A 115,343-nucleotide genomic window follows, 5' to 3' on the forward strand; every position below is an offset into this window, starting at 1 on the left:
CGGCACCAGCCCCATCAGGGCGCGGAGCAACGTGGTCTTGCCCATCCCGTTACGGCCGATCAGCGCGACCTGCTCGCCGCGCGCGACCGACAGATCGATGCCGTGCAGGATCTGGCTCACGCCGTAGAACGCCTCGAGCCGCTCGGCCTGCAGCAGCGCAGTCATGCCGCGTCTCCGTGATTGCCGAGATAGGCCGCGCGCACCGCCGGATGCCGGCGGACATCCTCCGGCAGACCGGACGCGATCACCTGGCCGTCCTGCATCACCGTGAGCTTGTCGGCGAGTTCGAACACCGCATCCATGTCGTGCTCGACGATCAGCACCGCATGATGCGCTCGCAACGACGCGATCAGCGCGATGATGCCGCGCGCCTCGGCCTGGCCCATGCCGGCGAGCGGCTCGTCGAGCAGGATGATCGAGGGCCCCGTCGCCAGCACCATCGCGATTTCGAGCTGACGCTGTTCGCCATGGCTGAGCACATTGGCGACGATCGCCTCGCGCCCGGCGAGTCCGGCCTTGCCGATCGCCTCGATCGTGCGACTCTGCACCTCGGGATCGGCCGATGCGCCGCCGAACATCCTGAGCGGCGCGCGTGACCGCGCCTGCGCGGCGAGCCGGACGTTTTCATGCACGGTGAAGCGCGGGAAGATCGTGGTCTTCTGGAACGCGCGGCCGATGCCGGCACGGGCGCGCTTGTCCGGCGCAAGCCCGGTGATCTCGGCGTCGCCGAGCCGGATCTCGCCGGCGCTGGCGGCGAGTTCGCCCGACAGCAGATTGATCAGCGTCGACTTGCCGGCGCCGTTGGGACCGATCACCGCATGAATTTCGCCGCGCTTGATCTCGATCGACAGGTCGGCGACGGCGCGGACGCCGCCGAAGTTCTTGCCGAGACGCTCGGCGCGCAAGGCGAGCTCAGGCATGACCGGTCTCCGGCGCGGGTGTCGGAGCCGGCGTCGCCCGCTTGCCGCGCGCGGGTTTCGGTTCGGCGTCGCCAAACAGCATCGGCCAGAGCTGCCGGACGCCGTTCGGCAACAGCAGCACGATGGCGATGACGATCAGCCCCTCGGCCAGCTTCCATTGCTCCAGCGTCGCTTTCAGCACCTCCTCGAGCCCGAGCAGCGCCAGCGCGCCGATCAGGGGGCCGGTGACGGTGCTGAGACCGCCGATCAGCACCATCACCAGCACCGTCGCCGATTGGTGCCAGCCGAGCATCTGCGGCGCGACGAAGCCGAATTGCACCGCGGCGAGATAGCCGGCGACGCCGGCGAGCGCGCCGGACAGCACGAAGGCGATCAGGCGGATGCGGAAGATCGGAAAGCCGAGCGCGCGGGCGCGGCGCTCATTGTCGCGCGCCGCGGCGAGCGCGTGGCCGAACGGCGAGCGCACCACGGTCACCAGCAGCGCGATCGCCGCGACCGTGACAGCGAGCACCACGAAGTAGAACGTCAGCGGCTTGTCGAGATCGAGCAGGCGGACGCCCGCGATGGTCAGCTCCGGCTTGACGTTGATGAACGCGCCATCGGAGCCGCCGGCGAAATCGGCATCGTGGAATAGATAAAACAGCATTTCGCCGAAGGCGAGCGTCACCATGATGAAGTAGACGCCGCGGGTGCGCAGCGCCAGCGCGCCGATCACCAGCGCGGCGAAGCTCGCGGCCAGCACCGCTGCCGGCAGCGTCAGCAGCAGCGAGGCGGCGTCGTATTTTGGCGACATCAGCGCCAGCACGTAACCGGACAGCCCGAAGAATGCGGCGTGACACAGCGACACCAGCCCGCCCTGCCCGACCACCAGATTCAACGCCATCGCCAGCACGCCGAGGATCAGCACCTTGCTGGCGAACTGCACGTAGTACACCGGCACGACGAACGGCAGCGCGATCGCAGCCGCGAGGCAGAGCACGGGCAGCAGCCACGCCGGCAGTCGGGAGATTTTCTTTTGGGGCAGCGCAGCCATCAGACGTCCCGCCGGCCGAGGATGCCGTTCGGCCGCCACAGCAGCACCGCCGCCATCAGCAGATAGATCAGCATCCCGGAGACGCTCGGGAAGAACACCTTTCCGAAGGTGTCGGTGAGGCCGATCAGCAGCGCGCCGATCGCGGCGCCCGCCACCGAGCCGATGCCGCCCAGCACGACGACGACGAAGGACAGGATCAACATGCCGTCGCCCATGCCCGGATACACCGTCGAGATCGGCGCGGTGACGATGCCGCCGAGCGCGGCGAGCGCGATGCCGGTGGCGAACACGAGGCGATTGACCTTGTCGTAATCGATCCCGAGCACCCGCGTCATTTCGCGGTTCTCGGCGCCGGCGCGCACGATCATGCCGATCTTGGTGCGGGTGATGACGATGAAGATCAGCGCCGCGACGGCGAGACAGAACACGCAGATCGCCAGCCGGTACACCGGATAGGACAGATTGGAGGTCAACTGGATCGAGCCCGACAGCCAGTCCGGCGGCGCCACCGAATGCACGTCCTTGCCGAACAGCAATTGACGCACCTCGTCGATCACCAGGATCAGCCCGAACGACAGCAGCACCTGCGCCAGATGATCGCGGCCGTACAGCCAGCGGATGAACACGCTCTCCAGCGCCAGCCCGAGCACGAAGGCGATCGCGACGCCGCCGACCAGCGCGATCAGAAAATTGCCGGTGTAGGCGGCGATCCAATAAGCGAGGTATGCGCCCAGCATGTAGAACGCGCCGTGCGCGAGGTTGATCACGCCGAGGATGCCGAACACCAGCGTCAGCCCGCTGGCGACCAGAAACAGCACCATCCCGTATTGCACGGCATTCAAGAACTGGACGCCGAAAGTGATCAGATCCATGGATTACGACCTAACTGCACGATCGCTCCCCTCGCGTCCGTCATTCCGGGGCGCGAGCGAAAGCTCGCGAACCCGGAATCCATAACCACCGCCAGGGGATATGGAGTCCGGGTCTGCGCCCAAGGGGCGCATCCCGGAATGACGTTGCTTGTTTGGTGCCGGATGGCTCACTGGCTCACCGCGCCGCAGCGGCACGCTACGTCATCCGACAGCCGCGCGCCGGGTCATCGACCTCGGCCTGGGCGACCGACACCATCTCGTTGCGGCCGTTCCGGACCTCGCGGAGATAGATGTTCTGGATCGGGTTGTGCGCCTTGTTGAACGACAGCGGCCCGCGCGGGCTGTCGATCCTGGCCGCCGCCATCGCCTTGATCATCGCGTCGCGCGCCGCGGCGTCGCCCTTCACCGAAGTCAGGCCGATATCGAGCAGCGCCGCGGCGTCGTAGCCCTGCACCGCGTAGATGTCGCCGTCTTTGCTGGTCTTGGCCTTGAACGCCTTGAGGAAGGCGACGTTTGCGGGATTGTCCAGATTGTCCGCGTAATGCAGCGTGGTCTTGATGCCGTTGGCCGCCTCGCCCTGCGCCTCGATGGTGCCGTCAGTGAGGAAGCCCGCGCCGTAGAGCGGGATCGACTTGTTGAGACCGGCGGCCGCGTAGTCCTTGACGAACTTCACCGCGCCACCGCCGGCGAAGAAGCTGAACACAGCGTCCGGCTTGAGCTGCGCGATCCGGGTGATCAGCGCCTGGAACTCGACCTGCGGAAACGGCAGAGTGAGATCCTCGACGATCTTGCCGCCGTTCTTGGTGAAGTTCTCGGCGAAGGCGCCGACCATTTCGGCGCCGGCGGTGTATTTCCAGGTGATGGTGACGACGTTCTTGATGCCGGCATCGGCCATCACCTTGCCCATCGGGAAGGTCGTCTGCCAGTTCGAGAACGAGGTGCGGAAGATGTTCGGCGCGCAGGCCGGTCCGGTCGCATCATTGGCGCCGGCATTGGGAATGATCAGCAGCGTTCCGCTGTCGCGCGCGACCTTGACCATCGCCATCGCCACGCCGGAATGCACCGTGCCGATCACCACGTCGACTTTCTCGCGGCCGACCAGCCGGTTCATGTTGTCGGTCGCGGCCTCGGGCTTTGACTCGTCGTCGACCTGCACGAAGGTGACCTCGCGGCCGCCGAGCTTGCCGCCGAGCTGCTCGATGCGCAGCCGGAAGCCGTCATCGATGAACTGACCGAGCTTCGCAAACGTGCCGGTGTAGGGCAGCATCAACCCGACCTTGAGCGGCGCGGCCTGCGCGATCGCAGGAGTCGCGAAGCGCGGCGCCACCGCAAAAGTAGCGGCGCCCGCAGCGCCGGTCAGCAGCGCGCGGCGGGATATCGGCGGCAATCGTCGAAGCTCGGACATGGCGGTTCTTCCCCTGGCGTTTTCGTTGGTTCTTTTTATCGTGTCGGGTGTTTCTTGTCCGGACACGTCATCGACGCCTCCGGCCGGGCTGCTTGGTCCCTCACCTTGGCGGCAGCATAATTCAGGAGCCGACGGAGTCAACGAACTATAATGCAGGTTAGTAGCGGCGGCGGCGGCGAGCCCGCCGCTAGACCGGCCTTTCCCGCAAGCGGAAGATGCTGCGCCGCGCCGTTTGGCACGCCGCGCCAACGATCAAAGGCGCATGTCGCTAGTCGCGCGTTATCGGCGCCCGGCCGGCGCGAGGAGGCCTCTGCGACGATGCGACGCTAGCGCCGGATCACTCATCCTCGAATTGTCATCTGCTCCAGCTTGTTGTTGAGCATGATCTTTTCCGGAAACCGGTCCCTGTTCGGGATCATGCTCTAACTTTCGAACGCCACGCCGATCCTGTTCCGCTTGATCCAGACCAACCGACAATTGAGCACCTTGCCGAGGGTGGTCACCAGCCGAAACCGTTCGGGGATGTAGGCTGCATTCGCGACGTCGATCGCCGCACCTTCAGCGGAGATGTTGCGCACCAGGCAACTCAGGCTGGTGCCGTTGAAGGATACATGGGCCGGTTCCTCGACGTCGCTTCGCGGATGTCTTCGCTTCTCGTCCACCGAATCTTCCATCTGTTTGACGCCAGCTACGGCGGTCGCCGATCGCGGTTTCAGCGAAGGAGCAACACACAGGACAGAGAAATCCGGCGCAACCCGCCCAGCGCACGCGTTGGCCGGATCGCGCTCATGGCTGCGTCCGTTCGAACTGGCGCAGCAACTTGTTGCCGCGCTCGACCGCGGAATTCATCGCGGCCTGCGCGGGTTTCTTGCCCCTGAATGCCTGTTCGAGCTCGTCGTCGATGACGTCGCGGATAAGAACGAAGGAACCGAGCCGGAGCCCGCGGGAGTTTTCGGTGGGCGGCTTCGAGGTGATCTGCTCGATCGAGATCGCGGTGCCCGGATTGCGGTCGTAAAAGCCCTGCGCACGGGTCAGCTGATAGGCGGCCCGTGTCACCGGCAGATAGCCCGTGTTCTGGTGCCAGGCGGCCTGCACTTCGGGCCGCGACAGATAGGTGAAGAACTTGGCGACGCCGTGATAGTCCGTCGCCGGCCGGCCGCGCAGCACCCACAGCGTCGCCCCGCCGATGATCGTATTCTGCGGCGCCCCGGCAACCTCCGGCCAATACGGCAGCCTGCCGTAGCCGACCTCGAAATTGGAATTGGCGATGATATCGGCACGGGTGGCGGACGAGCCGATGAAGATGCCGCAGTCGCCCTGCTGAAAGCGCGGCTCTGCGGCGGTGGCGCGGCCGGCATAGTCGAAGACCTTGGTTTTCTGCCATTCCGCGAGCGTGGCGACGTGCCTGATCACCAGCGGATTGTTGAACACCAGCACCGCGTCCAGCCCGCCGAGGCCGTTGGCCCGGGTCGCGAGCGGAAGATTGTGATAGGCGGAGAAATTCTCGACATTGACCCAGGAGGGCCAGGAGGTGGTGAATCCGCAGGGCGCGCCCGCGTCGATCAGCCGCTTCGCCGCGGCGCCGACGTCCGGCCAAGTGCCCGGCGGCGTCTCCGGATCGAGCCCCGCCTTTTTGAACAGAGTCTTGTTGTAGTACAGAATCGGCGTCGAGGCGTTGAACGGAAACGACAGCATATTGCCGGCAAGGTCGACATAGTAGCCGGCGACCGCGGGCAGATAGTCGGACGGCGAGAACGCCTCCTTCTCGTCGCGCATCAGCTCGTAGACCGGATAGACCGCGCCCTTGGCGGCCATCATTGTTGCGGTGGCGATCTCGTTGACCTGAACGATCGCCGGCTGAGTCGACGAGCGGAACGCGAAGATCGACGCAGTGACCGTCTCGGTGTAGTTGCCTTTGTAGGTCGGCACCACACGGTAGTCGGATTGCGACGCATTGAAATCGGCTGCGAGCTTTTCGAGACGGCGGCCGAGTTCTCCGGACATCGCGTGCCACCACGCGATCTCCGTCGCGGCCCGCGCGGGCGCTGCGCCGGCGACGACTAGCAACACAAGGGCGAATATCAGCGGGATCCTGGCCATCGCCCCCGCCGCCGATCACTCCCGATAGCCATTTCCTGTGCCAGTCTGCTAGATTGGCAGGACTTCTCCGGTCCCGGTCACGGGGTACAACCTTATGGGAACGAACTTGCTGCTGTCCAGTCGAGCCGCGATGCCCGGCGCAGCCGCCGCCGTGATCGGACCGGCGCTCAGCGTCGTCTCCCCGGTCGTTCTCTTGCTGCGCAACGCAGCGATCCTCTTGCTGCGCAACACAGCGATCACGATCCGCGAAGCCGAATGAGTTGGCCCCGATGAACCCGCGCGAGGACGACAGCAGCGACGCGCAGGCGAGCCTGGCGAGCCGTTCCGGCATCGTCGGGCTGGTCCGCGCAGTCCCGATCCGCTGGCGCATCCTGTCGATCGCAGCGCTGAATTCGCTGGTTGTGCTGATCCTCGCCAGCATGATCTGGAGCGGCGCGCGGGTGCTGAGTTCGGCCTGGGACGACGTCCGCCAGGTCCGCGAATCCGACAAGATCCTGGCGGTGCTGGAGAGCGAGACCAGCCGGCTGCAGAACCTGATTCACCGCTACATCAATCAGCCGAGCCCCGACCTGTTCGCGGAAATTCTGCTGCTGCGCGAAGCGGTGCTGGGCACGCTCACAACCCGCGCCTCGACCGATCCGATCCTGTCGGGCTCGGTCGCCGAACTCGAGCGGGTGACGGAGCGTTTTCTCAACGGTTTCGGCGACCTGCGCGCACTGCAAAGCAAGATCAGGGACACTTACGAGAACCAGGTGCAGGGGCCGGCGCGCGACATCGCAGGGCTCTACTCCATAATCGAGGGCGCAACCGGGCGGCGCGACGCGCAAATCTGGCCGCCGCTCGGCCGGTCGCGCGAAGCGTTCACCGCGATGCTGGTGGCGGCGAACTCTTATTATCTGTCGCTGTCGAAGGAAGCCGCCGAGGACGCCAGGCGCAATACCGAGACGATCGAGCGCACCGTTCCGGTGATGATCGATTTCGCCGACAACGATCTGCAGAGAATGGCGCTGCAGCGGCTGAAGCAGCGTACCGCTGCGCTGCGCGATGGCCTGCAGGATCTGTCGGAACAGCTCGCCAGCCGCAGCGACCTGCTGCGCAATGCGATCGACGCCAGCCAGGCCTCGACCATCGGGGCGATCGACGCCCTCTCGGTGAAGATGCGTCAGCGCGAGCAGAAGGCGCAGGAGACGTTCGACCGGACGCTCGCCAGCATCTCGCGCAAGGTACTTTGGATCGCGGTGATCTTCATCGGCGTGATCATGGTCGCCGGCACCGTGATCGCGCTCAGTATCCGGTTGCCGCTGCAGCAGATCCTGGCGGCGATGCACGCCATCACCTCGGGCGACTACGGCCGTCGCGTCGCCGGCACCGACGCCCGCGACGAGGTCGGCGCAATGGCCCGCGCGGTGGAGGTGTTCCGCGAAAATGCGATCGACAAGCGGAAGGCCGAGGATGATTTGCGGGCCTCCAAGGAGAAGGCCGAGAGCGCGCTGCTTGAACTCAATGCCGCGCAGCAGAATCTGATCGACGCGGAGCGGCTGGCCGCGCTCGGCGGGCTGGTCGCGGGTGTTGCGCACGAGGTCAACAACCCGATCGGCATCAGCCTGACGGTGGCGTCGAGCTTCGCCCGCAAGGCGACGATGTTCGAGGCCGAGCTGAAAGGCGACAGTCCGCTACGACGGTCGCAGCTCGACGAGTTCGTCCGCTCGTCCCGCGACGCGGCCCAGCAGCTCGTCGCCAATCTGCAGCGCGCTGCGGAGCTGATCCAGTCGTTCAAGCAGGTCGCGGTCGACCGGTCCCATGCCGAGCGCCGACGATTCAATCTGCACGAGGCGACCGACCAGATCGTGGCCAGCCTCAAACCGGTGCTGAAACGGGCACCGATCGAACTCGCCATCGACGTGCCCGAGGGGCTGGTGATCGACGGCTATCCAGGCTCCTATGGCCAGATCCTGACCAACCTGTTCCTCAACGCCGCCAACCACGCCTTTCCGGGCGGCCGCGCCGGCACGATCACGATAACCGCGCGGCAGCGCGCCGATGACATCGAGATCGTCTTCGCCGACAACGGCGCCGGCATGACCCCGGACGTGCAGCGCCAGGCGTTCGACCCGTTCTTCACCACCCGCCGCAACGAGGGCGGCACCGGGCTCGGGCTGCACATTGTTTACAATCTGGTCACCCAGCAGCTCGGCGGCCGGATGATGCTGGAATCAAGGCTGGGACAAGGCACAACTTTTCGCATTATCATGCCCCGCGCCGCCACCGGCGGCTCGACCGGCGCCGACACGCGCATCGACGGAAATCTGCAATGGCCGACCAGGACGATATCCTCCAGCTGATCGAAGATAGCGAGCCGGGGCCCGAGCCGTCGAACGCGAAGCGATGGAAGATCGCCGTGATCGACGACGATCCAGCCGTTCACGAGGGGACACGGTTCGCGCTCAGCGACTACAGCCTCAACGGCCAGACCCTGGAAATCCTCTCGGCCTATTCGGGCGCCGAGGGCCGCGAATTGATGCGGGCCAACCCCGACATCGCCGCGGTGCTGCTCGACGTCATCATGGAGACCGACGCCGCAGGACTCGATCTGGTCGAGTACATCCGCAACGAGATCCACAACGAGACGGTCCGTATCATCCTGCGCACCGGCCAGCCCGGCCAGGCGCCGGAACGCCGGGTGATCGTCGACTACGACATCAACGACTACAAGGCCAAGACCGAACTCACCGCCGACAAGCTGTTCACCTCGCTGACCGCCGCGCTGCGCAGTTACCAGCAGCTCGAGCGGATGGTGCAGACACGACGCGGGCTCGAGATCATCATCGACGCCGCCTCGACGCTGTACGATTTCAAATCGATGCAGCGGCTGGCCGAAGGCGTGCTGACGCAGATCGCCTCGCTGCTCAACGTCGATTGCGCCGGCATTCTCGTGCTGCGCGACAGTGGCGACGACTTTTCGGTGCTGGCCGGTTCGGGCTGCTACAGCCGCTTCATCGGCGTGACCGGGATCAATCCGCTCGATGCCGATCTGCAATCGATGGTCGAGGAGGCGTTCCGCCGCTGCAAGCATGAGTTCGCCGATCAGCGCACCGTGCTCTATGTCCGCACCGGCAGCGGCCGCGAAGTGGTGGTTCTGCTGCAGGCGGCGCGCGAATTGTCCGACACCGACCGCTCGCTGGTCGAGATCTTCGGCAGCCGGCTGTCGATCGCGTTCGACAACGTGATCCTGTATCAGCAGCTTCACGAGGCCAACACCCAGCTCGAAGACCGGGTCGCGCAGCGTACCCGGGCGCTGACCCAGGCCAATCGCAGGCTGTCGACGCAATGGATGCGGCTGCAGCGCGCCAACGCCTTCAAGAACGAGATCCTCGGCACCGTCGCGCACGACCTGAAGAATCCGCTCGGCGTCATCCTCGGCCGCACCGAAATGCTGACCGAATTGATCAGCGCCGCCTCCTCGAAGGAGAACGTCATCGCCCAGGTCGATCACATTCGCGAGGCGACGCGGCGGCTGACCTCGATGGTCGACCATCTGATCTCGGACGCGATGGCCGACGCCTTCGACATCTCGATCCGGCGTGAGGCGGTCGACCTCGCCGCGCTGGTCGCCGAGGTCGCCGAGGCCAATCGTCCGATGGCGCAGAACAAGCAGCAGATGATCTCGGTGTCGATCCCCGCGGCCCGGATCACGATGTGCGACTCCGACCGGGTGCGAGAGGCGATCGACAATCTGGTCAGCAACGCCATCAAATACAGCCCGATCGGCGGCAGGATCGCGCTGCAGGTCGACGGCGACGACGACAACACCATCATCCGCGTCACCGACGAGGGCGCCGGGCTGTCGCCGGAAGATCTCAGCCGGTTGTTCGGACGCTTCCAGCGCCTGTCCGCCAAGCCGACCGCCGGCGAAAGCTCGACCGGCCTCGGCCTGTCGATCGTCAAGAAGATCATCGACATGCATGGCGGCCTTGTCAGCGCCCGGAGCGAGGGCCCCGGCCAGGGCTCGACCTTCATCATTTCCCTGCCCGCAACACCCGCCGCATCATGAGCCAGAACCCACATATCATCGTTGTCGACGACGAGGCGCCGGCCCGCGAGATGGTCGGCGATTATTTGCGGATGCACGGCTTCGCCGTGACCCTGTGCGACGGCGGCAAGAGCCTGCGCGCAGAGATCGAGAGCAAGGTCCCCGACCTCGTGGTGCTCGACCTCAACATGCCCGAAGAAGACGGCCTGTCGATCATCCGCGACCTCAAGGCCAAAACCAACGTGCCGGTGATCATGCTGACCGCGACCGCGAGCCCGATCGACCGCGTCGTCGGTCTCGAACTCGGCGCGGACGACTACGTCGCCAAACCCTGCGAGCTGCGCGAGTTGATGGCGCGAATCCGGTCGGTGCTGCGCCGCTCGGCGCCGAGGCCGACCGCCGCTCCCGCGCCGGCCGCCACGTCGACAAAGCCCCCCAACGAACAGCTGGTGCGGTTCGGCACCAAATGGCTCGATCTCGAAGCCCAGGCGCTGCGCGACGACGACGGCAACGAGCACCCGCTGACGGCGTCGGAATTCGGCCTGCTGAAAGTGTTCGCGGCCAATCCCAAGCGGGTGCTGTCGCGCGAGCGGCTGCTGGAGCTCGCCAACGCCCGCGACGCCGAGGCGTTCGATCGCGCCGTGGACCTGCGGATCATGCGGATTCGGCGCAAGATCGAGCCCGATCCGACCAAACCGGCGGTGATCCGGACCATTCGCGGCGGCGGCTATTTGTTCTCTCCGGCCTCAGACCGACCCTGATCGCTGTCGCGGGCCGTCCCGGGACAAGTCATCCTGCTCTCGGACTCGTCATCCGTCGAGGCCGCCGCTGCGCCGCGGCAGCTCGGCATGACGGTCGCGTTGTGGCGGCGAATGGCAGCATCCCAGTTTTGAAATCACAACTGTTTTTGTCCGAATGTTTCGTCGGCGGCGCCGCGACGAAACAATTCTTGCCTTCACGAAACCATTTTCGAGCGATCGCGCAGACGTCTTGAAATGCTGGCTGACTAGTAAAGCTCCCAAGACGTCGCGGGGGAGCGCGGCGGATAATGGGAGCCAGTCATGCAGAACGTCATTGCCCTTAACGACGCGGGCCGCCAGGGCATCCTCGCCGCACGGGCCACAACAGATGAAATGCTGTTGGCCAGCATTGCCGCCGGAGACCGGACCGCGATGCACACGCTGTATTCGCGGCACAACGTTCGGGTCTATCGCTTCATCCTGCGGATGCTGCGGGACGCCGCGACGGCGGAAGATCTGGTCAGCCAGGTGTTCCTCGACGTCTGGCGCACGGCGCGTCAGTTCGAGGGCCGCGCCCAGGTCTCGACATGGCTGCTGTCGATCGCGCGCTTCAAGGCGCTGACCGCGCTGCGCCAGCGCCAGCACGAGAACATCGACCAGGACGACGTGCTCGAAATTCCCGACGGCGCGGATTCGCCCGAAGCGGCGCTCGAGCGCAGCCGGACCAGCGACATCCTGCGCGCCTGCATCGCCAAGCTGTCACCGGCGCATCGCGAGATCATCAACCTGGTCTACTACCATGAGAAGTCGGTAGAGGAAGTCGGCCGCATCGTCGGGATTCCGCAGAGCACGGTGAAGACCCGGATGTTCTACGCACGCAAGCAGCTCGCGGCGCTGCTGAAGAGCCACGGCGTCGAAACCATGGCCGCCTGACGCGGGATGCACGGCGCCGAGCCGCGCCGGCGTTTCCGCGAGCCCGCGAAAGCGGCTTGTTTAGAGAGGATCTTTTGTGACGGAATTCCCGCTCGCGGGCCGCAATGGTATCTTCGGCCCTCCGCAGCGGCGACCGGTAACGAAACAATTGAAACAATCCACGACATTGGCCGGAAAGATATCGCTGCTAGATTGATCTTATCGGCGCCGGACAACGACCGACGCGAATTTTCTCCAAGCCTTCGCACCATCGCAGGCCTCCAGCGACCCGGACGGTATGCCCCACCGTCCGGGTTTTGCTGTTTTGCGCGCGGCGATAAAGATCGGCCCCCTGCGCAGGCCATCAGGCTCACCAGAACACCGCCACTGGGACAAAATGGCCAAGCGCTTCGCGGTCTTGTCATCGACTAACAGCTAGGCATCATCCTGTCGCGGCGATAGGATCAATTCGGATAGCCTTGCGTTGTCCGTTCATCACGGTCGCGGGGGTCAATCACATGTTCGAATCGCTGGATCCGGTTGTTCTGGCGCGCGTGCAATTCGCCTTCACGGTTTCGTTTCACATCATCTTCCCCGCGTTCTCGATCGGGCTGGCCAGCTACCTCGCGGTGCTGGAGGCGCTGTGGCTGTGGACCGGACGCGAGGTCTTCATCAACCTGTTCAATTACTGGCTGAAGATCTTCGCCATCGCCTTCGGCATGGGCGTCGTGTCCGGCATCGTAATGTCGTACCAATTCGGCACCAACTGGGCGGTATTCTCCGACAAGACCGGACCGGTGCTCGGGCCGCTGATGGCCTATGAGGTGCTCACCGCATTCTTCCTCGAGGCGGGCTTTCTCGGCGTGATGCTGTTCGGCCTGAAGCGGGTCGGGCCCCGGTTGCATTTCGTCGCGACGCTGATGGTGGCGATCGGAACGCTGATGTCGGCGTTCTGGATCCTGTCGGCCAATTCCTGGATGCAGACACCGGCCGGCCACGCCGTGAATGCGGAAGGGCAGTTCATTCCAGTCGACTGGTGGGCGCTGATCTTCAACCCGTCGTTTCCCTATCGCCTCGTCCATATGGTGCTTGCGGCCTACCTCACCACATCGCTGGTGATCGGCGCGGTCGGCGCCTATCATTTGCTGAAAAACCCGCAGCAGTCGGGCGCACGGATGATGTTCTCAATGGCGATGTGGTTGCTGACGATCGTCGCACCGATCCAGATTTTCGCCGGCGACGTCCATGGCCTGAACACGCTGGAGCACCAGCCGGCCAAGGTGATGGCGATGGAAGGGCACTTTCAGAGCCATCCCGACGGCGCGCCATTCATTCTGTTCGGCCTGCCGGACCAGGACGCCGCGGTGGTGCGCTATGCGCTGGAAATCCCGAAATTGTCGTCGCTGATCCTGAAGCACTCGCTCGACGCGCCGCTCGCCGGCCTCGACAGCGTGCCCCGCGAAAACTGGCCGCCGGTGCCGATCACCTTCTGGTCGTTCCGGATCATGGTCGGGCTCGGCCTGCTGATGGCGGCGCTGGGGCTCCTCAGCCTGTGGACGCGCTGGCGCGGGCGGCTCTACGATTCGCGGCCGACGCACTTGTTCGCGCTGATGATGGGCCCCGCGGGCTTCATCGCGGTGCTGGCCGGCTGGGTCACCACCGAAACCGGGCGACAGCCCTTCACCGTGTTCGGATTGCTGCGCACCACCGACTCGGTCTCGCCGCTCGCCGCGCCCGCGGTGGCGTCGTCGCTGATCGCCTTCATCATCGTGTATTTCGCCGTGTTCATCGCAGGCGTGGTCTATATCCTGCGACTGATGGCGCATCCGCCGCATCACGGCGAGCAAGGTCCGCCCGGCGAAACGCCCGCGCGCGCCGCCGGCATCACGCCGGCCCCGGCGATCGCCACCCGCAGGTTCAGCTGATCATGGAATACGATCTCGCAACGATCTGGGCCTTCATCATCGCATTCGCGGTGTTCGTCTATGTGGTGATGGACGGCTTCGACCTCGGCCTCGGCATCCTGTTTCCGCTGTTTCCGGCGAAGCGCGACCGTGACGTCATCATGAACAGCGTCGCCCCGGTGTGGGACGGCAACGAAACCTGGCTGGTGCTCGGCGGCGGCGGATTGTTCGCGGCGTTCCCGCTCGCCTATGCGGTGCTGATGCCGGCGCTTTACACGCCGATCATCGCGATGCTGCTCGGGCTGGTGTTTCGCGGCGTCGCCTTCGAATTCCGCTGGCGGACGCTGCGCGAGCGCAACCGCTGGGACATCGCCTTTTTCGGCGGCTCGTTGATCGCCACCCTGGCGCAGGGCGTCGCGCTCGGCGCGCTGCTGCAGGGCGTGCAGGTCGAGGGCCGTGCCTATGCGGGCGGCTGGTGGGACTGGCTGACCCCGTTCAGCGTGCTCACCGGCGTCGCGCTGGTGGTCGGCTACGCGCTGCTCGGCGCCACCTGGCTGGTGATGAAGACCACCGGCGAACTGCGCGACGAGGCCTATCGCCTGAGCCGCTGGCTGCTGATCGCGATGCTGATCGCGATCGTGGCCGTCAGCGCGGCGACGCCGTTCCTCAGCTACGACTATTCGCAGCGCTGGTTCGCCTGGCCGCACGTGCTCGCCACCGCGCCGGTGCCGATCGCCGTCGCCGGCGTCACCTTCCTGCTGCTGCGGGCGCTAACGCAGCGGCGGGACTATCAGCCGTTCCTGCTGACGCTGTGCCTGTTCGCATTGTCCTATGCGGGCCTCGGGATCAGCATGTGGCCCTATGTCGTGCCGCGCAGCATCAGCATCTGGCAAGCCGCCGCCCCCGAGAGCAGTCAGCTGTTCATGCTGGTCGGCGTCGCGATCCTGGTGCCGATCATCCTGATTTACACCGCGTGGGCCTATTGGGTGTTTCGCGGCAAGGTCGACCCCGAGAGCGGCTACCATTGATGCCCAATTCTGAACCTTCCAGCCCGCTGTCGCGGCGGTTGTTGTGGTTCGTGGCGCTCTGGCTGGTCGGCGTCGGCGCGGTCACGCTGCTGTCGCTGGTGCTGCGGTTGTGGATCGCGCCGGGCTGACATGGTACACAGCCCGACGCAGTATGGCTCGGGAGGCTATCGATGTTCGGGATTCCAGGTCTGTTCGGTCGGCTCGCCTTCGCCGCGGCATTGCTGGTCGCCGCCGTACCGAGCCATGCCCAGCAGCACGACCCCGGCGACGAGCCCGGGCTGATCGCCAATGACGACTACGAACTGCCGCCGGAATTGCGCAAACAGATGGTGTTCTTCCGCAGCAACGAGCCGCCGGGCACGATCGTGGTGCAGACCTCCGAGCGCTACCTCTACCTTGTCCAGGGCAATAATCGAGCACTGCGTTACGGTATCGGAGTTGGCCGCGAAGGCTTCCAATGGCAGGGCCTGTTGAAGATCGCCAGGAAGGCGGAATGGCCGGATTGGGTGCCGCCGCCGGAGATGATCCAGCGCCAGCCTTATTTGCCGCGCTTCATGGCCGGCGGACCGGGCAATCCGCTCGGCGCGCGCGCGATGTATCTCGGCTCCACAGTGTATCGCATCCACGGCACCAACCGCCCGGATACGATCGGCACCGCGATCTCGTCGGGCTGTTTCCGGCTGGTCAACGCCGATGTCGCCGACCTCTACGACCGCGTGCCGGTCGGCACCAAGGTGGTGGTGCGGCAGCGCCCCGAGCTGTGAGCGCAGCCCGCCGATCTGTTTCTTTCCCGATCTGCTTCTTCATTGTCATCTGAATCAGAAAGACGTTCTCGATGTCATTTCGAAAGGGCCTGCTGATCGGCCTCGGCTTTGCCGCCGTGATTGCCGCCGCCGCCGTGACCTATGAGCGCTACGACACCAAGACGCTGAAGCGCACGATCCGGCGCGACGCCGTGCTGTGCGGCGTCAACAAGGGCCTGCCCGGCTTCTCGACGCCGGACGACAAGGGCAATTGGAGCGGCTTCGACGTCGACTTCTGTCGCGCTGTGGCGGCTGCAATCTTCAACGATCCGAACAAGGTCAAGTTCGTGCCGCTCGACGCCAACGAGCGCTTCAAGGAATTGCAGAGCCGCAAGGTCGACATCCTGTCGCGCAACTCGACCTGGAGCATGTCGCGCGAGACCGGTTACGAACTCTATTTCCCGGCGGTCGCCTATTACGACGGTCAAGGCTTCATGGCGCCGGCGTCGCGCAAGGTCGAGACCGCGCTCGAACTCGACGGCAGCAAGGTCTGCGTCCAGGAAGGCACCACCACGCTGCTCAACCTCGCCGACTTCTTCCGCACCAACAACATGAAGTATCAGGAGGTCAAGTTCGGCAAGCTCGACGAGGTGGTGAGCGCCTACAAGAACGGCCAGTGCGACACCTTCACCGCCGACGCCTCCCAGCTCTATGCGCTGCGGCAGACGCTCGGCAAACCGGGCGATCACGTCATCCTGCCGGACCTGATCTCCAAGGAGCCGCTCGCGCCGGTGGTCCGCCAGCGCGACGACGACTGGATGATGATCGTGAAATGGACGCTGTACGCGATGATCAACGCGGAAGAGCTCGGCATCACCTCGATCAACATCGACGAGGCGCTGAAGTCCAAGAAACCCGACGTGATGCGGCTGGTCGGCACCGAGGGCGCCTATGGCGAAGAACTCGGTCTGCCCAAAGACTGGGCGGCGCGGATCATCCGCCACGTCGGCAATTACGGCGAGATCTACGACCGCAATGTCGGCAAGCTCGGCATCCCGCGCGGCCTGAACCAGCTCTGGAACGCCGGCGGCATTCAATACGCGCCGCCGATCAGGTAAGCGCGTCACGCGCTCCAACTGTACTGATTCATTTTGCGGCGTCGCTTCTGTATTGACGCGCCGCCCCCACTCCGCCGTCATCGCCCGCGAAAGCGGGCGACCCAGTATTCCAGAGCGCAGGCGATCAGCAACCAAGTCTCTGGGATACGGGATTCCCGCTTTCGCGGGGATGACGACCCATGCTGTGGACACGCCAGCGGCAACTAACAAAGTCTTTGTCGTCATTCCGGGGCGCGCGGAGCGCGAACCCAGAATGACGGCCGAGGCAAGCGGCGCCGTGGCCCCCGCCCCTCAATACTTCTTCCACTCCGCCAGCATTTCGGCGTGGTAGTTGGCGTCGCCGAACAGCTCCTGGCAGACGCGGGCGCGCTTCATGAACAGGCCGACATCGAACTGGTCGGTCATGCCCATGCCGCCGTGCATCTGCACGCCCTCCTGCACCGCGAGCGTCGTCACCGTGCCGGCCTTGGCCTTGGCGACCGCGACCGCGACGCCGGCATGGTCCGGATCGGAGTCGAGCGCCTGCAGCGCCTTCAGCACTGCAGCGCGCGTGATCTCGATCTCGGTGTAGAGGTGCGCGGCGCGATGCTGCAGCGCCTGGAATTCGCCGATCAGCTTTCCGAACTGTTTGCGCTCTTTCAGATAGGTGACGGTGCGGCCGAACGCTGCCTCGGCGACGCCGAGCATTTCCGCCGCGACCGCGGCGCGGCCGAAGTTCAGCACGCCCTCGAGCAGGGCCCCGCCGTGATCGACCTCGCCGAGCACGCTGTCGGCATCGACCTCGACATTGTCGAAACCGATCCGTGCGGAATTGTGCGCGTCGACCATCATAGTGCGTTCGATCGAGACGCCCTTGGCCTTCGGATCGACCAGGAACAGCGTCAGGCCGGAGGCATCGCCGGGTTTGCCGGCGCTGCGCGCAGCGACAATCACCAGATCGGCGACATGGCCGTCGATCACCATCGCCTTGTTGCCGTTGAGTTTGAAACCATTGCCGGCGCGCGCCGCGACCAGTGCGGTCTTCAGCGGCCGGTGCTTGGCGCCTTCATCGACCGCGAGCGTCGCGATCAGAGAGCCGTCGGCGATCTTCGGCAGATAGGCTTTCTTCTGCGCGGCCGAGCCGCCGCGGTTGAGCGCCGAGGCTGCGAGCACGCTGGTCGCGAGAAACGGCGACGGCGTCAAATTACGGCCGATTTCCTCCATCACCACGCCGGCCTCGACGCAGCCGAGCCCGGAGCCGCCGAATTCTTCCGGCGCCAGCAGGCCGGCGAAACCCATCTCGGCGAAGCTCTTCCACACATCGCGGGAAAACCCGGTGGCGTCGCGCTCGTCGCGCAGTTTGCGCAGATGCGCGATCGGCGCCTTGTCGGCGATCAGCCCGCGCGCCGAGTCGCGCAGCATGTTTTGTTCTTCGGTGAGGACGAGAGCCATGGGATGGGTTTCCGAATGAGATGAAGAGCGATGAACTTTGCGTTCGTCATTCCGGGATGCGCCCCTCGGGGCGCAGACCCGGAATCCATACTCACGGCGGTGGTGATGGATTCCGGTTTCGCGAGCTACGCTCGCGCCCGGAATGACGTGGAGAGGGTGTACTTACGCCCCCGGCAGATCCAGGATGCGCTTGGCGACGATGCCGAGCATGACTTCGCTGGTGCCACCTTCGATCGAATTGGCCTTGGTACGAAGCCAGGCACGGGCGCGGGCGCCTTCGTGGCTGCGCTCGCTCTCCCACTCCAGCGCGTCGATGCCGCCGGCAGACATCAGGATTTCGTGGCGGCGCTTGTTCAACTCGGTGCCGTAATACTTCATCGCCGAGGAGAACGCCGGATGTAACTGCCCGGCTTTCGCCAGATCGACCGCGCGCTCCGCGGCGCAGGCGAGCGCCGCTTCATCGACATCGAACGACGCGATCTGGCCGCGCAGGATCGGATCGTCGAGCCGGCCCTGGTCATCGATGCCGAGCGAACCCGCCGCGACCTGGCCGAGCGGCCGGCCGCCGTCGCGCCCGCCCATGCCGGAGATCATCGCCCGCTCGTGCTGCAGCAGATATTTGGCGACGTCCCAGCCGCGGTTGACGGTGCCGACGACGTGCGACTTCGGCACCCGGACGTTGTCGAAGAAGGTCTCGCAGAACGGCGACTTGCCGGAGATCAGCAGGATCGGCTTGGTCGATACGCCGGGCGACGTCATGTCGAACAGGATGAAGCTGATGCCGTCGTGCTTCTTCGCCGTGGCGTCGGTCCGCACCAGGCAGAAGATCCAGTCCGCGTAGTTGGCGTAGGAGGTCCAGATCTTCGAGCCGTTGATGATGAAGTCGTCGCCGTCGCTGGTCGCGCGGGTCTGCAGCGAGGCGAGATCGGAGCCGGCGTTCGGCTCGGAATAGCCCTGGCACCAGCGGATTTCGCCGCGCGCAATTTTCGGCAGATACTCGGCCTTCTGCTGCTCGTTGCCGTATTTCAACAGCGCCGGCCCGAGCATCCAGATCCCGAAGGACGACAGCGGCGAGCGCGCGCCGATTGCGGCCATCTCCTCGCGCAGCACCTTCGCCTGCGCCGGATCGAGTCCGCCGCCGCCATATTGCGTCGGCCAATCCGGCACGGTCCAGCCCTTGTCGCGCATCCGCTCGAACCAGACCTTCTGGGCTTCGGAGGCGAATTTGGCATTGCGGCCGCCCCAGAAATTGTCCTCGTCGCCCTGCATCGGCTTGCGCATCTCGGCCGGGCAATTGGCCTCGAGCCAGGCGCGGGTGCCGCTGCGGAATTGATCGAGATCGGTCTCGAGATCGGTCATGGGCTTCCATCCGTCATGCGGGATTCGGGCCCGCGTTGAATTTGTTGGCCGGGACCTTAGCCGCCGGGTGACGAATTTCAATATCCGTGTTGTCGTGGGTCGATCTTGCGCGGATCTGCTAAAGCGTCTTCGATCGTCGGCGCGACGCAATCCGCGACAAAGCAGAGGAAATGAGGATGCGCCTGAAACTGCTTTCGCCCGACCAGATGAGCGACGACCAGCGGGCGACCTATGACGAGTCGATCGCCTCGAAGCGCGGCAGTCCGCCGCCGCCGATGATGGCCTGGCTCGCGAGCCCGGAGATGGCGCGGCACGCCACAAGGCTCGGCGCCTTCCTGCGCTACGACACCATGCTGACGCCGGCGCTGTCGGAACTGGCTATCCTGGTCACCGCGCGACACTGGACCGCGCATTTCGAATGGTACGCACACAAGAAGATGGCGCTCGACGGCGGGCTCGATCCTGCGATCATCGAGGACATCAAGAACCGGCGAACGCCGAGCTTTGAGGACCCGAAAGCGCGCGTGATCTACGACGTCGCCAAATCGCTGCACGAGGCGAAGGGGCTGTCGCAGCCGCTCTACGACGAGGCGACGCGGCTGCTCGGCGAACGCGGCCTGGTCGAAGTGATCGGCCTGTGCGGCTACTACACGATGGTGTCGATGACGCTGAATGCCTATGAATTTCCGCTGCCGGGCGGCGAGGTGTCGGAGTTGGTGTAGGACGCGACGAACGAACTCCTGCGGCCAGGACTCGTCAAACTCCTCACATTCGTCATTAGAGCGTTTTCGAGCGAAGTGGAAACCGGTTCGCGTGAAGAAAACGCGTCAGAACAGAAAGTCAGAGCTCCGGTTCTGATTCTGTCAGAACCGGAAAAGCTCTAGCTCCGCCCCCGCACCATCACCAGCATGGCGGCGATCAGTTGTAGCGCGATGCAGCCGAGGAACGGCGCCGTGTAGCTGCCGGAAGCGTCGCGGAGGAGGCCGACCACCCCCGGGCCGAACGCGTAGGTCACCTGATTGATCGCGGTGTTGAGGCTGACCAGCACGCCGAACGAGCCGGGAGCGAATTCGCGCTGCACGATCAGCGCCGGCAGCGTGATCAGATTGCCGACCGAGAAGCCGAACAGCGCGCAAGCGACCAGCAGCAGCGTGGCGTCGCGCGACAGGATCACGATCGCCAGCGCCGCCGCCTGGCTCGCAAACGAGATCGCCGAGACCAGCCGCTGGTCGAGGCGATCGATCACGGTCGACAGCGACACGCGGCCGACCACCGCCATCGTCGTCAGCAAGGACACCGCGACCGCGGCGCGCTCGCGGCCGACCAGCGGATCGAGATAGGCGATCAGGTGCACGATGAACCCGACCTGCGCGAACAGCACCAGCGCGAAGGCGATCGTGACGGTGAGGAAGGCGGTGTCGCGGAACGCATGCCGGCGGATCGCGCCCGACGACAACGCCTGCACCGCACCCGGCCCGGCAGCGTGAGCAGCGGCGCGCTGCGGCGGACGCCCGACGAAGATCGCCACGATCGGCATCAGCACGACGACGGACACGACCGCCGCCGCGAGCGTGGCGCCGGCGAAACCGAGATGTTCGATCGCCGCCACCAACAGCGGCACGCCGGCAATGCCCCCGAAACTCGCGCCGTTCAACGCCAGGCTGATCGCCATGCCACGGCGCTGGTCGAACCACAGGCCGAGCGTGCTGGTGACCGCGCCGAGACTGGTGCCGGCCCAGCCGATCGCGAGCAGCACGTAGACGGCATAAAGCTGCCACAGCGCATCGATCCGGCCGAGCAGCGCGGTGCCGAGCGCCATCGCGGCGATGCCGCCGAGCAGACACGCGCGCGCGCCGATCACCCGGATCGCGTCGCCCACAAAGGCGACCAGCAGCGCGCCGCCGAGATAGAAGAAAGTCGTCGCGGTGGCGATCAGCGACGACGGCCAGCCATGCAGGCGCGTGAGCTCGGCGAGATAGACGCTCTGGCCATAGAACCCGAAAGCCCAGCCGAAGGTTGCGACCGCAAAGCACACCGCAACGATGCGCCAGCCGCTATAGCGGATCGAGGTCTCGTCATCCGGCGGGATGGCTGCCATCAGCGGCGATCGGCCTTGGTCGTGCGCGACGGCATTACACTCTCCCTCGCCGGCGTTGACGGCCGGTCTCGTTCTGTCGCCGCGGTCAGGTGCCGCGATCTGGCATCACCGACGCGGCGCCGCCACCCGTTTTCTGGACCAGCCGGTGATCGCGAGCACCACGAGGCCCAGCAGCACCGGCGGGAACACCGTCATGTTGACGGTCGCCCAGCCGTAGTTCGCCAGCAACTGGCCGGACAAGAACGACCCCAGCGCCATCATCCCGAACACCACGAAATCGTTGAACGCCTGCACCTTGTTCTTCTCGTTCGGCATGTGCGTCTCCAGCACCAGCGCCGAGGCGCCGACGAACGCAAAATTCCAGCCGACCCCGATCACGAACAGCGTTGCCCAGAAGTGCGGCGCGGTGATCCCGGTCAGGCCGATCGCAGCGCCCAGCGCCTCGAGCACGAGCCCGAACGCGACCACCCGCGGCGCACCGAACCGCACGATCAGCGAGCCGGTGAAGAAGCTCGGCGCGTACATCGCGACGATGTGCCATTGCAGGCCGAAATTGGAATCGCTGAGCGGGAGTCCGCACATCTGCATCGCCAGCGGCGCCGAGGTCATCACCAGATTCATCATCGGATAGGCGATCGCGCCGCACATCGCCGCGGCGATGAAGCGCGGCTGCCGCACGATTTCGAGCAGCGGCCGGCCGCCGGCGAAGTCGGCCGGCTGCGGCTTCGGCGCATCGACGCTCCACAGCACCGCCATCGCGATCAACGCGACCGCGGCCTGCACCAGATAGCTGAAGGCGAACAAATAAGGCGGCCAGACGTCCATGGTCCACTGCACCAGCTGCGGACCGAGCACGCCGGCGAACACGCCGCCGGCCATCACCCAGGACACCGCCTTCGGGCGATACGCGACGCTCGCGCCATCGGCGGCTGCGAAGCGATAGGATTGCGACACCGCGCCGTAAAGCCCGCCGAGGAACGTGGCGACGCAGAACAGCTCGAACGAGCCGTACAGGATCGCCAGCGCGCCGAGCAGGCCGGTGAACGCGCCGCAGCCGGCGCCGATCATGAAGGAGGCGCGGCGGCCGTAGCGGCGCGCGATCGCGCCGGTCGGCAGCGTGCCGGCAGCGAGGCCGACCACATACATCGAGATCGGCACGGTCGCGAGCGACAGATCCGGCGCGAGCTGCGCGCCGATGATCGAGCCGGTGGCGAAGATCACCGCGGCATTGGCGCCGGTCAGCGCCTGCGCCGCCGCGAGTCGCACCACGTTCGACCGCGCGCGCGCATCGTCCGCTGAACCGTCGATCGCGGTCGCATCAACCATTGGCCGTTCCGCCCCTCGCCCGGTTCATATGCGGCCGGGCCGCCTGATCGGGCCGCATCATAAGCCGCACCAGCCTGCGATCAACCATCGCCGGCGAAGCCAAGCTATGCGGGGCCCTCAGCTTTCGCCGCCGCGGGAGAAGCACAGGATCAGATTGTTGGCCGGCATCTCGACGGTCTCGCGCAGAACCAGCCCGAGCCCCGTCGCGAGTTGCTCCAATTCAGAGACATCGCGCACGCCCCACTCCGCATTGGCGGACCGCAGGCTGGTGTCGAACACCGCATTGCTGTCCGCGGTGTGGCGGCCGTCGCGCTTGAACGGCCCGTAGAGAATCAACCGCCCGTCCGGCCGCAGATAGCGCGCGCTGCCGGCGAACAGTCCCTCCGCGACCGGCCACGGCGCGATGTGCACGACATTGGCGCAAAACACCGCGGCCAGCGGACCGGGCCCGCGACCGTCGGTCATCTCGGCGCACCACACGGGATCAGACAGATCGATCCGCAGCGGGGGCCGCACATTGCCGAGCCCCGCATAAGCACGCCAGGCGGCAATGCTGAGCAGATGCTGCGGATGAAGGTCGCCCGGCCACCAGACGATCTCGGGGTGCTGGCGGGCGAACGCGATCACGTGCTGGCCGGTGCCGCTACCAGCCTCCAGCACGTCCCCCGTCGTTCCGCGCAACAGCCGGCCGAGCACGTCGCGAATCGCCTGCTGATTGCGGTGAAACGCGGCGGCGTCGAGCCGGCCATCAGGCTCCAACGGCCGGCCATCCTTGCCGAACTCGACCACATATTCCGTCATCCGCACCGCGCCTTTTTGAGCTGGCTCAAGCGTGTTGTTACTCTCAAGCCACATCGCGACGCAATCCAGCGCCGTGGCGCTGCGACCGCACCTGTTCGCCGCCAAGTGCGAATTGACTTTGCCTGATCCGATCCATCTAGATGATTGTGACGGTTCCCCTTCCGGGGATCAAAAGGGAATGCGGTGCGGACCTCTTCGGAGGACCAATGCCGCAGCTGTTCCCGCAACTGTAAGCGGTTCGACTTTCGTCGGAATGCCACTGGGAAACTCGGTCCTGGGAAGGCGACGAAAGCTAACACCCGCGAGCCAGGAGACCTGCCGTCATTCGTGGTCACACGCGAAGATGCCGGTCGGGAATTGCAGGCATTGGGCTCATCGGCTGCGCAAGCATGACGGTGAAACCTCGTTCGCTGTGACGTGCCACTGACGTCCGACCGAGGCCGAATCATGCCGTCCCCTTCCGATGCCGCTCAACGGCATCCGTCCGCGCTGTCGCGCGCATTGCTGTCGTCCACCATTCTAGCGTCGAGCCTGCTCGCGACTGCTGCGCCCGCTTTGGCTCAAAACAATGCGCTGCCGACCATCAACGTCACCGCCAGCCGTCTGTATCAGGGCATCGTCGGCGCCTCGACCACGGTGATCACCGCCGACGACATCGCACATTCGCCGGCGCAAACCGTTCAGGACGTGATCGCGCAGACGTCCGGCGTGCAGAGCACGTCACTGTATGGCGGCGTCAACGGCACCGGCTCGTCGATCGATCTGCGCGGCTTCGGCGCCACCGCGACCTCGAACACGCTGTTCCTGGTCAACGGTCGCCGCCTCAACGACCTCGATTTGCAGGGCGTCGACCTGTCGAGCATTCCGCTGCAATCGATCGAGCGCATCGAGATCACGCGCGGCGGCAGCGGCGCGGTGCTGTATGGCGACAATGCGGTCGGCGGCGTCATCAACATCGTCACCAAGACCGGCGCCGGCGGCCCACCCGCGACGTTCCGCGTCGAAGGCGGCTTCGGCTCGTTCAACCAGCGGCTGGCCGCCGTGTCGGCGGCGTATAATTCCGGCCCGTGGTCGACCTCGGCGTTCGCCAACGGCGTGCGTTCCGACGGCTATCGCGCCAACAATGCGCTGGAGCAGAACAACGCGCTCGGTGAGCTGCGCTATTCCACGCCGGATCTCAGCGCGTTCCTCAACATCTCGGGCGACAACCAGCACCTCGGCCTGCCGGGTTCCCGGATCGTCGACCCTTCGATCGGCGTCAACCAACTCCAGACCGACCGCCGCGGCACCAATACGCCGTTCAACTATGCCGACAAGCAGGGCGTCAATGTCACCGCCGGCTTCACCAAATCGCTGTGGGACGGCGCCGAACTGATCGTCGACGGCGGCGTCCGCGATAAGCGCCAGCAGGCGGGATATTTCGGCGACGTGCCGCTGTCGAGCTTCAACGCCAGTTCATTCGACGCGCATCTGCAGACCTGGTCGATCACGCCGCGGCTGAGCATCAAGAATTCGATGTTCGGACTGCCGTCGAAAATCCTGACCGGCCTCGACTATTATGACGCGACCTACGATTCCGACCGCGGCCAGTATCGCAGCACGCCGCCAGTCCACGTCTATAATCTGTCGCAGAAGACGATGGCCGGTTACTGGCAGCAGACCGTCGGCCTCCTGCCGACCACGGACTTTTCGTATGGCGGCCGGCTGCAGGGCGTCAAAATCGAGGCGACCGATCGTCTCAACCCGGCGGCGCCGGGCTATTTCGGCGACGCCCAGGCGTTGCCGCTCAGCAGCACCGAGACCCAGCACGCGCTGCATGTCGGGCTCGAGCATCGCTTTAACGACGTGTTCAGTGTGTTCGCACGCGCCGCACGCGCATTCCGCACGCCGAATGTCGACGAGCGCGTGGCGTCGGGACCGTCCTACGACCCGTTCTTCAATGCGATTCCGGGCACCTTCAACCTGAAGACCCAGACCTCGGTCGACTTCGAGGGCGGCTTCCGCGTCAAGTCGGGCCCGTTCGAGATGCAGACCAGCGCCTACAATATGAACCTGACCAACGAGATCCGCTACGATCCGGTGAATTTCTACAACACCAATCTCGACCCGACCCGGCGCTATGGCGGCGAGACCAGCGCCTCGCTCCGCATCAGCGACACGCTGCTGCTGCGCGGCGGCGGCGCCTATACCCGCGCGACGTTCCGCGAAGGACCGTTCGAGGGCAACGACGTTCCGCTGGTGTCGCGCTATACGGCGAACGCCGGCGTGACCTGGAACGTCTGGCAGAAATACGTCGTGTTCGACGCGACCGCCCGCGCCTGGAGCAATCGCTTTATGGACAGCGACAACAGCAACAGGCAGACGAAGATCCCGGCCAACGCCACCGTCGACATCAAGCTGAGCGGCGAACTCGACCATTTCTTCTGGTCGCTCAGCGTGATCAACCTGTTCAACGCGCAGTATTACGACTACGCGGTGGCGAGCAGCTTCACGCCCGGCCGCTACGGCGCCTATCCGCTTCCTGGCCGGACATATCTCGTCAAGGCCGGTGTGACGTTCTGACGGACCTCACGCTTCATCACATCGTGCATGACAGGCCCCGGCAGCAAAGGCTGTTCCGGGGCCATTTTCATGCTACACCCCGCTCCTCCCCACAGGACCCAATCGACGACTGGAATAATGAAGAACGACGATCATCACCGCACCGCCGCGCACACCGGCAATGCCGCAGGCGCGCAAGAAACCGACAGCGTAAGGGCTGAGCGCGAAGCTGCGTCCAAAGCGGCGCTCGACAATATGGCGCGGCTTCGGGCGATGAGGCTTGCCCGCGAAGCCGCCGAACCGCAGCGCGCGACGCCGACCAGGGCCAAGCGCGCCAAAACTGCCGGCGGAAAGACGACGACGACCCGAAAGGTCGACGACAAGCCGCGTCCGCTGTCGGAATGGCTGGCCGAGCAGCAAAACGGCGGCCGCCGCACCTGACGCCTGCTGAGCCGGGCGCGTCGCGCCAGGCTGCTCTGTCCAAAACGCTGCCATGAACCGTCTCATCCTGGGCTAAACTGCATCTTTCCAGATCGGCAGTCGTGCCGAGGCGAGATCAATGCTGGAGCCGGAGCGCGCCACGGCGCTTTCCGGGCCTGCTCTGATGGGATGTGATGCGATGGCCGGCTGGCTCAGCATAATGAAGAAGGACCGCAGCAAGGACGAGGACCACGGCAAAACCAAGCCGCCGCCCATGCTGCTGCCGGTCGACGACCTTTACGACAGCGGCGACATCGCCGCGCCGGAACGCGATCGCGACGACGAGCAGCGCGACCTTTGATCGCAAGGCGACGCGTTCCCGCACGTCGGCGGACGAATGACTCCCTTCGCGGATCGGCGGCGCCGCACTTGAACGGCCGCCGCGTCTGCAGACCCCACCCCGGATAGACGTCGCAGCCGGCGCACCCTACTCTGCGGTGAGCCCTGACGGGCGGTTTGCTTCGAACCGGGTGTTTGCCTCACGATGGTCGACGTTCTCGCCGCACCTCCGCGCGCCAAGCCGGACGCCGCGTTGCGCACGCTCGGCGCGATTTCGGTCGCGCATTGGGTCAGCCATTTCCACATGCTGGTGCTGGCGCTGCTGTTTCCGTTCCTGAAGGAAAAGCTCGGCACAGGCTTCGTCGAACTCGGCTTCGCGCTTACCGTCTTCGCCGTGGTATCCGGCCTGACCCAGGCGCCGCTCGGCTATGTCGTCGACCGGATCGGCGCGCGCAGCATCCTGATCGCCGGGCTCTGCCTCGGCGGCTTCGCGCTGATCATGCTCGGCCTGAACCCGACCTATCCCTGGCTGCTGGCGAGCGCGGCGCTGCTCGGCCTCGCCAACAGCGTCTACCATCCCGCCGACTATGCGATCCTGTCGGCGCATATGGACGAGCGGCGGATGGGGCGCGCGTTTTCGATTCACACCTTCTCCGGCTTTCTCGGCGGCGCCATGGCGCCGGCGATCGTCGCCGTGCTGGTGACGACCGTCGGCGGCGCCGGTGCGCTGATCGCAGCCGGCGCGACCGGTCCGCTCGCCGCGGCTGTGCTGATCATCGCACGCACGCCGGACGCCGTGGCGCGACCGCCGAGCGGCGAAGACGCCGCGCCGCAGCCCGGCGTGCTGACGCCCGCGATCCTGTTGCTGATGCTGTTCTTCCTGCTGCTCGGCCTGTCGACCGCCGGCATCAGCAATTTCGGCGTCGTGGCGCTGATGAGCGGCTATGGCAGCAGCTACTCCGCCGCCAACCTCGCGCTCACGGCGTTTCTCGGCGCGAGCGCCTTCGGCGTGCTGGCCGGCGGCGTGCTCGCCGACCGCACCAAACGTCACGGCGAGGTTGCGGCCATGTGCTTCGCGATCAACTCCGGCGTGGTGCTGGTGATCGCGCTGGCGTCGATGCCGCCGCTGCTGCTGGTGATCATGATGGCGCTCGCCGGCTTCCTCGGCGGCGTGATCGCGCCATCGCGCGACATGCTGGTGCGCGACGCCGCGCCGCCCGGCGGCGCAGGGCGCGCTTTCGGAATCGTCTCCACCGGATTCAACATCGGCGGCATCGTCAGCCCGCTGTTGTTCGGCTGGATCATGGACAACAATCTGCCGCACTGGGTATTCGGCGTCTCGGCACTGTTCATGGCGCTGACGGTCGTGCTCGCGCTGATGACGGATCGCCCGCGCGTATCAAATCCCGCAGCATGAAATGATCCGCGCTCATCTGTTGCAGGTGCGTTGAAACATCGCTGCGCAATTCAATTGAATGATCGTCTCTCTCGTGACAGCGTCTGCGAGATCGCCTGAGCTACCCGGTCAGGGCTCCGGCGATTCGACCTGCCAGCCCGCACCGCAGAGTGCGGCTTTCAACGATAGAGAGGAATACCATGTCCATCCGCATCACACTGCTTGCCGCAGGCGCTGTTGCGCTCGCCGCGGCCCAACCCGCCTTCGCTCAGAAGCAATACGGCCCCGGCGTCACCGACACCGAGATCAAGATCGGTCAGACGATGCCCTATAGCGGCCCGGCTTCGGCGTATGGCGTGCAGGGCCACATCGAGGACGCCTACTTCGCGATGGTCAACGCCAAAGGCGGCGTCAACGGCCGCAAGATCAAGCTGATCAGCCTCGACGACGCCTACTCGCCGCCCAAGACAGTGGAGCAGACGCGCCGTCTGGTCGAGCAGGACGAGGTGCTGGCGATCGTCGGCACAATCGGCACGCCGACGAATTCCGCGATCCAGAAATATCTCAACGGCAAGAAAGTGCCGCACATCTTCCTCTCCACCGGGGCTGCGAAGTGGGACGATCCGAAGAACTTCCCATGGACCACGCAGCTCTATCCACCCTACCAGATGGAGGGCATGATCTTCGCGAAGTATCTGCTGAAGAACAAGCCCGACGCCAAGCTCGGCGTGTTCTCGCAGAACGATGACGCCGGCAAGGACTACGTCAAGGGCCTGAAGGACGGCCTCGGCGACAAGGCCAAGACGATGATCGTCAAGGAGGTCACCTACGAGGTCACCGATCCGACCGTCGACTCGCAGATCGTCGCGCTGAAGGCCTCGGGCGCCGATACGCTGTTCACGATGGCGACTCCGAAATTCGGCGCGCAGGCGATCCGCAAGGTCCACGAACTCGGCTGGAAGCCGCTGAACTTCGTCGTCAGCGTCTCCAGCTCGATCAAGGGCGCGTTGCAGCCCGCCGGCATCGAGGCTTCGACCGGCCTGCTGACCGCGCTGGCGGCGAAGACGCCGACCGACCCGCGCTTCGAGAACGACGCCGACGTCAAGGAGCTGAAGGATTTCCTCGCAAAGTGGTATCCGAAAGGCGACATCGCCGACGGCAGCACCGTGACCGGCTACATCTCCGCTTTCATGACGGTGAAGGTGCTGGAAGCCTGCGGAGACAATCTCACCCGCGAAAATCTGCTGAAGCAGGCGACCAACATCCCGCCGACCGCTGCGCCGCTGTTGCTGCCCGGCATCAAGATCTCGACGCGGCCGGACCGCTACGCGCCATACACCCAGATGCAGATCGCCCGCTTCGACGGAAGAAGCTGGGTGCCGGAAGGCGAGGTGTTCAACACCGACACTGCGGCGAAGTAGGGCGCGTTAGCAACCCACCGCCGCTTCGATCATCAGCACTTGCGTGATGGCCGGGCTCGTCCCGGCCATCATTGTTTGATGAGCTGGCGCTTCGCGTTCTGATTCAATCAGAACCGAAACTCTAACTTTTTGTTCTGACGCGTTTTCTTCACGCGAACCGGTACCCACTTCGCTCGAAAACGCGATAACTCGTGACCTCCTCACGCGGGCGTCATCCCGAGGTGCGAGCAAAGCGAGCCTGACGCTGAGCAGGTCGATGACAGGCCATTGGCGCGAGACGTCATTGCCCGGGCAAGACGGAGGAAACTCAAGCCGGCTTGCGCAGTCCGATCGCGGCATCCTCGACACCGAGCAGCCGTGCCCGTTCGGTGTTCGGCCACAGCAGCAGCAGGCCGAGCAGACCCGACACGACCATCACCGCACCGTTGATCACGTAGCCTGCGAGATAGCCTTCGTTCGGCGACGCGGCATTCTGCACCACGCTGCCCATCACCAGCGGCGCGACGATGCCGGCGAGCGTGTACAGCGCGCCGTAGATCGCAATCGCCGCGCCGCGCTGCGACACCGGCGCGAATTCGGCGATCATCGGCGGGCACACCACGTAGATCGACCCGCACAGCCCCGAGCCGATCACCAGCGCGGCGATCCGCGCGGTCGGGTTGTCGATGAAGGGCATCGTCAGCAGGATCAGGCCGCCGACCACCAGCGGAACCGACCCCAGCACGCCGCGCGCATGCCTGGTCGAAGCGCCGCGCCCCATCAGCGACTGCGACAGCCAACCGGCCAACAACACGACGATGGCGCCGAACACCCACGGCATGATCGAGATCAGCCCGGCCTGATGCTGGCTGAAGCCGAGCCCTTTGATAATGTAGGTGGTGAACCAGGTGAGCCCGAGCGAGAGCGCCCAATAGGCGCCGAAGGTTGCCGCGACGCAGCCGACGAAGGTCCGCGAGGTGAGCAGGCGCGCATAGGGAATCCGCGTCTCTGCCGCCGCCATCGCCGCAGTCGGAACCAGCGGGCCCTCTTTGCCGAGCGCGACCCACGCCGCCACCCACATCAGCCCGACGATACCGAGCGCGCCGAAGGCGTAGTGCCAGGAGTGATTGACGATGATCCAGTTCAGCGCCGGCACCGCCAGAATCACGCCGAACGCCGAGCCCTGCGACAGGATCGCCGTCGGCAGCGTCCGCTTGTGGTCGGGAAACCATTTGTAGATCGCGTGCGCGGCCACCGCGAAAGCCGGTCCCTCGCCGGCGCCGAGGATGATGCGGCAGATCAGCAGCGTGGTGAAGCTGACGGTGCCGACCATCGGAAACTGCGCCACCGCCCAGATCAGCGCCAGAATCAGCAGCACCCAGCGGGTCTCGACCCGGTTGACGATGAAGCCGACGATGACCGCCGTGATCGAGAACAAGAAGAAGAACGACGAGCCGAGCAACCCGAACTGCTCCGGACTGAGATTCAGCTCCTTGGTGATCGGCACGCCGGCGAGGCCGACAACGATCTTATCGGCGAAATTGACGACCATGAACAGAAACAGGAGGAAGGTGATCCTCCAGGCCCCCTTCGGCGTGGATTGCCCGTCCAACTGATGCCTCCCGGCGACCATCGTCGTTGCCTGTCTATTCTGACGCAGGCCTGTCGTGATGGTGGCGCCGATCGTGCGGGAAAGCAATCGCGCAGTCGACCGGACGCCCGGCGTCGCGGCATGTCCTGCGCTGCACTGCAAACAATCCGTCCGGCCGGTCATTGAGTCGCGCGCGCGCGGTCACCATATCGGACGGGATGTCGTTCATTGGAAGCCAAGATGATTGGTCCGACGCCGCGCAGCCCGCGCAATGTGTCCGCGGCACGCAGCAACACGATCCCGCGCGGCCTCTGCGAGTTGACGCTATGACGCGCCGCGCCGTCTGGATCATCGCCTGATGCTGACCGTTTCGGGTCTGACAAAATCCTATCGCTCGGGACAGGACAGCGTCGCCGTACTCCGCGGCGTCGACCTCGCGCTCGCCGCCGGCGAAAGCGTCGCGCTGACCGGCGAATCCGGCAGCGGCAAGAGCACGCTGCTGCATCTGATCGCCGGCCTCGATCAGCCCGACCAGGGCGAGATCAACTATGGCGACGTGACGATTTCGCGCCTCACCGACGCCGAGCGCGCCGCGTTCCGGCGCGAACGTCTCGGCCTGGTGTTCCAGCAGTTCAACCTGATCCCGAGCCTCACCGTCGCCGACAATCTCGCCTTCCAGTCGCGGCTCGCCGGCCGCCATGATGCCGCTTGGCATAGCGAACTGATCGAGCGGCTGGGCCTCGGCCGTCTGCTGAAGCGCTATCCGGAGCAACTTTCCGGCGGCCAGCAGCAGCGCGTCGCGATCGGCCGCGCGCTCGCGGTCAAGCCGACGCTGCTGCTCGCCGACGAACCGACCGGCAATCTCGACGAGGCCACCGCCGACGACGTGCTGGCGCTGGCCAACGATCTGGTCCGCCGCACCGGCTGCGGTTTCCTGATGGTGACGCACAGCGAACGCCTCGCCGCGACGCTCGACCGACGTGTCAACCTTCATGCGGGGCTGATCCATTGAGGCGCGCGCTGTGGATCCTCGCGGTTCTGCTCAGCCATTGGCGACGCCATCCGCTCCAACTCGCCACGCTGCTGATCGGCCTGATCTCGGCGACCGCGCTGTGGAGCGGCGTGCAGGCGCTGAATGCGCAGGCGCGCACGAGTTACGACCGCGCCGCGGCGACGCTCGGCGGCGCCCGCACCGCAACGCTGGTCGCGCCGGATGGCGACAGTTTCTCGCAGCAGATGTTCGTCGATCTGCGCCGCGCCGGCTGGCCGGTGTCGCCCGTCGTCGAGGGCCGCGTCCGGGTCGGCGACCGCACGCTGCGGCTGCTCGGCATCGAGCCGCTGTCGCTGCCGGTCGAGGCCAGCGCCGCGCCCGCGATCGGCACCGCCAATCTGCAGGGCTTCATCCTGCCGCCCGGCCAGACGCTGCTCTCGCCCGCAACGCTTGCCGAGCTGAAACTGTCCGAGGGCGCGACGCCCGCGATCAGCAACGGCGGCAAGCTGCCGCCGTTAAAGCCGCAAGCCGAACTCGCGCCGGGCGTGCTGGTCGTCGACATCGGCATCGCGCAACCGCTGCTCGGGCTGAACGGCCAGGTGTCGCGGCTGCTGATCGGCAACAAGGCGGCAGCTACGCGGACGCCGCTGCAGCAGATCGTCGGCGACAAGCTCAAACAGGTCGAGCCCGACACCGAGACCGACCTCGAACGCCTGACCGACAGCTTCCACCTCAACCTCACCGCGTTCGGACTGCTCTCTTTTCTCGTCGGGCTGTTCATCGTGAATTCGGCGATCGGGCTCGCCTTCGAACAGCGCCGGCCGATGCTGCGGACGCTGCGCGCCTGCGGCGCCTCGGCGCGGCTGTTGAACAGCGTGATGGTGATCGAGCTGACATTGATCGCTTTGTTGGCCGGGCTGATCGGCCTCGTCTGCGGCTATGTCATCGCCGCCACGCTGCTGCCCGACGTCGCCGCGAGTCTGCGCGGACTTTATGGCGCGCAGATTCCCGGCGAATTGTCCCTCCAGCCGCAATGGTGGCTGGCCGGGATCGCGATCAGCATCCTCGGCGCGCTGGCGGCGGCCTCCGCGAGCCTGATCAAGGCGGCGCGGATGCCGGTGCTCGCCGCAGCGCAAGCCTTCGCCTGGCAACAGGCGCAGCAGCGCTGGCTGCTGATTCAGGGCAGCGTCGCGCTCCTCGTGTTCGCCGCGGCAGGCGGCTTTCTGTGGTTCGGCGATTCGCTGGTGTCGGGCTTTGCGGTGCTCGCCGCGATCCTGCTCGGCGCCGCGCTCGGTCTACCGGCCGTGCTCGGCCTGGTGCTGGCGCTCGGCGAACGCGGCGCCAAACATCCGCTGATGAAATGGTTCTGGGCCGACAACCGGCTGCAGCTCTCCGGCTTGTCGCTGGCGCTGATGGCGCTGCTGCTGGCGCTCGGCGTCAATGTCGGCGTCGGCACCATGGTCGAGAGCTTCAGCCGCACCTTCGAGCGCTGGCTCGACGGAAGGCTCGCCGCCGAAGTCTATCTCAACGCGGCAAACGATACCCAGGCGACCGAGATCAAGGCCTGGCTGAAGCAGCGGCCGGAAGTGACCGCGCTGCTGCCCGGCACGCGCGCCGAGGTGAAACTCGACGGCTGGCCTGCCGAGGTCATCGGCTTCGCCGACGATCCCACCTATCGGGACAACTGGCCGTTACTCGAGCAGGCCAAGGATGTCTGGGACGCCGTCGCGCGCGGACAGGCTGCGCTGATCAGCGAGCAATTGTCGCGGCGGATGAAGCTCGCGCTCGGCGATCGCATCGTCGTGCCGACCAGCAACGGGCCGTGGCCGCTCATGGTCGCGGCGATCTACGCCGATTACGGCAATCCGCGCGGCCAGATCGGCGTCGCCTACGACGCAATGATCGCGCGCTTCCCCGACGTCGCGCAGACCCGGCTCGGATTGCGCGTCGATCCGGCGCGCGCGCCGGCGCTGGTCGAGGACCTCCGCGCGCGCTTCAAGCTCGACAATCGCAGCCTCGCCGATCAGGCGACGCTGAAGACCGAGTCCAAGCGGATCTTCAACCGCACCTTCGCGGTGACCGCCGCACTCAACGCCTTCACCCTGGGCATCGCCGGCATCGCGCTGCTGACCAGCCTGCTCACGCTCGGCAATTCGCGACTGCCGCAGGTCGCACCCTTGTGGGCGATCGGCATCACCCGGCGAAAGCTCGCTTTCATCGAGCTGATGAAGACTCTGTCGATGGCCGCGCTCACCGCGGCGCTGGCGCTGCCGCTCGGGCTGATGGTGGCGTGGTGTCTGATCGCGGTGGTCAACGTCAAGGCGTTCGGCTGGCGGCTGCCTTTCGAAGTGTTTCCGTGGGAGCTGTTGAAGCTGCTCGGCGTCGCGCTGCTGGCGTCGCTGATCGCGGCAGCGTTGCCGATCCTGAAACTGGTGCGGATGCAGCCGGCGCGGCTGGTGAAGGTGTTCGCCGATGAGCGCTAGAGGCCTGATCTCACGCCGCGCCTTCGCGGGCGGCTTGCTCGCGCTCGGGGCCAGTGGGCAACGCGTGCTGGCACAAGGATTCGCAGGGCTCGGCAGCGACGCGGGCGAATTCGCGCCGGTCGTGCCCGGGCGGCGGCTTTCGTTTCCCGAGGACCACGGCCCGCATCCGGATTTCCGCATCGAATGGTGGTACCTCACCGCAAATCTGAAAGACGCCGACGGCAAGCCCTACGGCGTGCAGTGGACGCTGTTCCGTCAGGCGATGACGCCGGGCCCGCAGCGCGAGGGCTGGGCCAGTCAGCAGATCTGGATGGCGCATGCGGCGCTCTCCAGCGCCGAGACCCATCGCTTCGCCGAGAAGTTTTCGCGCGGCGGGATTGGGCAGGCCGGCGTTACGGCTGCGCCGTTCCGCGCCCTGATCGACGACTGGGCGATGCAGGGCGGCGACGCGATGAAGGCTGCGACGTTGTCGCCGCTCGACGTTACCGCATCAGGCTCGGACTTCGGCTATCGGCTGCAATTGACCGCCGAGCGGCCGCTGGTGCTGCAAGGCGACGCTGGCTATTCGCGCAAATCCGACCGCGGCCAGGCTTCGTATTACTACAGCCAGCCTTATTTTGCCGCGCGCGGGACGGTGACGCTCGACGGCCGGGCGGTCGAGGTCAGCGGCACAGCCTGGATGGACCGCGAATGGTCGAGCCAGCCGCTCGCTTCCGACCAGACCGGCTGGGACTGGTTCTCGCTGCATCTCGCCTCCGGCGAGAAGGTGATGCTGTTCCGGCTGCGCCAGAGCGGCGGCCAAGCCTATTTCGCCGGCAACTGGATCGGGCTCGACGGCAAATCCGAGCCGCTCGCGCCGGATGCGATCGCGCTCGAACCGATCGGCTTCACCGAGACCGCTGGCCGCAGACTGCCGACGCGCTGGCGCATCGGCCTGCCCGGCCACGGCCTGTCGATCGAGACCACACCGCTGAACCCCAACAGCTGGATGGGGACCAGCTTTCCATATTGGGAGGGACCGATCTCATTCAGCGGCAGCCAGGCCGGCATCGGATATCTTGAGATGACCGGCTATTGAGTTCAAGCTGCGACGACAACCGGCGTCCTTGCCGGAAAGAACAAAACATAGGATTGGGAGCTCCGGGATGTTTCACTACACCACGATCGCGACCCTGCTGGCGTTGATGTTCTACTTCTACACCACTGTGCAGGTCGCTCGCGCGCGTGCGCTCTATGGCGTCAAGGCGCCGGCGATTTCCGGCCATCCGGATTTCGAGCGCGCCTTCCGGGTGCAGGCCAACACGCTGGAATGGCTGCCGATCTTCCTGCCGTCGCTGTGGCTGTTCGCCTACTATCTCAGCGACGTCTTCGCCGCAGCGCTGGGCGCGGTGTGGATCATCGGCCGCGTGATGTACATGATCGGCTATGCCAATGCGGCCTCGAAGCGCGGCGCGGGCTTCGCGGTGCAGATGGTCGCCGCCGCGGCGTTGTGGGGCGGCTCGGTCTACGGCGTCGTGCATCAGATGCTGGGTGCTTGACCCGAGCGCAGCCGGCTCCCTCTCCCGCTTGCGAGACCTCTGCGAAACTCGTTGATTTGGCGAGTTTGCCGCTGGAGGGGTGATGGCGTGATGCGATTTGGCTGCGATCGGCGGTTTCGGCCGCCGTGGCCGCTGATTGTCAGCGGATGGCGGCTGCGGTTCGCAGGTTGTAGGCGATCGAGATCAGATCGAGGTGGAATGCGTTGGCGGTGATGCCTGCGTAGCGCATGCGGGTGAAGCCGTAGCGGCCTTTCAGTTGGGCGAAGGTGCGTTCGATCGCCTGCCGAACACGGCCGATCAGCTTGTTGCGCACTGCCTGCCATCGCGGCAGCGCCTTCTGGTGTTTGTTGCGACGATGCTGGATGCGATCCTTGATGCCGCGGGCTTTGAGGGCTTGGCGGCGCGCCCGCTTCTCGTAGGCCTTGTCGGCATAGACCGCCTTCTCGTCGCCGAGGACGAGATCGTCGGCGACTTCGCTCTCATACGTCTTCGCCCCGGTCAGTTTGCGGGCCCGGATCAGCCCCGATCCCTGATCGATCGCGATGTGCGCCTTGTAGCCGAAGAACAGCCTTCGTCCGGCGCCGTGCCGTGTCCAGTTGGCCTGCGGGTCGTGTGACGAACGGCTCTCGACCTCGCGCGGTGTCGATCCCGACGGGGGCGTTCGCCCTGAACTCTGAACCAGGGTGGCGTCGATCAAGGTCCCTGTCTTCAAGACATATCCAGCCGCTTCGAGCTGCCGGAGGACCTCCTGAAACAGGGCGTCTCCCAGGCCGGCCTGCTGCAAGGCATTGCGAAACCGGCAAAGCGTCGTCTCGTCGGGTGTCTGCGCATCCAGCGCGAACCCGCAAAAGCGTCGAAACGAAACCCGGTCGAGCAGGGCCTCTTCGAGGCCGGGGTCGGACAGTCCGTACCACTGCTGCAGCAGCAAGGCTTTGAACATCGCCAGCGGCGCGTAGGGCGGGCGACCGGTCTCGCCCGGCCGCACCTTGCGGATCAGGACGGCAAGACGGTCCCAATCGATCAGGCCGGAAATGCGCTCCAGCCGCTCGTTGCGCCCAAAGCCCGCCGGCAGCAAAGCCTCAATGAAACTGTCCTGCGCCATCCCGTTCACCTCCGCCTACGCGCAAGTGAACCACATCTGGATAGAACAGTCAGGTTTTGCAGAGGCCTCGCTTGCGGGAGAGGAGGGGTGAGGGCCGCCAGGCAGTGAGTCAGCGATCCGCCGAGAGGAGTGCCCTCACCCGGATCGCTGCGCGATCCGACCTCTCCCGCAAGCGGGAGAGGTCGCGCAGCGCTCGGCGCGATCTGATCAAGACAAAGCCGACGCCCCTGTCGGAGCGCCGGCCTCGCTTTCAACCAATCCTGCGATCGCTTACTTGGTCAGCGGACAGCCGCTCTCCGCCGCAGTCGGGAACGCCTTGTCGCCCTCGACCGTCGAAATCAGCTTGTAGTAGTCCCACGGCTTCTTCGACTCCGCAGGCGCCTTGACCTCGAACAGATACAGATCGTGGACGAAGCGGCCATTGGCGAGCACCTTGCCCTTGGCGAAGGCGTCGTCGACCGGCAGCTCCTTGAGCTTCTTCGTCACCGCCTCGGTGTCCTTGGTGCCCGCCGCCTTCACCGCCTTGAGGTAGGACAGCGTCGCCGAATAGGTACCGGCCTGGATCATGTTCGGCATCCGGTTGGTGCGCTTGAAGAACCGATCGGCGAACTCGCGGGACTTGTCGTCACGATCCCAGTAATACGCTTCGGTCAGCACCAGGCCCTGCGCCGCCTTGAGGCCGAGGCCGTGGACTTCCGCGAGCGTCATCAGCAGGCCGGCGAGCTTCTGGCCGCCAGCGACGACGCCGAATTCCGCCGCCTGCTTGATCGAATTGGCGGTGTCGAGGCCGGCATTTGCGAGGCCGACGACCTTCGCCTTGGAGCTTTGTGCCTGCAGCAGGAACGAGGAGAAGTCCGAGGAATTCAGCGGATGGCGGACCGCGCCGAGCACCTTGCCGCCGCTGGCCTGAACGATTTCGCCGGTGTCTTTCTCGAGCGCGTAGCCGAACGCGTAGTCCGCGGTGAGGAAGAACCAGGTGTCGCCACCCGACTTCACCAGCGCGCCGCCGGTGCCGACCGCGAGCGCGTGGGTGTCGAACGCCCAGTGGAAGCCATAGGGCTGGCAGGCGTCGCCGGTGATCCGCGAAGTCGCGGCGCCGACCACGATGTCGATCTTCTTCTTTTCTCGCGAGAGGTCCTGGATCGCCAGCGCCACCGACGACGTCGTCAGTTCGGTGATCATGTCGACGCCCTCGACGTCGTACCATTTGCGCGCAATCGAGATCGCGGTGTCGGGCTTGTTCTGATGGTCGGCGGAAACCAGTTCGACCTTCTGACCGAGCACTTCGCCGCCGAAATCCTCAATCGCCATCTTGGCCGCTTCGAGCGACCACTTGCCACCGTAGTCGGCATAGACGCCGGACTGATCGTTGAGGATGCCGATCTTGACGCCTTGCGCCGACGCCGGAGTAACGGCAAGCAGGGCGCTGGACGCCAGCGCGGCGGAGAGAAGTTTGAAGTTCATCGAGTGTGCCTCCCAGTTTTTGGTTGGCCGGCACACTATTCAAGAAGCCATCGGCTGCCCAGCGGATTTTTGCTGCGGATGCGTGACGGCGGCAGCATCGTGCCGCCGCCGCGCATCATTGCCTAGTTCAGCGTGTCGAACTTGTAGGCGGCCTGCAGGAAGGTTCCATAGCGCTCGGTGCGTTCCGGCAAGGTCTGGCACGGACACTCCGAGCCGAAGATGTTGGTGTAGGCATTGGTGGTCGCCCACATCGCCCAATAGCGCGCGCCGGCACCGACGCTGAAGGCATTGTTGAACTGGTACGACAGGATCGCTTCGAGCTGCACGCCCTGCCCGGTTCCCTGTTCCGGCGATACAGTATCGGTGACATCGGTACGCATCACGTGATTATCGACACCGAAGGTCTTCACATAAGGCAGATAGGCGGCGTCGGCGGAGAGCTTCAACCCGCGGCCGAGTCCGATTTCGCCGTTGAAGCCGACCCGGAGCGAATGCCAGGTATTGTTTTGCGTCATCGCGAGAACGGTGTTGGGAACCGGATCGGCACAGACCTGCCCCGTCGGGCCGGCCGTCTGGACGCAGCCATAGGCCGATTTATTCTCGCGATAATAATTGTAACCGACGAAGCCGCCGAATTTGTAATCCGGTCCGCGCAGCAGATTGTAGCCGAGGTCGAGCGTCGCATAGGCGATGCTGCCCTTGACCGGATCGTGGAGCGTGTTGGAATACGGGATGCCTCTATTGGCAATCCAGTCCTCGTCGTTCATGCGTCCGCTCAGCAGCGTTCCGCCGCCGGCGAAGCCCTTGAGGAACATGTCGTAGGGACCATCGACGCGGCCGAACGCCTCGCCCGACGCCGCCGTGCTCTGATAGGTCAGCCGCGAAATCAGATGATTCTGGCTCCCCTGATTGACGGTATTGCCGAGGTCTTTCTGGAAACGGCCGGAGCTGTACCAGACCCGGCCGCCGACCTCGACTGCGCCGCGCTCGACGATCTCGTTCGCGGCCTGGCTTCCGCGCAGATGATAGTCGTCGAAGCGCGCGTCGACATCGCCGCCGAATTTGAGGTTGAGCCCGACTTTCACCGCGTGCAAATCCTGGCTCACTTTGCTGGTGCCCTGCGGCGTCGGGAAGTAGCCGACCCATGGAACCAGCCGATAGCTCGCAGGCGTCGCCATATCGCTGCTGCCGAAATTGGCGTAGTTATATTCGAACTTGACCGACCAGGCCGGCGCCAGCGCCTGCTCGATGCCGGCGCCCGCGGTCCAGCCCCAGCGGCCGTCGCTATTGTCGGTCGAGGAGCGGAGCGGATTTCCGACGGTGATGTCTAGTCGTTCGCTGAGGAAGGCTGCGCCGCCTTTGGCGTAGAGCAGCGTGCGGCCTCCGGGGCCGGTGACGAGGCCGGCGCGGCCGGTCAAGGTCGCCAGCGCATCCTGGCGGACGCGGCAGTTCGCCGAGATGACGAGGCCGGACGAGACCATGCAGCTATTGGTGCCGTTGCCGTTCAGCGCGCTGAGGTCGGCCTCGACGCCGATCAGCCAGTTCGCATTCGGCTGGTAGTTGTAGCCGAACTGAATGCCGGCCATCGCCGCCGGGCTACGGACGTTGCCGCCATAGATGCCGGGGCCGGCGGGATCGCTGAAGCTCGACGCGCCGAAGCTGCCGCCGAGATGGGCGCCCCAATACAGGCCGGTCCAGTTCCACAACACCGGCGCTGCCGGGGGCAGCGGAGGCAGAAGCGGCAGATCGGCGGCGGCGGCGGTTCCAGCGGCCAGAGTGATGGCGGCCGCAGCAAAAATGATTTGACGCATCGGGCTCACACAATTGGTCGGCACCAAGATGCCGACCAATCTGCGCGCCATGGATTAAAAATCCGGTAACCCTGTTTGTTAGTTCGCCGCTAACCATGCGCAACAAGGCCGCGCAGCACCAGACGGTTGAGGCGTCCGGCGAAGGCGGCGGGGTCTTCCGGCAATTCGCCGTCGAGGATCTGCGCCTGCTCCAGCAGCAGGAACGACAGATCGGTGGCGTCGGCCTTGTCGGCTTTGGCATCAGCCAAAGCGGCGACCAGCGGATGGCCGAGATTGATTTCCAGCACCGGCTTGGTGGCGGCGCCCTTGTTGGCGCGGGCCAGCATTTTTTCCAGTTCGCGGTCCGGACCGAAACCGCCGGCGACCAGGCACGACGCGCTGGAGGTCAGCCGCTGCGACGCCTTGACGTCGCTGACCCGCTCGCCGAGCGCGTCCTTGATCACCGCGATCACGGTGGCCTCGTCGGCCTTGGTTTCGTCCGGCTTGTCGTCCGGCTTGTCGGCGTCGAGCTTCGGGATCAGGTCGAAATTGACGTCGCCCTGGCTCAGTGACTTCAGCGGCTTGCCGCCGAAATCGAGCTGGCCCGAGGTCCAGAACGCATCGACCCCGTCGGTCAGCAGCAGCACCTCGATGCCGCGCGCGGTCGCCGATTCCAGCTTCGGGTTCGATTTCAGCCGCTCGATCGAATCGCCGACCAGATAATAGATCTCGGTCTGGTTCTCCTTCATCGCCTCGACATATTGCGACAGCGTGCGCTTTTCGCCGGCCGTGGTGGTGAAGCGCGCCAGCGCCAGCAGCTTTTCGCGGCGCTCATAATCCTCGTACAGGCCTTCCTTCAGCACCGGGCCGAACGCCTCCCAGATCCTGGCGAAGTCCTCCGGCTTCTTGTCGGCAAGGCTTTCCAGCTCGCCGATCACCTTGCCGGTGACCGCCTTGCGGATCTGCGCGAGCTGCGGATTGTTCTGCAGCATCTCGCGCGACAGGTTCAGCGGCAGGTCCTCGGAGTCGATTACGCCGCGCAGGAAGCGCAGATAGGGCGGCAACAGATCGGCGTCCGCGGTGATGAAGACGCGGCGGACATACAGCTTGATCCGCCCCTTGCGCTCCGGCTCGAACAGATCGAACGGCTTGGTGGCGGGCGCGAACAGCAGCACCGCGTAGGATTGCCGGCCCTCGGCGCGGTAGTGCAGCGTCATCGCCGGCTCGTCGAAGGCGCCGGCGATCTGCTTGTAGGCCTGATTGTAATCCTCTTCGGTCAGTTCGGATTTCGACCGCTGCCACAGCGCGCTGGCCGAATTGATCTGGCGCGGCTCGCCCTCTTCCGGCACCAGCTCGATCGGAAACTGGATGTTGTCGGAATATTCCGAAACGATCCGCTCGATCTGATAGGCCTCGAGATATTTCGCGGCGTCGGGCTTCAGATGCAGCACGATCTCGGTGCCGCGCACGACGCGCGCCGCGGCTTCCTCCGAGGCGGGCGCGATCTCGAAGCCGGCCCCGCCCGACGACGACCAGGTCCAGACCTCGCCGGAGCCGGCGCGGCGGCTGGTGACGACGATGTTGTCGGCGACCATGAAGGCGGCATAGAAGCCGACGCCGAACTGGCCGATCAGCCCGGCGCCGTCCTTGGCTTCGGTGAGCTTCGTCAGGAACGATTTGGTGCCGGATTTGGCGATGGTGCCGAGATTGTCGATCAGCTCCTGGCGATTCATGCCGATGCCGTTGTCGATCACCGTCAGCGTGTCGGGCGCCTTGCGCGGGACGATCTGGATCTTCGGCGCGCCGCCGGCCTCCATCAGCGCCGGGGTCGCGATCGACTCGTAACGCAGCTTGTCGAGCGCGTCGGAGGCGTTGGAAATCAGCTCGCGCAGGAAAATGTCGGTCTCGGAATAGACCGAGTGCACCATCAGGTTCAAAAGCTCGGCCACCTCGGCCTGGAACGGCTTCGTCTCGCTGGCGGTATCAATCGTGGTCATGAGGAACGCTCAATCCTGAACAAGAGGGAATGGGGGAACTCCGGATATAGCGCGCGGAAGGATGATGGCAAGGCGGAGCCGTGCTGCGATTGCGCTGCATGTGGACGATGCGGCGTCACCAGCAAAGCCGTCATCCGACCAGCTATTGGCCCGGCTGGTGCGCCCAGCCAAGTGATCTGTCCCGCTTCACAAGCGCCATCGAGAAGCGCCCCTCACGGACAGGACGATGCGGACAATATTCATATTAGGAATCTTGCCAAACGACGAGTGACGGCGCCCCCATACCCTTGCTGCACTTTAACACGAACTCCTTGTTGGGGAGTTCAAGATACTATATTTTACGGATGTGGTCGGGAGGTCTGCAGACGTGGACCGTTGGGATTGACTTATTCCACCCGGCCGCCCGCTTATCTATAAATTTCATGCAGCTTATTTTTCATGCATCTATTGTATCTCGATGATTCCGGCTCTGTCGGAAACGCTGACGATCATCACATTGTCCTTGCGGGGATATCGGTTTTCGAGAGGCAGCCGCATTGGTTCTCCCAGAGAATGGACGACATTGCGGGGAGGATCTGGCCCGCTTCTCCCAATCTCGAATTCCGCGGAACTGACATCCTTACAGGCAAGAAGCACTGGCGAGGCGTCGGTCGCCAAGATCGCATTAACGCTTATCGTGAGGTACTCCACCTTGTCGGGTCATCCAATCAGGTTACGCTCTTCGGAGCCGCCATTCACAAAGCAGCTATTTCGCCCGCCGATCCAATGGAGTATGCGTTCGAGCAAATCTGTAATCGCTTCGATCGTTTCTTGGGGCGGTTACATAAGGCATCCGATACTCAACGCGGCCTGATTATCCTCGACGAATCGTCCTATGAAACATCTCTTCAAGGGCTAGCTCGGAACTTCAGGACCGTCGGACACAGGTGGGGCCAACTCTACAACATGGCCGACGTCCCGATGTTCGTTAACTCCAAGGCAACGCGCCTCATTCAATACGCAGATCTGATCGCACATGCCGTGCGTAGATATTACGAATACGGCGACGCAAGTTACTTTGACATCTTCAAGAGCAAGTTCGATTCGGAAGGTGGAGTCGTCCACGGCTTGGTGCACTTCAAGCCGTCAGGCGCCCAATGCAATTGTCACTGCTGCCGCCAACGCTAGAGCAGGATGATTTGCCTTCGAATCGTCACACCGCTCCAGCTTTGTTTTATGATCATGATCTTTTCGGAGAACCGGCTTCCACTTTTCGAGATCGTGCTCTAACGATCGTTCTGTATCACACTTCCAACCGCCGCCGCGCAGCAGCTCGCCTTCAGGCCGCCGAGTTCGGAGCGGGACAGCTGCAGCGTCCAGCCATAGGCGTCGAGCACGTCCTGCACGATCGCGAGGCCGAGGCCGGCGCCCTCGCCGCGCTGGTCGAGCCGGATGCCGCGCGCCAGCACCGTGGCGCGCGCGGCCTCGTCGATGCCCTCGCCGTCATCCTCGATCACGACGCACAGGCCATGCGTTGCAATGCCGGCGCTGATGCGGACGCGGGCGTGGGCGTGCCGCGTGGCGTTGTCGAGCAGATTGCCGAGCACCTCGGCGAGATCGGCGCGGTCGAACGGCCCCGCGACGGAGTCGGCGATTCGCGTCTCGAAATCGATCCGCCGGCCGGCCGGGGTGCGCGACTGGATCGTCACCAGCGAGCGCACCAGCGGCGCGATCTCGACGGAGGCGCTCTCGCCGCGGCGCGCGGCGCCGCGCAGCCGGGCGCGGGCCAGTTCGCGATCGACGTGACGGCTCATCGCGCTGACAACCGCCTCGATGTCGCGCGCGAGCTTGTCCTCGCCGCGCTCGCGCAAGCCCGCGGCGTCGGCGGCCAGCGCGGCGAGCGGCGTCTTCAGCCCGTGGGCGAGATCGGCGGCGCGATCGCGCGAGCGCTCGATCTCGCGCGCCTGCGCATCCAGCAGTGCGTTGACCTCCTCGACCAGCGGGAGCACCTCGTCGGGCACCGCCTGGGGAAGCATCCGGCTGCGTCCGGAGCGGATATCGGCGATGCCCCGACGCAACGCGCGCAACGGCTGCAGCCCGAGCATCACCTGCACCGAGGTGGCGATCGCCAGCGCCACGCCGAGAATGCCCAGCGCGATCACGAGGTCCCGCGCGAACGCCCGGCCGGCGGCGGTGACTCGCGCCAGATCGACCGCGACCGCGGCGCGGATCGGCATCGGCTTGCCGGCCACGGTGAGAACGACCTGACGCTCGACGATCGACAGCCGCGCGCCGGCGGGCCCCGCAATGTCGTGATGATGCACCTCACCCGGGCCGGGCTGATCGATCGGCACCGTCAGCCGATCGTCCCACAGCGAGCGCGAGCGCAGCAACTGATCGTGATCGTCGCCGACCTGCCAGTACAGGCCCGACAACGGTTCGGCGAAGCGCGGATCGGTCGGCGAGCGGGCCACCGCCAGCCGGCCATCGGCCCCGACCTCGATCCCGGCCAGCAATTGCTTCAGTGAGACTTCGAGGTCGTCCGCGATGGTGCGGGTGACGTGACGCTCGAACAGGATGGTGAGCGCGACGCCGGCGACGCTCAGCGCGATCAGAATCGCCGCGGCGCCGCCGGCGATCAGCCGCAGCCGCAGCGAGTGGCGCGTCACCTGCTATCCCCGGCCACGATGTAGCCGAAGCCGCGCCGGGTCTCGATCAGTTCGGGGCCGAGCTTCTTGCGGACGCGGCCGACCAGCACCTCGATCGCGTTGGAATCATGCGCGTCGTCCTGACCGTAGATGCTCTCGCTCAACTCGAACTGCGACACCACCCGGCCGCGATGCAGCACCAGATAGGACGCGAGCCGGTACTCCAGCGGCGACAGCGGCGCCGGCTGGCCGCGCACGGTGACCTGCATCTGGCGTTCGTCGAGGGTGACGTCGCCGATGGTGACGACCGAAGAGGCGTGGCCGGCCGAGCGGCGCACGATCGAGCGCAGCCGCGCCAGCAGCTCCTCCATCCGGAACGGCTTCGGCAAATAATCGTCGGCGCCGGCGTCGATGCCGTCGACGCGCTCGGCCCAGCTGCCGCGCGCGGTCAGGATCAGCACCGGGGTGCGGCGGCCGCCTTCGCGCCAGCGCTTCAGAATGGTCAGCCCGTCGAGCCTGGGCAGGCCGAGATCGAGAATGATCGCGGCGTAGTCCTCGGTGTCGCCGCGAAACCACGCCTCTTCGCCGTCGGCGACGCATTCGGCGATGTAACCAGCCTCCGTCAGGCCGCGCGCGAGATCCGACGCGATCCGGCTATCGTCCTCGGCCACCAGCACCCGCATTACTTTTCCCTGGTCTCGCGGATGTCGCCGCTGAGCGGATCGACATAGACCTCGAACAGCCGCCCGCGCTTGTCGACGACGTGGAATTCGTAGATCCAGCGACCGTCGTCGCGCTCGATCTCGACCGAGGTGATTTCCCCCGGCAGCTTGTCGCGGATCATCGTCAGCAGTTCGGCGAGCGGACGGATCTCGCCGCGCTCGACCGCGCGCCGCACCTCGTCGTGACTGGCGTGGCGGTGCTCACGACCCTCGGCGTGGCCGTGTCCGCCGTGGTGATGGCGGTCGTGCTCGTGCGCAAACGCGGGCACGGCAATCGCCGGCATCGCCGCGCCGGCCATAGCGAACCCGAGCACAAGCCACCGGATCGGCGTCAACGTCTCCAAGCCGCATTCTCCGCAACAGCTAGAGCATGATCCCGAAAAATGGACACCGGTTTTCGGAAAAGATCATTCTCGAACAACAACCTAGAGCGGGATGAGGACTCGAAGATAAGTCATCCTGCTCTGGAATCGGCCGCACCATCCACCCACGCGCCTGACTGCTCGCTGACATCGATCAGGCGGCGGCGCGCCGCCGTCAGCTGCCGCTCCGCGAAAACAACGGCCGCAGCACACCGGCGACCAGCCCGGCTGCGATCAGCAGACCGACGATCGGGATCCACAACAGGAACGCGCCAAGCAGCAGCACCAGGATGACCGCGATCACCGCGCCGATCGCCAGCGCCATCAGGAACAAGCCGAATGGCCCGACTTTGCCGACGAAGACGTGCTCGGTGGTGGTCTGATCGATGAACACCCGCGTCCCGCGCGGATCATGGGTCTCGCCGGGCGGAATGATCTCCGGCTCGAAGCGAGGCCGCTCGGGTGGCTGCTTGGGCTGATCGGTCATGGTGCAACGTCCTTGCGCGCCGGGGTCATCGCTCCGGCGCCGGCCAAGAATAGCCGCTTGGGCCGCGGGAGCGAATAGTTTCGACAGAACCGTGCGTGACGTTCGGCCGCGCAAGCACGACGCTGGTATCTGACTGCGGTTCTGGGTTCTTAAGACGAACTCACGACGCCGGCAACGGTTCCTGTTCGCGCGCCACCCGCTCCGGGAAGGCCGCAGCGAGCGAGGCGCGGTCCGGCTTCAGCACGCCGCGCTCGGTGATCAGCCCGGTGACGAGGCGCGACGGGGTGACGTCGAAGCCGTAATTGGCGACCTTTGAGCCCGGCGGCACGATCCGCACGGTCTCGATCCGGCCATCCGCGGTGCGGCCGGTCATGTCGGTGACCTCGGCCGCCTCACGCTGCTCGATCGGGATTTCCTTCACCCCGTCATGGATGGTGAAGTCGATCGTCGGCGACGGCAGCGCGACGTAGAACGGCACGTTGTTGTCGTGCGCGGCGAGCGCCTTCAGATAGGTGCCGATCTTGTTGCAGACGTCGCCGTCGGCGGTGACGCGATCGGTGCCGACGATGCAGAGATCGACCATGCCGTGCTGCATCAGATGGCCGCCGGTATTGTCCGGGATCACGGTGTGATCGACGCCGTGATGGCCGAGCTCCCAGGCGGTGAGCGAGGCGCCCTGATTGCGCGGCCTGGTTTCGTCGGCATAGACGTGGATCGCAATGCCGCGATCGAACGCCTGATAGATCGGCGCGGTGGCGGTGCCCCAGTCGACGGTGGCGAGCCAGCCGGCGTTGCAATGGGTCAGCACATTGACGCGCTCGCCGGGCTTCTTCGTCGCCGCGATCGCCTCGATCAGCTTCAGGCCGTTGGCGCCGATCGCCTGGTTGATGGCGACATCCTCGTCGGCGATTTCGCTGGCGCGCTTGTAAGCGGCGGCGACACGGTCGGCTGGCTTCACCGGGACAAGCGCGCGGCGCATTTCGTCGAGCGCCCATTTCAGGTTGATCGCGGTCGGCCGGGTCGCGATCAGCTTGTCGTAGGCCAGACCGAGCGCCGCGTCGGAGGCGTCCTCGCGCATCGCCAGCGCGATGCCGTAAGCCGCAGTCGCCCCGATCAGCGGCGCGCCGCGCACCAGCATGGTGCGGATCGCATCGGCGGCGCGGTCGCAATTGGTCAGCCGCGCCACGACATATTCATGCGGAAGCCGGCGCTGATCGATCGCCGCGACGGTCCAGCCGTCGGGCTCGAGCCAGATGGAGCGGGTATGGATGCCGTCGACTTTCATGGCTAATTCCTCAGCTAGTCCCGGTATTGACCCGTCATTGCCAGCGAAACGAAGCTACGCCTTCAAGATCCGGCCGGCGACCGCGTCGAGCTTCTTCAGCAGGTCCGGATCGCGCGCGTCGGGCTGGGTGATCAGCGCGGTGTCGAGCGCGCGGTCGGAGCCGATCGGGCATGGCTCGTGCTCACGCGGGAAATCCTGGGCGAGCCGCGCCACCAGGCTCTTGGCCTTCTCGGCGTTCGACGACAGCACCCGGATGATGTCCTGCACCGTCACCGCATCGTGGTCTGGGTGCCAGCAGTCGAAATCGGTGACCATCGCCACGGACGCGTAGCAGATCTCGGCCTCACGGGCGAGCTTGGCTTCCGGCATGTTGGTCATGCCGATCACCGAATAGCCCGCCTGCTTGTAGGTGACGCTTTCGGCGTAGCTGGAGAATTGCGGGCCTTCCATGCACAGATACGTGCCGCCGCGCGCCATCGCGATGCCCTCCGCCTCGGCGGCGGCGGCGAGATGGATGCGCAGCCGCGGCGAGACCGGATGCGCCATCGAGACGTGGGCGACGCAGCCGCGGCCGAAGAACGAACTCTCGCGCTTGTAGGTGCGGTCGACGAACTGATCGACCAGCACGAAGCTGCCGGGCGGCAGCTCCTCCTTGAACGAGCCGCAGGCCGACAGCGAGATCAGGTCGGTGACGCCGGCGCGCTTCAGCACGTCGATATTGGCGCGGTAGTTGATGTCGGAAGGCGACAGCCGGTGGCCCTTGTCGTGGCGCGGCATGAACACGATCGGCAGGCCGGCGATGTTGCCGCGCCGCACCGCCGAGGACGGCTCGCCCCACGGGCTCGCGATCGCTTCCTCGCGGACGTCCTCAAGCCCCGGCAAATCATAGATGCCGGATCCGCCGATAATGCCGAGTACGGCCCTGGTCATGCCCTGTCTCCCATCTCGTTCGAGGCGCATTCAACATGGGCGTGGTTGATCGACAACCCCCATAACGGACGTATCCGACAAACGTCTCATGTTACCGACGGCCAGATCGACGGCTGATGTCAGGCGCTCCAGGACGCGCGACGATTTTTCTTGTTCCGGATCGCCACGCGGCTGCTAGGATTGCCGCCAAGGCCTCGCAAGAGCGGCTGTGGATGGGAGTGAAAAAACGTGCAGACGGGACGCGTCGTATTCGGCGCCATGGAGGAAGTTGTTTTCGGGCAGCCGGCTGCGGCTGCGATCGTCGCCCAGATGGACCGGATCGGCGCGCAGCGCGCGCTGCTGATGGTCTCGGGCACCCTCAACCGCACCACCGACGAGATCGCCAAGATCCGCGACGCGCTGGGCGGGCGCTGCGCTGGCGTGTTCGACGCGATGCCGGCGCATACGCCGCGGTCGGCGGTGATCGCCGCGACCCATCAGGCCCGCGACGTCGCGGCCGATCTGATCGTCACGGTCGGCGGCGGCTCGATCACCGACGGCGCCAAGGCGGTGCAAATCTGCCTCGCCAACGACATCCATCGCGTCGAGGACATCGACCGGGTCCGCAACCTGAACGCGCCGGTGGCGCCGAAGGTGCGGCAGATCAGCGTGCCGACCACGATCTCCGGCGGCGAGTTCAGCGCGATCGCCGGCGTCACCGACGAGGCGACGCGGATCAAGGAGAAGCTGGCGCATCCGCTGACGATGCCGCGCGCCGCGATCCTCGACCCGGCGATCACCGTGCACACGCCGGAATGGCTGTGGCTCTCGACCGGGATTCGCGCCGTCGATCATTGCGTCGAGGGCATCTGCTCGCGCGAGGCGCACCCGTATGGCGACGCCCAGGCGCTGAAGGGCCTGTCGATGCTCGCGACGTCGCTGCCGCGGGTAAAGGCGGATCCGACCGATCTGCAGGCGCGGCTCGACTGCCAGATCGGCACCTGGCTGTCGATGGGCGCGCTGTCGTCCGGCGTCCCGATGGGCGCCAGCCACGGCATCGGCTACGTGCTGGGCGCGGTGTTCGATGTCCCGCACGGCCACACCTCCTGCATCATGCTGCCGGCGGTGATGCGCTGGAACAAGTCGGTCAATCCCGAGCGTCAGGCGCTGGTCGCCGCGGCGATGGGACATCCGGGCGAGGACGCCGGCGACGTGCTCGATGCGCTGATCCGCGTGCTCGGGATGCCGCGCAGCTTGCGCGACGTCGGCGTCGGTCCCGAACAATTCGAGCGCATCGCCAGCCAGGCGATGGGCACGCCCTGGGTTCCACGCAATCCCCGCAAGATCGACGGTCCCGCGCAGGTGCGCGAGATCCTCGAACTCGCCGCCTGACCGCCGATATCAACGAGGACCACGATGTACACCGGCCAATTTGCGAACACCCACCCCGATCGCCCCGCTTTCATCATGGCCTCGACCGGCGAGACCGTGACCTATGCGGAGCTCGAAGCCCGCACCAACCGGCTCGCGCATCTGCTGCGCAATCACGGCCTGAAGCGGCTCGACCATTATTCGGTCTTCATGGAGAACAACAACCGCTATCTCGAGGCCTGCGGCGCCGGCGAGCGGTCGGGCTATTACTACACCTGCGTGAACTCGTACCTGACCGCCGCCGAGCTGGTCTACATTCTGACCAACAGCGAATCGAAGGTGCTGATCACCTCGACGGCCAAGCTCGACGTCGCCCGCGAGGCGCTGAAGGACTGTCCCCACGTCACGCTGTGCGTGGTGGTGGACGGCGTCGGCGAAAGCGAGCGGATCGTCGGCCTCGCCGAGGCGACCAAGGGCCTGCCCGACACGCCGATCGCCGATGAAAGCCTCGGCACCGCGATGCTGTATTCGTCCGGCACCACCGGCCGGCCGAAGGGCATTCTGCGCCCTCTGCCGGAGCAGCCGCCGTCGCAGCCGCTGCCGCTGTTCCACTTCCTCAACATGCTGTGGAAGTATCGCAATGACATGATCTATCTGTCGCCGGCGCCGCTGTATCATTCCGCGCCGCAGGCCGCGGTCGGCCTGACCATCCGGGACGGCGGCACCGTGATCATCATGGAGCATTTCGATCCGGAGCAGTATCTGGCGCTGATCGAGAAATACAAAGTCTCGCACAGCCAGCTGGTGCCGACGATGTTCTCGCGGATGCTGAAGTTGCCGGAAGAGGCGCGCAGCAAGCATGATCTGTCGACGCTGGAGGTGGCGATTCATGCCGCAGCGCCCTGCCCGCCGCAGGTCAAGGAACAGATGATCAAATGGTGGGGGCCGATCATCCACGAATATTACGGCGCGACCGAAGGTCTCGGTTTCACCGCCTGCAACAGCGAGGACTGGCTCAAGCATCGCGGCACCGTCGGCAAGGTGATGTTCGGCGATCTGCATATTCTCGACGACCGGATGCAGCCCTGCCCCAAGGGCACGCCGGGGCAGATCTGGTTCAAGACCGCGACGCCGTTCGAATATTTCAACGATCCGAACAAGACCCAGGAGGCGCGCTCGGACGACGGCAGCATGAGCACGGTCGGCGACGTCGGCTATGTCGACGACGACGGCTATCTGCACCTCACCGACCGCGCCACCTTCATGATCATCTCCGGCGGCGTGAACATCTATCCTCAGGAATGCGAGAACCTGCTGATCACCCACCCCAAGGTCGCCGACGCCGCAGTGTTCGGCGTGCCGAACGAGGATCTGGGCGAAGAGGTCAAGGCGGTGATCCAGCCGATGCCCGGCGTCGATCCGGACAGCGATCTGGCGCAGGAGCTGATCGCGTTCTGCGGCCAGTCGCTGTCACGGCAGAAGGTGCCGCGCTCGATCGACTTCCTCGAGGAACTGCCGCGGCTGCCGACCGGCAAGCTCTACAAGCGCCTGCTGCGCGACAAATATTGGGGGAAGGGCGAATCAAGGATCGTGTGAGGCGATCGTCGCGCGACTTGATTTTCGCATGATGTCTGCGATCCGGCACAGCGCAACCTCTCCCGCTCGCGGGGGAGGTCGGATCGCGTAGCGATCCGGGTGGGGGAAGGCCTCTCGGCGTATCGCAGAGTCAGTGCTCGGGTCGCCCTCACCCCAACCCTCTCCCGCAAGCGAGACCTCTGCGAAACTCGTTGATTTGGCGAGTTTGCCGCTGGAGGGGTGATGGCGTGATGCGATTTGGCTGCGATCGGCGGTTTCGGCCGCCGTGGCCGCTGATTGTCAGCGGATGGCGGCTGCGGTTCGCAGGTTGTAGGCGATCGAGATCAGATCGAGGTGGAATGCGTTGGCGGTGATGCCTGCGTAGCGCATGCGGGTGAAGCCGTAGCGGCCTTTCAGTTGGGCGAAGGTGCGTTCGATCGCCTGCCGAACACGGCCGATCAGCTTGTTGCGCACTGCCTGCCATCGCGGCAGCGCCTTCTGGTGTTTGTTGCGACGATGCTGGATGCGATCCTTGATGCCGCGGGCTTTGAGGGCTTGGCGGCGCGCCCGCTTCTCGTAGGCCTTGTCGGCATAGACCGCCTTCTCGTCGCCGAGGACGAGATCGTCGGCGACTTCGCTCTCATACGTCTTCGCCCCGGTCAGTTTGCGGGCCCGGATCAGCCCCGATCCCTGATCGATCGCGATGTGCGCCTTGTAGCCGAAGAACAGCCTTCGTCCGGCGCCGTGCCGTGTCCAGTTGGCCTGCGGGTCGTGTGACGAACGGCTCTCGACCTCGCGCGGCGTCGATCCCGACGGGGGCGTTCGCCCTGAACTCTGAACCAGGGTGGCGTCGATCAAGGTCCCTGTCTTCAAGACATATCCAGCCGCTTCGAGCTGCCGGAGGACCTCCTGAAACAGGGCGTCTCCCAGGCCGGCCTGCTGCAAGGCATTGCGAAACCGGCAAAGCGTCGTCTCGTCGGGTGTCTGCGCATCCAGCGCGAACCCGCAAAAGCGTCGAAACGAAACCCGGTCGAGCAGGGCCTCTTCGAGGCCGGGGTCGGACAGTCCGTACCACTGCTGCAGCAGCAAGGCTTTGAACATCGCCAGCGGCGCGTAGGGCGGGCGACCGGTCTCGCCCGGCCGCACCTTGCGGATCAGGACGGCAAGACGGTCCCAATCGATCAGGCCGGAAATGCGCTCCAGCCGCTCGTTGCGCCCAAAGCCCGCCGGCAGCAAAGCCTCAATGAAACTGTCCTGCGCCATCCCGTTCACCTCCGCCTACGCGCAAGTGAATCACATCTGGATAGAACAGTCAGGTTTTGCAGAGGCCTCGCAAGCGGGAGAGGGGGCGCCCTGTGCGCTGGAACTTTCCGGCAAACATTCTCACGCCTTGGCGAGAAGAATCGGCCGCGTTGGGGTATACGCTTGCCATGTCCCCAGCCGTCCGCCCCTCCGCATGACCCTCGCCGCTTCCCGCCTCGACGACGATCTCGATGCCCGCGCGCTGTCGACGTTGAACCACGTGTTCGGCCTGCCCGGATTTCGCGGCCATCAGGAGCAGATCGTCCGCCACGTCGCGGGCGGCGGCGATTGTCTGGTGCTGATGCCGACCGGCGGCGGCAAGTCGCTGTGCTACCAGCTGCCGGCGCTGCTGCGCGACGGCTGCGGCATCGTGGTGTCGCCGCTGATCGCGCTGATGCGCGACCAGGTCGCGGGGCTGCTCGAGGCCGGCGTGCGCGCCGCGGCGCTGAATTCATCGCTGTCCTACGCGGAAGCCGACGCGATCGAGCGGCAATTGCTCGCCGGCGAACTCGATCTGCTCTATGTCGCGCCGGAGCGGCTGCTGACGCCGCGCTGCCTTTCGATGCTGGCGCGGGCGAAGCTGTCGCTGTTCGCGATCGACGAGGCGCATTGCGTGTCGCAATGGGGGCATGATTTCCGCCCGGAATATGTCGGCCTGTCGGCGATCGCCGAGAAATTCCCGAATGTGCCGCGGATCGCGCTGACCGCCACCGCCGACGCGCTGACCCGCCGCGAGATCACCGAGCGGCTCGGCCTCACCGAGGCGCCCTGCTTCGTGTCGAGCTTCGACCGGCCCAATATTCGCTACACCATCGTCGACAAGCAGAACGCACCGGCGCAGCTCAAGGCGTTCATCGCCGACAAGCATACGGGCCATTCCGGCGTGGTGTATTGCCTGTCGCGCGCCAAGGTCGAGGATACGGCGGCGGCGCTGTGCAAAGCTGGCATCACGGCGCTGCCCTATCACGCCGGGCTTCCGGCAGGGACGCGCGCGGCCAACCAGGACCGCTTCATCAACGAGGACGGCGTGGTGATCGTCGCCACCATCGCGTTCGGCATGGGCATCGACAAGCCGGATGTTCGCTTCGTTGCGCATCTCGATCTGCCGAAGAGCATCGAGGCGTATTATCAGGAGACCGGGCGCGCCGGCCGCGACGGCAAGCCCTCGGATGCGTGGATGGCCTATGGCCTGTCCGACATCGTGCAGCAGCGCCGGATGATCGACGAATCCACCGGCTCCGAGGCGTTCAAGCGGGTCTCGGCCGGCAAGCTCGATGCGCTGGTGGGCTTGTGCGAGTCCACCGGCTGCCGCCGGACGCGCCTGCTCGGCTATTTCGGCGAGACGTCGACCGATCTGCAGTGCGGCAATTGCGACAACTGCCTCAACCCGCCGAAGGTGCAGGACGGCACGGTGGCGGCGCAGAAGCTGCTGTCCTGTGCGTATCGCACCGGGCAGCGGTTCGGCGCGCAGCATCTGATCGACGTGCTGCTCGGCCGGCTGACCGAGCGCGTCGGCCAGTTCGGCCACGACAAATTGTCGGTGTTCGGGATCGGCGGCGAACTCAACGAGAAACAATGGCGGGCGGTGATCCGGCAATTGGTGTCGCTCGGCCATCTGCACCCGGACAGCGAGGCGTTCGGCGCGCTGAAGCTGACCGAGACTTCGCGCACGGTGCTGAAGGGCGAGACCCAGGTGATGCTGCGCGAGCAGACCGGCGGCCGACCGCCGCGCGCGCGATCGCGCCGCGGCGATCTGGTCGGCGGCGGAGCAGCGCGCGACGCTACCGCCGGCGATCCCGAGCTGTTCGCGGCGCTGAAGGCGTGGCGCGCAAGTGTCGCGCGGGAACGCGGCGTACCGGCCTATGTGGTGCTGCACGACGCCACCATGGACGGCATCGCCGCCGCCAGGCCGCGCTCGCTCGACGAGCTGCGCGGCATTGCCGGGATCGGCGACAAGAAGCTCGAACATTACGGCGCCGCGCTGTTGGCGGTGATCGACGCCGCGCGCCGGTAAGTTCTGGGGATTGGTCCGGATCCTGCAAAGCCTGCTGCAACATGGCTTCAGGAGGCGCAGCGATGCCGCTTTACGGATTTCATTGTGCGGATTGCGACAAGGAGAGCGAGTTGCTGGTCGGTTTTTCCGACAGACCGCACTGCCCGGGCTGCGGCGGGCGAAAGATGGAGCGGCTGGTGTCGCGACCGGCGCCGCCCGGTCAAAGCAAAGGCCTGATCAAGGCCGCCCGCGCGCAGGCGGCGCGCGAGGGCCATCTATCGAATTTCAGCCGCAAGGAGCGCGGCGGTTGATCACGCCGCGCCCGGCTCGCTGATCAGTAGGCCGACGGACCCCAGGACGGGCCATATCCGTCCTCGCGACCATATCCGCCACCCCAGGCGATGTAGCGCGGGTTCGCCACGCAATTGCCGCCGGTGCCCTGCGCCGAATAGCGGCAGGATTCGAAGCTCGAGAAGCTGCAATTGCCAGGATAGCCCTGCTGCGAGCCCTGCTTGCAGTACGGATACTCGATCTGCGCCGCCGCGGGCTGCGCGGTCATCATTTGCGTCGCGCCGAGCACGCCGAGCGCCATCGCTGCCAGTGCCAAAGTCTTCATCGCGTCGTCTCCTTCGATCGTTGGATATGTCGGTACGGTGACAGGCCAACGATGCGCTGCAGGGAACGTTCCGGCATTCGATCCACGGTGCTTTGTCGCAGGCCGGCTGCGCATGATCAGCCCGCCCGCGGAAGGGCTGCGCGAGACTCAAACAATCGATCCGCCGATAGAACACGCAGGCCCCTACGCGCCGACGCGGAGCCGACCGAATTGCGCGAGGCAGCGGGCGGTGGCACAAGGTCGGCACAGAGCAACAAAGATGCGCGCGATGGGGTGGCGAATTGCCGCCACACACAACGCGCGCTGAAGCGCGGAACGCGCAGTGCCAAGGGGGAAACAATGCCGCAACCAATCGAAGCGCCGGGCGTGGTGGGACCGTTCGCCGGAATGGACGTGCCGTGGCTGCTGCGCCTGCAGGCCGAGACGCGGCGCGATCATCCGTTCATCATCTGGGCGCCGTTCGACGCGCCGGCGCGGGTCTGGAGCTACGGCGAATTCCACGAGCGGGTCGGCGCGCTCGCCGCAGGCCTGGCGGCGCGCGGCGTCAAGCCCGGCGACGCGGTGCTGATCCATCTCGACAATTGCGCGGAATTTCTGCTGAGCTGGTTCGCCTGCGTCGAGCTCGGCGCGCTCGCGGTCACCACCAACACCCGCTCGGCCGCGGCCGAGATCGATTACTTCGCCGATCATTGCAACGCGGTCGCCGCGATCACCCAGCCGGCCTATGCGGAGCTGGTCGCCGCCAATTGCAGGAAGCTGCGCTGGATCGCGGTGATCTCGCACGATCCCGGCGCGGCGCTGCCGGCGCAGACGGTCGCAAAAGCGGATTCGTTCGAGAGCCTGTTCGGCGACAGCGCCAACCGCCCGCAGCGGCCGACCGATCCGTTCGCGCCGTGCAGCGTGCAATACACCTCGGGCACGACATCGCGGCCGAAGGCGGTGCTGTGGACTCACGCCAACGCGCTGTGGGGCGCCAAGATCAATGCCGCGCACCAGACGCTACGCGCCGACGACGTCCACCTCGCTTACTTGCCGCTTTTCCACACCAACGCGCTGGCCTATTCGATGCTGGCGAGCCTGTGGGTCGGTGGAACTTGCGTGGTGCAGCCGCGGTTCTCCTCGAGCCGGTTCTGGAGCGTCTCGCTGGAGCATCGCTGCACCTGGAATTCCAACATCCCGTTCTGCCTGAAGGCTCTGATGGAGCAGGAGACGCCGAAGCATCACAGCTTCCGGATGTGGGGCACCGCCGTGGCCGAGCCGCCGGCCTTCGCGGTGTTCGGCGTCAAGATCATCGGCTGGTGGGGCATGACCGAGACCATCACCCACGGCATCATCGCCGAGGCCGACCAGCCGAATACGCCGATGACGATCGGCCGCGCCGCGCCGGAGTACAGCCTGCGCGTCGTCGGCGACGACGGCGTGCCGACGCAGGTCGGCGACACCGGAAATCTGCTGATCAAGGGCGTGCCCGGACTGTCGCTATTCAAGGAGTATCTGCACAACGGGCAGGCCACGCGCGACAGCTTCGACGAACACGGCTACTTCATCACCGGCGACCGCGTCACGCTGCTCGAGCGCGGCGCGATCAAGTTCGGCGACCGCGCCAAGGACATGCTCAAGGTCGGGGGCGAGAACGTCGCCGCGTCCGAGATCGAGCAGGTGGTGATCACCGTTCCCGGCGTCCGCGAGGCCGCAGTGGTGGCGAAGAAGCACCCGATGCTCGACGAGGTGCCGGTGGCGTTCGTGATCCCGACCGCCGGCGTCGGCAACGCCGCGCCTGACCTCGCCGATCGCATCATGGCGATCTGCACCAAGTCGCTCGCCGATTTCAAGCGCCCGCGCGAAATCCGCCTCGTCGACGAGATGCCGCGATCGACGCTGGAGAAGGTCGCGAAGGCCGAATTGCGCAAGATGCTGGAGTGAAACGTCGTAACCGTGGCGCGACTAGCCGCCGAGCGGGACCGGGCGGAACGCCTGCAGCAGGCGCTGATCGATCTTGTCGCCCATCGACTCCATCCGGGAGAACGCGTGCAACGGCATCAGCGGGACGTGATTTTTGCGCGGCGCCACCAGCGAGGTGAAGATGTCGACGATGGTGGTGATGCGGACGATGTCGCTGATCTGGTCGCCATGCAGCGCATCGGGATAGCCCGAGCCGTCAAGCAACTCGTGATGATGCAGGATCACATCGAGGGTCTCTCGCGGAAAGCTCCCCTCGGCGGCGAGCGCTTCGTAGCCTCGGCGCGGATGCTCGCGGAATTTGTGCAAGCGTTCGCCCTGCAGACCGTCGAGATCGTCGAGCACACCGACGTCGACGAACGCCTTGCCGACGTCGTACAGCAGCGCAGCGCGGGTCAGACGACGCTGATCTTCCTCGCGCATACCGAGATGCTGGGCGAAGGCGACGGCATAGCCGGTCGCGAACAAAGCGAGTCGGTAGCTTTCGTTGTGGTGACGGCCGACGACGGCGAGCCATTCGCGCAGCGACGAGCGCTTGATCGCCTTGAGGATCGGCGCCTCGGCCCGGATCACGTCGTGATACGTCAAAGGCTGGCCCGCCGGCAGCCGGTCGAAGATCTTGACCAATACGCTGTGCGCGGCCGCGACGCCCTTGCTCATTGCCTCGGCGCGCGCGGCTTCGGTCGTCTCCGAGGGATCGGGGAACGCAGCACGGATCCGCGCCAGCAGGTCACGCGGATCGAACGGACGCGCGATGGTGTCGGTGGCACCGAGCGCCCAGGCCTGCATCGAGCCATGATGCAATTCGTCGGCGAGCACGAACAGCCGCGGGATCGGCTGATAGCCGCCGCCCAACAGCTTGCGCCGGACCATCTGCACGCTTTCCGCGGACCGCAGATTGATGTCGACGACGATCCCGGACAGGTTCTGCGACGGCACGTCGGGTAGTTGCGCGGTGGAGATGGTTTCAATCTCGGCGATGCCGGCCAGGATCCGGGCGAGGTCGGCGCTCTGATCTCGGCGATCGGACGCCAGCAGCAGCCGCCGTCGCGGTTCGGACTGGGGCGCGGATTGTCGGGCTACTGCATTCATGAATCACCGAAATTGATAGGACGTAGACCTCGGACATCCTTAGCGGGAAATTGGTTCCTACTGCTTAATGGGCGTTCTTAACGTTCGGTGTTTTTTCAGCGCCAATTTGATCGGCATTTTGATCGGCATTGTTCGGATTTGATCAGTTGCGCACTGGCTTCGGCGCAGACTGCGTTTATGATAGCGGGATCAAAAGGACCACGATGCCGCAAACCGCACATACTCGGATCGACGGCGACGACACACAGCAGGCGCTGCGCCGCATGGCCTTGGTGCGGCTCGCGCTGATCGTCGCCGCGTCGTTGAGCACAGCCCCGGTTTCGGCGCAGCAATTTGCGCCGGCGATCGTCACGCCGCCGTTCACCGCGACGCTGTCCAACACCGCGCCGCTGGCGTTCGGCATGGATGCGTTCGAAGCCGAACGTGCGCTCGGGATGCCGCTGAACTATGTCGGCGGACGGCCCGGCGACGAAGTCTTCCTTGTGATCCGCACCGCCGGCGGCAGCGGCTTCTTCAATCGCCGTGACCGGCTGTATCTGCAATTCCGCCACGGTCGGCTGACCGGCTGGAAAGGCGATTGGGGCCGCAACTGGATGTGGCAGTAAACGCCGCAGCCGCGGCGACGACGAATCCAGCGCTGCGTCGCCGGCGGCGGAGCGCCGACGTCAACCGAGATGTTAAGTAACAGGAAGCCGTATTCCGCGAACGGTGCGGCGCGCAACGGCGCGACGCGCGTTTCGTCATCCCGGCGAAGGCGGGGGACCCGTTGGATGATGACGGCGGATGCCGGGGCGAGTTTCAGAACCAGCGTTCGCTGACCAGCACGGTGTCGCCAGGGGTGAGCGGGGTGCCGAGCGGGACGACGGCGCGAACCACGGCGCCGCCCTCCGGGTGCGTCAGCGTCACGCTGTCGCGGCGGGCGCGCGGCGAAAAGCCGCCGGCGATCGCGACCGCGCTTTCGACGGTCATGTTCGGCACATACGGGTACTGCCCGGGCGCCAGCACTTCGCCGAGAATGAAGAACGGCCGATAGGAGTCGATCTCGACCGCCACGGACGGCTCGCGGATGAAGCCGTTGCGCAGCCGCGCGGAGATCGCGGCGGCAAGACCCGCGGCGGTGCGGCCGCGCGCCGGCACGCTGCCGATCAGCGGCATGGTGATCGCGCCGGACGCGTCGATCGCGTAGGTGTTGGTAAGGCCTTCCTGACCGTAGACCACGATGCGCAGCCGGTCGCCGGCGTCGAGCCGATATTCGGGTTGGGGGCTGGCCGGCAGCGGCGCGGCCGCATACGCCACCGGGCCGGGGGCGGCATAGCCGCCGCCATAAGCGAGGCTGTCGAGCGTGTTCGAGGGCTGAACCGCGACCGGACCCGACCGCCGCATACAGCCGCCGAGCGCGAGCGCTGCCGTCACGGCGATCATCGACAATCGAAACGCACTTACCAAACGCACTGGAGCCATTCCCTCTCCACGAGATGGCTCCGTTTATGCCGCGTTAGGGTTAACAAATTATTGGCGGTTGCGGCGTGCGGGGCGCGGCCCGCACCACGCGAAAGTCCCTCTCCCACTTGCGGGAGAGGGACGGGTTGGGGCGACGCTCGACTTCAGGCGGTGACGGCGACGCCGATCGGGCACGACACGCCGGTGCCGCCGAGCCCGCAATAGCCGCCGGGATTCTTCGCCAGATATTGCTGGTGATCGTCCTCGGCGAAGTAGAACTCTCCGGCCGGCGCGATCTCGGTGGTGATCGGCCCGAGCCGCTTGGCGGCGAGTGCCTGCTGATAGGCGCCGCGCGACGCGTCGGCGGCCTTTCGCTGCGCGTCGCTGATCGTGTAGATCGCCGAGCGATATTGCGAGCCGACGTCATTGCCCTGACGCATGCCCTGCGTCGGGTCGTGGCTTTCCCAGAACGTCTTCAGCAGCGTTTCGTAGGACACCTTGTTCGGGTCGAACACCACCATCACCACTTCGGTGTGGCCGGTGCGGCCCGAGCAGACTTCCTCATAGGTCGGATTCGGCGTGTAGCCGCCGGCATAACCGACCGCCGTGCTGTAAACGCCGTCGCCGAGTTCCCAAAACTTGCGCTCCGCCCCCCAGAAGCAGCCGAGCCCGAACACCGCCTGCTCCAGTCCTTCAGGAAAAGGCGGCTGGATGCGATGGCCGTTGACGAAATGGCTGCGCGCAGTGGGGATCGGCGTAGCGCGGCCCGGCAGCGCTTCGCTGGCGCTCGGCATCACGGTCGACTTGCGCATGAAGAACATGGACACCTCCCGGCGCGCCGCGGCGACGATCTGCCCGGCCGCCTGTTGTTCGATGGACGTCGGCGCTAGCGGGAAGCTACCGCCATCGGTTCTCAACGGAATTCTGGATATAGGTGTCTACGCGGCAACCGATAGGGTTGTTACGTGAGGTGTGACGGCGTGTCAGTCCCGGGCGTAGCCGATCAAGGGCTTGCGCGGCCGGAACAGCAGCAGCAGCAGCAGGCCGAACGTTCCGAGCACTGCAAAGGTCGGCTGCGCCAGCAGCAGCTTGATGACATGACTCCAGACCCAGGGCGCGGTCTGCTCGACCGAAACCTGGAACGCATTCTGGCTGGACTGGTGGACGTCGTTCCAGAACTCGCCGAGCCGGGTCCATTGCAGCGCGTTGTCGGCGACCGAACGGGCGCCGTCATAGACCAGGAAGATGAACCCCCCGGTCAGCAGCAACAAACCGATCAGTCGAAAGAACCCGCGGATCATCGTCCACCCCGATGGAATTGACCGCCCCCCGGCCGCTCTACCGGGCGGGCGGACAAAACACAACCTCGCCAGCGACTTATACCGGCCTCGGCGACAATTTGCGCGCGCCGGGGCCGGCATCCCAAGGCGGTCCGCAGCCGAAACTGGGACGCCGCAGCCGTTGACGCTGGAAAGTTGTGGCTTTATAAGGCCGGCAATGGCGGTGGGGTTATCCCTGCCGCTGCTGTTCTTTGATGCGACGTCGCGATTTCGGCCCGTCGGCTCCAGGGACAATCTTCAGGAACATCCGGAACACACGGCGAGGCTCCGATCATCGGCGGCTCCGCCATCAGCCCGGCCCTCCGTAGCGGAGGCCGCTGCAGGATTTGAGAGAACATGGCCAATACGTCTTCCGCGAAGAAAGCGACTCGCAAGATTGCCCGGCGCACCGCGGTCAACAAGTCGCGCCGCACCCAGATGCGCGGTTCGGTTCGGACCGTCGAAGAAGCCATCGCCAGCGGCGATCGTGACGCAGCGGTGAAGGCGCTGGCGAACGCCGAGCCGGCGCTGATGCGCGCCGCCCAGCGCAACATCGTTCACAAGAACGCCGCGAGCCGAAAGGTCTCTCGCCTTGCGAGCCGGATCGCTCAGCTCGGTAAGTAATTCTCGAACTCATTACGAGATCAGAAAATGCCCGGCTCAGCCGGGCATTTTTTTTGCGCGCGCGATACGCGCCTTTCTTCGTGACGCCGCCTTCTCGTGATGCGCCATTTTCGCGCCACGCGGAACCGCGCAACGCACTCCCTCGACGCCACAATATCGTTGCGAACTCATCAGACGCGCGTTCGCATCGATCGATACACGACGATCGACGATCGCGTTCAAGCATCGAATGCGGCGCACACGTCGACGACGATGGACAATGCAGAACGCACTGCGCGAAACGCGCCGTGCGCGTCGTCAAGCTGCCTGCGCAGCGTTTAAAAAAGCACTGCAGCACAGTCGCAACTTGTCGTGTGACGAACATCGCATACGCGCGTTTTGCGCGCGCCTCGGAACTCTACGCAGTGCAAACAGCGCGTGGGTTACCCTGTCGGAACGCTCACGAAAAAACGCGGCCCGCGATACACTTATCGGCAATGCGAAAGCGAGCGCCTTGAAAAGGCCGTCGCGCAGCCACCAAAGGTAAAGGATTCATGAAAAACTTTTGGGCGCGCAATGGATTCGTCACGACGCCTCCGCGTTTGGAATCTGCGCACAGATTCAAAATCTTGCCTTCGCCGAAAAACCCCACCGGCTAATCGCGCATGGCCCAAGCCGGGTTTCGCGCCGCTCGAATCGAATCAATTCCGTTGCGGGAAAAGGGTGGTCGTGTATTTCTTAGATCGCCCGCGACGCCCTCGGTTCTTCTGATCAGCGCGGTTTGAGAACCAGGGGCGGGCATGCAGATCGGCGGCGGTTTGCGTGTTGGCGGCGTTTTTCAAACGAAAGCCCGGTTGTCACTCATAGCAATATGAGACCGGCGAAGCTGTGTCTGAATGCTTGCGAGGCGTTCGCTTGCGAACGTTTCGAACGAGCGATGGCAGGGGCGCGCGACAACCATTCGTGACGAAGACGACGCAGCGGTAATGGAACGCAGAATTGGCTCGGGGTTTGACGACATCTTGCCGCGTGCAAGCGCGTCGAGAGGGGGAGGTTTTCATGAGCAACGAATTCAACGCTTCATTCCAGGACGCCGAGGTTTCGGCCCGAGATTATTTCAAGACGTCCACAACAATCATCAGTCGCTGTTGCGATCGAACTCCGGTGCATCCGTCGAGTCCGCGCTGACCTGAAGCAATCCCATTAATCGGATCCTGACCTGACGTCGGCGCGTTGCCGAACAGCGGAGCAGTGTCCGGAGTTTGCTTCGCGACGCCGCAGAGCGGCGTGAGCCGTCATGGTTTCGCCTTCTGCGTTGAACATCACTCCTTCTGAAAAGCTGCTGAAATGTCGAATATGGAACATGATCGCTGGTCTCGCGTAAAAGGCCGTTTGCGCTCGAGCGTCGGCGAGGACGTCTATTCGAGCTGGTTCGCGCGGATGGACCTCGAAGCCGTTCAGCAGGAAAGCGTGCATTTGTCGGTGCCGACGCGGTTTCTGAAGAGCTGGATCCAGACGCACTATTCCGAGAAGGTGCTGACCTGCTGGCAGGCGGAAATGCCGGAGGTTTGCCGCATCGATCTCACCGTACGCTCGCCGATGCGCGCCGCGGCGACGAAGGAAGCGCCCGCGCCGGCCGAGCATCGCCGCGACGAGCACCGTCCGGCGGCGGACGCGCGCAGCCACGCGGCCGCGCCGGCCCCTTCCAATCATGACGCACTCGGCGGCTCGCCGCTCGATCCGCGGCTCACATTTGCGAGCTTCGTCGTCGGACGCTCCAACACGCTGGCGCACGCCGCCGCAAAGCAGGTAGCGGAAGGCCGCCGCGGCGATCCGGTGATGTTCAACCCGCTGTACATCCATTCCGGCGTCGGCCTCGGCAAGACGCATCTGCTGCAGGCGGTGACCTGGGCCGGCAATTCCGGCACCGAGCGCAAGGTGCTGTATCTCACCGCCGAGAAATTCATGTACGGCTTCGTCGCTTCACTGAAGACGCAGACCTCGCTCGCCTTCAAGGAAGCTCTGCGCGGCATCGACGTGCTGGTGATCGACGATCTGCAGTTCCTGCAGGGCAAGACCACCCAGGCCGAATTCTGTCACACCCTGAACGCGCTGATCGACGCCGGCCGGCAGGTCGTGGTGGCGGCCGATCGTCCGCCGGCGGATCTCGAAAGCCTCGACGAACGCGTCCGCTCGCGGCTCGCCGGCGGCCTCGTGGTCGAAATGGCGCCGCTCGGCGAAGAGCTGCGGCTCGGCATTCTGAAGTCGCGCGTGGTCGCGGCCCGCACCCATCATGCGAGCTTCGACGTGCCGCAATCGGTGCTGGAATATCTCGCCCACGCCATCACCCATAACGGCCGCGACCTCGAAGGCGCGATCAACCGGCTGCTGGCGCATTCCAAACTGAATGCTCAGCCGGTGACGCTGGAGATGGCCGAGCACGAGGTGCGCGACCTGATCCGGCCGCAGGAACCGAAGCGGATCAAGATCGAGGACATTCAGCGCGTCGTCGCGCGGCAGTACAATGTCAGCCGCTCCGACCTGTTGTCGTCGCGCCGTACCGCCAATGTGGTGCGGCCGCGCCAGGTGGCGATGTATCTTGCCAAGACGCTGACGCTGCGCTCGCTGCCGGAAATCGGCCGCCGCTTCGGCGGACGCGATCACACCACGGTGCTGCACGCCGTGCGCAAGATCGAAGGGCTGGTGTCGAAGGACGTCACGCTGTCCGACGAGGTGGAATCGCTCAAGCGCCAGCTTCAGGAATAGGCTGGCGCATCGGCTCGCGCATCGGCCGGCGAACCGCCGCGCTGCGGGGGTCTTCTCGCAAAACTCGTGGAAATTCGGGGCCATCCCGGCAACCCACCCTTGCGTCCGCCGCGTAACCACGCCAACCTGCGGACCCCCCGCGGGTTCGGGCGACGCCCGCAGGGTCCCCATTGCCGTGGCGCCGTCTCTGGCTGCCCGGCTTCTCCAGTACATCCGGCGACTCCATCACACGATGTGGGTGCGGATCAGGCGGGTTTTGCAATGAAGGTCACGGTCGAACGCGCGCAACTTCTGAAGTCGCTGGGCCACGTCCACCGCGTGGTCGAGCGCCGTAACACCATTCCGATTCTCGGCAACGTGCTGGTGCGCGCCGAAAACGCCCAGCTTGCATTGAAGGCGACCGACCTCGACCTCGAAGTGATCGAGACGCTGCCGGCTGAGACCGCCACCGCGGGCTCGACCACCGTGCCGGCACATATGTTCTACGACATCGTGCGCAAATTGCCCGACGGCTCGCAGATCGTGCTGGAGAGCGACGGCGATCGTTCGGTGCTGGCGATCCGCGCCGGGCGCTCGCGCTTCACGCTGCAGACCCTGCCGGAGAGCGACTTTCCCGATCTCGCCGCCGGCGAGATGTCGCATTCCTTCTCGCTCGCCGCTTCCGACGTGAAGCGGCTGATCGACCGCACCCAGTTCGCGATCTCCACCGAGGAGACGCGCTATTATCTCAACGGCATCTATCTGCACACTGCGGGCTCGGCAAAAGCCGCGACGCTGCGCGCGGTCGCGACCGACGGCCATCGCCTGGCGCAGGTCGATCTGGCGCAACCCGCCGGCGCCAGCGGGATGCCCGGCGTGATCGTGCCGCGCAAGACGGTCGGCGAAGTCCAGCGGCTGATCGAGGACAACGACGCCGAGATCGCCATCGAACTATCCGCCGGCAAGATCCGCTTCACCATCGGCAATGTGGTGCTGACCTCGAAGCTGATCGACGGCACCTTCCCGGATTACGGCCGCGTCATTCCGCAGAACAACGACAAGGAACTGGTGGTCGACAAGAAGGAATTCGAAGCCGCGGTCGATCGCGTCTCGACGATTTCCTCCGAGCGCGGCCGCGCGGTGAAGCTGGCCTTGAGCGCCGGCAAGCTCGTGCTGTCGGTGACCAATCCGGATTCCGGCAGCGCCACCGAAGAGCTCGAGGTCGAATACGCCTCCGACGCGCTCGATATCGGTTTCAACTCCCGCTATTTGCTCGACATCGCAGCCCAGATCGAGGGCGAAGTCGCGGTGTTGAAGCTCGCCGACCCCGGCTCGCCGACCCTGATCCAGGACCGCGACACCAAGAACGCACTGTATGTGCTGATGCCGATGCGGGTGTAGGGGACGTCGCTTCAGCAACACCACCCGTCGTCACCCGGATTGACCGGGCGACCCAGTAGCCCAAAGCGCTTCGGCCGAACACGAACGCTCTGGAATACTGGGCCCTCCGCTTTCGCGGAGGGTGACGGCAGAGCAAGTTGCGGTGCCTTGCGACGCATCGAGTCCGGCTGATATATGACCGCATCCCGCATCACCCGGCTGACGCTGACGCACTTCCGAAATTATCGGGCGGCGGCGTTGCATACGCGTGGCGAACGGGTGGTGCTGGTGGGCGCGAACGGCGCGGGCAAGACCAATTGTCTCGAGGCGATCTCGTTTCTGTCGCCCGGCCGCGGCCTGCGCCGCGCCACGCTCGACGACGTCTCCGACCATCAGGGCGACGGCTCCTGGGCGGTGTCGGCCGAGGTCGAGGGCGCGCTCGGCCTCGCCACGCTCGGCACCGGGATCGACCCACCGCGCGCCGACGCCGCCACGACGCGGCGCTGCCGGATCGACCGCGAGCCGGTCGGCTCCGCCACCGCCTTCGGCGATCATCTGCGCATGGTGTGGCTGACGCCTGCGATGGACGGACTGTTCATGGGCGCGGCGTCGGAACGGCGGCGGTTTTTCGATCGCCTGGTGCTGGCGATCGACAGCCAGCATTCCAGCCGGGTCTCGGCGCTCGACCGCAGCCTGCGCTCGCGCAACCGGCTGCTGGAGGAACGCAACGCGGACCGCCACTGGCTCGACGCGATCGAGCGCGAAACTGCCGAACTCGCCGTCGCGGTCGCGGCGATGCGCGGCCAGACCGCGGCGCGGCTCGCCGCGATGCTCGACGCCCGCGGCGCGGCGTCGGCGTTTCCGTCGGCAAAGATCATGCTCGACGGCTGGATGGAAAGCGCGCTGCTGACCGAACCGGCGACCGCGGTCGAGGATCGCTACCGCGCGATCCTGCGCGATGGCCGCCCGCGCGACGCCGCCGCCGGCCGCACCCTCGACGGCCCGCATCTCACCGATCTCCAGGTGATCTATGCGCCGAAGGCGATGCCGGCGCGCGACGCCTCCACCGGCGAGCAGAAGGCGCTGCTGATCGGGCTGGTGCTCGCCCATGCGCAGCTCGTCTCCGAGATCACCGGCATCACGCCCCTGCTGCTGCTCGACGAGGTGGTGGCGCATCTCGACCCCGCCCGCCGCCGCGCGTTGTTTGCGGAACTCGAGCGGCTTGGCGCGCAAGTCTGGATGACCGGCGCCGATCCGGCGGGCTTCGCCGAGATCGGCCCCGATGCCGAGATTTTCACCGTCGAGTCGGGCCGGATCGCACCGCAAAAATGAGCCGATCTGACCGCCTTGGAACGTCCGGAACCGCGCCGCGCGCACGCCCTTCCGGGCGCCTCGAAATCGGCCCGATCCGGACTTGTAAAACCCGCTGAAAATCCCATTTCTTCAATAACTTGCATCGTGCCACTTTGGGCTAGGCGCAATCCGTCTTTCATGGCACAAATGGCGCTTCATCGCGCCCTCGCACGCCGATTCGATTTCATCCTTCAAAGGTCCCTGCATGACTGAACCCGCCCGGCAGCCGATCGCCGAAACCCCGCCTTCCGTTCCGGCCGAATACGGCGCGGAATCGATCCGGGTGCTGAAGGGCCTCGACGCCGTGCGCAAGCGGCCGGGCATGTATATCGGCGACACCGACGACGGCAGCGGCCTGCACCACATGGTGTACGAAGTCGTCGACAACGCCATCGACGAGGCGCTGGCCGGCCACGCCACCGCGGTCGAAGTGGTACTGAACGCCGACGGCTCGGTGACGGTGCGCGACGACGGTCGCGGCATTCCGGTCGACATCCACAAGGGCGAAGGCATTTCCGCGGCCGAGGTCATCATGACCCAGCTGCACGCCGGCGGAAAATTCGACCAGAACTCCTACAAGGTGTCCGGCGGTCTGCACGGCGTCGGCGTCTCGGTGGTCAACGCGCTGTCGAGCAAGCTGATCCTGCGGGTCTGGCGCAACGGCAAGGAGCACATCATCGAATTCGCCCATGGCGACGCGGTGGCGCCGCTCAGCGTGGTCGGCGACGCCAATGGCCGGCGCGGCACCGAGGTGACGTTTTTTGCATCGCCGGAAACCTTCACCCACATCGAATATGACTTCGCCACGCTGGAGCATCGGCTGCGCGAGCTCGCCTTCCTGAATTCCGGCGTCAACATCGTGCTGTCCGACATGCGTCACGCGGTCGAGAAGCGCGAGGAGATGCGCTACGAGGGCGGCGTCACCGAATTCGTGAAGTATCTCGACCGCAACAAGAAGCCGATCGTGCCCGCGCCGATCGTGCTCGCGGCCGATCTCAACGGCATCGGCGTCGAAGTCGCTTTGTGGTGGAACGAGACCTACCACGAGAACGTGCTGTGCTTCACCAACAACATCCCGCAGCGCGACGGCGGCACGCATCTGGCCGGCTTCCGCGCCGCGCTGACCCGGCAGGTCAACGGCTACGCGGATTCCAACGCCAAGAAGGAAAAGATCGCGCTGACCGGCGACGATTGCCGCGAGGGGCTGACCGCGGTGCTCTCGGTGAAAGTGCCGGACCCGAAATTCTCGTCGCAGACCAAGGACAAGCTGGTGTCCTCGGAAGTGCGCCCGGTGGTCGAGAACGTGCTGAACGAAGCGCTCGCAGCATGGTTCGAGGAGCATCCGTCCGAAGCGAAGGTGATCGTCGGCAAGGTGATCGAGGCCGCCGCCGCCCGCGAAGCCGCGCGAAAAGCGCGCGAGCTGACGCGGCGCAAGGGCGCGCTCGACATCGCCTCATTGCCCGGCAAGCTCGCCGACTGCCAGGAACGCGATCCGTCGAAATCCGAACTGTTCATCGTCGAGGGTGACTCCGCCGGCGGCTCCGCCAAGCAGGGCCGCAACCGCGAATTCCAGGCCGTGCTGCCGCTGCGCGGCAAGATCCTGAACGTCGAGCGCGCGCGCTTCGACAAGATGCTCGGCTCCGAGCAGATCGGCACGCTGATCACCGCGCTCGGCACCGGCATCGGCCGGGACGATTTCGATCTGTCGAAGCTGCGCTACCACAAGATCATCCTGATGACCGACGCCGACGTCGACGGCGCGCATATCCGCACGCTGCTGCTGACGTTCTTCTTCCGGCAGATGCCGGCGCTGATCGAGGGCGGCTTCCTCTACATCGCGCAGCCGCCGCTCTACAAAGTGACGCGCGGCAAGTCGGAGCAGTATCTCAAGGACGAGCGCGCGCTCGAGGACTATCTGATCTCGACCGGGCTCGACGACTGCATCTTCCGCCCCGCCAGCGGCGAGGAGCGCTCCGGCCGCGACCTGCTGGCGCTGGTCGAGAACGCCCGCATCGTCCGCGGCACGCTGCACAATCTGCACAGCCGCTACAACGGCTCGGTGGTCGAGCAGGCGGCGATCGCCGGCGTGCTCAATCCGAGGATCACCAGCGACATCCCCACCGCCAATGAGGCGGCGGCCTACATCGCGCGCCGGCTCGACGCGCTGGCCGACGAGGTCGAGCGCGGCTGGGTCGGGCGCTTCACCGAGGGCGAGGGCTTCAGCTTCGAGCGCACCGTGCGCGGCGTGAAAGACGTCGCGATCATCGACGACGCGCTGCTCGGCTCGGCCGACGCCCGCAAGCTCGACGAATACGCCGCGATTCTGCAGGAAGCCTATCCCCGCCCCGGCGTGCTGCGGCGGAAGGACACCGAGACGGCGATCCATGGCCCGGTCAGCCTGTTCGAGGCCGTGACCGACGCCGGCCGCAAGGGCGTCTCGCTGCAGCGCTACAAAGGCCTCGGCGAGATGAACCCGAGCCAGCTCTGGGAAACCACGCTCGACACCAACGCCCGCTCGCTGCTGCAGGTCAAGGTGCGCGAAGTCGACGAAGCCGACGACCTCTTCACCAAGCTGATGGGCGACGTCGTCGAACCCCGCCGCGAATTCATCCAGGAGAATTCGCTGAGCGCCACGGTGGACGTGTAGAGCCAGTCGAATCTGCCCGGCAGTTCAGTTGGGCTCGAGCCTCTCCAGGATCGTGATCGCGCAGGCGGCTTCATCGAAGCCGACGACGCCGCCGCCATTTTCCGCCAGCGCCAGCCGCGCTTTTTTGGCCTGCCGTTCGCCGGCCTCGCCGCGCAACTGCAGCACCAGCTCATGGATCATCGAAAGACCTGTGGCTCCGACCGGATGTCCCTTGGAGACCAGTCCCCCGGACAGATTCACCGGACGATCGCCGCCGAGCGCGGTCTCGCCTGAGGCGACATAGGCGCCGCCTTGTCCTTCTGCGCAGAAGCGCAGCATCTCGACCTGATAGATCTCGCAGAACGAGGTGGCGTCATGAACCTCGGCGATATCGATGTCCGACGGCGAAATCCCCGCCATTTTATAGGCCCTGTCGGCGGCAATGCGCGAGAGCCCAGGCTCGTCGAGCGACCGGTATTTGCCGCCCGACATCGTGCTGGCCCTGATCTTCACCGCCCGCTCCCGCACCCCGCGCGGCAATGACGCAAGATAATCCTTCGAGCAGACCAGAGCGGCGGCGGCGCCGTCGCCGATCGGCGCACACATGCTGCGTGTCAGCGGATAGCTGATCGGGCGATCGGCCAGGACCTCATCGGCCGTCATCGTGAACCGATATTGCGCCAGCGGATTCAGGCTTCCGTGATGATGGTTCTTGGCCGCGCCGATCGCGATCTGGCGCTGCGTCGTGCCGTAGCGTTTCATGTGATACGCCGCCTGCATCGCGTAAGTATCCATGAAGATGGTGCCGCGCTTGTCATCCGGCTGGAACGGCTTGCCACTGACCTCACCGGCGTCGCGGTAGTAGGCGAGCCATTCGCCGGGATCGAGCTGATCGATCCCGCCGTCGAAGATCTCCTGCGTTCGTGCCGGGTCGTCCGGAACGAAGGTCTTCTCGACGCCGATGGCGAGCGAGAGCTGCGCGTCGCCCGACGCGATGTCCTTCCATGCGCCATGCAGGGCCTGAGAGGCCGTCGCGCAGCCGCCTTCGACATTCATCGTCGGGATGCGCTCGGGGAACAGCCCCTCCCGCACCAGCGGAGAGAGGCAGACCTGTCCGCGAATATTGCGCTGTCCGAATGTCCCCATGCCGCAGTTTCCAAACCACGCCATCGCAATGTCGCGTCCATCCGCCATCCCCGCGTCCGCCAGCGCCGCAAGATACGCCTCTCGGGTCAATGCCTTGAAGCTGGTCTGCGGCCTCTTGCCGAACGGCGTACAGGCAGTTCCGATCACATAGACTTCAGGCATCATCTTTCTCACCAGTGTCGAATACGTCTCGTCAGGCGCGTCAGCGCAGGCGGATCGGGAGCGATTGCATGCCTCGGAGGATGATCGAATCCCTCCACCCCGGCGCGGAATCCGTTGCAAGGGAAATCCCGGGAAACCGCTCGATCAGGGCGCGCAGGGCGATCTGTCCTTCGAGTCTCGCGAGCTGAGCGCCGAGGCAAAAGTGAATGCCATGACCGAATGTCAAATGCGGATTCGGCGATCGGCCGAGATCGAGGCGATCCGCATCCCCGAACTGCTCGGGATCGCGGTTGGCCGAATTGATGAAGGCGAACACGCGCTGCCCCTGCAGCATCGTCCGGCCGCCGAACTCCACATCGGCGGTGACGACGCGCACCAGGGCGCCACTCGGCCCGTCATACCGCAGCCATTCTTCGACCGCCGTTTCGGCCAACGATGGATCGTCCTTGACGCGCGCCCACTGCTCCGGCGCGTTCATCGTGTAGTAGAACCCGTTGCCGAGCAGGTTGGTGGTCGTTTCATGCCCTGCGAACAGCAGGAGGATGCAGGTTGCGATCACCTCGTCATCGGTCAGCGCCTCGCGCTTGTCGGGCTCGGTCACGAGCTGGCTGATGATATCATCCTGCGGATCGACCGTCCGGCTGGCGATGATGCCGCGAAAATACTCTGCCATGGCCTTCGCCCCGGCCTCTGCGCGGAGATATTTGTCCGCCGTCGCGCGCGACGTTCCGATGAACAAAGCGATGTCGTTCGACCAGTCCTTGACGCGATGCAGATCGTCTCGCGGCACGCCGAGCAGATCCATCATCACCGTCGCCGGCAAAGGGTAGGCAAAATCCGCAATCCAGTCGACCACTCCGGTGCTGCGCGCCTTTTGCTCCATCTCGTCGAACAGCAGCGCGACGATCTCCCCGACATTGGGCTCCAGCGCCATCACAGATCGCGAGGTGAAAGCCTTGGTGAACAGCCGACGCAACCGGGTATGCTCGGGCGGATCCCGGAAAACCATCCATTTTCCGAGGTAGGTCATCAGATTGGCAAAGCCGCCCTGGCTCTCGGCGGGCACCGTCGCGAAGAACGGCGCCAGTCGCTCCGCCGACATGTCGGCGTTCGACACCGCCACGCGCCGCACGTCGTCATAGCGCGTAATCACCCACGCCTTCAGGACCGGCGACCAATGCACCGGATCACTCTCCCGCAACTGCGCGAAGACCGGGAACGGATCGGCGTTGATCTTGGGATCGGCGAAGTCGAGACTCAGCATCGAAGAAACTCCCGGTTCGTTCCACGCAGGCAGCGCGGCGCGCGGGACCCGATTGCCGGGTCCCGCTTCAGCGGTCATCGCTCAGCTATCACTTGCGAAATCTGGCTTCGTCGGGCGTAGTCAGCCCACAGACGCCCTGCTGTTCGATCATTCGCGCAAGATGTTGCCCGCGCTCGGAGCCTTGTTCGAGTTCGCCCAGCGCCTCGCGGGGCGTCATCGGCTGTCCATCAAGCTTGAGATGCGGCGTATCGAACAACGCCGGCGGCAGGCTGGCGCAAAATGCGGAGAATCGCGCAAGCGGTGTGCCCGGCGAGTCGCCCCAGAAGTCCACCAGCGGCCGCTTCAGGGTCTTTCCTGCGGCATTGGCTGGCAGACTGGCTCCGAACACCACGTATTCCGGCGTCTCGTATTTGGCGAGATGCTTGGCGCAATGCTCGCGGATCTCGTCGGCTGTTGCACTCTCACCGGGCTTGAGCACCACGACCGCCTTCAATCGCTCCGAGAACACGTGGTCCGGCACGCCGACGACCGCTGCCCGCAGGACCTTGGGGTGCAGGTACAACTTGTTCTCGACCTCGATGCAGTAGACGTTCTGGCCGCCCCGCACGACCATGTCTTTCTTGCGGTCGAGCAGCCAGAGATAGCCGTCTTCGTCGATCTTGGCCCAGTCACCGGACAGCACAAAGCCGTCGCGGCGAAAGACTTCGGCGGTCTTGCCTGGTTCTTCCCAATACCCCGCATTGGTCTGCTGGCCACGATAGGCAACTTCACCAATCACGTTGGGCTCGAGAACTTCGTTGCCGGCATCGTCGAAGATGGCGATGTCGGTATTCGGAGTCGCGAGGCCGCAACTGGTGATCTTGCGGATCGCGTCTTCGGTGGGCAGCGCGAAACCGACCGCCGTGCTCTCCGACACCGAGCCGGCGTTCACCATCGCGATCGGCGCGAATTCGCGATTGAGCTGGTTGATGAAGGTTTCGGATGACGCATGGCCGCCGAAGAGGATCTTCTTGAGCGTCGAGCAGTCGTGGTTCCTGAATTCCGGATGGTTCATCATCATCCAGAGCATGATCGGGGCCGCGACGGCCCACGTTGCCCGCTCGGCCTCGATCAGCTTGATGGCCTCCAGCGGCGTGAACGCCGACATGATCACGCATTTTCCGCCACTCAGCAGCGCAGGCAGGAAATCCGCATAGACCGCCGTGTTGTGATACAAAGGCGGCATACACAGGTTGACGTCGTCGGGGCCCAGCCCCTTGGCTGCGATCACCACGTTCTGCGCGCAGCCGAGCGCATTGATGTGCATCGCCATCGTCCCCTTCGGCACGCCGGTCGTGCCCGACGTGAAGGAGATCGCACACAGATCCCATTCATCGACCGCCTCGTGATCGACCGGCGTCGTTCTCAGGGAGCTTAGTTCGGAGAAAGCCAGCGTTCCTTGCGGCGCCGCGCCGCCGATGACGAACACCGCCTCGACGCTGTCGAGGCCGCCGCGCACCGCATCGAGCTTGCCGCTCCAGACCTCGGAAGAGACCACCAGCCCCTTGGCGCCAACCTTGTTGATCTGCGCCGCCAGTCCTTCATCGGTCAGCCCGAGATTGACCGGCACGGCGACGCCGCCGAGCTGCACAATGGCGAGATAGGCGATGACGTATTCCGGGCAGCCCGCCGTCAGCAGACATAGCCGGTCGCGCTTCCCGAAACCGAATTCCTGTCGAAGCGCCGCAGCGACGCGATCGACTTGGGCGCCGACTTCGCCCCATGTCAGCCTCTCGCCGCCGGGATGGAAAACGTAGGCCTCGCGATCGGGCCAGCGCGCGACATTTGCGGCAAGGCACTCCGATATGCTGCTCGGCCGGTCGCGATAGGCCCAGATCTCTGTGCCTTCCCACGCAATCCCGCGCCCGCGCGGAGCAGTGATTCGGGCGACCGTTCCGGCAAGTTCCGGATAAGCGTCGCGCCACGACCTGCAAGTACCCTTCGCAGGACCTTTGACCTCCCAGGCTCCCATGTTCCCTCTTCTTGTTCAGATCAGTCGTCGATCCGTTTCCCGATACCGCAGACCATAACCAAACAATCGTTTGTTTTGCAAGCCGGCGCGTTGCTCGACGCGATGGGGCACGTCGGGTAAGGAAGCCCGAGCCTCATTCCGAACGAACCCGATGATCGCGAAAAGCCGACGCACCCGCACCGCATCGCAAACCCGACAGGCCAAACCCGCCCGGGAGGACCGCGCGGCCGACAAGCGGCCGGCGCTTTCCGGCGATCGTCGACAAGCGCTGATCAGCGAGGCGGCACGGCTGTTCGGCAACAAGGGCTATGAAAACACGTCGATGCGCGACATCGCCGCAGCGGTCGGCATCCTGCCGGGATCGCTCTATCACCACTTTTCTTCCAAGGAAGAGTTGTTCGTCGCCGTCTATTCCTTCGCCGTGTCGCAATCGGTCGACGCCGTGACGGCAGCGATCGAGCCCCGATCCGCCCCTTGGATTCGCCTGGAAGCGGCTTGCATCGCACACATGCAAAGCCTGCTGGACAAAAGCCGCTTCGCCGCCGTTCTGGTCTCGCACCTATCGGTGTCTGGCCTGCCAGAACAGGTTGTTGCGCTTCGCGACAGCTACGAAGCCGTTTTCAAGGATCTGATCGCAGAGCTGCCGCTGCCGGCAGGAACCGATCGGCGCATCTTCAGACTTGGACTGCTGGGGTCGATGAACTGGGCGATCACTTGGTACCGCCCCGGCGGCGAGACGCCGGCGAGTATCGCCCGAAAGCTCCTGAATGCGATCCGGCGCGATTAGAGCGTTTTCGAGCGAAGTGGAAACCGGTTCGCGTGAAGAAAACGCGTCAGAACAAAAAGTCAGAGCTCCGGTTCTGATTCGATCAGAACCGGAGCTCTGGGCGGGCCACGCGCCATCTTCATATTTAAGTGCTGATAGTCATGCGGCGCGCTGAGCAGCGTCGCGGCTCACTGGCCAATCGGCGCGGTCCTCAGCCGGCTTGGCGCTCAGCCGATCATGCTCATCAGCGTCTTCCTACTCGGAAGAAACGTCGACTCCGAGGGCCGCCAGAAGCGGGTGCATCTGGTCGGCCGACACCATCAACCGGTCGAAATTCCCGAGTTCGACCAAATTGATCCCGCTGAGATTCGCGCCCCGCATATCGGCCCGGGCCAGTTTGGCGCCCGCAGCGAACGCTTGAGCGAAGTCGCAGCCGCGCAGATCCGCGCCCTGCAAATCGGCATCGAACAGCACGGCCTCCCGGAATCGACTGTTGTTCAGATCGCAATCGGGCATCCGAATTTCGGAGAGATCGGCAAGTTCCAGATTGCAGCCTTTCATCGCGCCTGCCCATTTAACGACCTTGCCTCCGAATGCGCGGGCGAAATCGACCTTCTTGAAGACCGCACCGCGAAGATTGCAGGTCTCCATTTCCATGCCGAAGAGATCCGAGCGTTCGAATTTCGCGAATGACAGGTTGCAGCGATGGAAGCGAGCCTGCTCGATGCGCGAGAACGCGAACTGGACACCGAGATGGCCTTGATCGTCTGCGAAATCGCATTCCTCAAAAATCGCATCGCGGAAATCCGCGTTCGCAAAGCGGCAGCGGATGATGCGACATTTCGCGAATCGAGCGCCCTCGAAGCATCCACCCGAGACATTGGCGTCAGCGATGGTGCACGCGTTGAACGTGGCGCCGGAGAGATCGAGTTCGGAGAGTTCAAAACCCGACAGGTCGGCTCCGTCCAGGGTTGTTCCGGGCTCGAGTTTCATCGTTGGACCTTCAATCTCCAGGAGGACATGGATGAATCGGTCTGCTGATGTTGTTGAGTGTCTGTCCGGAGGACCGGCTGTGTCCGAACGCCGGCAGAGATTCAGTGCGCGAAGCGACCACCAGCACGCCTGGCGATCACCTCGAGAGTTGCTTCAGCCGTCATGGCCCTGAGAATGGCTCGATCAAGCCAGGAGATCAACTGCGCCCCGTGAACGCGTCGATGCTGTCGCGATGCGCCTGGGTGGATTGACAGAGCACATATTGTTCGAGATCCATGTAGCTGGCGGCATGGCTGAGCGCACCGGCGGCCTGATTGATCGCCTGCTTCGTCATCCGCAAGGGCGCAGCCGGCATCGCGAGAAAACGTTGCGCCTCGGCCTCGGCGGACGCCAGCGCGGCGCCCGGATCGCACACCACATCGACCAGCCCCCAAGCGAGCGCATCCGCGGCAGCGACCTGCTCGGCGAGCATGATCAGCCGCCGCGCTTTCGCCGGGCCGACGAGCGCGACCAGACGCGGGACGCTCTGCCAACTCATGTTCATGCCGTGACGCAATTCGGGCGCACTCAACGTCGCCATCGACGACGCCACCCGATAGTCGAGCGCCGAGGCGAACGCGAGGCCGCCGCCGATGCAATAGCCCTCGATCGCGCCGATCGTCACCGCATGGAGATCTTCCCAGGCCTTGCAGGCGCGTGCACCGATCGAGTGAATCTGCAGCCGCTCCTCGATGCTGTAGCTCTCGAACTCGGAGACCTCCTTCTGCCGCAGGTTCATGCCGGCGGAGAAGGCCTGCTCCGAGCCGGTGACGATCACCACGCGCACCGCGCGATCCGACTGCAGATCATTGGCGACGCGCCAGAGTTCTTCCAGCATCGCGTAGGACATGAGATTGACACGGCCGGCGCCGCGAAGCTGGACCACAGCCAGGTCCGGAGCCGGTCGGCTCAGCGTAAGATGTTCCACAGGCGCTCCCTTGGCCCGGCGCCCGGCGACATGCCGCGACGCCTGCACTCTAGATTTTGTATTCGCTGTCCATGATGCGGCGCGCGAAACCTTCGAGGTAGCTGAAGAGGTTCTGTACCGCCGTATGCGTCGCCGCTTCGTCGCCGATCGCGACCGCGTCCATCAGCGCGAGATGGCGCTTGATCGCCACCTCGGCTTCGCCCTCGGTCCACTGGTCGCGATAGTAGTACCAGAACCGGCGCGACAGAGCGTGCATCGGCGCGATGATCCCGCCGACGAATGGATTGCGCGAGGCTTCGACAAGGATATCCTTGTAGGCACGGTCGGCGAAAACGAAGATCGCCTGCTCCGGCTCCATGATCCCGTCGCGCAGCTCCTGCGCAAGCGTGGCCATCGCCTGGCGCTGCTGCGGCGTCGCGCGCTTCGCCGCCCTCACCGCCATGAAGGTCTCGAGCTGCTGCCGCAGGTCCAGCAGATGCAGATACTGGTTGATCTTGATCTCGGTGACGAACGCACCCTTCCGCGGCAGGATCTCGACCAGCTGTTCGACCGCCAGCCTGCGAAACGCCTCGCGAACCGGCGTGCGGCTGATCCCGAGCTCGCGGCTCAGCTGATGCTCGGACAGCGCGTGTCCGGGCGGATATTTCAGCTGGACGATGCGCGCCTCGATGATCTTGTAGGCCCGATCGGCAGACGAGATCAGATCTTCGCCCGCAGCCTCGACCGCTTCGGCGGGCGGCGGCTGCGCGATATCCTGATCCGGATCGGATGACTGGTTCATGGATTCTCTCATACGGGCGTGCAGGCGTTCTCGCTCTCTTTATCCGCGATCTTCCGCAAATGAAGGCGATCCAGCTTGCCGGTGGCATTGTGCGGCAACGCGCCGATAAAGGACACGTATCTGGGGACCTTGTAGCCGGCGATTTCGGCGCGGCAATATCTGATGATGTCGTCTTCCGTCAGCGCAACCGAGGGATCACGAACCACATAGGCGCGACCGACCTCGCCCCATTTCTCATCCGCTTCGGCGACCACCGCGACCTCGACCACGCCTGCGAGCTTCTCGATGACCCGCTCGACCTCGGCCGGGTAGACGTTCTCGCCGCCGGATATGTACATGTTCTTGGATCGGTCGACGATGTAGAAATAGCCGTCCTCGTCCTGACGCGCCATGTCGCCGGTCCGGAACCACCCGTCGCGAAACGCCGACCGACTCTCCTCGGGGCGATTCCAGTACCCCGTGGTAATCGAGGGGCCGCGCACGCAGAGTTCGCCGATATCGCCAGGCGCGACCGCCGCGCCGTCCTTGTCGGCGATCAGCGTCTCGACATGCACGATCGGAAGTCCGGCCGAACCGAGCTTGTCGAAGCCGCGCTCGGCGCTGAGGATCGTCACTGTCGGTCCGGTCTCGGTCATGCCGAAGGTCTGCTGCATACTGACGCCCTTGTCGGCATAGGCCTGCAGCAAGGGAATCGGCATCGGCGCGCCACCGACGCCGAGGCTGCGCACCCCCCGCAGATCGGCCTCGGCGAACTCCGGCAACAAGCGCATGAACAGGTAGTTCGCCGGTACGCCGAAGGTGTGACTGACCGGCGATTCCTTGCGCCCCATCAGCGCGAGCGCGCGCGGCGGATCGAAACGGCGCATCACCGTCACGGTCGCGCCGGCATGTAGCGCGGGATTGGCCGGGAGATTGAGACCGCTGGTGTGAAACATCGGCAGGAATGTCAGGCCATGGCTGTCCGGCGTCAATCCGGTCGAGAAGCCGTAATTGACCGCATGATACAGCACCATCTGGTAGGAGATCAGCACGCCCTTCGGGCGACCGGTGGTGCCCGACGTATAGATCAGCGTCCAGGTGTCGCCGAGCGTTCCGCCGTGACGCGGACCGCGCGGAGCGTGGCCGGCGATCGCCTCCTCATAGGCGCAGGCCTGGCCCGATTCGTTCATTTCGACCGGCGTCGCGCCGACGGCCGCGGCGATATCGGCCACCACAGCGCGGAATTCGCAATCGTGGAACACGACGCGCGCGCCGCAATCCCGGATCACCTCGATCAATTCGGGCGCGGCGAGCCTGACATTGAGCGGCACGAACAGCGCCCCGACGCGCATACAGGCGAACTGGATTTCGAGAATGTTGGTCGAGTTGTGCCCCAGCGTCGCCACCCGATCGCCCGCGGCGATCCCAAGCGTGTCCAGCATGAAGGCAGCCAGCGCACCGACGCGCCGATCGAGTTCGGCATAAGAAAAACTGCGCCCGGAAAAGTCGTCGACGAGCGCGACGCGCTCGGGCCGGCTCTTCGCATGGGAGGCAATCCAGTCGTAAATCGCGATGTCGGTCATTGTCGGCGCCAGAGTTAGGGCAGGTTCGCGAGCTGTTCGCCCGCAAACCTGCGGAAGATGCATTCAGTCGACCGCACGGTCTTGCGACAGTGGGATTCGACCCAGGGATCGGGCTGGTCCGGCGGCGCAGGCGACGCCGGACCGGCCGCTTACTGCGCGTTGAGATCGGTCGTGCGCTGCGCTTCGGGGACGACGATGTCGGCCCCCTTGGCGACGGTGATCAGCTCGTAGATGTCGCCCAGTTCCTTGGAGCTCGCCGGATTCTTCATCTTGTAGACGAAGAAGTCCTGCATCCACTGATGGTCCTTGGCCCGAATCACCAGCGGATTCGGCTTCAGCGAATCCTTGACCTCGTGGTTCTCCAGAGCGGCGACGATCTTGGCGCTGTCGAGCGATCCGGCTCGCTGGATCGCCCGAAGGGTCTCGCGCACGCCGAGATAGGCATTGACGGTGTTGGTGGTCGGAACCGGGTACTCGGCCTTCGGGAACTGCTTCTGATAGCGGTCCTTGAATGCCAGCGCATCAGCGGCCGGAACGTTGTAGTGCCACTCGATTCCAGCCAGCGCGATCAGCTGGTTCTTTTCCCGACCGATCGCCCAGCTGTCCTCGAAATCCAGCAGCGGCACCACGATCTTGGTCTGCTTGTAGAGTTCGAACTCCCAGATCTGCTCGAGCAGCGCCGTCGCGTCGACGCCAGCGACGTTGATGATCAGCATTTCCGGTTTGGCGTTGCGGATCGCGATGATCTGGCTGCTGAAGTCACGGGTGTTCAGCGGGATCTTGATCTCGCCGACCTCCTTGACGCCGCCCTTCTCCTTGAGCACGCGGCGCTGTTCGCCGGTCTGGGCGTGGCCGAAGGAATAGTCGTGGGTCAGGAACATCGCGGTCTTGCCGAGCTTGATCGCTTCCGGAATCACGGCGTTGGCGATCATGCTGCTCGGCGCCGGCACGAGAAACGCGTATTTGCCGGCCTTGGTGGTCACCAGCTCTTCGGCGTTGGGATCGATCGCCAGATCGATGACCTTGTTGCGCTGCGCGAATTCGAACATCGTCGCGCTCACCGCACTGCCGCCGCCATTGACGAAGAAGGCGACCTTGTCCTGCTCCAGCATCTGCGTCGCCTTGCGGGTGGTCTGCGCAGGCGTACCGGCGTCCTCGTAGACGACGACGACCTTCTTGCCCAGAATGCCGCCGGCGCTGTTCACTTCCTCGACCGCCATGTCGATACCAAGACGCTCGGTCACGCCGAGGAAGCCGTAATTGCCGCTCAGCGGCAGCAAGGCGCCGACCTTGATGGTGTCCTGCGCCTGTGCCGCCGTGGCCAGCAATGCGGCGCCGGCAAGCGCCGCATTGCGAAGTAGTCTGGTCATCTTGGTCGTCATTCTCTTCCTCCGACTTTCTTGTTTTGGAACGGTTTTCGTTTCTTTGAAGGGTTTGCCGCGCCGACGCTCAGCGCAGATTGATCCAGACGGTCTTGAGCTGGGTGTACTTCTCCAAAGCGTGGAGAGAACGATCGCGACCAAAACCCGATTGCTTCACGCCGCCGAACGGCACGGTCATGTCGCCGGCGTCGTAGCAGTTCACCCAGACCAGCCCGGCTTTCAGACGCTGGCCCATCCGGTGCGCCCGGTTGAGATCGCGCGTCCAGACCGCGGCTGCGAGGCCGTACATCGAGTCATTGGCGATACTGATCGCTTCGTCGTCGCTCTCGAACTCGATCACCGACAGCACCGGGCCGAAGATCTCTTCCTGCGCGATCCGCATCGCCGCACCGACGCCATCGAAAATGGTCGGTTCGATAAAGCAGCCGCCTTCGACCGGCTGCACCGGCTTGCCGCCCGCTACCAGTCTGGCGCCCTCGCCGGCGCCGATCTCGATGTAGTCGAGAACGCGGCGCGCCTGTTCGACGCTCACGATCGAGCCGAGAATCGTCGCCGGGTCCATCGGGTCCGCCGGCGTCATACGCTTGGTGAAGGCGACCAGCTTCTCCATGAACTGCGCCTTGACGGCCTTGTGGACAAGCAACCGCGAGCCGGCATTGCAGACCTGCCCCTGGTTGAAGAAGATCCCCATCGCCGCGGCCTTCACGGCGGCGTCGATGTCGTAGACGTCATCGAAGATGATGTTCGGGCTCTTGCCACCGCATTCGAGCCAGACCTGCTTCATGTTCGACTGCGCCGAATAGCCGAGGAAGTACTTGCCGACCTGCGTCGAGCCGGTGAAGGCCAGCACGTCGACATCCGGGTGCAGGCCGAGCGCCTTGCCGGCGGTCTCGCCGAAGCCGGTCACGACATTGAAGACGCCGTTCGGAATCCCGGCTTCGGTCGCAAGCTCGGCGACCCGCAGCGCGGTCAGCGGCGATTGCTCGGCCGGCTTCAGCACGAGGCTGTTGCCGGTGGCCAGGATAGGCGCGAACTTCCAAGCCGCCATCAGCAGCGGAAAATTCCACGGCACCACCGCGCCGACCACGCCGACGGCTTCGCGGCGCACCAGAGCCAGCGACTTGTCACCGGTCGGTGCGACCTCGTCATACAGCTTGTCGATCGCCTCGGCGGTCCAGCTGATGGCCTCTTCGACCTGAGGAATGTCCACGGCGCGCGAGAAACGGATCGGCTTGCCGACATCGAGCGTTTCGAGCAAAGCGAGTTCGTCGCGATGTTCGCGCACCAGCTTTGCGAATTGCAGCAGCACTTTCTTGCGCTGGGCCGGGGTCTGACGCGACCAGACGCCGCTCTCGAACGCCGTGCGGGCCGCCTTGACCGCACGATCGATATCCTCGGCATCGCCGGCGGCGACGTCGGTGATGGTCCGGCCGTCGATCGGGCTGATACACGCAAAGGTGCTGCCGGACGCAGCCGGCTGCCAGCCGCCATCGATGTAGAGCTGATTGCGTGGCGTGACCTTCAGACCGCGCTCGTGCCAGTCGTCCCGGCTCGGCTCCGGCTTCTTGGTGGTCTTCGTCGTCATGTTCGGGACTCCTGGAGAAATGTCAGATGCCGAGCAGATCGCTGCGCAGCTTTTCGTTGTTGCGGATGAACTCTGCGCTGCCTTCGGCAACGATCGCGCCGTGATCGAGCACGTAGCAACGGTCGGCCAGAGCGAGCGCGACGTTGATGTTCTGTTCGACCAGCAGCACCGTCATTGCATCCTGCTTGAGGCGCGCAATCGCATGGACGAGTTCTTCGACCACGATCGGCGCGAGACCTTCGGTCGGCTCGTCCAGCAACAGCAGATCCGGATTGCCCATCAGCGCGCGCGCGATCGACAGCATCTGCTGTTCGCCGCCGCTCAGATTTCCACCGGCGCGGTCTTTGATTTGCTTCAGTTTCGGGAAGACTTGATAGACGCGCTCGAGCGACCAGGTGGTCTCCGACGTGCCGCGCTTCTGACCGAGCTTCAGATTCTCCTCGACCGTGAGCACGGGGAAAATCCGGCGATCTTCAGGAACGAAGCCGATGCCGGCCTGGGCGATCCGGTACGGCACCCAACCCTGGATCTCCGCCGACCTGAACTCGATCGCGCCTTTGCGCGGCGGCGACAGCCCCATGATCGACCGCAGCGTCGTGGTCTTTCCGGCGCCGTTGCGGCCGAGCAGCGCGACGCATTCGCCTGCCGCAATGGTCAGGCTGAGGTCGAACAGGATGTGGGCATTGCCGTAGTAGGTGTTGATATCGCGCACCTCAAGCATGGGCGGCCCTCTCCTGTGGCAGGTCGTAGCGCCCGCTTCCGAGATAGGCTTCCTGGACGGCGGGGTTGGCCTGGATCTCCGCCGGCGTGCCGGATGCGAGCAGGCGGCCCTGGCTGAGCACCAGAATGGTGTCCGAGATCGACAGCACCACCGACATGTGATGCTCGACCAGAACGACGGTCAGGCTCTGTGCGAGCTCGCGCACGAACTCGCCCATGATCGAACTCTCATACATCCCGAGGCCGCTCATCGGCTCATCCAGCAGCAACGTCTTGGGACGGGTCGCGAGCGACAGGCCGATCTCGAGATGGCGGCGATGGCCGTGGGACAGGTCGCAGGCCCGGACCTTGCGCTTGTCCGGCAAGCGGATGCGTTCGGTGATTTCGGCGACCTCGTCCTCGACCGGGCCGTGGACGTCGGCCGCGCAGAACAGCTTGCGCGATCGTCCGTGCCGCCGTTGCACGGCGACACGGATGTTCTCCTCCACGGTCAACGCATCGAAGACGTTGAGAATCTGGAAGGTCCGTGTCAGGCCGCAACGAACCTTCTGATGCACCGGCATGTCGGTGACGTCGTTGCCGTCGAAATACACCTTGCCCCGTGTCGGCAGATAGAGGCCGGTGAGCAGATTGAAGAACGACGTCTTGCCGGCGCCGTTGGGGCCGATGATGGAGGTGAGCTTGCCGGCTGCGATCTCGACGCTCACGCCATCGACCGGCTTGACGGCTCCGAACTGCACCGACAGGTTTTCGGTTCTCAACCCGCTCATTGGCCCGCTCCGTAGCGCGATGAGGACTGCGCAGAGATCACGGTCTCCCTGGCCGTGCGGCCGAACCTCCGCCGCGCCGAAGCCACGAATTTCGAGAAGGCTTCCGGCAGGCCATTGGGGAACGTCGTGACCACGACGATGAAGATCAGCCCGAAGAAGAACATCCAGTGCTGGGTGTAGCCGCTGATCAGGTCCTGCGCGCCGACGAACACCGCGGCGCCGAGGATCGGGCCGAAGAAGCTGGAGAGGCCGCCGCCGAGCAACGTCAGGATGACGATGTTGCCGGATTCGATCCAGAACAGGTTCTGCGGATAGGCCGCATACTGGAACCAGGCATAGAGGCCGCCGGCGAGTCCGGAGAACGATCCGGAGATGACGATCGCGGCGAGCTTGTAGAGGGCGGTGTCGTAGCCGAGATACTGGGTGCGGACCTCGTTGCTCTTGATCGCCGTCAGCAGACTGCCGAACGGTGAATTGGTGATCCGCCAGATCAGCCACAGCGCGACCATGAAGATCGCCAGCGTGAAGTAGTAGAAATTGATATGGCTGCTGAGATCGAGGCCGAACGGCGCGGGCCGCTTCAGGCCCGTCAGCCCGGTCTCGCCGCCGGTCAGCTCATCCCAGCGCAGCGCCACGATGTAGAACATCTGGCCGAACGACAACGTCAGCAGGCCGAAATAGATTCCGCGCTTCTTTCTGACCAGCAGGCCGACGAACAGTGACGCGACCAGCCCGGCGGCGATCGCTGCGGCCAGGCTGATGACGATTCCATTCAGGCCATAGCGCTGCAGGATTCCGACCGCATAGGCGCCCGAGCCGAAGAATGCGGCGTGGCCGAAGGAGGCAAGGCCGGTGGTGCCCAGCAGAATGTTGTAGCTCATCGCGAACAGCGCGATGATCAGCACCTCGGTGGCCAGATTGACGCCGAGGCCGATCGCCGTCAGCAGCCAGGGCAGCACGGTGAATAGCGCCAGCAAGGCGACGAACATCCGGATCGGCGCGCGCCGAGCGGCGGGAGTCGGGATCAATGCGCTCATCGCCATCACTCCAGAACGCTGCGGGTGCCGAGCAGACCGCGCGGCCGATAGATCAGAACGACGACGGCGAGCACGTACATCATCAGATCGGAGAAGCGCGGGACGACCATGACGGCGAACGAATTGGCGACGCCGACCAGCAGCCCGGCGAGCACGCTGCCCCAGAAGCTGCCCATGCCGCCGATCACGACGATGAGGAAGGCCGGAAGCAGTGCGTCGAGGCCCATCTGCGGACGCACGCTCCACAGCGGCGCGGCGATGATGCCGGCGAGCGCCGCCATCGCGGCGGCGAGGCCGAACACCAGCGCGCGGATGCGCGGCAAGTTCTTGCCGAGGATGCCGACCATCTCGCTGTCATGCGAGCCGGCCCGGATCATCGCGCCGTAGGGTGTCTTGGCCAGAAACAGCCACACCGAAAAGATCGCGACCAGGGCGAAGCCGCCCATGAACAGCCGATATTTCGAATACACCATGAAGCCGAGGTCGATGCTTCCCTTGGCGAGGTCCGGCGGCGAGATGGAATAAGCGAGCTTGCCCCAGATCATCTGGATGACGTCTTCGCCGGCCATCGCGATGCCGAAGGTCAACAACAGGACAAACAACGGGTCCTTGCCATAGAGGCGCCGGATGAAGGTCTGTTCGAGCATGACGCCGAGGGCGCCGACGACGAGCGGCGCGATCAGCAGAGCCGGCCAGTAGCCGACCACCTTGTGCAGCGACAGCGCCAGATAGGCGCCGAGCGCGAACAGCAATCCATGGGCGAAATTGATGACGCCCATGACGCTCAGCACCATCGTGAAGCCCGAGGCGACCAACGCCAGGATCAATCCCAGGATGACGCCATTGGTCAGCTGACTGACCACCTCCGCAAGGCTCGGCATTAGCTTCCTCCAGCCGCACGCCGTCGTTCCGGCAAATCAATGCCGGCGCGGCGCTGTTATCGGTTTGTGATTGGTTCGTTCTACTTTCCGGTGAAACGCGCCGGACGTCGCTCGATGAAGTGAGCGACACCCTCGCGGAAATCGTCGCTCTGGATGCTGAGGAACATCTCGCGATTGGCGTCGGAAATCGCGTCGCCCAATTCCTGGTACGGCGCCTCCCAGAGCTGCCGCTTCATCACCTGCACCGAGCGCGGCGACACTTCGGTCGCAAGCACCGCCGCAAGCGCCATCGCGGCGGGCATCAGCTGGTCCGGCGGCAGGACGCGGCCGACAAGGCCCATCTCGCGCGCTTCGGCGGCATCGATCTTGCGCGACGTCAGCAGCAGATCGATGGCGTTGGCGTGGCCCACCACGCGCGGCAGGATCCAGGCAATGCCGTGCTCCGCAATCAGTCCGCGCTTGGCGAAAGCCGTCGCGAACACCGCCTTCTCCGACGCCAGACGGAAATCGCTGTACAGCGCCATCACCAGGCCGAGACCGGCGGCGGCGCCATTGATGGCGCTGATGATCGGCTTGTTCGACGCCGGAAAGTAGGAATAGCGGGTCTGATAGTCGGCGCGCCGGTTCATGTCATAGGGGCGCATCCAGTCACGGCGCTGGATGTCGTCCGGCGGCAGCACCTCCAGCTCATCCATGTCCATACCGGCGCAGAAGGCCTTGCCCTTTCCGGTGAGAACAATGGCGCGCACAGCCAAGTCAGCATCCGCCTGCTCGATCGCATCGCGCAATTCGTTTTCGAGAACTTGCGTCAGCGCGTTCATGCGCTCGGGCCGGTTCAGACTGATCACGGCGACCTGACCGTCCACCTCATAGGTCAACTGACTGAAGCTCAACGCAAACCTCCCCTGACCAAGCACGGCTCATTTTTGAACACTATAGGTTCTTTAGTGGTACATCAGTTTAATGTCAACGACTTGCGGGGCTACCGAGATCGATGGGGAGAAACGGCCGATGCAGGCGATGGCGTCGTCTGGAGACAGATGTCGACCACGTCGATCCGTGATCTCGGCTGGTTCGGCCGCGACTTCTCGCACGCGTCGACGATGTGTCCCGGCGCAGCGGCCCACAGGACGATGTCGCGGTGCGGGTGCGATGAAACTGGTAACTGCATTTTTTTGGCGCGCGCTGTGAGGCGTCCAACCTTCGAGCGGCGAATGGCCGCATTCCGCGAAAGTCGATGCGACTGATTGTTCGGCGGCGCGCTCCGTCGATGCAAGCAATTGAGATTGCCGAATAATCCACGTGGGCGCCAACCTCACAGGCGGTCGAACCAGGCCCTTGCGCAAAAAGTTGGTAGCTCACATATTGTCGACGCGGGCCGGGCCCCTCTGGCGACCCTGATGGTCGTGATGTCGGACCGCATCGAGTGCGCTCGATGCCCGGGGTCCGACCAGTTTTCCCGATCGAGCTGCACTCCCTGACAAGGAGGCGGCATTTTGGACTTCTTACTTCTCGAATGGCTCGGCAAGCCCGCTTGGATGTGGTTGGGCTTTCTGGCGATCGTCGGCCTGCTGCTGGCGTTCGATCTCGGCGTCCTGCATCGCAAGCAGAAAGAGATCGAGGTCGGCGAAAGTCTCGCGCTGTCCGCGGGCTATATCGCACTCGGCACGGCGTTCGCCGGTTTGGTCTGGTGGCAACTCGGCGAAACCGCCGGCATCCAGTATCTGACAGGCTTCGTCGTCGAGAAGAGCCTTGCGCTCGACAACGTCTTCGTCATCGCGCTGATCTTCGGCTTCTTCGCCGTGCCTCGCAAGTATCAGCACCGCGTGCTGTTCTGGGGCATTCTCGGCGTGATCGTGCTGCGGGCCATCATGATCGGCATCGGCGCTACGCTGGTCGCGGAGTTCGCGTGGGTGCTCTACCTGTTCGCCGCGTTTCTGATCCTGACCGGAATCAAGATGCTCGTGATCGGCGACAAGGAGACCGACCTCGCCAAGAATCCGGTTCTCAGGTTCATCCGCCGCCGGTTCCGTGTCACCGACGCGCTGCATGGCGAGCGCTTCTTCGTCAAGCTGCCCGACCCCAAGACGGGGCAGCTTGTGCGCTATATGACGCCGCTCTGTCTCGCGCTGATCCTGATCGAGATTGCCGATGTGATCTTCGCGGTCGATTCGGTGCCGGCGGTGTTCGCGATCACCTCCGATCCCTACATCGTCTACACCTCGAACATCTTCGCGATCCTGGGCCTGCGTGCGCTCTACTTCGCGCTGGCGGCGGTGCTTCACCGCTTCGCTTACCTCAAGCAGGCGCTGGCCGTGCTGCTGATCTTCATCGGCGCCAAGATCTTCGTCGCCGACCTGCTCGGACTCGAGAAGTTTCCGGCCGCCTGGTCGCTCGGCGCCACCTTCGCGATCCTCGCCGCCGGCATCGCCTATTCGCTGTGGCGCACGCGCAACCCTGCCCCTCACCTCAAAGGAGAAACATGATGCCGCTTTTGTTGTGCCCGAACGACAATGGATCGATGCAGACCGTGCAGCGGTCCGGAGTCGAGTTCGACATCTGCCCGACCTGCCGCGGCGTCTGGCTGGATCGCGGCGAACTCGAAAAACTTCTGGCGGTGTCGCGCAGCGACGATTCAGGCGACGCGCAAGCCCACGCTCAGCCCGTGCGCGACGCGTTCAACGCGCGACCGGCGCCGCGATCCGAAGGTCGGCGCGAGTGGGATGACGATGACGATTATGGGCGCAAGAGGCGGCGCTCGAGCATCTTCGACATCTTCGACTGATCCGCCCCCTCCCCGATCCGAGCCCCGAACATCTCAAGTTGAAAGGAACTGACCATGCCCAATCGACGTTCCCCTGGCCGCCCCTCCGAACGCCTCCTGGAAGACTTCGGAGACGAGGTTCAACAAGCGCAGAACGAACACCTGATGGAAGGCATCGTCGCAGGCTGCGCGCTCGTCGCCTACGCTGATGGCTGGGTGACGCCAGAGGAGCATGATCGGATGCTGAGCTTGATCCGGGGGTTCGAGCCCATCACTGCATTTGGCCTCGACGAGGTCACCGCGACCTTCGAGGCGTTGACCAAGCGGTTTGCGACCGACCAAAGGGACGGTGAAGCGGCCGCGTTCGCCGCTGTCGCACGGGTCAAGGGCGCGGCCCGCTACCCCGCATTGCTGGTCGGGGTGTGCTGCGCGATCGCCGCCGCCGATGGCGGCTTCGATGCCGAGGAGCGCAAGGCAGCGCTTCGAATCTGCGAGGTGCTTGGGCTCGATCCGACCGAATTCGATCTCGCCGACGCGCCGTGAGATCAGGCCGTGTCGACGCCAAACCGGCGCGAACATCTGATGCGGCTGATCGGCCGCGTCATAAAGGTTTTATTGGAGTTGCGACTCACACAACCAAGCCTGCCCCTGATCTGGATACGCAAGTATTCTCTTGACGGGCGCCGAGCCGCCTTCTTCCGCGAGCGCGATATTAGCCTAACCGGGGAACTCTCGTTCCGATTGGTCCAGACTTCTTAATGTCGACAAGATCGTTTCAGCCATTCGGCTACTAAGCCGAGCCCAGACCGATGCTCTTCCCCACCCTCTAGCTTAGGAAGCCATTCTGGCGACTCTTCAATTTCAACGGATTGTCGTTCTGGATTGCCTGAGGCTGCAATTCGACAGGAAAATCCTGGTAAGCGACGGGACGCAGGAACCGTTCAATCGCAAGGCTTCCGATCGATGACGTACGCCCGTCTGATGTCGCCGGATACGGGCCTCCATGCACGATAGCGTGCCCGACCTCCACGCCTGTTCCGAACCCATTGATGATTAAGCGCCCCGCCAGAGTCTCGAGATGTGAAAGCAGATCTCTGGCACGATCGTAATCCACTGGATCAACATGCAGTGCCGTCGTCAACTGTCCCTCGAGCGACTGCAACACGCGCTTCACCTCTGCCCAGTCCTTGGCCGCTACCACCAGCGATACCGGGCCAAAAATCTCATCCTGCAGGCCACGATCGAACAGAAACGCTTCCGCTGTTGTTTTGAAAAGCGCGGCTCTGGCAAATGCGCCGTTTCCTGCCGCTCCTTCTGCGACCAATCGCACCGCCTGATGCGAACGGAGTCGGTCGACTCCCTTGCAATAGGCCGAATGAATTCCACTGGTTAGCATCGGCGCGGGCGAGGTCGTTGACAGCGTCTCTGACGCTCCGCTTAGAAATTCGGAAAGGCCCTTCCCCTCGACTGCAACGACCAAGCCTGGATTCGTGCAGAACTGGCCGACGCCAAGCGTAAGCGCGCTCGCGAATGCGCGGCCGATCGTAGCGCCTCGCGTTGCCAGCGCATTGGGAAAGATAATGACGGGATTAACAGCACTCATCTCGGCAAACACCGGAATAGGGCGCTTGCGGGCGGCAGCAATTTTCATCAACGCCTCGCCGCCAGCACGTGAGCCGGTGAAGCCCACGGCAGCGATCGCCTCATGGGCGACAAGGGATTGCCCAATAGCATATCCGGGATCGAACAGTAGCGCGAATACGCCAGGCGGCAGATCACAGACTTCAACGGCCTTTTGTATCGCTCGGCCAACCAACTCGGACGTCCCCGGATGCGCCGAATGAGCCTTGACCACGACCGGGCACCCGGCTGCTAGTGCGGACGCGGTGTCGTTTCCGGCAACGGACACGGCAAGAGGGAAGTTGCTTGCGCCAAATACGGCAACGGGTCCCAGCGCGATATTACGCGTCCTGATGTCAGGCCGCGGAAGCGGTTTACGATCTGGCATTGAGGGGTCAATGCGGACGCCTAGGAAGCTGCCCTCACTGACAACATCTGCAAAGAGTTGCAACTGATAAACCGTCCTAGCGCATTCGCCTTCGACACGAGCACGCGGAAGCCCCGATTCGGCGATGCAACGCTCGATCAACTTGTCGTCAAGCTCGGCAATGTTCTGCGCGATCAGCTTGAGGAATTTTGCACGGCGCTCAAGCGACGTCTCGCGGTAAGTTGTGAACGCCTCCGCAGCAAGGTTTGCCGCCTCCTCCAGATCTTGCTCCGATGCGCCCCCGAACTCGCCCGGGAGCAACTCGCCGGACGATGGGTTGTTGACGCGAACGACGCCATTTAAACCGCGGCGAGAGAACCCGCCAATGAGATTCTCACCTTTGACTTCTATCGAACTCAACGACAACTCCAACTGAGAGTGTAGGACACCGTCACATCGAGGCTGGGCGTCTAGCCCAGCTCGGTGATATTTGCCCAGATATCCCCATCACGATCACGCATATCGCGCCCAATCCGGGCATACCACACATGCTCATTTCCGTACTCCTCGCGCCAGCACCACAGACGCCGGGTGAATACGTGCAACAGACACTCCCGCGTGAAGCCCATGGCGCCATAACACTGATGGACAACATCCGTGACAGCTCTTACGGCCTCGCTCGCGCGCCCTTTTGCGCATTCCGATAGAAACGTAAATGATGGCGCATCCCACGCCTCGGCGGCGGCGCGCGAAATCGTGGTCGCGGCTGCAACCTGCGCCGCCGCCTGTGCAATCATGTGCTGCACAGCCTGAAACTTCGCCAGTTGTCGGCCGAACTGACTGCGCTCCTGCGTATAGGCAATCGTCATTTCCAGCGCCTTGTTCATTGCCCCCGCTATCTGATTAGCGTGCAGCAAAGCGCTGACATGCAAGATTCGGTCGCGGCCGAACGGGAGGGAGTAAGTCGTCATCGACGCATTTGACGTCACGCAAATCCGATCGCGAGGCTCGTCGGCGGCGTTCGATCCAGGACTGATCGTGGCGGAATTGGCAGTCGGAATAACTGTGAGTAGGCTGCCTCCGTCTGCATCGCTTGCCGGCAACAGCAGATGCGTCGCAAATCGGGCCGACGGCACGCCTTCGACAGCGATCGTCGCAGGTTGGTCGCTACCGATCTTCGGTGCCGCATTGCTGTCTGCTGCACTGAGGACCAGGATTGGAATCGCTCTGTCGGGCAGAGCCACGCCCGCGACGCCACAAAGCCAGTAGCCGACCGCAACCTCGATCAAAGGAAGATAAGACGCCGCGTATCCGCTTTCGAACGCCAGTTCGCACATATCTCCAAAATCCCCCCCGACGCCGCCAAGCTCTTCCGGCAGCGCTACGCGAGGCACCCCAAGTTCGGCCAGGTCCCGCCAGTCTGTCGTCTCCAGGGATGAATGTGGTTGCGCCTCCCATTTCTCGCGTGAAGAAACGTCGGCGAGAAAACGCCGACAAGTTTCCTTCATGAATTCGCGCATCTCGCTCATCTCAGACCCAGCTCCCTCGCAATCATGCCTCGCAAAATTTCTCGCGCACCACCGCGAATGCTCCATGAGGGCGCACGCATGATGCCTTGCGTCACTGCGTTGGTGAAACTGTCAATCGTCGCGCCGCGCGCCAGCGAGACCGATACGAGATCGCGCGCCAGTTCCGGCACTTCGCGTTCGAAAACCGCGCCCAGATCCTTAACCAGCGCCGCCTGCAGCGAGGCGGGTTGCTTAGCTTCGATCAAAGACGACACGCCCATAGACATCCGCCGGAGGGTGGCGAGATGTGCAATCATCCGTCCAATTTCCGACTCGGCATCATGACCGTTTCCGCTCAGCGAGAGGCGGGTTTCGAGCGCCTGCAACAACTGGAAACTCGTGAGCAATCGGTCCGGTCCGCTCCGTTCAAAAACCAACTCCGAGAGGACGACCCCCCATCCCTTGTCGATCTCTCCCAACACGTAGTCGTCGGGAACGAAGCAGTTGATAAAGACCTCCTCAGCAAACTCGGCATCGTTGTTTAGGTCGTAGATCGGCCGGACCTCGACGCCCGGGGACTGCATGTCGACGATGAATTGCGTAAAACCTTCGTGCCTCTGCTCCGCCTTGGCCGAAGTCCGCGCGAGAACGAGAAGATAGTCGGTCTTGTTTCCGTTCGTCGTCCAGATTTTGCTGCCATTCAGCAGCCATCCGCCGTCCACTTTGCGCGCCGATGTCCGCGCTGCAGCCAGATCCGAGCCGGCGTTAGGCTCGCTGACGCCGATACCGAAATAGCAGGTACCGGCAATGATGCGCGGCAACAGTTCATTCTTGGCGCTCGCGCTGCCATAGTGAACGATTTGCATGGCGCTCTGGCGTTCGGCCATCCAGTGGGCGCCGACCGGCGCTCCTGCAGCGAGGAGTTCTTCCATAATGGCATGACGAACGGAAAACGACTTGCCGCCGCCGCCGAACTCACAAGGAAGGCTGACGCCGATGAAGCCGGCAGCTCCAAGTTTCCGCGAGAAGTCCCGATCGAACGTTGTCCAGGAACTCATGAGCGGGTCGAAACTACCCGCTCGCACCTCGTTTTCGAGGAATGCGCGCAGGCGCATCCTCTCCGAATGAGCCTCTTTGTCAGCCTTCGGCTGAGGAAATTCAATAGACTGCATCAGTTCTCTCGATCTTTGGTCCGCACGTGCATCACGTTCATTGCCGTTCGACAAAGCCCGCCATACTCAATCAAACCAATTGCTTGTCCCGACTAAGGGACAGGCCTGCGTATTGGGGGACGCGTTTCTCGGCGAAGCTGGCGACTGCTTCCTGGAAATCGTTGCCTTGGCGGCTCTCTTCGATGTGGATCCGCGCGCGCTTGACCGCTTCATCATAACCACACAGGACACTGTCCCAAACCTGCGATTTAATGCGACGCATTGCGTCGGGCGAACAGACCGTCGTCATCTCCTGCAGATTTGACAGCACCGCAGATTCGAAATCATCATCGTCGTATATCGACGTTATCAAGCCGATGTTGTGGCCGTGTTCGGCCGTCAGGGTACGGCCGGTCAATAGCAAGTCCATGGCGGCAGACGCGCCAATCAGGCGTGGCAGCAGCAGCGCAACGCCCTCCTCTGCAGCCAGACCTAGTCTGGAAAAGGAGAGGGCAAGCTTGGCTCCGCTTCGGGCGACCCGCAAATCGCAGCTCAAAGCCAGGGTGATACCGACGCCCACTGCGGCGCCATTCAGCGCCGCCACGATGGGCTTTGGCGACAAGGAAAAGTAGCTGAAGCGACCGATATATGGCGCCGCCGTCGAGTCCGCGCGCCTCAGCAGATCGGCCTGCTTCTCGTAATAGTTGCCTTCCTTCACAGCGCGCAGATCCGCGCCTGCACAGAACGCCTTGCCAGCCCCGGTGATTACAATAACCCGAACAGACGGGTCTGCATTCGCGGCCTCCACGGCGTCGCGAAGGGCGGCCTCCATATCCGGCGTCATCGCGTTCATGCGCTCGGGCCGGGACAACCGCATTACGGCGACGCTCTCGCGCCGTTCTACACTCAAGTCTCGATCTACAAACATCGTCCTACCACCTCTGTCGTTAGGCGCGATCACTGGCAACTTGACCGCTCTTCACGATCTGATTTCCGTTCAGCGCGTCGATCTCGCTGTCCGTAAAGCCCGCCTCAACCAGCACCTCCCGCGTGTGCTCCCCGAGCGCCGGCGCATGTCGACGCAAAGTCCAGCGCACTTCACTGTCGCGAACACCGCTTCGGCACACGCGATAAGCGCCCTCCGTCGGGTGCTCGAGACGCTGAAACATTTCCACCGCAATCAGATGCTCCTCCTCCAGTAATTCTCCAAGTCTGCTTACCCGGCTCGCCGGAATCTGTTTCTCCTGACAGAACGCGATCCATTCAGCAGCCGTCTTCAGCGGTGTTATCGTTTCGACGACACGATAGAGACCGTCGATGTTCAGCGCCCGATCCGCCAGCGTCGCATAGCGTTTGTCCGTGATGAGATGCTCCTGTCCTCCCACCGCAAGAAAATCCATCCAGTTCCGATTGGTATAGGGAAGCAGGCAGACATAGCCGTCGGATGTCGGAAACGGCTTGCGCATCGGACTGACGCTGCGCGCCCAGCCGAAGTCGCCAAGCGGCGGATCGAAGGTCGCACTTGCGAAATTCTCCGCCAGATTGAACGCCACCATCGTCTCGTACATGGGAACTTCAATCTCGCATCCGGTTCCGGTGGTTGCCTTGCGGAAAGCAGCACCGGAGATGGCAAGGGCAGCCGCCTGTCCGACAACCTTATCGCAGATCATGGAGGGAACGTAAGCCGGGCGCCCCGTCGTCAGCCGAGACAGATCAGCCAGACCGGATGCGGCCTGGATCACATCGTCATAGGCCGGGTCCTCGCGTCTCGGCCCATCCTCGCCGAAACCGACCGTCCGACAAACGATTATTTCGTGTTTCATTTCACGCAGGGTCTCATAGTCCAGGCCCAGCCGCACCGCCACCGCTGGCCGGAAATTGTGTAGTACGACGTCGGCTTTCCTCACCAAGCGCGCCAATACATCCGACGCGCCTGCCTGTTTGAGATCAAGAACGATGCCGCGCTTGTTTCTGTGCAGCGATAGAAACAGCCCGCTGAATTCCGAAGAACGCTGCGGCCGATAGAACCGAACAAGATCGCCTCCCGGCGGCTCAACTTTGATGACATCAGCTCCCATGTCCGACAGGAGTTGCGTGGCATAAGGCCCCATCACAACCGTGCTGAAATCCAGAATTCGAAGACCGCTGAGAAACGGTTGGCTCATGATCGTCCTCCCAACATCGACCGAAACGCGGTCGGGCGTCTGTGGCCATCTCAGGTTCTAAAGACCCAAATAGGCTTGACGAACGTGATCGTTCCGGATCAGCGCATCTGCCGTATCCGACAACACGATCCGGCCATTCTCAAGAACGTAGCCGCGGTCCGCACATTTCAGTGTGTTGTACACGTTCTGCTCGACGATCAGGACTGTGACGCCGGTCGCGACGATCTTCCCGATCAGATCAAACACCTGCGAAACGACGAGCGGCGCCAGACCGAGCGAGGGTTCGTCGAACATCAGTAGTTTCGGCTGAGCCATCAATCCGCGTGCGATGGCGACCATCTGCTGCTCACCGCCGGACAGCGAGACCACCTTCTGATGTAGGCGATCCTGCAAGCGGGGAAACAGGTCGAGCACCTGTTCGAGAACGGCACTTTGTCGTGGCCGGGCAGCCTTCCGGTACGCACCCATCAGAAGATTCTCGCCGACGGTCATATCGGGAAACAGCTGACGGCCTTCCGGAATAAGGATCACACCGAGGTCGACGACGTCATGCGACGACAGCTTCGTCACATCCTGTCCCTCGAACTTGATTGATCCCCTGGTCGGCTGCAGTAGCCCGACGATCGTCCGCAGGGTGGTCGTCTTGCCGGCGCCGTTTGCACCGACGATGGTTACGACTTCTCCCCGATTGATCTCCAGCGACACGTCATCGAGGATCGTCGTCGCGCCGTAACCCGCGCTAACCCCCTCAAGCCTGAGCATCGGCGAACTCCTTTCCAAGGTACGCCTCGACCACGGTCGGGTCCTTGACGACCTCGCGGGGAGCTCCTTCGGCGATGATTACTCCGGAATTGAGTACGATCACCCGATCCGACAGTGACATGACGGCCTGCATCACGTGTTCGATCGCAATGATGCTTACGCCGCCGTCCCTCACCTTCAGGATGAGATCGATCGCACGACGGACGTCCGTCTGATTGATTCCTGCCATCACCTCATCCAGCAGCAGAATCCTGGGCTTCATGGCCAGCACACGCGCGACCTCGAGCCGCTTCAAGCCGCCAACCGTGAGCCCGCGCGCCTCGGCGTGTAACCATGGCCCAAGCTGCATACGATCGGCCGTCTCGCGCGCAACCTCACGCGCCTCACGCACATCAGCGAAGCGATGGAACGCGCCGACCATGATGTTCTCCTCGACCGTCATCGCGGCGAAGGGCTGGGCGATCTGGAAGGTGCGTCCTATGCCGATGGCCGCGAAGTCGGCTGGCGTCGACGGGTTGCGCCAAACGCCATCCCTGTCGCGAACTGACACCGATCCGCTATCGGGCGCCAGAAATCCGGATAGCTGGTTGAACAGCGTCGTCTTGCCGGCGCCGTTCGGTCCGATCAACCCAAGGATTTCGCCCTCCCGCAAATTGAAGCTGACATTGTTGGTGACACGGAGACCGCCGAAGCTTTTTTCCAAATGCTCAACGCGCATTATCTCAGCTTTACTCTCCACCGGCACGGCCGCCGGCGCTGACGTCGCCGACACGCCAGGACGATCGACCTGCGGATCATCTGACGTTTGCGGTTTCCCTCGCGGCAGCAACCCCATCAAGCCGCTCGGCATGAAGAGCGCAACCAGCATCAGGACCAACCCGTAGACGAAGCCATGCAGACCCGCGGCATGCGCACCAAGCCATCCGCGTGCTAGTTCGGAAATCGGCACAAGAATTACAGCGCCGAGCAGCGGGCCAACCACTGTGCCGAGCCCACCGACCAGCGCAAACATCACGATTTGGATCGACGTCGTCAGCGAAAACGCTGCGGCAGGCTCGATGAAGCTAAGATAGATCGCATGGAAGGTGCCGACCAGCGATGTCAACGCAGCTGATACGGCGACAGCAATGAGACGCACCTTTACGGTGTTGACCCCAGCAGCGTTTGCGGCGGACTCCCGCTCGCGTGTCGCGATGAGGTAGAAGCCAATCCGATGCGAGTGGATCCACCAGGATACGATAAGCGTCAGCAGGACCAACCCAAACGCGATAAGGAGCTGAGGTAGCCTTTCCTGGAACACCATCCATTCCAGGCCGATCTTGAGGGGAATCATTGCCCCGGTGGCACCGCCTGTGAACTCCTTCCAGTGCAAAGCCAGCGCACGAAACACTTCCAGGAACGCGATGGTTGCAAGCGCGAAGAACGGCCCCTTGAGCCGGAAGCACGGATAGCTGATAGCAATTGCTACAACCACGGAAACCGCAGCCCCGACAAATAGCCCGATCCACGGGCTGACGCCGAGATTCATGAGAATGATCCCGGCGTATGAGCCGATTCCGTAGAAGATGGTATGACCAAGCGACAGCTGTCCTGCAAAACCGCCGACGATGTTCCAAGCCGACGAAAGCGCAGCGAATATGCATATCGTGATGAAGATGTGATAGACGAACTGATCGTCCATCGAGACCGGTACGATCAGGAGCGCGCACAGCAACGATGCAAGCAACACCTTGTAGAGCAATGAGAATCGCACCGCTGACTCTTTATGTGGGTTTGAAGACAACGACATAGCGGTCATTGGGACACATGGGAGAGGTTCAGGCGCGCACTGAAAAGACCCGTCGGCTTGACGATCAGAAGCAGGAGGAAAACGCCGAAAACAGCGATTTCGCGGAGGTCTGACCCTAGATAGAAGCCTGCAAAGCTATCGATAAGACCGATGATCATCGCACCGACGAACGCGCCACCGATCGAGCCTAGGCCGCCCAAGACGACGACGACGAAGCACGTCAATGCGAAGTATGTCCCGATGCTTGGCGATGACGGATAGAGTGGCGCAACCGCTACTGCCGCAACGCCGACGCACGCGGATCCAACCCCAAATGTGAGGACGAATATCCAGTTGACGTTGATGCCCATAATCTGGGCCGCCGCCCTGTTCTGCGCGACAGCGCGGACAGCGCGGCCAGTCTGCGAGCGAGACAGGAACAGCTGCAGAGCCAACACGACAACGATGGACAGCACGAAGATCAACAACTGACCGATCAACACACGAACAGGCCCGAGTTCGACGGAGGTTCGCAGGCCGTGAGGCGGCGTACTGGCGACGTCGGCGCCGAAAACCAGGAGCGCCAGATTGATCAACGCCGTCGACAGACCGACCGTTGCAAGAATCTGGATATGATCGTCCTGCGCTGACATCAACGGCTGTATAAGGAGCTTCTGGGTCAATGCGCCCAAACAAAACAGGATTGGAACGACCAGCACGATGGTCGCATAAGGATGAATGCCAACGGCATTGGTCAGCACATATGTGAGATACATTCCGATCATGAGAAACTCTCCATGAGCGAAATTGATAACCTTGATGATGCCGAATATCAGCGTCAGTCCGACGCTAACGATCGCGTAAAGCGCACCAAGCATGATTCCGTTGGCGATGATTTGCCAGAACGTATCCACGTCTTCCTCCCGAGTCGGAGGTTGCCAGCGACTTGGCGTCGCCGGCAACCTTTCGATATCTTACTTAGCGAACTTCATCGGACTGATTGCGATCGTGTCCGGAAACACCGTGACCAGCTCGCCACCTTGCCATTGCATGCCGCTCATTCGCGCACGCAAATTCTGATTTTCATCATCGAACTTGACTCCGAAGCCGACTGCGGTCGCCCCATCCGGAACATCGAGCTTCTTGATTTCCGAAACGACCATCTTGGCGTTCAGATCATCGAGCTTGCTCATCGATTCAAGAATAGCTTTCGCACCGAAGTAGTTGACGAGCGAATGACCGGACCGCGGCAGCGTTCCATATTTGGCCTGATATGCTGCGACAAATTCCCTCAGACCCGGCGTTCCCTCCATGCTCATTTTGAATTGCGGGAAATCGACGACGAGAACGCCCTCCATCGTCGCCTGACCAACGGCCTCGAGCGTAGGCTGCATGGAGTATCCACCGCCGGCGCCAATAATGGCCTTCGGCTTGAACCCTGCTTCCCTGGCCTGCTGCAGGAACAGCGTCGTATCGTTCTGAAAAGAGTTTTGAAGGACGACATCGACGCCGCGCTGTTTCAGGTCAAGGACGATGGACGACATGTCGATGGTCGCCGGAGAATAGGACTGAACGCTGACGAGGTTGAGACCCGCTCCGACGACCAGCCGCTTCTGATGGGCGGCAACGGAAGAGCCATAGCTGCCGTCCTCGTGAATAACGGCCACCTTGATGTCTCTCGGCGCTCGGCCCAAATCCGGCGCAATCTTCTCCGTGATAATTTTGACCTCGAGGCGAGCCATATCCTCAGAGGTCGGATTGGTACGGAACAGATAGTTCATTTTACGTGTCGTGACTTCATCGGCGACCGCGCCAAGCTCGAAGTATGGAATTTGCGAAAGCTCGGCCACTTGGCTAGCGGCGATCGAACGCGCCGACGAGTAGGATCCGAAAATCGCCTTAACACGCTCGCGCGAGATCAACCTTCGCGCTTCGCCAACCGCCTGATTGTTGTCGACGGCATCGCCGCGTTCCAGGATGATCTTCTCACCCTTCAGCCCACCCTTCTTGTTTACTTCATCGACCGCAATCTCGAGGCCGCGTGCACTCTCCTGCCCAAGCAGCGCAAGCTGGCCACTGAAGGGATAGAGAGCGCCGACCTTGACATCGGCATAGGCCGCTGGCGCGGCTACGAGCGCGGAAGTGAAAAGAAGCCCCGCTAACTGTGTCGATCTGATTTTATTGCCCAAGTATTCCTCCTATTGTTTTATTGAGCTATTGAAGCGATGGTACAGACTCGCGGCTCGCGCACAGCGCTAATATCGTTGGATTGACGATCAAACGAGCGAGACCAAAATCTCGTTCTGAAGATCATGCAGGACACTTTCCTGCTCCCTGTCCGCGCCACTGCGTCAGGATTGCGTCGCTCATCTTCTCTGCGATCATGATCGTCGGAATATTCGTGTTTGCGCGAGGAACGGCAGGCATGATCGAAGCATCGATGACTCGCAGACCATCGACGCCATGAACTCGTCCGTCCGAGGCGACAACCGCTTCGTTATCGTCGAACCGTCCCATCCGGCACGTACCAGACGCATGCCAGACCCCGTGAACAGCCCCGCGAACGAACTGCTCAAGAACGTCGTCGTCGGCTAGCACGTGCTCGATCTGCGGTCCCTCGACGACCAGCCGGCGAAGGAGCTGCCGCCTGAACCAGTGCGGACCGTCCAGGCAACTCGCCAGAATGGATGTCAGAACCTTGTTCTTGGTGGTCACCCGATTGAGGTCGCGGACGCGTTCGCTGTAGCTCGACGGGAACGTGTCGGACGTGACGGCCTGCATCTGCGGCGTTTCGAACAGCCGTCCTGCAAAACGAACGGCCAGCTTCAGGCGTTCGAGATCGCGGTAGTCTGACAGCATGTCGAAATTGACGTCAGGCTCGGCGGCGGGATCGGACGTCGACAGCGTCACTCGTCCGCGCGAGTACGATTTGTTGACGAACGCAACCAGCGAGCCCAACTGCTTGCCGACCGGATGCCAGCCACTCTTGCTGAGGCCGAACATATACATGTCACTCGGTCCGCAATCCTGCACACCCGAACTGTAACGCAGGGCAACATGAATGTGCCGTGTCAGGCTATTCGGAAGGCGCGCGAATGGCTTTATCCAACCGGACAGCGACAATGCCGGATGCTCGTTCAGATTCCGACCGACTCCCGACCGGTCCGCCATCACGGACACGCCGATCTTTTGCAGGTCCCCGCCCGGCCCGATGCCCGCGCGCATGAGCAGCGCAGGAGAATGAATCGCGCCGGCCGAAACGATAGTTTCACGCGCGGAGATCCGGACGGGCCCCGCGGCCGTATTGGCTTCAGCACCGCGCACCGTATGTCCCTCGACGACCAGTCGCTGGACCGTGACGTTGGTGAGGATCGTGAGATTCTTGCGCTGGCGGGTGCTGTTGTCTAGATACGCAGTCGAAGCCGAAACGCGGCGGTCGTACGCGTTTGAGATCGAAATCGGAAAGTAGCCATCGGTGAACTGAGCATTCTGATCTTGCAGCGCTTCGTAGCCTGCGCCGGCAAAGGAGTCCGCGACCGATTTTGAAAAATCGGGCCAGACATTGCGCTGGATTCGGCGGACCGGAATTCGACCGTCCTTGCCGTGAAGCGGACCAGTGAAGTCCATGTCCCGTTCGAGCTTGATGAAATATGGCAGAACGTCCGACCACGACCAGCCGGACGCTCCCTGTGCCTCCCACTCGTCATAGTCGAGCGGAATGCCGCGATTTGCCTGCATGTCGTTGATGCTTGATCCACCGCCGATTACACGCGCCTGTTCATAGCGCGTGATCCGGGACGGCAACTGCGGCTGGTTATGCGGCGGGCTGGTGATGGCAACCTTGAGATTGGACCATGTGTTCTTCGGATCGAAATAGGCTGCCCGCGGATAGCTGCTGAGGAGGTCCGGCTCGACCTGATCAGGCGGCTGATCACGCCCGGCTTCGACCAGCAGCACGCGCACGCCGAAGTCCGACGACAGCCGATGTGCCAGCACGCAACCTGCCGAACCACCTCCGATGATGAGGAAATCGCATTCCAAGACGGGCACGCTATCTGCTGACATCGTCCAAGCATTCACTTCTTGTCAGGCAACTATGCCGAGCTCATTGAGGATCGTTCTGTCGAACATCCCCTGGCGAATCAGATCGCCGGATGAGAAATGGACAACGCCACGCGCCACAACTGTTTCGATATTGAGGTCGTCATCCAGGAATACAAGATCCGCATCCGCGCCACGGGCGAGCTTGCCCTTGCTCGACAGGCCAGCGATCGCTGCGGGATTGCTCGTTACCGGTCCGAGAGCCTCGGCGATATCCACGCCTTCCTCACGCACCCATCGCTTCCATACGGCATGCAGCGAGCGCACCGGCATATAGTTCGCAACCTTCGGCTTGTTCTCGCCAGCCTCTTCTTTCGGGGGCGCGCCATTGCCGTCGGAGCTCATCGTGATCCGGCTTGCCGGCACTCCAGCCGCCCGGAGAATTCCGTATGCCTTTGACGGCAGAGTCGCGCGTGAGAAATTGTTCTCCGGCGAGTAGTTCGCGCCAATATCGACATATCCGCCGCGCTTACCCCAATCGATGGCATCGCTCATGTAACCATCAGTCTGGTTGACGTGAGAGGGTAGGAACTGAGTGATCGGAAGCCCTGTGCGATCGACAATGTCGAATACTGGGCGCAACACCTGCTTGAGATAAGGGGGAACCTGAAGGCACAAATAACCCGACTTACCCGACAAGCGACCGGCAAGGAGGCTCTCCGTCGCAGCCTTGGCGATGTACTGGGCGCCGGCGCCGAAGCTGTCATAACCATAACCCAGTTCGGAGATCGAAATCTCTCCGACGCCAATGATCTCATTGACGTAAGCTAAGTCGGTGCGGATGCGCCCGGTCAGCGTGGGGATCGGATGCTCTAGCGTCGCCCCGGTGACGCAATAGGCGCTGATGCCATCCTGGATGAAGGCCTTCGTCTTCGCAACCAGCGACGCCATATTCTTCGTCGTGGCGTCGAAGCCCAGCATGCCAATCACACTTGTGATGCCCGCGCGAACCAGCTGGCTGGTCTGCAGCTCCGGCGCGCGGCTTGCAAAGCCAAGGCCACCGCCACCGCCGAGGACATGGACGTGATTATCGACAAAGCCGGGGCAGACCACTTTTCCCGCCGCGTCGATTTCAGTCAGTTCGATTCCGCTCGCCTTGAAAGTTCCACGGTCCACGATGTCCACGATCCGCTCAGAGCTAATCACGATGTCCTTTTCGCCCAGACACTGGGGCGCGAACACCTTTGCGTTGCGAATGACTGTAACCAACTAATCCACTCCAATTTGCTCGCGAGCGTAGAGACGCGCTCAACGTCTCGCGTTGGACGTCGTGCGGGGCGTTCTCCCTTGATGTCCATTGACTAGAACAGCCTCCGCTCGTAAATCAAATTAAATAAACAACTCAATCCACAAGGCGCACTTATGAATCTTCGACAGATCCGCGCGTTTCTCCTCGTTGCGAAATATCGAAGCTTTACGCGCGCAGCAGACGAGCTTGGACTTACGCAAGCAGCTGTAAGCTTGATGATACGGGAGTTCGAAGCGGGCATTGGCATGCCCGTATTTGCACGATCGACACGGTCAATTCACATCACCCCCGTTGGCCAAGGCCTTCAGCCCGAACTCGAACGAATCCTTAGCGATCTCGACAAGGTCTTTTCGGCGGTGAGCGCGTCTATCAGCATTCGGAAAGGAAATGTCCGCGTCGCGTCGCTGTCATCAATTGCCGTTCGCCTTTTGCCCAGCACCATCGCCAGGTGCAGGCAACAGCATCCGGCGATCTCCATTTCAATTCGCGACGACACCAGCGCCAAAGTGCTGGAGCAGGTGAAGAGCGCAGCGGCAGACTTCGGGATCAGTACCAACGATGCGCCCTCAACAGAGATCGATTTCACCCCGCTCTTTTCGGAAAAATTCTCGGTCGTCTGCAGCCGGGCCCATCCTTTTGCGAAACTGCATAGCATTGGATGGGGAAAACTGTGCGAAACGCCATATATTGGCATGACTGAAGAAACAGGTATTGGGCGCTTGATTGGTCAGATCGAGCAACGGCAATCGCGCAATCTGAATACTGTGATCCAAGTATCGCAGCTTTCCACTGTCTTGGGCCAGCTAGAGGAAAATCTTGGAGTAGCGCTGTTGCCCGAGACAGCCAAACCGTCACCACGGCATCACGCGCTAACATCGATTCCTCTTTCAGGCCTCAATATAGTTCGCAGTATTGGGATTTTGCGCCGAGTGGACCGTCCACTTTCGCCCGCCGCCAGCGCGGTCGCAGACGCGATCGCTATCGTTGTACGAAATCGATTTGAGGAGACCAACATCCAGGTTCTCACGTAGATTGGGGAGGCTGCAGAGCCCCGCGCGGCGGCATAATCCTCTACGCGTAGCATCGAGCACTCAGGCGATCGCTACGAGCGCCAATCCAACGTCCAGGCGCAGAACCTATGACGCACACTTTCTCCCACAGAGGCAATCTCGCCGGCACCGGAAGCGGTTGAGCAACTTGGCCGATTCATGCGGGAGCAGATCGCCGATAGCGGGGCTCCGTGCCGGAAGGCCAAATTTCGGGCCGTGGTCGATCGGATCGAAGTGGACGAGAACACCGTCCGGATCATCAGAGACCGCGCGACGCTCGAACAGGTCACCGCACTAAACCGACCCTGTGGCCAGGGTTGCAGCTCTGTCGGCAAATGGCGCACCTAACAGAACTACGAATTCCTCAAAGTTACTAGATAGCCCTGGCTCGAGCATGGTGCAAACAGCGGTCAAGTTATGAAACGCCGCGGTGCCGCGCTGAAACAACTCTGTCAAAGTCCGGCACCTATTTGAACCACGCGCAGATTGTTCGTCGTGCCAGTTTTGGCGAAGGGAATCCCGCTCGGTCATCCCCTTTCGACCAATTTCAAGACGGTGCCGTGCGGGCCGAGCCGCTCAGGCACCGCCCTATTCTTCACCCCGGACCTGCACAGAATGGCCAGGCGATACTACTCGGTAGTTGCGCTGAAGCACGTCGTAGGCCGGCGCGCGCACGGACTCTTGATCTCGGCTTGCCGTGAGCTCCTTCGCAACGAAGCACTGCCGCGGATCAGCGCCACCGCGAGCAGACGCTTGGTGTAAGGATGCGTCGGGTTCTCGGACACCGCTTCGCGCGAACCGATTTTGACGATCTCCGAGATACAAGAGGCGACCCGGTGGCTGACCCGCTCGACCACCTGACCACCATCCTCTTCGATTTGGCCACACGCCAGCTCCCGCATAAGCGAGGTGACAGCCATCGTGGCCCGTAACATCGATCCGATGGAACACGCCATCCTTTCGTTCTGCGCATTCAATACAGGCCGCAGACAGCGGCCATCAAGGAAACAGAACGATTGCTAAGCGAGACCACCCCGGTATCCGATGGCGCGCCGTTTCGGTGAGGCGTGGAGTGGACGGCGCCTACATTCGGCGCCCAAGCGACGCTGTAAGATTCGAGTGACTATCCCGTCAATCATCAACGCGGCAGATAGTGCCGGCTATGGAGCTCCGTTTCGAAAGGCCAATTCTCGGTCCGTGATCGATCAGATTGAAGCGGACGACCACGCCGTCCGGATCATCCCAGGCAGCGCCGCGCGCGAACAGGTCCTCGCAGGAAAAACGTCCATGCGACCAGTGTCGCAGTCTGTCCGCAAATGGCGCGCCATTCAGAACAAAACTGCGAACTCGTATGTTATTGAAATAGCGCTACAATTCTGCAGGTGTTACCCGTTCCGGGTTCCTCGCGGTTATGGCCAAGTTCACGGGCGATAGGCTGCAGTCGGTTGAACAGCGGACATCTGCCCGCAATTGAGCTTCGCCGCTCGTGAGCCATAGCAGACTCAATGTATGAGGTTTACTTTGTCGTAGAGACCAAGGCCCCCTCCTGTCTGAGAGTGGCGACTCGGACGCGACCACCAGCGGCGCTGTCGACCCGACCAGCCGCGTGCAGCGGGGCGCTTCCACACAGTCTTGCATTGCGGTCCTGGCCGACCCAAACGCAGCTCAGGCCATCGGGTAGCAATGACGATATTCTTGCTGTCGGCGCCGACCTTACAGATCACCCTTCGCAACGGGACGCCAGAAGTGGTGCGGTCGTGGAAGCGAAATCCTGACGTCGTCGCGATAAGCGTAATCGCAGTCACCAAGCCGCGATGTCGCGGGATCAACTTCGAGTGCGGCGATATGCCAGTGGCGTGCGACCCGTCGCCTTCCGAAACGCTGACACGAAATGGCTCGATTCACTGAAACCCAGCATGTTCGATATCTTGCCAATCGGGAACGCTGTCGTTGATAGCAGCGTCTTGGCCTGTTCCATCCTCATATGGCGATGATATCGGATTGGAGACAAGCCGTACTTCTTCTGGAAGGCGCGGACAAACGAGAATGCCGGCATGTCGACGGACGTCGCAAGCATTCCGAGATCGATGGTGCCACAGATGTGATCCCGCATCAGTTGCAGTGCTCGGTCGAGGTCAGGATCCAGACCGCGAGATCGAACCGCCATGCTGGTGCAGTAGCGCGCTGTCGAATAGTGGGAAACGACCCTCCCGGCCATCAAGATCGCTGCTTCTTCGGCGAAGGCACGGCTCGTGGGCCGGGGATCATTGATGTTTTCGACTACTTCTCTGCCGAGGGAGACCAGGAACGGGTCGTCCGTGCCCAGCATTGGATCTTCCATTTCGATATCGATCGAATGAGAATGGATCGCCGAGCCGATCGCGCGCGCCGTCTCCTCCGCGAAGAATACTTTCAGAAATTTGACGGTGCTACTCGCCGAAACGCTCGCCGATAGGGTGGCGTTGGCTGGCGCGACGCGAAATCGCCCGCTCTGAAGCGGGCCGGTTCTTATGGTGGTTTCACCGCAGAGCAAAGTCATGTCGTCCACAGGCGTCAACACCATCGATAGTTCGCAGAAGGCTTTGGTGGAGAGAGACATCTCTCTTTGAACAACGCCCGGCCAGTCGATAGACCAGTATCCCACCTCGATCTTTCTTTGAGACCATGACCTGATCGCGGATCGGGGGGGCCTCCCGACCTGTTCGCTTGCACGGTCCACCGCAGACACCCTCTTCGGTTCGGCCAATGCAGTTCTCCAGTTCGAGTCGAATCGGCGACGCAATATTGTTAGCTCCCGACATCGTTCTAGTGATTGCCCCCAATCAATCCGGATCAGGCTCGATTTCCCGGAGCACGACCAGAAACCGCATCGCCTGTCCGGATGCCGAACGAGCGAATCTGCGAGTGAAAGTTGTTTTCATTCCTGTGGGTCCAGCTCGTTCTCCCGCAGTCCGATGAACGGTGGCGCTCTACGCGTTGGCTGCTGATCTGCCGCCCCGAGATCGAAGACATCATCCCGGGCAGGTCGTTTTCCTGGACGTTCCAGCCGGGACGAATGACCGGCGAATCAATCGCGGCCAGCGGCATGAAGGGTGGTAGCAAGTGCCGCGATCGGTGCGGCGAATAGCGGAGCACCTCACCGCGTTCAATTGTCAGATCGATATGACGAAAATATCGCAAGAGACGCGCTGGACGACGCAGATCAACCCGCGCCGGCAATGCACGGCAATAAGAATTAGCAAGAACGCAAGTTATACGCGCCAATCTCAACATCCGACAGTTTGGTTCGAAATGATTCTTTCACGGGGACGCTTGGCCGCCTGAGCGGGGCCGGATCGACACACTGTTCGGATGGACGACAAACGGTCGGCGTCGGCCTGTAGCAAACAACGACTCCGTCCTTCGAGCTCCCCAGTGCAAGTTTCCTCCGTCCGTGCAGGAGTTCCTCCGGCCATACTGTTCAATGAAGTACTTCGCTTGTCGTTGTCGCGCCGACCGGGATCGCGGCCAGGTCTGAATGAGTGGGCATCAGAAGCTATCGACGGGAATCCTGAAATGACCATCAAAACCACGCGCAGCTCCGAACCGCGAACGTCCGGATTATTGGACTTGTTCACCAACAGGAAAATCGGCACCAAGGTCGCGGTCGGATTTGTTCTGATCCAGGTCCTGATGGTGGTTCTCGCCGTCCTGAATTATTTCTCATTCGAAAATGTCAGGCAGGCCTTTGTGGCGCTCGACCAGCGCGTGCAGGTCGTGGGCATCGTCCGCGACGTCGATCGCGGCTTCACCGCCTTTCGTCGGTTCGTGCGCGAATACAGCCTCACCGGTGACGAAGCGCTGATCCACGAGGCCGAGAGCCGGCAGAACGCCCTACGGGAGAGCATCGCGCAGGGCCTGAAGGAGATCCACGATCCGTCTCGCTTGGCCAAGATGAGGGAGATCAGTCAGACATTCGAAGCGTACACCACGTCGTTCGCAGACGTGATCCGGATGCGTCGCGAGCAGAGCACGCTGATCCGAGAGGTGCTGGATCCCACCGGTCAGAAGGCACGGCTCAAGCTCGAGCAACTTCAAGCAGCGACTACGGCCGAGGTGGGCGGAGAGACCACTTCGCTCCTCGTCGCGGAGGCGGTGAAGCAACTGCTACTGTTGAGAATCGATGTCAACAAGGTGCTGGGTCGTCACGACCAGGCCGCCGCGGACGCCGCGGAGAAGGCCTTGGTCGACCTCAGGGGAGCGATGTCGGCGCTGAAGATTGCGATCGGTTTATCGGCCGGCCGCAAGCAAATCGGCGAGATCGAGGTCGACATCAAGAACTACGCGGATGCTTATCAAAAGGCCTCGCGCGTCGCTCACGAGGTCGAAGTGCTGGTCAATGGCGCGATGCCGAAAGTCGCGACGGTGATCGCGGACGGTGCGGCGAGCATCAAGCAGTCCGGGATTGCCGACCAGCAGATGATCGCCAAGAACACCGAAGCATTGCTCGACGACACCAAGAGCCAAATCCTGATCATCACAGTCGGTGCGGTGGCAATAGGCCTGGTGCTCGCCTGGCTGATCGGCCGCGCAATCTCCCGTCCGATCATTCGGATGTCGGGTGCAATGAAGGAATTAGCCGGCGGGAATCTTCGCGTCGATGTCCCAGGCTCTGGCCGCCTCGACGAGATCGGCTTAATGGCGTGCACAGTCGAGGTGTTCAAGCGCAACGCTCTTGAAGTGGAACGTTTGAAGACCGAGCAAGAAGAAGCGGAGAGCCGGGTCGCTGCCGAACATAAGGCGGAGATGCATCGGCTTGCCGACAATTTTGAAGGCGCAGTCGGTGAGATTATTCAGACCGTGACCTCGGCGTCCACCGAGCTCGAAGCTTCCGCGGGGTCGCTGACCACGACCGCGGACCGTTCTCAGCAGCTTGCCACGACTGTGGCAGCGGCATCCGAACAGGCTTCCGCCAACGTCCAGTCGGTGGCGTCCGCGACCGAGGAGATGGCGTCGTCGATATCCGAGATCAGCCGTCAGGTGCAGACTTCGGCGCGGATCGCGGGCGAGGCTGTCGATCAGGCCCGCAAGACCAACGATCGCATCGGTCAACTTGCCGACGCAGCGAATCGGATCGGCGACGTCGTCGATCTGATCAACACCATCGCCGGCCAGACCAATCTGCTGGCGCTCAACGCCACCATCGAGGCAGCCCGCGCCGGCGACGCCGGCCGCGGCTTCGCGGTCGTGGCTCAGGAGGTCAAGGCGCTCGCCGAGCAGACGGCCAAGGCCACCGGGGAGATCAGCCAGCAAGTTTCCGGAATGCAGGCCGCGACCCAGGATTCGGTCGGGGCCATCCGGGAGATCGGCGGTACCATCGAGCGGATGTCGGAGATCGCCTCGACGATCGCCTCCGCGGTGGAGGAACAGGGCGCGGCCACGCAGGAGATCTCCCGCAACGTGCAGCAGGCCGCGCAAGGCACCCAGCAGGTCTCGTCGAACATCTGCGATGTTCAGCGGGGCGCCACTGAGACCGGTTCGGCGTCGACCCAAGTGCTGGCGGCTGTGCAATCGCTGTCGCGGGACAGCAACCGGCTCAAGGACGAGGTCACCCGTTTCGTGGAGACGGTGCGAGCGGCGTGAGGGGGTTGGGAGCGGCGTCGATGCGTCAATCGACCGTCGTCGGATATTTGTGAAGCCGAGGTGTCGAGATGTCGCAAGATAGCCGCCCAAACCGCCGAACTCTCGCCAAGTGCACTGGAACGCGGCTATGATCTCAGCCCCGCTTCCGGACAACGAGCAGGCGCGGCTCGCCGCGCTGCGCCGATATGATATTCTCGATACCCCGCCGGAGGATTGTTTCGACATATTCCCTCGGCTGGTCGTCCGGGCCATCGGCGCCCCCTCGGCCGTGATCAGCTTTGTCGACAGAGAGCGTCAATGGTTCAAGGCCCGGATCAATGTCGGCGATCAACAGACACCGCGCGATATAGCGTTCTGCGCGCATGCGATCCTTTTTGAGCGCCCGCTCGTCGTTGCGGATGCGACGATCGATCCGCGGTTCCACGACAACCCGCTGGTGACCGCACCGGGCGGCATGCGGTTCTACGCAGGTGCCCCGATACGAACCGCGGATGGCTTCCCTATCGGCGTGCTCTGCGCGATCGACAAGGTCCCGCGCCTCCTCGGAAAAGCGCAGCTGGAGACGCTCAGAGAGCTGGCGTCGCTGGTCGCCGACCAGCTCGAACTGCGACTGGCGAATCGGCGTCTCGCTCGCGAACTCGCGGAACGCGAACGCACCGAGAACCATCTGCTGTCGATGAGCCGAACGCTAGAACTGTCGAACCTGCGCCTGGATGCGGCACTCAACAACTTTCTCCATGGGCTGTGCATGTTCGACGGCGACCGCAAGGTGGTGGTGTCGAATGCACGATTCTCCGAAATCTACTCTCTGGAACCCGACGAAATCGAGTGCGGTGTTCCTTTGAGCGCGATCCAGTCGGTGTGCCGGGAACGCGGGACGTTCGTGGAAACCTGGTCGGAACGTCGGCTTGGTCGATCTTCGCACGAGATCTCCGAAGTGAGTTCGCTTCTAGACGGGCGGGCGATCCTGGTGCGCTGTCAACCAGTCGCAGGTGGTGGCTGGATGACGGTGCACGAGGACATCACCGAACGCTATCGCAGCGAACAGCAAATCGCCCATATGGCCCGCCACGATCTGTTGACCGGCCTGCTCAACCGCGGAGCCTTCCACGAAAGGATGGATGAGGCTTGTGCACGCCTGCGCCGCTGGGGTGAGACCTTCTCGGTCATCATGCTGGACCTCGACCGCTTCAAGCTGGTCAACGATTCGCTCGGACATCCGGCGGGGGATGCCTTGCTGCGCGCGGTCGTCTCGCGACTCAAGGCGTGCATCCGCGAAACGGATGTCCTGGCGCGACTCGGCGGTGACGAGTTCGCCGTGCTGCAGACGAGGACGAAGGACTCCTACGAAGAGGCGGTGGCATTCGCGGACCGTATCGTCAATTGTCTGATCGATCCGATCGAAATCGAAGGACATCAGCTCGTCATCAGCACCAGCGCGGGGATCGCGCTGGCCCCCCAGCACGGCACGGATTCCGACGAACTGATCAAAAACGCCGACCTCGCGCTCTATCAAGCCAAGGCGGCCGGTCGAAACGGATACGTCACCTTCGAAACGGCGATGAAGGATCGTGCCAATGCGCGCCAACAACTCGAAGGAGAGCTGCGACAAGCCATTCTGCACCGAGAATTCGATCTGTACTATCAGCCTCAAGTGGACGCAAGGTCTGGACGAGTGATCGGCGCGGAGGCGCTGCTCCGCTGGCGCCACCCAAGGCGAGGCTTCGTGCCGCCGTCCGAATTCATTCCGATCGCGGAGGAAACCGGCCTGATCGAGAAACTCGGCGAATGGGTTCTGACGGAGGCTACCACCGAAGCCATTCGCTGGCCGGCCCCCATCAAACTCGCGATCAATCTCTCTCCGATCCAGCTGACTCGCGGCAAGTTGGTCGACACTGTGACGCAAGCTCTGCGATTCTCTGGGCTGCCTCCCGGACGCTTGGAGGTGGAGATCACGGAAACCGTGTTTCTGGAGGACGAAGTCAACAACCTCGCCGTCATTAGGCAGCTACGGGCGCTCGGGGTATCGGTCGCCCTAGACGATTTCGGGACAGGATACTCGTCGCTCAGCTATCTGACGAGGTTTCCGTTCGATCAAATCAAAATCGACAAGTTCTTCAGCATGAACCTGATCGACCGACGCGACTGCGCCGCAATCGTCTCCTCGGTAATAACCCTAGCGCGAGGATTGGGTATCTCGACTGTCGCCGAAGGCGTTGAGACTGTGCGTCAGTTCGAGCTGCTGCGGGAGGCGGGCGTCGACTACTTCCAGGGATATCTGTTCGGTCCCCCAGTGCCGGCTTCGGCGCTCGATTTCGGTACTGCTCAAGCCGTCGCGCGCATTACGGAGGTTGCCTAACAGAATATAGGCGTACGCTGTTGACCAAACAGCAGCTGGACGGCCCGGAGATTGCCCGTTCGGCGGTGGATCAGCGTGGCTTTCGTCCGTCGGCCGCCTGAAGTCGCTGATCGAGCGCCAGGCGGCGAAGAGCGAGTCCGCCGACGACCGGCTGTTGGCTCTGCAGAGGCAATTCACCGACTGCGAAGATCGCATGAAGCGACTTTATCGCTCTATTGAAGACGGCATCGTTGAGCTCGACGACATCCTACGAGAGCGGTCGGCCTCCCTGAAGGCACAACGGGAGCGGGCCAAGGCGGCCCTCGACCATGCCCGCGCCGAATGCGGCATGGCGGCCGCCGTCAACGCGGAGAAATTCGACGCATTCGCCCGAATGATGAACACAAAACTGGTTAAGGGGGACACCAACACCCGCAAGAGCTATATCCGCTTAATCATCGACGCGGTCGAGGTCGACGATCATGCTATCCGGATCGTCGGCAGCAAGGATATCCTCCAGGCTGCCATTGCCGGCAAACACCGAGAACGGAAATGTCGGTGGTTTTGTACGCAAATGGCGCGCCCGAAAGGATTCGAACCTCTGACCCCCAGATTCGTAGTCTGGTGCTCTATCCAGCTGAGCTACGGGCGCCTCTGCCGCGGGTCTCGCAGGGTTTAACCCGGAGCCGCCGGCGTTCCGCAGCGACAGGCGCTGCGAAGGCCGCATAGCTAGCGGCTCCCGTTCTGATTGGCAAGCGCTGCTCGCGAGCTTTCTTGAGGATCGCGTCAGGCCCGGGCGCGTTCGTTGCGCAGGCTGTACAGATCGACCGGACGATCGGGGATCGAAAGCCGGAATGTCGCGCCCAGCGTGCCCTCGACCAGCTTGATGTCGCCGCCATGGGCGCGCACCAGCTCCGCCGCGATCGCCAGGCCAAGGCCAGAGCCGCCGGCCCTCGCCGAGCCGTGGAACGCCTCGAACAGATGGTCGCGGGCCTTTTGCGGCACGCCGGGGCCGGTGTCGGAGACTTCGAGAATCGTCACCGACCCCTCGCGGCGGCCGGTAATCCGGATCTGCTGCAGGGCGACCTCGTTGCGCGGCTGGCCTTCCAGAGCCTGCGCGGCGTTGCGCACCAGATTGAGCAGTACCCGGAACAGCTGGTCCGGATCGGCGTCCATGGTCAGGCCGCGCTCGATCGCGGAGACCCAGGTGATCGAGCTGACCCCGGTATCGGACGCCAGCCCTGCGGTCTCGCGCACCTCGTTGACCACCGGCTCGATCAGAATGACGCGGCGGTCCGGCGCGGCTTCCTGGGCCCGACCGTAGGACAGTGTCGACTGGCAGAAGGCGATCGCGCGCTCGAGCGAGCGCACCAGCTTCGGGGCGAAGCGCTGCACCCGCGGATCGGGAACGCTGGAGAGCTGGTCGGACAGCAGCTGCGACGATGCCAGCAGATTGCGCAGATCGTGATTGATCTTCGACACCGCGAGGCCGAGCGCGGCGAGCCGGCTCTTCTGATGCAGCATCGACACCAGATCGCGCTGCATATCCGACAGCTCGCGCTCGGCGAGGCCGATTTCGTCGCCGCGCGGACCGGGGACCACGATCGAGGCCGGGCTTTCCGGATCGCGGCGGAAATTGACCATATTGGCGGTCAGCCGCCGCATCGGCCGCACGAACAGGAAATGCAGCGCGAGATAGATCAGCGCCGTGGTCAGGCTGGTGATGGTCAGCGACACCAGCAGCAGATTGCTGGAGAAGCGATACATCGCGATCCGCAACGGCGCCTCGTCGATCACCACCTCGATGAATTGGGCGTTGCCTTCGGTCGGCCCCATCACCCGGATGGTCTGGTTGCCGCTCTCGAGCATGACGACGAAGGCGTCGATGATCGCGCCCCACGGCGTGACATTGCGCATGTCGACGACATAGTCGATCGTCGTGGGCACATTGGAACTCGCCAGCAGGCGACGTTGCTGGCCCATCTTGATCGCCACCGCGCGGGCGTCGATGCTGTCGAGGACCTGCCGCGCCAGCGTATCCGGCACCGTCCCGGATGCCGAGGCGTCCAGCACCAGCGCTGCGGTGCTCGCGGCTGCGAGCCGATCATTCAGCCGATTCAGACGGAAATTCGCGATCGACGGCACATAGATCAGGATTTCCGCGATCAGGATCAGCGGAATCGTCAGCAGCAGCAGCTTCCCGGACAAGCCGAT

97 protein-coding genes, 1 tRNA gene and 1 riboswitch (2 of these 99 cut by a window edge) are annotated in these 115,343 nt (G+C 63.8%); of the genes, 39 read left to right on the plus strand and 59 right to left on the minus strand.

Annotated elements, in window-relative coordinates:
* From BMY71_RS01630 to ugpB, 7 genes are all read right to left on the minus strand, one after another.
* Positions 1-165, minus strand: partial view of an ABC transporter ATP-binding protein gene (locus tag BMY71_RS01630; RefSeq protein WP_092681271.1) — the 5' end (the start) only. 546 nt of this gene lie to the left of the window's left edge; the window shows 165 of its 711 coding nt (coding positions 1-165); it begins with the start codon at positions 163-165; the stop codon falls past the left edge of the window.
* Positions 162-920, minus strand: a complete 759-nt coding sequence (locus BMY71_RS01635; protein WP_011504745.1) for an ABC transporter ATP-binding protein — start codon at positions 918-920, stop codon at positions 162-164. Before BMY71_RS01635 ends, BMY71_RS01630 begins: the two co-directional genes overlap by 4 nt.
* Positions 913-1,953, minus strand: a complete 1,041-nt coding sequence (locus BMY71_RS01640) for a branched-chain amino acid ABC transporter permease (RefSeq protein WP_011504746.1) — start codon at positions 1,951-1,953, stop codon at positions 913-915. Before BMY71_RS01640 ends, BMY71_RS01635 begins: the two co-directional genes overlap by 8 nt.
* Positions 1,953-2,825: a branched-chain amino acid ABC transporter permease gene (locus BMY71_RS01645; protein ID WP_011504747.1), complete on the minus strand. Its 873-nt coding sequence runs from the start codon at positions 2,823-2,825 to the stop codon at positions 1,953-1,955. The genes BMY71_RS01640 and BMY71_RS01645 overlap by 1 nt, the downstream gene beginning before the upstream one ends.
* 196 nt (positions 2,826-3,021) lie before the next feature.
* Complete coding sequence (locus BMY71_RS01650; protein ID WP_092681273.1) at positions 3,022-4,230, minus strand: ABC transporter substrate-binding protein; 1,209 nt, start codon at positions 4,228-4,230, stop codon at positions 3,022-3,024.
* Between the two features lie 422 nt (positions 4,231-4,652).
* A complete protein-coding gene (locus BMY71_RS01655) occupies positions 4,653-4,892 on the minus strand; it encodes a PilZ domain-containing protein (protein WP_244525953.1) in 240 nt (79 codons plus the stop codon).
* A 124-nt stretch (positions 4,893-5,016) separates the two neighbouring features.
* On the minus strand, positions 5,017-6,330 hold the full coding sequence (gene ugpB, locus BMY71_RS01660; RefSeq protein WP_092681277.1) for a sn-glycerol-3-phosphate ABC transporter substrate-binding protein UgpB: 1,314 nt from the start codon (positions 6,328-6,330) through the stop codon (positions 5,017-5,019).
* Between the two features lie 106 nt (positions 6,331-6,436).
* Between ugpB and BMY71_RS24755 the strand changes: the two genes are divergently transcribed.
* From BMY71_RS24755 to BMY71_RS01705, 10 genes are all read left to right on the plus strand, one after another.
* Entirely contained in the window at positions 6,437-6,589 is a 153-nt protein-coding gene (locus BMY71_RS24755; protein WP_175557585.1) for a hypothetical protein, read from the plus strand.
* A gap of 10 nt (positions 6,590-6,599) precedes the next feature.
* Positions 6,600-8,672 (plus strand): sensor histidine kinase, encoded by a 2,073-nt coding sequence (locus tag BMY71_RS01665; protein ID WP_011504751.1) that lies wholly within the window; start codon positions 6,600-6,602, stop codon positions 8,670-8,672.
* Positions 8,642-10,381 carry an ATP-binding response regulator gene (locus BMY71_RS01670; protein WP_092681279.1) on the plus strand — a complete coding sequence of 580 codons (1,740 nt, stop codon included), beginning with the start codon at positions 8,642-8,644 and terminating at the stop codon, positions 10,379-10,381. Before BMY71_RS01665 ends, BMY71_RS01670 begins: the two co-directional genes overlap by 31 nt.
* Positions 10,378-11,121, plus strand: coding sequence for a response regulator (locus tag BMY71_RS01675; protein WP_092681281.1), 744 nt, complete (start codon positions 10,378-10,380; stop codon positions 11,119-11,121). The genes BMY71_RS01670 and BMY71_RS01675 overlap by 4 nt, the downstream gene beginning before the upstream one ends.
* 300 nt (positions 11,122-11,421) lie before the next feature.
* Entirely contained in the window at positions 11,422-12,033 is a 612-nt protein-coding gene (locus tag BMY71_RS01680) for a sigma-70 family RNA polymerase sigma factor (RefSeq protein WP_011504754.1), read from the plus strand.
* Between the two features lie 497 nt (positions 12,034-12,530).
* Positions 12,531-13,937, plus strand: coding sequence for a cytochrome ubiquinol oxidase subunit I (locus tag BMY71_RS01685; RefSeq protein ID WP_092681702.1), 1,407 nt, complete (start codon positions 12,531-12,533; stop codon positions 13,935-13,937).
* Between the two features lie 2 nt (positions 13,938-13,939).
* Positions 13,940-14,944, plus strand: coding sequence for a cytochrome d ubiquinol oxidase subunit II (cydB, locus tag BMY71_RS01690; RefSeq protein ID WP_011504756.1), 1,005 nt, complete (start codon positions 13,940-13,942; stop codon positions 14,942-14,944).
* Complete coding sequence (locus BMY71_RS01695; RefSeq protein WP_092681283.1) at positions 14,944-15,072, plus strand: DUF2474 domain-containing protein; 129 nt, start codon at positions 14,944-14,946, stop codon at positions 15,070-15,072. Before cydB ends, BMY71_RS01695 begins: the two co-directional genes overlap by 1 nt.
* Positions 15,073-15,114: 42 nt before the next feature.
* Positions 15,115-15,708, plus strand: a complete 594-nt coding sequence (locus tag BMY71_RS01700) for a L,D-transpeptidase (RefSeq protein ID WP_011504758.1) — start codon at positions 15,115-15,117, stop codon at positions 15,706-15,708.
* A 71-nt stretch (positions 15,709-15,779) separates the two neighbouring features.
* Positions 15,780-16,805 carry an amino acid ABC transporter substrate-binding protein gene (locus tag BMY71_RS01705; protein WP_092681285.1) on the plus strand — a complete coding sequence of 342 codons (1,026 nt, stop codon included), beginning with the start codon at positions 15,780-15,782 and terminating at the stop codon, positions 16,803-16,805.
* Positions 16,806-17,096: 291 nt separating this feature from the next.
* On the opposite strand, the gene BMY71_RS01710 is transcribed toward BMY71_RS01705, so the two are convergent.
* Positions 17,097-18,236 carry an acyl-CoA dehydrogenase family protein gene (locus BMY71_RS01710; RefSeq protein ID WP_092681287.1) on the minus strand — a complete coding sequence of 380 codons (1,140 nt, stop codon included), beginning with the start codon at positions 18,234-18,236 and terminating at the stop codon, positions 17,097-17,099.
* Positions 18,237-18,398: 162 nt separating this feature from the next.
* Positions 18,399-19,595 carry an acyl-CoA dehydrogenase family protein gene (locus tag BMY71_RS01715; protein WP_092681289.1) on the minus strand — a complete coding sequence of 399 codons (1,197 nt, stop codon included), beginning with the start codon at positions 19,593-19,595 and terminating at the stop codon, positions 18,399-18,401.
* Between the two features lie 176 nt (positions 19,596-19,771).
* Here BMY71_RS01715 and BMY71_RS01720 point away from each other — a divergent pair, with 176 nt between their 5' ends.
* Positions 19,772-20,317, plus strand: coding sequence for a carboxymuconolactone decarboxylase family protein (locus BMY71_RS01720; RefSeq protein WP_092681703.1), 546 nt, complete (start codon positions 19,772-19,774; stop codon positions 20,315-20,317).
* Between the two features lie 158 nt (positions 20,318-20,475).
* On the opposite strand, the gene BMY71_RS01725 is transcribed toward BMY71_RS01720, so the two are convergent.
* From BMY71_RS01725 to BMY71_RS01735, 3 genes are all read right to left on the minus strand, one after another.
* Complete coding sequence (locus tag BMY71_RS01725; RefSeq protein WP_092681291.1) at positions 20,476-21,693, minus strand: MFS transporter; 1,218 nt, start codon at positions 21,691-21,693, stop codon at positions 20,476-20,478.
* A 105-nt stretch (positions 21,694-21,798) separates the two neighbouring features.
* Positions 21,799-23,019, minus strand: a complete 1,221-nt coding sequence (locus BMY71_RS01730) for an MFS transporter (RefSeq protein ID WP_092681293.1) — start codon at positions 23,017-23,019, stop codon at positions 21,799-21,801.
* 117 nt (positions 23,020-23,136) lie between these two features.
* The gene (locus tag BMY71_RS01735; RefSeq protein WP_092681295.1) at positions 23,137-23,820 is read right to left on the minus strand and encodes a DUF938 domain-containing protein; all 684 of its coding nucleotides are present in this window, start codon (positions 23,818-23,820) and stop codon (positions 23,137-23,139) included.
* Positions 23,821-23,953: 133 nt separating this feature from the next.
* Positions 23,954-24,157, plus strand: a riboswitch (cobalamin riboswitch).
* 110 nt (positions 24,158-24,267) lie between these two features.
* Here BMY71_RS01735 and BMY71_RS01740 point away from each other — a divergent pair.
* The 5 genes from BMY71_RS01740 (at position 24,268) to BMY71_RS01760 (ending at position 29,937) form a co-directional block, all read left to right on the plus strand.
* Complete coding sequence (locus BMY71_RS01740) at positions 24,268-26,382, plus strand: TonB-dependent receptor (RefSeq protein ID WP_092681297.1); 2,115 nt, start codon at positions 24,268-24,270, stop codon at positions 26,380-26,382.
* A 117-nt stretch (positions 26,383-26,499) separates the two neighbouring features.
* On the plus strand, positions 26,500-26,802 hold the full coding sequence (locus BMY71_RS01745; RefSeq protein WP_041805514.1) for a hypothetical protein: 303 nt from the start codon (positions 26,500-26,502) through the stop codon (positions 26,800-26,802).
* A 118-nt stretch (positions 26,803-26,920) separates the two neighbouring features.
* Positions 26,921-27,142 (plus strand): hypothetical protein, encoded by a 222-nt coding sequence (locus BMY71_RS01750; RefSeq protein WP_092681299.1) that lies wholly within the window; start codon positions 26,921-26,923, stop codon positions 27,140-27,142.
* A 183-nt stretch (positions 27,143-27,325) separates the two neighbouring features.
* Positions 27,326-28,537 carry an MFS transporter gene (locus tag BMY71_RS01755; protein ID WP_092681301.1) on the plus strand — a complete coding sequence of 404 codons (1,212 nt, stop codon included), beginning with the start codon at positions 27,326-27,328 and terminating at the stop codon, positions 28,535-28,537.
* A 179-nt stretch (positions 28,538-28,716) separates the two neighbouring features.
* Complete coding sequence (locus BMY71_RS01760; protein ID WP_011504770.1) at positions 28,717-29,937, plus strand: ABC transporter substrate-binding protein; 1,221 nt, start codon at positions 28,717-28,719, stop codon at positions 29,935-29,937.
* Positions 29,938-30,244: 307 nt separating this feature from the next.
* Here the strand turns inward: BMY71_RS01760 and BMY71_RS01765 are convergent, their stop codons facing one another.
* Positions 30,245-31,549: an MFS transporter gene (locus tag BMY71_RS01765; protein WP_092681303.1), complete on the minus strand. Its 1,305-nt coding sequence runs from the start codon at positions 31,547-31,549 to the stop codon at positions 30,245-30,247.
* A gap of 316 nt (positions 31,550-31,865) precedes the next feature.
* Between BMY71_RS01765 and BMY71_RS01770 the strand changes: the two genes are divergently transcribed.
* From BMY71_RS01770 to BMY71_RS01785, 4 genes are all read left to right on the plus strand, one after another.
* A complete protein-coding gene (locus BMY71_RS01770; protein ID WP_041805516.1) occupies positions 31,866-32,519 on the plus strand; it encodes an ABC transporter ATP-binding protein in 654 nt (217 codons plus the stop codon).
* On the plus strand, positions 32,516-34,981 hold the full coding sequence (locus BMY71_RS01775; RefSeq protein ID WP_092681305.1) for an FtsX-like permease family protein: 2,466 nt from the start codon (positions 32,516-32,518) through the stop codon (positions 34,979-34,981). Before BMY71_RS01770 ends, BMY71_RS01775 begins: the two co-directional genes overlap by 4 nt.
* Complete coding sequence (locus BMY71_RS01780) at positions 34,971-36,059, plus strand: lipocalin-like domain-containing protein (RefSeq protein WP_092681307.1); 1,089 nt, start codon at positions 34,971-34,973, stop codon at positions 36,057-36,059. The genes BMY71_RS01775 and BMY71_RS01780 overlap by 11 nt, the downstream gene beginning before the upstream one ends.
* Before the next feature lie 67 nt (positions 36,060-36,126).
* Positions 36,127-36,519 carry an MAPEG family protein gene (locus BMY71_RS01785; RefSeq protein ID WP_011504775.1) on the plus strand — a complete coding sequence of 131 codons (393 nt, stop codon included), beginning with the start codon at positions 36,127-36,129 and terminating at the stop codon, positions 36,517-36,519.
* 139 nt (positions 36,520-36,658) lie between these two features.
* Here BMY71_RS01785 and BMY71_RS01790 read toward each other — a convergent pair whose 3' ends face one another.
* From BMY71_RS01790 to htpG, 4 genes are all read right to left on the minus strand, one after another.
* Positions 36,659-37,621 (minus strand): IS5 family transposase, encoded by a 963-nt coding sequence (locus BMY71_RS01790; protein ID WP_092681309.1) that lies wholly within the window; start codon positions 37,619-37,621, stop codon positions 36,659-36,661.
* 270 nt (positions 37,622-37,891) lie between these two features.
* Entirely contained in the window at positions 37,892-39,085 is a 1,194-nt protein-coding gene (locus BMY71_RS01795) for an ABC transporter substrate-binding protein (protein ID WP_092681311.1), read from the minus strand.
* A gap of 122 nt (positions 39,086-39,207) precedes the next feature.
* Entirely contained in the window at positions 39,208-40,896 is a 1,689-nt protein-coding gene (locus tag BMY71_RS01800; protein WP_092681705.1) for an outer membrane beta-barrel protein, read from the minus strand.
* A gap of 89 nt (positions 40,897-40,985) precedes the next feature.
* On the minus strand, positions 40,986-42,872 hold the full coding sequence (htpG, locus tag BMY71_RS01805) for a molecular chaperone HtpG (protein WP_092681313.1): 1,887 nt from the start codon (positions 42,870-42,872) through the stop codon (positions 40,986-40,988).
* Positions 42,873-43,310: 438 nt separating this feature from the next.
* Between htpG and BMY71_RS01810 the strand changes: the two genes are divergently transcribed.
* Entirely contained in the window at positions 43,311-44,039 is a 729-nt protein-coding gene (locus BMY71_RS01810) for a DUF3800 domain-containing protein (RefSeq protein ID WP_092681315.1), read from the plus strand.
* 98 nt (positions 44,040-44,137) lie between these two features.
* On the opposite strand, the gene BMY71_RS01815 is transcribed toward BMY71_RS01810, so the two are convergent.
* From BMY71_RS01815 to BMY71_RS01840, 6 genes are all read right to left on the minus strand, one after another.
* Positions 44,138-45,520, minus strand: a complete 1,383-nt coding sequence (locus BMY71_RS01815) for a sensor histidine kinase (protein ID WP_092681317.1) — start codon at positions 45,518-45,520, stop codon at positions 44,138-44,140.
* A complete protein-coding gene (locus BMY71_RS01820) occupies positions 45,517-46,182 on the minus strand; it encodes a response regulator transcription factor (RefSeq protein ID WP_011504780.1) in 666 nt (221 codons plus the stop codon). The genes BMY71_RS01815 and BMY71_RS01820 overlap by 4 nt, the downstream gene beginning before the upstream one ends.
* Positions 46,182-46,565, minus strand: a complete 384-nt coding sequence (locus tag BMY71_RS01825; protein ID WP_092681319.1) for a PepSY domain-containing protein — start codon at positions 46,563-46,565, stop codon at positions 46,182-46,184. Before BMY71_RS01825 ends, BMY71_RS01820 begins: the two co-directional genes overlap by 1 nt.
* 193 nt (positions 46,566-46,758) lie before the next feature.
* Positions 46,759-47,070 (minus strand): hypothetical protein, encoded by a 312-nt coding sequence (locus BMY71_RS01830; protein WP_011504782.1) that lies wholly within the window; start codon positions 47,068-47,070, stop codon positions 46,759-46,761.
* A gap of 160 nt (positions 47,071-47,230) precedes the next feature.
* On the minus strand, positions 47,231-48,355 hold the full coding sequence (mtnA, locus tag BMY71_RS01835; RefSeq protein ID WP_092681321.1) for an S-methyl-5-thioribose-1-phosphate isomerase: 1,125 nt from the start codon (positions 48,353-48,355) through the stop codon (positions 47,231-47,233).
* A 54-nt stretch (positions 48,356-48,409) separates the two neighbouring features.
* Positions 48,410-49,285, minus strand: a complete 876-nt coding sequence (locus tag BMY71_RS01840) for an S-methyl-5'-thioadenosine phosphorylase (RefSeq protein ID WP_092681323.1) — start codon at positions 49,283-49,285, stop codon at positions 48,410-48,412.
* A 228-nt stretch (positions 49,286-49,513) separates the two neighbouring features.
* Between BMY71_RS01840 and BMY71_RS01845 the strand changes: the two genes are divergently transcribed.
* Together BMY71_RS01845 and BMY71_RS01850 are read left to right on the plus strand one after the other, a co-directional pair.
* Positions 49,514-50,656 (plus strand): iron-containing alcohol dehydrogenase, encoded by a 1,143-nt coding sequence (locus BMY71_RS01845; RefSeq protein ID WP_092681325.1) that lies wholly within the window; start codon positions 49,514-49,516, stop codon positions 50,654-50,656.
* 24 nt (positions 50,657-50,680) lie between these two features.
* Positions 50,681-52,231, plus strand: coding sequence for an AMP-binding protein (locus tag BMY71_RS01850; protein ID WP_092681327.1), 1,551 nt, complete (start codon positions 50,681-50,683; stop codon positions 52,229-52,231).
* Between the two features lie 279 nt (positions 52,232-52,510).
* Here the strand turns inward: BMY71_RS01850 and BMY71_RS01855 are convergent, their stop codons facing one another.
* A complete protein-coding gene (locus BMY71_RS01855) occupies positions 52,511-53,473 on the minus strand; it encodes an IS5 family transposase (protein ID WP_092681309.1) in 963 nt (320 codons plus the stop codon).
* 193 nt (positions 53,474-53,666) lie between these two features.
* Here BMY71_RS01855 and recQ point away from each other — a divergent pair, with 193 nt between their 5' ends.
* Together recQ and BMY71_RS01865 are read left to right on the plus strand one after the other, a co-directional pair.
* Positions 53,667-55,526, plus strand: a complete 1,860-nt coding sequence (recQ, locus tag BMY71_RS01860; protein WP_092681329.1) for a DNA helicase RecQ — start codon at positions 53,667-53,669, stop codon at positions 55,524-55,526.
* Between the two features lie 62 nt (positions 55,527-55,588).
* Complete coding sequence (locus BMY71_RS01865) at positions 55,589-55,816, plus strand: FmdB family zinc ribbon protein (RefSeq protein ID WP_092681707.1); 228 nt, start codon at positions 55,589-55,591, stop codon at positions 55,814-55,816.
* Between the two features lie 23 nt (positions 55,817-55,839).
* On the opposite strand, the gene BMY71_RS01870 is transcribed toward BMY71_RS01865, so the two are convergent.
* Positions 55,840-56,121: a DUF3551 domain-containing protein gene (locus tag BMY71_RS01870; protein ID WP_092681331.1), complete on the minus strand. Its 282-nt coding sequence runs from the start codon at positions 56,119-56,121 to the stop codon at positions 55,840-55,842.
* Positions 56,122-56,460: 339 nt separating this feature from the next.
* Here BMY71_RS01870 and BMY71_RS01875 point away from each other — a divergent pair, with 339 nt between their 5' ends.
* Positions 56,461-58,044, plus strand: coding sequence for an AMP-binding protein (locus BMY71_RS01875; RefSeq protein WP_092681333.1), 1,584 nt, complete (start codon positions 56,461-56,463; stop codon positions 58,042-58,044).
* Positions 58,045-58,065: 21 nt separating this feature from the next.
* Here the strand turns inward: BMY71_RS01875 and BMY71_RS01880 are convergent, their stop codons facing one another.
* Positions 58,066-59,172, minus strand: a complete 1,107-nt coding sequence (locus BMY71_RS01880) for an HD domain-containing phosphohydrolase (RefSeq protein ID WP_011504791.1) — start codon at positions 59,170-59,172, stop codon at positions 58,066-58,068.
* A 203-nt stretch (positions 59,173-59,375) separates the two neighbouring features.
* Between BMY71_RS01880 and BMY71_RS01885 the strand changes: the two genes are divergently transcribed.
* Positions 59,376-59,777 (plus strand): hypothetical protein, encoded by a 402-nt coding sequence (locus BMY71_RS01885; protein WP_092681709.1) that lies wholly within the window; start codon positions 59,376-59,378, stop codon positions 59,775-59,777.
* 193 nt (positions 59,778-59,970) lie between these two features.
* Here the strand turns inward: BMY71_RS01885 and BMY71_RS01890 are convergent, their stop codons facing one another.
* From BMY71_RS01890 to BMY71_RS01900, 3 genes are all read right to left on the minus strand, one after another.
* Positions 59,971-60,633 carry a polysaccharide biosynthesis/export family protein gene (locus BMY71_RS01890; RefSeq protein ID WP_011504793.1) on the minus strand — a complete coding sequence of 221 codons (663 nt, stop codon included), beginning with the start codon at positions 60,631-60,633 and terminating at the stop codon, positions 59,971-59,973.
* Between the two features lie 143 nt (positions 60,634-60,776).
* The gene (msrA, locus tag BMY71_RS01895) at positions 60,777-61,433 is read right to left on the minus strand and encodes a peptide-methionine (S)-S-oxide reductase MsrA (RefSeq protein WP_041806153.1); all 657 of its coding nucleotides are present in this window, start codon (positions 61,431-61,433) and stop codon (positions 60,777-60,779) included.
* A 162-nt stretch (positions 61,434-61,595) separates the two neighbouring features.
* Positions 61,596-61,913 (minus strand): hypothetical protein, encoded by a 318-nt coding sequence (locus BMY71_RS01900; RefSeq protein WP_092681335.1) that lies wholly within the window; start codon positions 61,911-61,913, stop codon positions 61,596-61,598.
* Between the two features lie 375 nt (positions 61,914-62,288).
* Here BMY71_RS01900 and rpsT point away from each other — a divergent pair, with 375 nt between their 5' ends.
* From rpsT to gyrB, 5 genes are all read left to right on the plus strand, one after another.
* Entirely contained in the window at positions 62,289-62,555 is a 267-nt protein-coding gene (gene rpsT / locus BMY71_RS01905; RefSeq protein ID WP_011504796.1) for a 30S ribosomal protein S20, read from the plus strand.
* Between the two features lie 1,326 nt (positions 62,556-63,881).
* Positions 63,882-65,300: a chromosomal replication initiator protein DnaA gene (dnaA, locus tag BMY71_RS01910; RefSeq protein ID WP_092681337.1), complete on the plus strand. Its 1,419-nt coding sequence runs from the start codon at positions 63,882-63,884 to the stop codon at positions 65,298-65,300.
* Between the two features lie 261 nt (positions 65,301-65,561).
* Positions 65,562-66,680 (plus strand): DNA polymerase III subunit beta, encoded by a 1,119-nt coding sequence (dnaN, locus tag BMY71_RS01915; protein ID WP_011500435.1) that lies wholly within the window; start codon positions 65,562-65,564, stop codon positions 66,678-66,680.
* A gap of 174 nt (positions 66,681-66,854) precedes the next feature.
* Entirely contained in the window at positions 66,855-67,991 is a 1,137-nt protein-coding gene (recF, locus tag BMY71_RS01920; protein WP_092681339.1) for a DNA replication/repair protein RecF, read from the plus strand.
* 226 nt (positions 67,992-68,217) lie between these two features.
* Positions 68,218-70,659, plus strand: coding sequence for a DNA topoisomerase (ATP-hydrolyzing) subunit B (gene gyrB, locus BMY71_RS01925; protein ID WP_092681341.1), 2,442 nt, complete (start codon positions 68,218-68,220; stop codon positions 70,657-70,659).
* 24 nt (positions 70,660-70,683) lie between these two features.
* On the opposite strand, the gene BMY71_RS01930 is transcribed toward gyrB, so the two are convergent.
* From BMY71_RS01930 to BMY71_RS01940, 3 genes are all read right to left on the minus strand, one after another.
* A complete protein-coding gene (locus tag BMY71_RS01930; protein WP_244525955.1) occupies positions 70,684-71,946 on the minus strand; it encodes a thiolase family protein in 1,263 nt (420 codons plus the stop codon).
* A gap of 40 nt (positions 71,947-71,986) precedes the next feature.
* A complete protein-coding gene (locus tag BMY71_RS01935) occupies positions 71,987-73,210 on the minus strand; it encodes a cytochrome P450 (RefSeq protein ID WP_092681711.1) in 1,224 nt (407 codons plus the stop codon).
* Positions 73,211-73,298: 88 nt separating this feature from the next.
* Entirely contained in the window at positions 73,299-75,221 is a 1,923-nt protein-coding gene (locus BMY71_RS01940; protein WP_092681345.1) for a class I adenylate-forming enzyme family protein, read from the minus strand.
* A 151-nt stretch (positions 75,222-75,372) separates the two neighbouring features.
* Between BMY71_RS01940 and BMY71_RS01945 the strand changes: the two genes are divergently transcribed.
* Positions 75,373-76,008, plus strand: coding sequence for a TetR/AcrR family transcriptional regulator (locus BMY71_RS01945; protein WP_092681347.1), 636 nt, complete (start codon positions 75,373-75,375; stop codon positions 76,006-76,008).
* A 234-nt stretch (positions 76,009-76,242) separates the two neighbouring features.
* Here the strand turns inward: BMY71_RS01945 and BMY71_RS01950 are convergent, their stop codons facing one another.
* From BMY71_RS01950 to BMY71_RS02000, 11 genes are all read right to left on the minus strand, one after another.
* The gene (locus BMY71_RS01950; RefSeq protein ID WP_011500477.1) at positions 76,243-76,980 is read right to left on the minus strand and encodes a pentapeptide repeat-containing protein; all 738 of its coding nucleotides are present in this window, start codon (positions 76,978-76,980) and stop codon (positions 76,243-76,245) included.
* A gap of 196 nt (positions 76,981-77,176) precedes the next feature.
* Positions 77,177-77,947, minus strand: a complete 771-nt coding sequence (locus BMY71_RS01955; protein ID WP_139202585.1) for an enoyl-CoA hydratase/isomerase family protein — start codon at positions 77,945-77,947, stop codon at positions 77,177-77,179.
* Positions 77,948-77,996: 49 nt separating this feature from the next.
* A complete protein-coding gene (locus tag BMY71_RS01960; protein ID WP_175557586.1) occupies positions 77,997-78,728 on the minus strand; it encodes a GntR family transcriptional regulator in 732 nt (243 codons plus the stop codon).
* A gap of 8 nt (positions 78,729-78,736) precedes the next feature.
* A complete protein-coding gene (locus BMY71_RS01965; protein WP_092681353.1) occupies positions 78,737-80,290 on the minus strand; it encodes an AMP-binding protein in 1,554 nt (517 codons plus the stop codon).
* Positions 80,291-80,439: 149 nt separating this feature from the next.
* Positions 80,440-81,672, minus strand: a complete 1,233-nt coding sequence (locus BMY71_RS01970; protein WP_092681355.1) for an ABC transporter substrate-binding protein — start codon at positions 81,670-81,672, stop codon at positions 80,440-80,442.
* 67 nt (positions 81,673-81,739) lie between these two features.
* On the minus strand, positions 81,740-83,257 hold the full coding sequence (locus tag BMY71_RS01975) for an aldehyde dehydrogenase (protein ID WP_092681357.1): 1,518 nt from the start codon (positions 83,255-83,257) through the stop codon (positions 81,740-81,742).
* A gap of 22 nt (positions 83,258-83,279) precedes the next feature.
* Positions 83,280-83,978, minus strand: coding sequence for an ABC transporter ATP-binding protein (locus tag BMY71_RS01980; protein ID WP_092681359.1), 699 nt, complete (start codon positions 83,976-83,978; stop codon positions 83,280-83,282).
* Positions 83,971-84,747, minus strand: a complete 777-nt coding sequence (locus BMY71_RS01985; protein WP_011500484.1) for an ABC transporter ATP-binding protein — start codon at positions 84,745-84,747, stop codon at positions 83,971-83,973. The genes BMY71_RS01980 and BMY71_RS01985 overlap by 8 nt, the downstream gene beginning before the upstream one ends.
* A complete protein-coding gene (locus BMY71_RS01990) occupies positions 84,744-85,784 on the minus strand; it encodes a branched-chain amino acid ABC transporter permease (RefSeq protein ID WP_175557587.1) in 1,041 nt (346 codons plus the stop codon). Before BMY71_RS01990 ends, BMY71_RS01985 begins: the two co-directional genes overlap by 4 nt.
* 5 nt (positions 85,785-85,789) lie before the next feature.
* On the minus strand, positions 85,790-86,665 hold the full coding sequence (locus BMY71_RS01995) for a branched-chain amino acid ABC transporter permease (protein ID WP_011500486.1): 876 nt from the start codon (positions 86,663-86,665) through the stop codon (positions 85,790-85,792).
* Positions 86,666-86,745: 80 nt separating this feature from the next.
* A complete protein-coding gene (locus BMY71_RS02000) occupies positions 86,746-87,558 on the minus strand; it encodes an enoyl-CoA hydratase (RefSeq protein WP_092681363.1) in 813 nt (270 codons plus the stop codon).
* 645 nt (positions 87,559-88,203) lie between these two features.
* Here BMY71_RS02000 and BMY71_RS02005 point away from each other — a divergent pair.
* The 3 genes from BMY71_RS02005 to BMY71_RS02015 are packed head-to-tail and all read left to right on the plus strand — an operon-like array spanning position 88,204 to position 89,972.
* Positions 88,204-89,151, plus strand: a complete 948-nt coding sequence (locus BMY71_RS02005) for a TerC family protein (RefSeq protein WP_049760728.1) — start codon at positions 88,204-88,206, stop codon at positions 89,149-89,151.
* Positions 89,151-89,450: a TFIIB-type zinc ribbon-containing protein gene (locus tag BMY71_RS02010; protein ID WP_041805059.1), complete on the plus strand. Its 300-nt coding sequence runs from the start codon at positions 89,151-89,153 to the stop codon at positions 89,448-89,450. Before BMY71_RS02005 ends, BMY71_RS02010 begins: the two co-directional genes overlap by 1 nt.
* Positions 89,451-89,504: 54 nt before the next feature.
* Complete coding sequence (locus BMY71_RS02015; RefSeq protein ID WP_011500491.1) at positions 89,505-89,972, plus strand: tellurite resistance TerB family protein; 468 nt, start codon at positions 89,505-89,507, stop codon at positions 89,970-89,972.
* Positions 89,973-90,255: 283 nt separating this feature from the next.
* Here BMY71_RS02015 and BMY71_RS02020 read toward each other — a convergent pair whose 3' ends face one another.
* The 11 genes from BMY71_RS02020 to BMY71_RS02070 all read right to left on the minus strand — a co-directional run bounded on the left by BMY71_RS02020 (position 90,256) and on the right by BMY71_RS02070 (position 104,080).
* Positions 90,256-91,827 (minus strand): aldehyde dehydrogenase (NADP(+)), encoded by a 1,572-nt coding sequence (locus BMY71_RS02020; protein WP_092681713.1) that lies wholly within the window; start codon positions 91,825-91,827, stop codon positions 90,256-90,258.
* A 59-nt stretch (positions 91,828-91,886) separates the two neighbouring features.
* A complete protein-coding gene (locus tag BMY71_RS02025; RefSeq protein WP_175557588.1) occupies positions 91,887-92,945 on the minus strand; it encodes an acyl-CoA dehydrogenase family protein in 1,059 nt (352 codons plus the stop codon).
* Entirely contained in the window at positions 92,942-94,096 is a 1,155-nt protein-coding gene (locus tag BMY71_RS02030) for an acyl-CoA dehydrogenase family protein (RefSeq protein ID WP_092681367.1), read from the minus strand. Before BMY71_RS02030 ends, BMY71_RS02025 begins: the two co-directional genes overlap by 4 nt.
* A 70-nt stretch (positions 94,097-94,166) precedes the next feature.
* Positions 94,167-95,003 carry an enoyl-CoA hydratase-related protein gene (locus tag BMY71_RS02035; protein ID WP_092681369.1) on the minus strand — a complete coding sequence of 279 codons (837 nt, stop codon included), beginning with the start codon at positions 95,001-95,003 and terminating at the stop codon, positions 94,167-94,169.
* Between the two features lie 19 nt (positions 95,004-95,022).
* Positions 95,023-96,240 (minus strand): CaiB/BaiF CoA transferase family protein, encoded by a 1,218-nt coding sequence (locus BMY71_RS02040; RefSeq protein WP_092681371.1) that lies wholly within the window; start codon positions 96,238-96,240, stop codon positions 95,023-95,025.
* A gap of 57 nt (positions 96,241-96,297) precedes the next feature.
* Positions 96,298-97,002, minus strand: a complete 705-nt coding sequence (locus BMY71_RS02045) for an ABC transporter ATP-binding protein (protein WP_092681373.1) — start codon at positions 97,000-97,002, stop codon at positions 96,298-96,300.
* Positions 96,989-98,743, minus strand: a complete 1,755-nt coding sequence (locus BMY71_RS02050; RefSeq protein ID WP_430715311.1) for a branched-chain amino acid ABC transporter ATP-binding protein/permease — start codon at positions 98,741-98,743, stop codon at positions 96,989-96,991. Before BMY71_RS02050 ends, BMY71_RS02045 begins: the two co-directional genes overlap by 14 nt.
* 53 nt (positions 98,744-98,796) lie before the next feature.
* Positions 98,797-99,684 (minus strand): branched-chain amino acid ABC transporter permease, encoded by an 888-nt coding sequence (locus BMY71_RS02055; protein ID WP_092681375.1) that lies wholly within the window; start codon positions 99,682-99,684, stop codon positions 98,797-98,799.
* A gap of 60 nt (positions 99,685-99,744) precedes the next feature.
* Positions 99,745-100,947 (minus strand): ABC transporter substrate-binding protein, encoded by a 1,203-nt coding sequence (locus tag BMY71_RS02060; RefSeq protein ID WP_092681715.1) that lies wholly within the window; start codon positions 100,945-100,947, stop codon positions 99,745-99,747.
* A gap of 133 nt (positions 100,948-101,080) precedes the next feature.
* A complete protein-coding gene (locus BMY71_RS02065) occupies positions 101,081-102,835 on the minus strand; it encodes a GMC family oxidoreductase (RefSeq protein WP_092681377.1) in 1,755 nt (584 codons plus the stop codon).
* Positions 102,836-102,856: 21 nt separating this feature from the next.
* Positions 102,857-104,080, minus strand: coding sequence for an amidohydrolase family protein (locus tag BMY71_RS02070; RefSeq protein ID WP_092681379.1), 1,224 nt, complete (start codon positions 104,078-104,080; stop codon positions 102,857-102,859).
* Positions 104,081-104,233: 153 nt separating this feature from the next.
* Here BMY71_RS02070 and BMY71_RS02075 point away from each other — a divergent pair, with 153 nt between their 5' ends.
* Positions 104,234-105,151, plus strand: coding sequence for a LysR family transcriptional regulator (locus BMY71_RS02075; protein WP_092681381.1), 918 nt, complete (start codon positions 104,234-104,236; stop codon positions 105,149-105,151).
* Positions 105,152-105,798: 647 nt separating this feature from the next.
* Here BMY71_RS02075 and BMY71_RS02085 read toward each other — a convergent pair.
* Both BMY71_RS02085 and BMY71_RS02090 read right to left on the minus strand, forming a co-directional pair.
* Positions 105,799-106,089, minus strand: coding sequence for a hypothetical protein (locus tag BMY71_RS02085; protein WP_092681385.1), 291 nt, complete (start codon positions 106,087-106,089; stop codon positions 105,799-105,801).
* Between the two features lie 905 nt (positions 106,090-106,994).
* Entirely contained in the window at positions 106,995-107,813 is an 819-nt protein-coding gene (locus BMY71_RS02090; protein WP_244525958.1) for a helix-turn-helix transcriptional regulator, read from the minus strand.
* Between the two features lie 911 nt (positions 107,814-108,724).
* Between BMY71_RS02090 and BMY71_RS02095 the strand changes: the two genes are divergently transcribed.
* Positions 108,725-110,791 carry a HAMP domain-containing methyl-accepting chemotaxis protein gene (locus BMY71_RS02095; protein WP_175557599.1) on the plus strand — a complete coding sequence of 689 codons (2,067 nt, stop codon included), beginning with the start codon at positions 108,725-108,727 and terminating at the stop codon, positions 110,789-110,791.
* A 127-nt stretch (positions 110,792-110,918) separates the two neighbouring features.
* Positions 110,919-113,150, plus strand: coding sequence for a putative bifunctional diguanylate cyclase/phosphodiesterase (locus BMY71_RS02100; RefSeq protein WP_092681389.1), 2,232 nt, complete (start codon positions 110,919-110,921; stop codon positions 113,148-113,150).
* A 430-nt stretch (positions 113,151-113,580) separates the two neighbouring features.
* Here the strand turns inward: BMY71_RS02100 and BMY71_RS25405 are convergent, their stop codons facing one another.
* The 3 genes from BMY71_RS25405 to BMY71_RS02110 form a co-directional block, all read right to left on the minus strand.
* Positions 113,581-113,703: a hypothetical protein gene (locus tag BMY71_RS25405; RefSeq protein ID WP_283804805.1), complete on the minus strand. Its 123-nt coding sequence runs from the start codon at positions 113,701-113,703 to the stop codon at positions 113,581-113,583.
* Between the two features lies 1 nt (position 113,704).
* Positions 113,705-113,781, minus strand: a tRNA-Arg gene (locus BMY71_RS02105).
* Positions 113,782-113,915: 134 nt separating this feature from the next.
* A protein-coding gene (locus BMY71_RS02110; RefSeq protein WP_011500500.1) for a sensor histidine kinase crosses the window boundary here: on the minus strand, positions 113,916-115,343 show its 3' portion. 60 nt of this gene lie beyond the right edge of the window; 1,428 of the gene's 1,488 nt are visible here — the last part of the coding sequence; its start codon lies beyond the right edge, outside the window; the stop codon is at positions 113,916-113,918.

The organism is Rhodopseudomonas pseudopalustris (genome assembly GCF_900110435.1).
Lineage (GTDB): Bacteria > Pseudomonadota > Alphaproteobacteria > Rhizobiales > Xanthobacteraceae > Rhodopseudomonas > Rhodopseudomonas pseudopalustris.

What these genes read in the sequence shown, in the direction of transcription:
- BMY71_RS01820 (WP_011504780.1), bottom strand. Translation starts at nt 46,182, where the DNA reads ATGCGGGTGCTGGTGGCCGAGGACGATAGCCGGATCGCGTCGGATCTC.
- BMY71_RS01890 (WP_011504793.1), bottom strand. Translation starts at nt 60,633, where the DNA reads ATGGCTCCAGTGCGTTTGGTAAGTGCGTTTCGATTGTCGATGATCGCC.
- ugpB (WP_092681277.1), bottom strand. Translation starts at nt 6,330, where the DNA reads ATGGCCAGGATCCCGCTGATATTCGCCCTTGTGTTGCTAGTCGTCGCC.
- BMY71_RS01685 (WP_092681702.1), top strand. Translation starts at nt 12,531, where the DNA reads ATGTTCGAATCGCTGGATCCGGTTGTTCTGGCGCGCGTGCAATTCGCC.
- BMY71_RS02010 (WP_041805059.1), top strand. Translation starts at nt 89,151, where the DNA reads ATGCCGCTTTTGTTGTGCCCGAACGACAATGGATCGATGCAGACCGTG.
- BMY71_RS01800 (WP_092681705.1), bottom strand. Translation starts at nt 40,896, where the DNA reads ATGCGTCAAATCATTTTTGCTGCGGCCGCCATCACTCTGGCCGCTGGA.
- BMY71_RS02005 (WP_049760728.1), top strand. Translation starts at nt 88,204, where the DNA reads ATGTGGTTGGGCTTTCTGGCGATCGTCGGCCTGCTGCTGGCGTTCGAT.
- BMY71_RS02095 (WP_175557599.1), top strand. Translation starts at nt 108,725, where the DNA reads ATGACCATCAAAACCACGCGCAGCTCCGAACCGCGAACGTCCGGATTA.
- BMY71_RS01965 (WP_092681353.1), bottom strand. Translation starts at nt 80,290, where the DNA reads ATGACCGACATCGCGATTTACGACTGGATTGCCTCCCATGCGAAGAGC.
- BMY71_RS01735 (WP_092681295.1), bottom strand. Translation starts at nt 23,820, where the DNA reads ATGACGGAATATGTGGTCGAGTTCGGCAAGGATGGCCGGCCGTTGGAG.
- BMY71_RS01755 (WP_092681301.1), top strand. Translation starts at nt 27,326, where the DNA reads ATGGTCGACGTTCTCGCCGCACCTCCGCGCGCCAAGCCGGACGCCGCG.
- BMY71_RS01960 (WP_175557586.1), bottom strand. Translation starts at nt 78,728, where the DNA reads ATGAACCAGTCATCCGATCCGGATCAGGATATCGCGCAGCCGCCGCCC.
- BMY71_RS01770 (WP_041805516.1), top strand. Translation starts at nt 31,866, where the DNA reads ATGCTGACCGTTTCGGGTCTGACAAAATCCTATCGCTCGGGACAGGAC.
- BMY71_RS01765 (WP_092681303.1), bottom strand. Translation starts at nt 31,549, where the DNA reads ATGGTCGCCGGGAGGCATCAGTTGGACGGGCAATCCACGCCGAAGGGG.
- BMY71_RS02035 (WP_092681369.1), bottom strand. Translation starts at nt 95,003, where the DNA reads ATGTTTGTAGATCGAGACTTGAGTGTAGAACGGCGCGAGAGCGTCGCC.
- BMY71_RS01900 (WP_092681335.1), bottom strand. Translation starts at nt 61,913, where the DNA reads ATGATCCGCGGGTTCTTTCGACTGATCGGTTTGTTGCTGCTGACCGGG.
- BMY71_RS01810 (WP_092681315.1), top strand. Translation starts at nt 43,311, where the DNA reads ATGCATCTATTGTATCTCGATGATTCCGGCTCTGTCGGAAACGCTGAC.
- BMY71_RS02075 (WP_092681381.1), top strand. Translation starts at nt 104,234, where the DNA reads ATGAATCTTCGACAGATCCGCGCGTTTCTCCTCGTTGCGAAATATCGA.
- BMY71_RS01985 (WP_011500484.1), bottom strand. Translation starts at nt 84,747, where the DNA reads ATGAGCGGGTTGAGAACCGAAAACCTGTCGGTGCAGTTCGGAGCCGTC.
- BMY71_RS01885 (WP_092681709.1), top strand. Translation starts at nt 59,376, where the DNA reads ATGCCGCAAACCGCACATACTCGGATCGACGGCGACGACACACAGCAG.
- recQ (WP_092681329.1), top strand. Translation starts at nt 53,667, where the DNA reads ATGACCCTCGCCGCTTCCCGCCTCGACGACGATCTCGATGCCCGCGCG.
- msrA (WP_041806153.1), bottom strand. Translation starts at nt 61,433, where the DNA reads ATGTTCTTCATGCGCAAGTCGACCGTGATGCCGAGCGCCAGCGAAGCG.
- BMY71_RS01645 (WP_011504747.1), bottom strand. Translation starts at nt 2,825, where the DNA reads ATGGATCTGATCACTTTCGGCGTCCAGTTCTTGAATGCCGTGCAATAC.
- BMY71_RS02030 (WP_092681367.1), bottom strand. Translation starts at nt 94,096, where the DNA reads ATGCAGTCTATTGAATTTCCTCAGCCGAAGGCTGACAAAGAGGCTCAT.
- BMY71_RS01745 (WP_041805514.1), top strand. Translation starts at nt 26,500, where the DNA reads ATGAAGAACGACGATCATCACCGCACCGCCGCGCACACCGGCAATGCC.
- BMY71_RS01680 (WP_011504754.1), top strand. Translation starts at nt 11,422, where the DNA reads ATGCAGAACGTCATTGCCCTTAACGACGCGGGCCGCCAGGGCATCCTC.
- BMY71_RS01935 (WP_092681711.1), bottom strand. Translation starts at nt 73,210, where the DNA reads ATGCTGAGTCTCGACTTCGCCGATCCCAAGATCAACGCCGATCCGTTC.
- BMY71_RS02040 (WP_092681371.1), bottom strand. Translation starts at nt 96,240, where the DNA reads ATGAGCCAACCGTTTCTCAGCGGTCTTCGAATTCTGGATTTCAGCACG.
- BMY71_RS01710 (WP_092681287.1), bottom strand. Translation starts at nt 18,236, where the DNA reads ATGGCTCTCGTCCTCACCGAAGAACAAAACATGCTGCGCGACTCGGCG.
- BMY71_RS01720 (WP_092681703.1), top strand. Translation starts at nt 19,772, where the DNA reads ATGCGCCTGAAACTGCTTTCGCCCGACCAGATGAGCGACGACCAGCGG.
- dnaA (WP_092681337.1), top strand. Translation starts at nt 63,882, where the DNA reads ATGTCGAATATGGAACATGATCGCTGGTCTCGCGTAAAAGGCCGTTTG.
- BMY71_RS01995 (WP_011500486.1), bottom strand. Translation starts at nt 86,665, where the DNA reads ATGCCGAGCCTTGCGGAGGTGGTCAGTCAGCTGACCAATGGCGTCATC.
- BMY71_RS02065 (WP_092681377.1), bottom strand. Translation starts at nt 102,835, where the DNA reads ATGTCAGCAGATAGCGTGCCCGTCTTGGAATGCGATTTCCTCATCATC.
- BMY71_RS01980 (WP_092681359.1), bottom strand. Translation starts at nt 83,978, where the DNA reads ATGCTTGAGGTGCGCGATATCAACACCTACTACGGCAATGCCCACATC.
- BMY71_RS01870 (WP_092681331.1), bottom strand. Translation starts at nt 56,121, where the DNA reads ATGAAGACTTTGGCACTGGCAGCGATGGCGCTCGGCGTGCTCGGCGCG.
- BMY71_RS02100 (WP_092681389.1), top strand. Translation starts at nt 110,919, where the DNA reads ATGATCTCAGCCCCGCTTCCGGACAACGAGCAGGCGCGGCTCGCCGCG.
- BMY71_RS01705 (WP_092681285.1), top strand. Translation starts at nt 15,780, where the DNA reads ATGTCATTTCGAAAGGGCCTGCTGATCGGCCTCGGCTTTGCCGCCGTG.
- BMY71_RS01675 (WP_092681281.1), top strand. Translation starts at nt 10,378, where the DNA reads ATGAGCCAGAACCCACATATCATCGTTGTCGACGACGAGGCGCCGGCC.
- BMY71_RS01635 (WP_011504745.1), bottom strand. Translation starts at nt 920, where the DNA reads ATGCCTGAGCTCGCCTTGCGCGCCGAGCGTCTCGGCAAGAACTTCGGC.
- dnaN (WP_011500435.1), top strand. Translation starts at nt 65,562, where the DNA reads ATGAAGGTCACGGTCGAACGCGCGCAACTTCTGAAGTCGCTGGGCCAC.
- BMY71_RS01930 (WP_244525955.1), bottom strand. Translation starts at nt 71,946, where the DNA reads ATGCCTGAAGTCTATGTGATCGGAACTGCCTGTACGCCGTTCGGCAAG.
- BMY71_RS01830 (WP_011504782.1), bottom strand. Translation starts at nt 47,070, where the DNA reads ATGACCGATCAGCCCAAGCAGCCACCCGAGCGGCCTCGCTTCGAGCCG.
- BMY71_RS01670 (WP_092681279.1), top strand. Translation starts at nt 8,642, where the DNA reads ATGGCCGACCAGGACGATATCCTCCAGCTGATCGAAGATAGCGAGCCG.
- BMY71_RS01880 (WP_011504791.1), bottom strand. Translation starts at nt 59,172, where the DNA reads ATGAATGCAGTAGCCCGACAATCCGCGCCCCAGTCCGAACCGCGACGG.
- BMY71_RS01990 (WP_175557587.1), bottom strand. Translation starts at nt 85,784, where the DNA reads ATGAGCGCATTGATCCCGACTCCCGCCGCTCGGCGCGCGCCGATCCGG.
- BMY71_RS01785 (WP_011504775.1), top strand. Translation starts at nt 36,127, where the DNA reads ATGTTTCACTACACCACGATCGCGACCCTGCTGGCGTTGATGTTCTAC.
- htpG (WP_092681313.1), bottom strand. Translation starts at nt 42,872, where the DNA reads ATGACCACGATTGATACCGCCAGCGAGACGAAGCCGTTCCAGGCCGAG.
- BMY71_RS01665 (WP_011504751.1), top strand. Translation starts at nt 6,600, where the DNA reads ATGAACCCGCGCGAGGACGACAGCAGCGACGCGCAGGCGAGCCTGGCG.
- BMY71_RS01725 (WP_092681291.1), bottom strand. Translation starts at nt 21,693, where the DNA reads ATGGCAGCCATCCCGCCGGATGACGAGACCTCGATCCGCTATAGCGGC.
- BMY71_RS01850 (WP_092681327.1), top strand. Translation starts at nt 50,681, where the DNA reads ATGTACACCGGCCAATTTGCGAACACCCACCCCGATCGCCCCGCTTTC.
- BMY71_RS01730 (WP_092681293.1), bottom strand. Translation starts at nt 23,019, where the DNA reads ATGGTTGATGCGACCGCGATCGACGGTTCAGCGGACGATGCGCGCGCG.
- BMY71_RS01650 (WP_092681273.1), bottom strand. Translation starts at nt 4,230, where the DNA reads ATGTCCGAGCTTCGACGATTGCCGCCGATATCCCGCCGCGCGCTGCTG.
- BMY71_RS01875 (WP_092681333.1), top strand. Translation starts at nt 56,461, where the DNA reads ATGCCGCAACCAATCGAAGCGCCGGGCGTGGTGGGACCGTTCGCCGGA.
- BMY71_RS02045 (WP_092681373.1), bottom strand. Translation starts at nt 97,002, where the DNA reads ATGCTCAGGCTTGAGGGGGTTAGCGCGGGTTACGGCGCGACGACGATC.
- BMY71_RS01700 (WP_011504758.1), top strand. Translation starts at nt 15,115, where the DNA reads ATGTTCGGGATTCCAGGTCTGTTCGGTCGGCTCGCCTTCGCCGCGGCA.
- mtnA (WP_092681321.1), bottom strand. Translation starts at nt 48,355, where the DNA reads ATGAAAGTCGACGGCATCCATACCCGCTCCATCTGGCTCGAGCCCGAC.
- BMY71_RS01750 (WP_092681299.1), top strand. Translation starts at nt 26,921, where the DNA reads ATGCTGGAGCCGGAGCGCGCCACGGCGCTTTCCGGGCCTGCTCTGATG.
- BMY71_RS01840 (WP_092681323.1), bottom strand. Translation starts at nt 49,285, where the DNA reads ATGACCAGGGCCGTACTCGGCATTATCGGCGGATCCGGCATCTATGAT.
- recF (WP_092681339.1), top strand. Translation starts at nt 66,855, where the DNA reads ATGACCGCATCCCGCATCACCCGGCTGACGCTGACGCACTTCCGAAAT.
- BMY71_RS01970 (WP_092681355.1), bottom strand. Translation starts at nt 81,672, where the DNA reads ATGACGACCAAGATGACCAGACTACTTCGCAATGCGGCGCTTGCCGGC.
- BMY71_RS01855 (WP_092681309.1), bottom strand. Translation starts at nt 53,473, where the DNA reads ATGGCGCAGGACAGTTTCATTGAGGCTTTGCTGCCGGCGGGCTTTGGG.
- BMY71_RS01760 (WP_011504770.1), top strand. Translation starts at nt 28,717, where the DNA reads ATGTCCATCCGCATCACACTGCTTGCCGCAGGCGCTGTTGCGCTCGCC.
- BMY71_RS01715 (WP_092681289.1), bottom strand. Translation starts at nt 19,595, where the DNA reads ATGACCGATCTCGAGACCGATCTCGATCAATTCCGCAGCGGCACCCGC.
- BMY71_RS01940 (WP_092681345.1), bottom strand. Translation starts at nt 75,221, where the DNA reads ATGGGAGCCTGGGAGGTCAAAGGTCCTGCGAAGGGTACTTGCAGGTCG.
- BMY71_RS01865 (WP_092681707.1), top strand. Translation starts at nt 55,589, where the DNA reads ATGCCGCTTTACGGATTTCATTGTGCGGATTGCGACAAGGAGAGCGAG.
- rpsT (WP_011504796.1), top strand. Translation starts at nt 62,289, where the DNA reads ATGGCCAATACGTCTTCCGCGAAGAAAGCGACTCGCAAGATTGCCCGG.
- BMY71_RS01950 (WP_011500477.1), bottom strand. Translation starts at nt 76,980, where the DNA reads ATGAAACTCGAGCCCGGAACAACCCTGGACGGAGCCGACCTGTCGGGT.
- BMY71_RS01790 (WP_092681309.1), bottom strand. Translation starts at nt 37,621, where the DNA reads ATGGCGCAGGACAGTTTCATTGAGGCTTTGCTGCCGGCGGGCTTTGGG.
- BMY71_RS02025 (WP_175557588.1), bottom strand. Translation starts at nt 92,945, where the DNA reads ATGAGCGAGATGCGCGAATTCATGAAGGAAACTTGTCGGCGTTTTCTC.
- gyrB (WP_092681341.1), top strand. Translation starts at nt 68,218, where the DNA reads ATGACTGAACCCGCCCGGCAGCCGATCGCCGAAACCCCGCCTTCCGTT.
- BMY71_RS01780 (WP_092681307.1), top strand. Translation starts at nt 34,971, where the DNA reads ATGAGCGCTAGAGGCCTGATCTCACGCCGCGCCTTCGCGGGCGGCTTG.
- BMY71_RS01740 (WP_092681297.1), top strand. Translation starts at nt 24,268, where the DNA reads ATGCCGTCCCCTTCCGATGCCGCTCAACGGCATCCGTCCGCGCTGTCG.
- BMY71_RS01640 (WP_011504746.1), bottom strand. Translation starts at nt 1,953, where the DNA reads ATGGCTGCGCTGCCCCAAAAGAAAATCTCCCGACTGCCGGCGTGGCTG.
- BMY71_RS01695 (WP_092681283.1), top strand. Translation starts at nt 14,944, where the DNA reads ATGCCCAATTCTGAACCTTCCAGCCCGCTGTCGCGGCGGTTGTTGTGG.
- BMY71_RS01945 (WP_092681347.1), top strand. Translation starts at nt 75,373, where the DNA reads ATGATCGCGAAAAGCCGACGCACCCGCACCGCATCGCAAACCCGACAG.
- BMY71_RS02015 (WP_011500491.1), top strand. Translation starts at nt 89,505, where the DNA reads ATGCCCAATCGACGTTCCCCTGGCCGCCCCTCCGAACGCCTCCTGGAA.
- BMY71_RS01975 (WP_092681357.1), bottom strand. Translation starts at nt 83,257, where the DNA reads ATGACGACGAAGACCACCAAGAAGCCGGAGCCGAGCCGGGACGACTGG.
- cydB (WP_011504756.1), top strand. Translation starts at nt 13,940, where the DNA reads ATGGAATACGATCTCGCAACGATCTGGGCCTTCATCATCGCATTCGCG.
- BMY71_RS02085 (WP_092681385.1), bottom strand. Translation starts at nt 106,089, where the DNA reads ATGGCTGTCACCTCGCTTATGCGGGAGCTGGCGTGTGGCCAAATCGAA.
- BMY71_RS01795 (WP_092681311.1), bottom strand. Translation starts at nt 39,085, where the DNA reads ATGAACTTCAAACTTCTCTCCGCCGCGCTGGCGTCCAGCGCCCTGCTT.